Annotated in this window: 105 protein-coding genes (2 of these 105 cut by a window edge); 58 read left to right on the top strand and 47 right to left on the bottom strand. The window is 64.0% G+C overall.

All coding sequences use genetic code 11. The annotated features are described in order from the left end of the window. On the top strand, window positions 1-479 hold the 3' portion of the coding sequence (locus ACTDXD_RS05280; RefSeq protein ID WP_440126120.1) for a ScbA/BarX family gamma-butyrolactone biosynthesis protein. Its footprint begins 478 nt before the window's first position; 479 of the gene's 957 nt are visible here — the last part of the coding sequence; its start codon lies beyond the left edge, outside the window; the stop codon is at window positions 477-479. A gap of 7 nt (window positions 480-486) precedes the next feature. Here ACTDXD_RS05280 and ACTDXD_RS05275 read toward each other — a convergent pair whose 3' ends face one another. Then, complete coding sequence (locus tag ACTDXD_RS05275; RefSeq protein ID WP_440126119.1) at window positions 487-1143, bottom strand: ScbR family autoregulator-binding transcription factor; 657 nt, start codon at window positions 1141-1143, stop codon at window positions 487-489. Between the two features lie 41 nt (window positions 1144-1184). Between ACTDXD_RS05275 and ACTDXD_RS05270 the strand changes: the two genes are divergently transcribed. Next, window positions 1185-2144, top strand: a complete 960-nt coding sequence (locus tag ACTDXD_RS05270; protein ID WP_440126118.1) for an NAD-dependent epimerase/dehydratase family protein — start codon at window positions 1185-1187, stop codon at window positions 2142-2144. Between the two features lie 654 nt (window positions 2145-2798). Beyond that, window positions 2799-3314 carry a hypothetical protein gene (locus tag ACTDXD_RS05265; RefSeq protein ID WP_440126117.1) on the top strand — a complete coding sequence of 172 codons (516 nt, stop codon included), beginning with the start codon at window positions 2799-2801 and terminating at the stop codon, window positions 3312-3314. A 121-nt stretch (window positions 3315-3435) separates the two neighbouring features. Here the strand turns inward: ACTDXD_RS05265 and ACTDXD_RS05260 are convergent, their stop codons facing one another. From ACTDXD_RS05260 to ACTDXD_RS05245, 4 genes are all read right to left on the bottom strand, one after another. After that, the gene (locus ACTDXD_RS05260) at window positions 3436-4182 is read right to left on the bottom strand and encodes an excalibur calcium-binding domain-containing protein (RefSeq protein WP_440127545.1); all 747 of its coding nucleotides are present in this window, start codon (window positions 4180-4182) and stop codon (window positions 3436-3438) included. Between the two features lie 234 nt (window positions 4183-4416). Beyond that, window positions 4417-5859: an Hsp70 family protein gene (locus ACTDXD_RS05255; RefSeq protein WP_440126116.1), complete on the bottom strand. Its 1443-nt coding sequence runs from the start codon at window positions 5857-5859 to the stop codon at window positions 4417-4419. Window positions 5860-6030: 171 nt separating this feature from the next. Further along, entirely contained in the window at window positions 6031-6354 is a 324-nt protein-coding gene (locus tag ACTDXD_RS05250; RefSeq protein ID WP_440126115.1) for a DMT family transporter, read from the bottom strand. Then, window positions 6351-6698: a DMT family transporter gene (locus ACTDXD_RS05245; protein WP_440126114.1), complete on the bottom strand. Its 348-nt coding sequence runs from the start codon at window positions 6696-6698 to the stop codon at window positions 6351-6353. Before ACTDXD_RS05245 ends, ACTDXD_RS05250 begins: the two co-directional genes overlap by 4 nt. 377 nt (window positions 6699-7075) lie before the next feature. Between ACTDXD_RS05245 and ACTDXD_RS05240 the strand changes: the two genes are divergently transcribed. After that, window positions 7076-7858 carry an MHYT domain-containing protein gene (locus ACTDXD_RS05240; RefSeq protein WP_440126113.1) on the top strand — a complete coding sequence of 261 codons (783 nt, stop codon included), beginning with the start codon at window positions 7076-7078 and terminating at the stop codon, window positions 7856-7858. Window positions 7859-7961: 103 nt separating this feature from the next. Here ACTDXD_RS05240 and ACTDXD_RS05235 read toward each other — a convergent pair whose 3' ends face one another. Next, on the bottom strand, window positions 7962-8513 hold the full coding sequence (locus ACTDXD_RS05235) for a dihydrofolate reductase family protein (protein WP_440126112.1): 552 nt from the start codon (window positions 8511-8513) through the stop codon (window positions 7962-7964). 99 nt (window positions 8514-8612) lie between these two features. On the opposite strand from ACTDXD_RS05235, the gene ACTDXD_RS05230 reads away from it, so the two are divergent. Next, window positions 8613-9101: a hypothetical protein gene (locus tag ACTDXD_RS05230; protein WP_440126111.1), complete on the top strand. Its 489-nt coding sequence runs from the start codon at window positions 8613-8615 to the stop codon at window positions 9099-9101. A 158-nt stretch (window positions 9102-9259) separates the two neighbouring features. Further along, window positions 9260-9976, top strand: coding sequence for an SOS response-associated peptidase (locus ACTDXD_RS05225; protein ID WP_440126110.1), 717 nt, complete (start codon window positions 9260-9262; stop codon window positions 9974-9976). Between the two features lie 102 nt (window positions 9977-10078). On the opposite strand, the gene ACTDXD_RS05220 is transcribed toward ACTDXD_RS05225, so the two are convergent. Further along, a complete protein-coding gene (locus tag ACTDXD_RS05220) occupies window positions 10079-10402 on the bottom strand; it encodes an amphi-Trp domain-containing protein (protein ID WP_440126109.1) in 324 nt (107 codons plus the stop codon). A gap of 870 nt (window positions 10403-11272) precedes the next feature. Further along, window positions 11273-13852: a LuxR C-terminal-related transcriptional regulator gene (locus ACTDXD_RS05215; protein ID WP_440126108.1), complete on the bottom strand. Its 2580-nt coding sequence runs from the start codon at window positions 13850-13852 to the stop codon at window positions 11273-11275. A 646-nt stretch (window positions 13853-14498) separates the two neighbouring features. On the opposite strand from ACTDXD_RS05215, the gene ACTDXD_RS05210 reads away from it, so the two are divergent. Next, on the top strand, window positions 14499-14855 hold the full coding sequence (locus ACTDXD_RS05210; RefSeq protein WP_440126107.1) for a DUF2510 domain-containing protein: 357 nt from the start codon (window positions 14499-14501) through the stop codon (window positions 14853-14855). A gap of 45 nt (window positions 14856-14900) precedes the next feature. Here ACTDXD_RS05210 and ACTDXD_RS05205 read toward each other — a convergent pair whose 3' ends face one another. Further along, complete coding sequence (locus tag ACTDXD_RS05205) at window positions 14901-15650, bottom strand: class I SAM-dependent methyltransferase (protein WP_440126106.1); 750 nt, start codon at window positions 15648-15650, stop codon at window positions 14901-14903. Between the two features lie 103 nt (window positions 15651-15753). On the opposite strand from ACTDXD_RS05205, the gene ACTDXD_RS05200 reads away from it, so the two are divergent. Continuing rightward, the gene (locus tag ACTDXD_RS05200) at window positions 15754-16665 is read left to right on the top strand and encodes an NAD(P)/FAD-dependent oxidoreductase (protein WP_440126105.1); all 912 of its coding nucleotides are present in this window, start codon (window positions 15754-15756) and stop codon (window positions 16663-16665) included. Window positions 16666-16679: 14 nt separating this feature from the next. On the opposite strand, the gene ACTDXD_RS05195 is transcribed toward ACTDXD_RS05200, so the two are convergent. Further along, window positions 16680-19202, bottom strand: a complete 2523-nt coding sequence (locus tag ACTDXD_RS05195; protein WP_440126104.1) for a methyltransferase — start codon at window positions 19200-19202, stop codon at window positions 16680-16682. After that, window positions 19199-19462 carry a hypothetical protein gene (locus ACTDXD_RS05190; protein ID WP_440127544.1) on the bottom strand — a complete coding sequence of 88 codons (264 nt, stop codon included), beginning with the start codon at window positions 19460-19462 and terminating at the stop codon, window positions 19199-19201. The genes ACTDXD_RS05195 and ACTDXD_RS05190 overlap by 4 nt, the downstream gene beginning before the upstream one ends. Between ACTDXD_RS05190 and ACTDXD_RS05185 the strand changes: the two genes are divergently transcribed. From ACTDXD_RS05185 to ACTDXD_RS05155, 7 genes are all read left to right on the top strand, one after another. Beyond that, window positions 19343-19600 carry a hypothetical protein gene (locus tag ACTDXD_RS05185; protein ID WP_440127832.1) on the top strand — a complete coding sequence of 86 codons (258 nt, stop codon included), beginning with the start codon at window positions 19343-19345 and terminating at the stop codon, window positions 19598-19600. The two genes, ACTDXD_RS05190 and ACTDXD_RS05185, sit on opposite strands and share 120 nt — an antisense overlap. Then, window positions 19588-20712 (top strand): condensation domain-containing protein, encoded by a 1125-nt coding sequence (locus ACTDXD_RS05180; RefSeq protein ID WP_440126103.1) that lies wholly within the window; start codon window positions 19588-19590, stop codon window positions 20710-20712. Before ACTDXD_RS05185 ends, ACTDXD_RS05180 begins: the two co-directional genes overlap by 13 nt. Beyond that, on the top strand, window positions 20709-21809 hold the full coding sequence (locus ACTDXD_RS05175; RefSeq protein ID WP_440126102.1) for a saccharopine dehydrogenase NADP-binding domain-containing protein: 1101 nt from the start codon (window positions 20709-20711) through the stop codon (window positions 21807-21809). The genes ACTDXD_RS05180 and ACTDXD_RS05175 overlap by 4 nt, the downstream gene beginning before the upstream one ends. A gap of 113 nt (window positions 21810-21922) precedes the next feature. Beyond that, a complete protein-coding gene (locus ACTDXD_RS05170) occupies window positions 21923-22573 on the top strand; it encodes a hypothetical protein (RefSeq protein ID WP_440126101.1) in 651 nt (216 codons plus the stop codon). Between the two features lie 69 nt (window positions 22574-22642). Next, a complete protein-coding gene (locus ACTDXD_RS05165; protein WP_440126100.1) occupies window positions 22643-23257 on the top strand; it encodes a hypothetical protein in 615 nt (204 codons plus the stop codon). Between the two features lie 195 nt (window positions 23258-23452). After that, a complete protein-coding gene (locus tag ACTDXD_RS05160; protein WP_440127543.1) occupies window positions 23453-23746 on the top strand; it encodes a hypothetical protein in 294 nt (97 codons plus the stop codon). A gap of 338 nt (window positions 23747-24084) precedes the next feature. After that, window positions 24085-25035: an ERCC4 domain-containing protein gene (locus ACTDXD_RS05155; protein WP_440127542.1), complete on the top strand. Its 951-nt coding sequence runs from the start codon at window positions 24085-24087 to the stop codon at window positions 25033-25035. A gap of 335 nt (window positions 25036-25370) precedes the next feature. On the opposite strand, the gene ACTDXD_RS05150 is transcribed toward ACTDXD_RS05155, so the two are convergent. The 4 genes from ACTDXD_RS05150 to ACTDXD_RS05135 all read right to left on the bottom strand — a co-directional run bounded on the left by ACTDXD_RS05150 (window position 25371) and on the right by ACTDXD_RS05135 (window position 30485). Continuing rightward, on the bottom strand, window positions 25371-27041 hold the full coding sequence (locus tag ACTDXD_RS05150; protein ID WP_440126099.1) for a hypothetical protein: 1671 nt from the start codon (window positions 27039-27041) through the stop codon (window positions 25371-25373). A gap of 96 nt (window positions 27042-27137) precedes the next feature. After that, complete coding sequence (locus tag ACTDXD_RS05145; RefSeq protein WP_440126098.1) at window positions 27138-28703, bottom strand: ABC transporter substrate-binding protein; 1566 nt, start codon at window positions 28701-28703, stop codon at window positions 27138-27140. 41 nt (window positions 28704-28744) lie between these two features. Beyond that, window positions 28745-29524 carry a carboxymuconolactone decarboxylase family protein gene (locus tag ACTDXD_RS05140; RefSeq protein WP_440126097.1) on the bottom strand — a complete coding sequence of 260 codons (780 nt, stop codon included), beginning with the start codon at window positions 29522-29524 and terminating at the stop codon, window positions 28745-28747. 37 nt (window positions 29525-29561) lie between these two features. Then, window positions 29562-30485 (bottom strand): zinc-dependent alcohol dehydrogenase, encoded by a 924-nt coding sequence (locus ACTDXD_RS05135; RefSeq protein WP_440126096.1) that lies wholly within the window; start codon window positions 30483-30485, stop codon window positions 29562-29564. Window positions 30486-30739: 254 nt separating this feature from the next. Between ACTDXD_RS05135 and ACTDXD_RS05130 the strand changes: the two genes are divergently transcribed. Then, complete coding sequence (locus ACTDXD_RS05130; RefSeq protein WP_440126095.1) at window positions 30740-31420, top strand: TetR/AcrR family transcriptional regulator; 681 nt, start codon at window positions 30740-30742, stop codon at window positions 31418-31420. Window positions 31421-31563: 143 nt separating this feature from the next. Here ACTDXD_RS05130 and ACTDXD_RS05125 read toward each other — a convergent pair whose 3' ends face one another. The 6 genes from ACTDXD_RS05125 to ACTDXD_RS05100 all read right to left on the bottom strand — a co-directional run bounded on the left by ACTDXD_RS05125 (window position 31564) and on the right by ACTDXD_RS05100 (window position 38034). Beyond that, complete coding sequence (locus tag ACTDXD_RS05125) at window positions 31564-32562, bottom strand: ABC transporter ATP-binding protein (RefSeq protein WP_440126094.1); 999 nt, start codon at window positions 32560-32562, stop codon at window positions 31564-31566. Further along, window positions 32559-33545 (bottom strand): ABC transporter ATP-binding protein, encoded by a 987-nt coding sequence (locus ACTDXD_RS05120; protein WP_440126093.1) that lies wholly within the window; start codon window positions 33543-33545, stop codon window positions 32559-32561. The genes ACTDXD_RS05125 and ACTDXD_RS05120 overlap by 4 nt, the downstream gene beginning before the upstream one ends. Continuing rightward, on the bottom strand, window positions 33542-34447 hold the full coding sequence (locus tag ACTDXD_RS05115; protein WP_440126092.1) for an ABC transporter permease: 906 nt from the start codon (window positions 34445-34447) through the stop codon (window positions 33542-33544). Before ACTDXD_RS05115 ends, ACTDXD_RS05120 begins: the two co-directional genes overlap by 4 nt. After that, complete coding sequence (locus ACTDXD_RS05110) at window positions 34444-35391, bottom strand: ABC transporter permease (protein ID WP_440126091.1); 948 nt, start codon at window positions 35389-35391, stop codon at window positions 34444-34446. The genes ACTDXD_RS05115 and ACTDXD_RS05110 overlap by 4 nt, the downstream gene beginning before the upstream one ends. A 76-nt stretch (window positions 35392-35467) precedes the next feature. Beyond that, complete coding sequence (locus ACTDXD_RS05105) at window positions 35468-37012, bottom strand: ABC transporter substrate-binding protein (RefSeq protein WP_440126090.1); 1545 nt, start codon at window positions 37010-37012, stop codon at window positions 35468-35470. Between the two features lie 311 nt (window positions 37013-37323). Next, window positions 37324-38034 carry a FadR/GntR family transcriptional regulator gene (locus ACTDXD_RS05100; RefSeq protein ID WP_440126089.1) on the bottom strand — a complete coding sequence of 237 codons (711 nt, stop codon included), beginning with the start codon at window positions 38032-38034 and terminating at the stop codon, window positions 37324-37326. A gap of 150 nt (window positions 38035-38184) precedes the next feature. On the opposite strand from ACTDXD_RS05100, the gene ACTDXD_RS05095 reads away from it, so the two are divergent. Together ACTDXD_RS05095 and ACTDXD_RS05090 are read left to right on the top strand one after the other, a co-directional pair. Beyond that, window positions 38185-39840: a bifunctional fumarylacetoacetate hydrolase/alpha/beta hydrolase family protein gene (locus ACTDXD_RS05095; protein WP_440126088.1), complete on the top strand. Its 1656-nt coding sequence runs from the start codon at window positions 38185-38187 to the stop codon at window positions 39838-39840. 132 nt (window positions 39841-39972) lie between these two features. Further along, window positions 39973-41256, top strand: coding sequence for an amidohydrolase family protein (locus tag ACTDXD_RS05090; RefSeq protein ID WP_440126087.1), 1284 nt, complete (start codon window positions 39973-39975; stop codon window positions 41254-41256). A gap of 65 nt (window positions 41257-41321) precedes the next feature. On the opposite strand, the gene ACTDXD_RS05085 is transcribed toward ACTDXD_RS05090, so the two are convergent. The 9 genes from ACTDXD_RS05085 to ACTDXD_RS05045 all read right to left on the bottom strand — a co-directional run bounded on the left by ACTDXD_RS05085 (window position 41322) and on the right by ACTDXD_RS05045 (window position 49341). Next, window positions 41322-42179 carry an AraC family transcriptional regulator gene (locus ACTDXD_RS05085; protein WP_440127541.1) on the bottom strand — a complete coding sequence of 286 codons (858 nt, stop codon included), beginning with the start codon at window positions 42177-42179 and terminating at the stop codon, window positions 41322-41324. Between the two features lie 326 nt (window positions 42180-42505). Continuing rightward, window positions 42506-42940 (bottom strand): RidA family protein, encoded by a 435-nt coding sequence (locus tag ACTDXD_RS05080; RefSeq protein WP_440126086.1) that lies wholly within the window; start codon window positions 42938-42940, stop codon window positions 42506-42508. Further along, on the bottom strand, window positions 42930-44522 hold the full coding sequence (locus ACTDXD_RS05075) for a gamma-glutamyltransferase family protein (protein ID WP_440126085.1): 1593 nt from the start codon (window positions 44520-44522) through the stop codon (window positions 42930-42932). The genes ACTDXD_RS05080 and ACTDXD_RS05075 overlap by 11 nt, the downstream gene beginning before the upstream one ends. Next, window positions 44519-44875, bottom strand: a complete 357-nt coding sequence (locus ACTDXD_RS05070) for a Rieske (2Fe-2S) protein (RefSeq protein WP_440126084.1) — start codon at window positions 44873-44875, stop codon at window positions 44519-44521. The genes ACTDXD_RS05075 and ACTDXD_RS05070 overlap by 4 nt, the downstream gene beginning before the upstream one ends. A 39-nt stretch (window positions 44876-44914) precedes the next feature. Beyond that, window positions 44915-46351 carry an aldehyde dehydrogenase family protein gene (locus ACTDXD_RS05065; protein ID WP_440126083.1) on the bottom strand — a complete coding sequence of 479 codons (1437 nt, stop codon included), beginning with the start codon at window positions 46349-46351 and terminating at the stop codon, window positions 44915-44917. Further along, the gene (locus ACTDXD_RS05060; RefSeq protein WP_440126082.1) at window positions 46348-47574 is read right to left on the bottom strand and encodes an NAD(P)/FAD-dependent oxidoreductase; all 1227 of its coding nucleotides are present in this window, start codon (window positions 47572-47574) and stop codon (window positions 46348-46350) included. Before ACTDXD_RS05060 ends, ACTDXD_RS05065 begins: the two co-directional genes overlap by 4 nt. Further along, window positions 47571-47918, bottom strand: coding sequence for a Rieske (2Fe-2S) protein (locus ACTDXD_RS05055; protein WP_440126081.1), 348 nt, complete (start codon window positions 47916-47918; stop codon window positions 47571-47573). Before ACTDXD_RS05055 ends, ACTDXD_RS05060 begins: the two co-directional genes overlap by 4 nt. A gap of 68 nt (window positions 47919-47986) precedes the next feature. Further along, window positions 47987-48706 carry a TenA family transcriptional regulator gene (locus ACTDXD_RS05050; RefSeq protein ID WP_440126080.1) on the bottom strand — a complete coding sequence of 240 codons (720 nt, stop codon included), beginning with the start codon at window positions 48704-48706 and terminating at the stop codon, window positions 47987-47989. A gap of 185 nt (window positions 48707-48891) precedes the next feature. Further along, the gene (locus tag ACTDXD_RS05045) at window positions 48892-49341 is read right to left on the bottom strand and encodes a GlcG/HbpS family heme-binding protein (RefSeq protein ID WP_440126079.1); all 450 of its coding nucleotides are present in this window, start codon (window positions 49339-49341) and stop codon (window positions 48892-48894) included. Window positions 49342-49587: 246 nt separating this feature from the next. Between ACTDXD_RS05045 and ACTDXD_RS05040 the strand changes: the two genes are divergently transcribed. Further along, complete coding sequence (locus ACTDXD_RS05040) at window positions 49588-51243, top strand: PucR family transcriptional regulator (RefSeq protein ID WP_440126078.1); 1656 nt, start codon at window positions 49588-49590, stop codon at window positions 51241-51243. Here ACTDXD_RS05040 and ACTDXD_RS05035 read toward each other — a convergent pair. Next, the gene (locus ACTDXD_RS05035; RefSeq protein ID WP_440126077.1) at window positions 51234-52649 is read right to left on the bottom strand and encodes an MFS transporter; all 1416 of its coding nucleotides are present in this window, start codon (window positions 52647-52649) and stop codon (window positions 51234-51236) included. The genes ACTDXD_RS05040 and ACTDXD_RS05035 overlap by 10 nt on opposite strands. 359 nt (window positions 52650-53008) lie before the next feature. On the opposite strand from ACTDXD_RS05035, the gene ACTDXD_RS05030 reads away from it, so the two are divergent. Then, on the top strand, window positions 53009-54598 hold the full coding sequence (locus ACTDXD_RS05030; protein WP_440126076.1) for a hypothetical protein: 1590 nt from the start codon (window positions 53009-53011) through the stop codon (window positions 54596-54598). Window positions 54599-54629: 31 nt separating this feature from the next. On the opposite strand, the gene ACTDXD_RS05025 is transcribed toward ACTDXD_RS05030, so the two are convergent. Continuing rightward, window positions 54630-55487 carry a LysR family transcriptional regulator gene (locus ACTDXD_RS05025; RefSeq protein WP_440126075.1) on the bottom strand — a complete coding sequence of 286 codons (858 nt, stop codon included), beginning with the start codon at window positions 55485-55487 and terminating at the stop codon, window positions 54630-54632. Between the two features lie 83 nt (window positions 55488-55570). On the opposite strand from ACTDXD_RS05025, the gene ACTDXD_RS05020 reads away from it, so the two are divergent. Next, the gene (locus tag ACTDXD_RS05020; protein ID WP_440126074.1) at window positions 55571-56560 is read left to right on the top strand and encodes a bile acid:sodium symporter family protein; all 990 of its coding nucleotides are present in this window, start codon (window positions 55571-55573) and stop codon (window positions 56558-56560) included. A gap of 205 nt (window positions 56561-56765) precedes the next feature. Here the strand turns inward: ACTDXD_RS05020 and ACTDXD_RS05015 are convergent, their stop codons facing one another. After that, entirely contained in the window at window positions 56766-57038 is a 273-nt protein-coding gene (locus ACTDXD_RS05015) for a hypothetical protein (RefSeq protein ID WP_440126073.1), read from the bottom strand. A gap of 545 nt (window positions 57039-57583) precedes the next feature. Between ACTDXD_RS05015 and ACTDXD_RS05010 the strand changes: the two genes are divergently transcribed. After that, a complete protein-coding gene (locus ACTDXD_RS05010) occupies window positions 57584-59047 on the top strand; it encodes a sugar transferase (protein ID WP_440126072.1) in 1464 nt (487 codons plus the stop codon). An 892-nt stretch (window positions 59048-59939) separates the two neighbouring features. Here ACTDXD_RS05010 and ACTDXD_RS05005 read toward each other — a convergent pair. From ACTDXD_RS05005 to ACTDXD_RS04985, 5 genes are all read right to left on the bottom strand, one after another. Further along, window positions 59940-60917, bottom strand: coding sequence for a TIGR03619 family F420-dependent LLM class oxidoreductase (locus ACTDXD_RS05005; RefSeq protein WP_440126071.1), 978 nt, complete (start codon window positions 60915-60917; stop codon window positions 59940-59942). After that, window positions 60914-61957, bottom strand: a complete 1044-nt coding sequence (locus tag ACTDXD_RS05000; RefSeq protein ID WP_440126070.1) for an ABC transporter substrate-binding protein — start codon at window positions 61955-61957, stop codon at window positions 60914-60916. Before ACTDXD_RS05000 ends, ACTDXD_RS05005 begins: the two co-directional genes overlap by 4 nt. A gap of 32 nt (window positions 61958-61989) precedes the next feature. Further along, window positions 61990-63780 carry an ABC transporter permease gene (locus ACTDXD_RS04995; RefSeq protein ID WP_440126069.1) on the bottom strand — a complete coding sequence of 597 codons (1791 nt, stop codon included), beginning with the start codon at window positions 63778-63780 and terminating at the stop codon, window positions 61990-61992. Further along, the gene (locus ACTDXD_RS04990; RefSeq protein WP_440126068.1) at window positions 63777-64934 is read right to left on the bottom strand and encodes an ABC transporter ATP-binding protein; all 1158 of its coding nucleotides are present in this window, start codon (window positions 64932-64934) and stop codon (window positions 63777-63779) included. The genes ACTDXD_RS04995 and ACTDXD_RS04990 overlap by 4 nt, the downstream gene beginning before the upstream one ends. A 101-nt stretch (window positions 64935-65035) precedes the next feature. Beyond that, a complete protein-coding gene (locus ACTDXD_RS04985) occupies window positions 65036-66538 on the bottom strand; it encodes a class I adenylate-forming enzyme family protein (protein ID WP_440126067.1) in 1503 nt (500 codons plus the stop codon). A gap of 172 nt (window positions 66539-66710) precedes the next feature. On the opposite strand from ACTDXD_RS04985, the gene ACTDXD_RS04980 reads away from it, so the two are divergent. The 6 genes from ACTDXD_RS04980 (at window position 66711) to ACTDXD_RS04955 (ending at window position 71542) form a co-directional block, all read left to right on the top strand. After that, window positions 66711-68036 carry an acyl-CoA dehydrogenase family protein gene (locus ACTDXD_RS04980; RefSeq protein ID WP_440126066.1) on the top strand — a complete coding sequence of 442 codons (1326 nt, stop codon included), beginning with the start codon at window positions 66711-66713 and terminating at the stop codon, window positions 68034-68036. A gap of 45 nt (window positions 68037-68081) precedes the next feature. After that, the gene (locus ACTDXD_RS04975) at window positions 68082-68885 is read left to right on the top strand and encodes a FadR/GntR family transcriptional regulator (protein ID WP_440126065.1); all 804 of its coding nucleotides are present in this window, start codon (window positions 68082-68084) and stop codon (window positions 68883-68885) included. 72 nt (window positions 68886-68957) lie between these two features. Further along, window positions 68958-69449, top strand: coding sequence for a flavin reductase family protein (locus ACTDXD_RS04970; protein ID WP_440126064.1), 492 nt, complete (start codon window positions 68958-68960; stop codon window positions 69447-69449). 190 nt (window positions 69450-69639) lie between these two features. Further along, a complete protein-coding gene (locus tag ACTDXD_RS04965; RefSeq protein ID WP_440126063.1) occupies window positions 69640-70047 on the top strand; it encodes a MarR family winged helix-turn-helix transcriptional regulator in 408 nt (135 codons plus the stop codon). Between the two features lie 181 nt (window positions 70048-70228). Then, window positions 70229-71089: an IclR family transcriptional regulator gene (locus ACTDXD_RS04960; RefSeq protein WP_440126062.1), complete on the top strand. Its 861-nt coding sequence runs from the start codon at window positions 70229-70231 to the stop codon at window positions 71087-71089. 90 nt (window positions 71090-71179) lie between these two features. Further along, entirely contained in the window at window positions 71180-71542 is a 363-nt protein-coding gene (locus ACTDXD_RS04955) for a hypothetical protein (protein ID WP_440126061.1), read from the top strand. A gap of 66 nt (window positions 71543-71608) precedes the next feature. Here the strand turns inward: ACTDXD_RS04955 and ACTDXD_RS04950 are convergent, their stop codons facing one another. The 4 genes from ACTDXD_RS04950 to ACTDXD_RS04935 are packed head-to-tail and all read right to left on the bottom strand — an operon-like array spanning window position 71609 to window position 75723. Beyond that, window positions 71609-72598, bottom strand: a complete 990-nt coding sequence (locus tag ACTDXD_RS04950) for an ABC transporter ATP-binding protein (protein WP_440126060.1) — start codon at window positions 72596-72598, stop codon at window positions 71609-71611. Further along, window positions 72598-73683, bottom strand: a complete 1086-nt coding sequence (locus tag ACTDXD_RS04945; protein WP_440126059.1) for an ABC transporter ATP-binding protein — start codon at window positions 73681-73683, stop codon at window positions 72598-72600. The genes ACTDXD_RS04950 and ACTDXD_RS04945 overlap by 1 nt, the downstream gene beginning before the upstream one ends. Next, window positions 73680-74777, bottom strand: coding sequence for an ABC transporter permease (locus ACTDXD_RS04940; protein ID WP_440126058.1), 1098 nt, complete (start codon window positions 74775-74777; stop codon window positions 73680-73682). Before ACTDXD_RS04940 ends, ACTDXD_RS04945 begins: the two co-directional genes overlap by 4 nt. Next, a complete protein-coding gene (locus tag ACTDXD_RS04935; RefSeq protein ID WP_440126057.1) occupies window positions 74770-75723 on the bottom strand; it encodes an ABC transporter permease in 954 nt (317 codons plus the stop codon). The genes ACTDXD_RS04940 and ACTDXD_RS04935 overlap by 8 nt, the downstream gene beginning before the upstream one ends. An 825-nt stretch (window positions 75724-76548) precedes the next feature. Here ACTDXD_RS04935 and ACTDXD_RS04930 point away from each other — a divergent pair. The 21 genes from ACTDXD_RS04930 (at window position 76549) to ACTDXD_RS04830 (ending at window position 101921) form a co-directional block, all read left to right on the top strand. Then, window positions 76549-78249, top strand: coding sequence for an ABC transporter substrate-binding protein (locus ACTDXD_RS04930; protein ID WP_440126056.1), 1701 nt, complete (start codon window positions 76549-76551; stop codon window positions 78247-78249). A gap of 190 nt (window positions 78250-78439) precedes the next feature. Continuing rightward, on the top strand, window positions 78440-79708 hold the full coding sequence (locus tag ACTDXD_RS04925; RefSeq protein WP_440126055.1) for a CaiB/BaiF CoA transferase family protein: 1269 nt from the start codon (window positions 78440-78442) through the stop codon (window positions 79706-79708). Between the two features lie 35 nt (window positions 79709-79743). Continuing rightward, window positions 79744-80910: an amidohydrolase family protein gene (locus tag ACTDXD_RS04920; protein ID WP_440126054.1), complete on the top strand. Its 1167-nt coding sequence runs from the start codon at window positions 79744-79746 to the stop codon at window positions 80908-80910. Window positions 80911-80925: 15 nt separating this feature from the next. Beyond that, complete coding sequence (locus ACTDXD_RS04915; protein WP_440126053.1) at window positions 80926-83196, top strand: CaiB/BaiF CoA transferase family protein; 2271 nt, start codon at window positions 80926-80928, stop codon at window positions 83194-83196. 37 nt (window positions 83197-83233) lie between these two features. Then, a complete protein-coding gene (locus ACTDXD_RS04910) occupies window positions 83234-84025 on the top strand; it encodes a FadR/GntR family transcriptional regulator (RefSeq protein WP_440126052.1) in 792 nt (263 codons plus the stop codon). A gap of 161 nt (window positions 84026-84186) precedes the next feature. After that, window positions 84187-85398 (top strand): 3-hydroxy-9,10-secoandrosta-1,3,5(10)-triene-9,17-dione monooxygenase oxygenase subunit, encoded by a 1212-nt coding sequence (gene hsaA, locus ACTDXD_RS04905; RefSeq protein WP_440126051.1) that lies wholly within the window; start codon window positions 84187-84189, stop codon window positions 85396-85398. Between the two features lie 18 nt (window positions 85399-85416). Then, complete coding sequence (locus ACTDXD_RS04900; protein ID WP_440126050.1) at window positions 85417-86640, top strand: amidohydrolase family protein; 1224 nt, start codon at window positions 85417-85419, stop codon at window positions 86638-86640. Window positions 86641-86653: 13 nt separating this feature from the next. Continuing rightward, a complete protein-coding gene (locus ACTDXD_RS04895) occupies window positions 86654-87529 on the top strand; it encodes a VOC family protein (RefSeq protein WP_440126049.1) in 876 nt (291 codons plus the stop codon). Then, window positions 87526-89079 (top strand): FAD-dependent oxidoreductase, encoded by a 1554-nt coding sequence (locus tag ACTDXD_RS04890; RefSeq protein WP_440126048.1) that lies wholly within the window; start codon window positions 87526-87528, stop codon window positions 89077-89079. The genes ACTDXD_RS04895 and ACTDXD_RS04890 overlap by 4 nt, the downstream gene beginning before the upstream one ends. Window positions 89080-89114: 35 nt before the next feature. Next, window positions 89115-90161: a phosphotransferase family protein gene (locus ACTDXD_RS04885; protein WP_440127540.1), complete on the top strand. Its 1047-nt coding sequence runs from the start codon at window positions 89115-89117 to the stop codon at window positions 90159-90161. Window positions 90162-90259: 98 nt separating this feature from the next. Next, window positions 90260-90943 carry an SDR family NAD(P)-dependent oxidoreductase gene (locus tag ACTDXD_RS04880; protein WP_440127539.1) on the top strand — a complete coding sequence of 228 codons (684 nt, stop codon included), beginning with the start codon at window positions 90260-90262 and terminating at the stop codon, window positions 90941-90943. A gap of 107 nt (window positions 90944-91050) precedes the next feature. After that, window positions 91051-92778 carry a CocE/NonD family hydrolase gene (locus ACTDXD_RS04875; RefSeq protein ID WP_440126047.1) on the top strand — a complete coding sequence of 576 codons (1728 nt, stop codon included), beginning with the start codon at window positions 91051-91053 and terminating at the stop codon, window positions 92776-92778. Window positions 92779-92807: 29 nt separating this feature from the next. Further along, complete coding sequence (locus tag ACTDXD_RS04870; RefSeq protein WP_440126046.1) at window positions 92808-93686, top strand: alpha/beta fold hydrolase; 879 nt, start codon at window positions 92808-92810, stop codon at window positions 93684-93686. 5 nt (window positions 93687-93691) lie between these two features. Then, window positions 93692-94600, top strand: a complete 909-nt coding sequence (locus tag ACTDXD_RS04865; RefSeq protein ID WP_440126045.1) for a TIGR03619 family F420-dependent LLM class oxidoreductase — start codon at window positions 93692-93694, stop codon at window positions 94598-94600. After that, window positions 94588-95331 carry an EthD domain-containing protein gene (locus tag ACTDXD_RS04860; protein WP_440126044.1) on the top strand — a complete coding sequence of 248 codons (744 nt, stop codon included), beginning with the start codon at window positions 94588-94590 and terminating at the stop codon, window positions 95329-95331. The genes ACTDXD_RS04865 and ACTDXD_RS04860 overlap by 13 nt, the downstream gene beginning before the upstream one ends. Before the next feature lie 5 nt (window positions 95332-95336). Beyond that, a complete protein-coding gene (locus ACTDXD_RS04855) occupies window positions 95337-96170 on the top strand; it encodes an SDR family oxidoreductase (RefSeq protein WP_440126043.1) in 834 nt (277 codons plus the stop codon). 58 nt (window positions 96171-96228) lie between these two features. Beyond that, window positions 96229-96666 (top strand): nuclear transport factor 2 family protein, encoded by a 438-nt coding sequence (locus ACTDXD_RS04850; RefSeq protein ID WP_440126042.1) that lies wholly within the window; start codon window positions 96229-96231, stop codon window positions 96664-96666. 66 nt (window positions 96667-96732) lie between these two features. Then, window positions 96733-98394, top strand: a complete 1662-nt coding sequence (locus ACTDXD_RS04845; RefSeq protein WP_440126041.1) for an FAD-dependent oxidoreductase — start codon at window positions 96733-96735, stop codon at window positions 98392-98394. An 86-nt stretch (window positions 98395-98480) separates the two neighbouring features. After that, window positions 98481-98789: a hypothetical protein gene (locus ACTDXD_RS04840; protein ID WP_440126040.1), complete on the top strand. Its 309-nt coding sequence runs from the start codon at window positions 98481-98483 to the stop codon at window positions 98787-98789. Window positions 98790-98808: 19 nt separating this feature from the next. Continuing rightward, window positions 98809-100287 (top strand): FAD-dependent oxidoreductase, encoded by a 1479-nt coding sequence (locus ACTDXD_RS04835; protein WP_440126039.1) that lies wholly within the window; start codon window positions 98809-98811, stop codon window positions 100285-100287. Next, complete coding sequence (locus tag ACTDXD_RS04830; RefSeq protein ID WP_440126038.1) at window positions 100287-101921, top strand: FAD-dependent oxidoreductase; 1635 nt, start codon at window positions 100287-100289, stop codon at window positions 101919-101921. Before ACTDXD_RS04835 ends, ACTDXD_RS04830 begins: the two co-directional genes overlap by 1 nt. A gap of 168 nt (window positions 101922-102089) precedes the next feature. Here the strand turns inward: ACTDXD_RS04830 and ACTDXD_RS04825 are convergent, their stop codons facing one another. Continuing rightward, the gene (locus ACTDXD_RS04825) at window positions 102090-102857 is read right to left on the bottom strand and encodes a hypothetical protein (protein ID WP_440126037.1); all 768 of its coding nucleotides are present in this window, start codon (window positions 102855-102857) and stop codon (window positions 102090-102092) included. 1150 nt (window positions 102858-104007) lie between these two features. Here ACTDXD_RS04825 and ACTDXD_RS04820 point away from each other — a divergent pair. Then, entirely contained in the window at window positions 104008-104178 is a 171-nt protein-coding gene (locus tag ACTDXD_RS04820) for a hypothetical protein (RefSeq protein ID WP_440126036.1), read from the top strand. 51 nt (window positions 104179-104229) lie between these two features. On the opposite strand, the gene ACTDXD_RS04815 is transcribed toward ACTDXD_RS04820, so the two are convergent. Further along, entirely contained in the window at window positions 104230-104697 is a 468-nt protein-coding gene (locus tag ACTDXD_RS04815) for a VOC family protein (protein ID WP_440126035.1), read from the bottom strand. 103 nt (window positions 104698-104800) lie between these two features. Here ACTDXD_RS04815 and ACTDXD_RS04810 point away from each other — a divergent pair, with 103 nt between their 5' ends. From ACTDXD_RS04810 to ACTDXD_RS04795, 4 genes are all read left to right on the top strand, one after another. Further along, window positions 104801-105751, top strand: coding sequence for a helix-turn-helix transcriptional regulator (locus ACTDXD_RS04810; RefSeq protein ID WP_440126034.1), 951 nt, complete (start codon window positions 104801-104803; stop codon window positions 105749-105751). A gap of 49 nt (window positions 105752-105800) precedes the next feature. Further along, window positions 105801-106406 (top strand): YdeI/OmpD-associated family protein, encoded by a 606-nt coding sequence (locus ACTDXD_RS04805; RefSeq protein ID WP_440126033.1) that lies wholly within the window; start codon window positions 105801-105803, stop codon window positions 106404-106406. 446 nt (window positions 106407-106852) lie between these two features. Next, the gene (locus tag ACTDXD_RS04800) at window positions 106853-107284 is read left to right on the top strand and encodes a hypothetical protein (RefSeq protein WP_440126032.1); all 432 of its coding nucleotides are present in this window, start codon (window positions 106853-106855) and stop codon (window positions 107282-107284) included. A 199-nt stretch (window positions 107285-107483) separates the two neighbouring features. Further along, window positions 107484-107900, top strand: a complete 417-nt coding sequence (locus ACTDXD_RS04795; RefSeq protein ID WP_440126031.1) for an ATP-binding protein — start codon at window positions 107484-107486, stop codon at window positions 107898-107900. A 36-nt stretch (window positions 107901-107936) separates the two neighbouring features. On the opposite strand, the gene ACTDXD_RS04790 is transcribed toward ACTDXD_RS04795, so the two are convergent. Beyond that, window positions 107937-108755, bottom strand: a complete 819-nt coding sequence (locus ACTDXD_RS04790; RefSeq protein WP_440126030.1) for an alpha/beta fold hydrolase — start codon at window positions 108753-108755, stop codon at window positions 107937-107939. A gap of 57 nt (window positions 108756-108812) precedes the next feature. Here ACTDXD_RS04790 and ACTDXD_RS04785 point away from each other — a divergent pair, with 57 nt between their 5' ends. Next, window positions 108813-109289: a MarR family winged helix-turn-helix transcriptional regulator gene (locus ACTDXD_RS04785; protein WP_440126029.1), complete on the top strand. Its 477-nt coding sequence runs from the start codon at window positions 108813-108815 to the stop codon at window positions 109287-109289. A 348-nt stretch (window positions 109290-109637) separates the two neighbouring features. Here ACTDXD_RS04785 and ACTDXD_RS04780 read toward each other — a convergent pair whose 3' ends face one another. Beyond that, on the bottom strand, window positions 109638-110408 hold the full coding sequence (locus ACTDXD_RS04780) for a helix-turn-helix domain-containing protein (protein WP_440126028.1): 771 nt from the start codon (window positions 110406-110408) through the stop codon (window positions 109638-109640). A gap of 474 nt (window positions 110409-110882) precedes the next feature. On the opposite strand from ACTDXD_RS04780, the gene manA reads away from it, so the two are divergent. Continuing rightward, window positions 110883-112130 carry a mannose-6-phosphate isomerase, class I gene (gene manA / locus ACTDXD_RS04775; protein WP_440127538.1) on the top strand — a complete coding sequence of 416 codons (1248 nt, stop codon included), beginning with the start codon at window positions 110883-110885 and terminating at the stop codon, window positions 112128-112130. Between the two features lie 104 nt (window positions 112131-112234). On the opposite strand, the gene ACTDXD_RS04770 is transcribed toward manA, so the two are convergent. After that, window positions 112235-113155, bottom strand: a complete 921-nt coding sequence (locus tag ACTDXD_RS04770; RefSeq protein WP_440126027.1) for a UTP--glucose-1-phosphate uridylyltransferase — start codon at window positions 113153-113155, stop codon at window positions 112235-112237. Between the two features lie 487 nt (window positions 113156-113642). On the opposite strand from ACTDXD_RS04770, the gene ACTDXD_RS04765 reads away from it, so the two are divergent. Beyond that, on the top strand, window positions 113643-115211 hold the full coding sequence (locus tag ACTDXD_RS04765) for a sugar transferase (protein WP_440126026.1): 1569 nt from the start codon (window positions 113643-113645) through the stop codon (window positions 115209-115211). Between the two features lie 61 nt (window positions 115212-115272). Continuing rightward, a protein-coding gene (locus ACTDXD_RS04760; RefSeq protein ID WP_440126025.1) for a UDP-glucose dehydrogenase family protein crosses the window boundary here: on the top strand, window positions 115273-115343 show its 5' portion. 1255 nt of this gene lie beyond the right edge of the window; only the first 71 of its 1326 coding nucleotides appear in the window; the start codon lies at window positions 115273-115275; its stop codon lies off the right edge, out of view.

The following is a 115343-nucleotide window of genomic DNA, read 5'->3' as shown; positions in this document are numbered from 1 at the left end:
CCCCGGTCGAGTACGACACCGCTCGATGGGGTGAGAGCGGGCCGCGGGCAATAGGTTCCGTGCCCGACGGTGTACCCCTCGATGCGGCCGCGGTGGGCATGGTGGCCGACGGCGATGTCGTCATCGGGGCAACGGCACGACGCGGGCGATGGCAGGTGCTACCCGACCTGTCCCACCCGGTGCTGTTCGACCATCCGTCCGATCATCTTCCCGGGATGCTCATGTTCGAAGCTGCGCGCCAGGCGTCGCGAGCGGAGCTCGGGCTTCCGGATGCGGATCTGGTGTCGATGAGCGTGCAGTTCCAGCGGTTCGTGGAACTCGACCGTCGAGCCGAGGTGGTCGTCTCGTGCGTCGATGATGAGCCCGGGCGCGCGCATGTCGTATTCGAACAGCACGGAACGTCGATGGCCTCGGCGACGCTGACGTTGGCTTCTGCGGTCGATGTACGTTCGGGGCGCGGAACCCGGTCCGGTGTGTAGACGCGCGTCAGGCCATCGCTGGGTCGCGGACCCAACGAGCGCCTCGAATCTTGTCGCTGTCGAGTCGGCGCTCGGGTGCCACGATGCCCGGCAACAGGAACTGCCACATTTGGTCGATACGCTGTTCGAGATCGGTGCGCCGATCCAGCACGTTCGAGACCATCTGGACGCCCGTGAAGGCGGAGATCACAAAGCGAGCCAGCACCGGTGGTTCGATCGTGGGAAGGATATCTTCCTGGACGATCGCTTCCTCGACGAGACCTCGGCAGGCTTCGATCCAGTCCTGGTACGGCCCGGGTTTGCCGGGTACAGCGCTCGCACTGAACTCGAGGGTCAGCCGGATTCCCGCCCGCACGATCGGATCCTCGACGATCTGTCGGCCCATTTCGTGGCAAAGCATGACGATCTGTTCGAGCGCCGAGGCGTTGGTGGTGGAGATGGCTTCCACCGCGGCGATGGAGATGGTGTGCTGCCGATCCATGACCGCTTGCGCCAGGTCGTCCTTCGACTTGAAGTGGAAGTACAGGGCGCCTTTGGTGAGCCCACTGCTCGCTTCCACGATCTCCCCGAGGCTCGCACCCTCGAACCCCAGTCGATCGAATGTCGCCGCGGCTGCGACGACGATCTGCTGCCGCGTAGCTACCGCGCGGGCTTGTCTGACCACACCCCGTGTCCTTTTCTCGATGATGTCCCGAAAGGCGAGTCGTGACGAACCCCGACAATCGGCCTCCCCCGAAGCGCACGGTACCAGCCGACCCTGAGGAAACCGCAGACCGTGCATCGGCCCCGGAACCGGCACTGCATGTCGCGGTGGTGGGTGCCAGCGGTTTCCTCGGTGGGGCAGTGCTCGACGTGCTGCTGGCCCGGGGTGTCACGTGCACCGCGATTGCGCGCCGCCCACCGGCGCCCACAGGACCATCGATGACGGGGGTGGCCGCAGATCTGGGTGATCCGGCAGCACTCACCGCCGCGCTTGCCGGAGTCGACGTGATCGTGCACGCCGCGTCCTACACCGGCTCCGACGAGGCCCAGTACGAGCAGATCAACGTTCTCGGCACCCGGAACCTGCTGGCTGCAGCTGCGGCGCAAGGCATCGATCGAATCTTCTACCTCAGCACGATCGGCGTCTACGGTCCGGGGCCGCACCGGAACGTCGGTGAGGGGGAACTCGAGCCCAACCCGGTCACGGCGCTGAGTGCCAGCCGTCTTGCCGCCGAGAATCTTGTGCGCGACCACGGCGGGCTCGTGTTGCGTCCCGGGTTCGTCCACGGACCGGGGGACCGGTGGTTCCTGCCCGGGCTTGCTCGTATCGTGTCGACTCTCGGGGTCTGGATCGACAACGGTGTCGCCGGGCAGTCGGTGATCTCGCGCCGCGACGTGGGTCGGCTCACCACCGCTCTTGCGGTTCGCCCGCTTCCCGACGCGATGCGCGGGGGCATGCTCCACGTCGCCGATCGGACTCCCACGAGCGTGCATGATCTCGTCCACGTCGCTGCCGCCCAAGGGTTGCTCACTCCCCCGACCGCTTCCGTGAGCTACGAACAGGCGCTGCACGTGGGGCTGGAGCGCGGATTGTCAGCGCGTCACATCGACCTGATCGGACACGATCACCACTACGCCAGCACTCGAATCTGGGCACATACCGAGCTGGCCACCGATCCCTGATCGATGGATCATTTCAGGTGCGGTTCACCCATGTTCTCACTGGCAGAGACCGTTTCCGGGTGGTTTCGTCCGACGGGATGCATGTGTCGCCGGAAATGCGGTAGACTTCACCCACCGAGCAATACCGGTCGATTGGTATTGTTTGCCGGGGAGGGCATCGATACGAGTAATTGCGAAAGCACTTCGACGTATCGACGGGTGGTAGATCGGCGGCTGTGACGGGACGAAAGACGGTGAGGTCTGCACCGGGGGGTCCTCATCGTTCTGACCCGAGGGGTTCCGTCGGCGTATGGCGCCGACGGAACCCTGGTCGTCCGCGCACTCGGGGGGAGGTGTGCGCGAACTGTGCCCCCGTTCGGGGAGGGGCGGGGGCATAGAACAGACTATGTGAGTTTGCGGTTGCGTGCATTGCCGCGCTTACCCGGCCCCGTCATCTTGGTGAGAATCCAGGCCTTCTGGGAGGCGATCCCTGTGGTTCTCCAGCGGTGCAGATCACGGTGAGTAGTTGCGGTGTCCGGGCGCGGCTCCGCAATGGCACTCGTGCGTCGGAGCGGGACTTCGAGTGTCCGGATTGTTGTGCCGATAGTCCTACGTTGCACCCGGGTCTCCTACAAGATCATGAGGACCCATGTCCCTTGACCGTCAGGAACTTTCATGCGATCGATAGTCCGCGCCACCTTGATCACCATGGCAATTGTCCCGCTGTCCGTAGCGGCACCGGCACTGGCCGCAGCGGCCGACGCCGACGACGTCACCTATGCCTTCGGGGTCTACGGAGCCAACGTGACCAACACGATCACCAACAACACCGGTGGCGTGTTGATCTGCACGACCTCGCTAGCTTCTGCGCCGGGAGGAATTCTGCCACCCATCTGGGAAGTGACGGGACCGGGCCAGACTCTCTATGCGTCGAGCGAAGTGCAGCCGGGCACCACCACGCAGACGGTGACGGACATTCCCGACGGCTCGTACGTTGCCTTGGCGACGTGTGGCAACGCCGACAACACCGCGATGTGGGCATCGGATTATCCCGGAATCGGGGAGATTCTCGATCTGTTCCCGATGGACACCTTCGCGGTGCAGCAGGCGTCGATGGTCGTCACTGTGCCTGCCCCGACTCCAGGTCTGCCGGCTCCGGATGCCGGGCTCGCACCTTTCGGGAGTAGCTGACCGAAGCACTCCGAGCAATGATGTGGCCTGCGCCGTAAGGCGCAGGCCACATCATTGCAGGCGTGATCAGCGACGGGAAGGATGAGCCGTCTCCTGGAACGGAGGCCATTCCGACGCGCGGCTATTCATCGCAGGCAATCCCATCCTTGTCCCTGTCGAGATGGGTTCCATAGCCCGGTTCGCCTCTGAGGATGGGAGCAGCGCCGGCTGCTCTTGCCTCTTTGCAGTTCTCGTATGACACGGACGGCGACTGGGGAGCGGGTGGAGGCGTGTACTGAGTTGCCGGAGGTGGAACCGTGTTTTCCGGCGTCGAAGGCGCGGTGTCCACGGGAGGCTGCGGCCGATTCCGAGGTGTCCAAGGCGCACCACACAACTCGTCGCCTTCGGTACCCATCGATTCTCGCCACGCGGCATCACTGCACGAGTACTCGAGCGACGAAGTAGTAGTTGGGGCCGGAGCGGCTTGCGTCGTACGGGCGTATGGGGTGGTTGTTTGTGTCTGAGTGGAAGGCGAAATGCTCGGGGCGCGACTCGATGTGGTGGGCGGGGGCGTAGTCGTGGTTGTTGTAGAGTCCGCCGAACTGGTTGTGGTTGACACACCTGGGTTGGAGGCCGACGCCCCGCCATCGCCGAGAGTTGCCCCGAGCGCGACGAACCCGACGAGACCGGCTCCTAGCATCCACGGCCACTTTCGACGCTTCTTTCCTCCTGTCGGGGATGGGGTACTGGTCGGTTCAACGGGAGCGAATGCGCGGGTAGGAACATCGCTGTCCTTCGGCCGTGTCTGGTTCGTCCACTGCTGCCCGTCCCAGTAACGATCGAGGGACGGATCGTAGGGGTCGGGATGCCACGCGGCGGGAGGATTCATGCTTGATTTATTTCTGAAGAGAAACTTCCGCAAGCACGTCGTATGGGCGGAGTGGTTTGTTACAACGCTTCGAACAAGCATCAGCGACATGCTCGAGAGGAGTGAATCCTGCTCCGGAATTGCGGGGGCAGGCAGATTGAGCAGCGCAGCGGGGCACTCAACCAGTGCCGGAAACAGTCACCGCCGACGCCGGGAGTTCGGTGCAGCGGTGAGTGGCAGGCGACGGCCCGAGACTCAGAATCCGGGTATCGAGGGCAGCTCGGGCAAGGGAAGCGCCGGCGGCGGAGGGAGCGTCGGCAGCTGGATCTCGGGCAGGCCGGGAATGAGCGGCGCGGGTTCGGGTGCGTCCGGTGTGGCGGGCGGCGCGGCACTCTCTGTCTCGGCGGTGGGCGCCTGAGCCGGTACCGGGGTCTGCGGCTGGTAGGTGATGGGCTCCTCGGCCTGTGCCGGCGCTACAGGCGGTACGGCGCTTGCCGACGGGGCTGCTTCAGGGGTCGGGATCATCTCCGAGGTCGGCGCGGGTTGTGGCGGTGCTGTTTGCCGCGCGGCCGGTGGCTGTGTGCTCTGCTGAGTGACTGCGGGTTGTACGTCGTCCTCCGAGCCTTGCAGCACGACGGTGCCGAGGCCGATCGCAGCTGCGAGAGCGACGACACCGCCGGTAAGCGCTAAGGCGCGACGTTTCGGCGCAGGCGGTGGCGTCTCATGGGTGACGACAGCGGCGACGTTGCCGGGTTCGTTGCTCGGTGCGGGCAGTGCGGGCAGTGCGGGCAGTGCGGTCGGCAGCACCTCCGTCTGCGACAGTGTGTGGTCGGCGAACTCGACCGCTGCGGGGCGCGCCAGCAGCGCCGCGCCCTCTGCCGCTACCAACTCGGGTTGTTCGGGCACGATCACCGGCAGGTCCAGCCACGACTCCATCACCGAGGCGATCAGCGGGATATTCGCACCACCGCCGATCAGCACTGCAGCATCCGGGGTGCATCCCGAGCGCTGGATGACCTCGCGGGTGAGGCGGGCCGACGTCTTCACGGCGCCGTCGATGAGCGAATCGAAGCTGTCCTGAGAGAGCAGTAACAGGCCGCCCTCGCCCGTCAAGCACACTGCGCCCTTGGTGGACAGTTGCTCCTTCGCGTCACGACACCGTGCGGTGAGGGCGAGCTGGGCTGCCGTATCGGCAGGCCGCGTGAAGCGTTGCTGGTGGAGCTGGTCGTCGAGGACGAGCTGGTCGACGAGGTCGCCGCTGATCTGGTCCGAACGTGTGGTGCTCAGTACCCTTCCGGTGCTTCGGTCGACGACGGTGACGGTGAGGCCGGAGCTGCCGAGGTCGTAGAACACCAGCGTCTCGTTCTCACCGAGCTCCCCGGACATCTCCAGCATCTGGAGCGCGGCCGTCACCTCGGGGACCAGCTGGAAGTGGCCGATCTCCAGCCGGGTCATCGCGGCCTGGACGGCACCGGCCTGCGCGTCGTTCTGGTACGCGACTCCGATGGCCTCTACCTGCTCGATCTCCCTGGTTTCGGCAAGCATCCACTCGATGGAATCGCCTGCCAGTTCCCCGGGGCGTTCGAGAGTCGCGGTGATGGGGCGTGATCGGAAGATCGAACCGTCGGGCGTCTCGGCATCACAGCTTGCGAAGCGCACAGCGCTGGCCCCCATCGAGACACCGAGAACTGAAGTCATGAAGCCGACTATAACGGTCTGATTACGGGAGCGCGCACGAAGCGGAACGGGACGGCAGGGGCTCGGCGGCGGCGGCGATTCGGGAATGTCGGTGTGCCAGCATCGAACTCGGACAAAAAGGTCATTACGGACTATGCGGTCCATGTGGACGTTGCAGTGAGGCACCGTGGTTCAGTGCGCCGCACCCAACTCGACGAGTAGCACGCCGGCGATGATCAAGCCGATTCCGACACCCATGATGGGACTGAGCTTGTCCTGGAACAGAATTCGTCCCGCCAGCGTGGTCAGCGCGATGCCGATGGCGGTCCAGATACCATACGCGATACCCAGCGCGAGTCCTTCGGCGAGTGCCGCGGAGAGCAGGGTGAAGGCCGCCACGTAGCCGACGCCGACAGCGCCGTACCAGCGTGGATTTCCTAGGGCGGCAACGCGCAGGCAGAGGGTGGCGCAGACCTCGGTGAGGATCGCGCCGATCAAGAAGATCCACGCCGTCACTGGGATTCCTTCGCCGGGTCGTTCGCCGTGTGCGAACCGAGTTCGACGACCAGCACCCCTATGGCAATGAGCGCCAGCCCGCACGCCATGGCGCTGCTCATCGGTTCGTCGTAGAGGTGGGCGGACAACACTGACGTCGCAGCTACACCGGTTGCACCCCAGATTCCGTAGGCGACCCCGAGCGCCATCCCGCGGCGCAGGACGAGCGACAGGAAGCCGAATGCGCCGATGTAGCCGATTACGACGACGGCGTAGAACGGGGGCCGATCCAGGGCTGCCTTCAGTGAGAGCGTAGCGGCAACTTCACCGATGATGGCGCACAGTAACAACATCCACGTTCGCATGCTCGATCTTTCACAAAGGTTGTAGGCAGGGCCGATGCTTCCCGATTCTCGGTGAGGGGGCGGTTATGTGCGAATTGCCCGGCGACATCGCACACAACCGCCCCTTCGGCAACTACGAGAAAAACCTGAAAGCGACTGATGTCAAGATCATTTCATGAGAAGCAGGGATTCTCTTGGGGTCAGGATCTGACAGTGCGCCTGCCGATCCGTTCGTGTTGGTGATGTGATTCGGGATACGATAAGGTCCGTTATGCTGCTTGGGGGCCGGGGTTGCAGCTCGCTTCGGTACTGGTGTGGCGCGCTGCTGTCCGGATGCGATAAGTCGGGGCGCGCCGTACGCGAGGATTCGAATGTCGCACGAGTTACACCACTTCAGCATGGGAATCTGGGTTTTCTTCCAGGTCTATGCCACTTCTGCTGTGGGTTCCTATGTCGGGTTGTCCTGTGTTCGGCAGGCAGCGAAGGACCCCACCCGTTCGGGTAAGGCGCGATGGCTGGCGATGGCAGCATTGTCGATCGGCGGGATCGGAGTCTGGCTGACGCACTTCATCGGCATGATGGGTTTTGCCGTACCCGGTACGGTCATCCGCTATGACCTAGGACTGACGGCGTTTTCGGTCGTACTCGCCGTCGGGGCGACGTTCTTCGGTCTCTGGCTCATGTACTTGCCGTTCACTTCGAAGTGGCGAATGCTGCGTATCGCACCGCTGGCGGTCGGTGGACTGGTCATGGGCCTGGCAGTGAGCGCGATGCACTACAGTGGGATGGCTGCTATCCGGATCCAAGGCGTACTCGGACACAATTCGGGCTTCGTCGTTGCATCCGTGATCATCGGAATCGTCGCGTCCATCGCAGCGCTGTGGCTCTCGGCACACGCTGAACGGATAGTCGTACGTATATCGGCAGCGCTGATCATGGCCTGCGCGGTGGTGGCGTTGCACTACACCGGCATGGCCGGGGTACATGCCACCGTCGATCCGGCGGCTGCGAAACCTGAGGGCTTGAGCGTGTTGTCGCTGCTGTTCCCCGGTTTCGTGCTCGGCATGATCGCGCTGGCTCTGCCGATCACGCTGCTGCTGGTGACTTCCAGCCGCGAGGAGCGTGCGCGCGAGGATGCAATCGCGCATTGGAATCGTCCGGCCGACGCGGTGGGCCGCTGACCTTCGAGTGTGTGACGGATGGGGCACTGCAGCGACCGAGCGGCGTGCCCCGTCCGCACCCTCGGCCGTCCGTTGTGCAACAGAAATGTGCCGCCGATGCTCGTCACTCCGCGAGATAACGCAGCATCACCACGGTCTCGAAATGTCTCGTTTCTTCCAGTCGGAGCGGGAGGCGCTTGTCCAGCTCTGGAAACATCGGCGTGCCGCCACCGAGCACCATGGGTGAGACGAACAGCTGATACTCGTCGATGAGTCCGTGCGGAATCAATGAAGCTGCGAGGTTCGCGCCGCCGACTTCCATGACGCCGTCGCCTTCGGACTTGAGCCTGCGGACCTCGTCGACTGCGTTCTCGCTGACAAGAGTGCTGTTCCAGTGGACCTCGGTGAGTGTCCGCGAGAAGACCACCTTGGGTGTCCGGGTCCAGAGTTCGCCGAACTCCCGCTCGATGGGCGATGCGTCGTCGGGGACGTATGGCCAGTACTCCGCCATCAGCTCGTACATCCGACGGCCGTGCAGCGAAATCTCCAGGCTGCGAAACCTGTCGTTGTGGAACTGGTGCAGCTCCTCGTCGGGTTCGGTCCAGTCGATGTTGCCGTCGCGGTCGTTGATGTAGCCGTCCAGGGAGACGCCGAAGTCGTAGATCAGTTTCCTCATGGCGGGATAGACCTCCCATGTGTTCGAAATTCATCGGTGCCTGGCCTGCCACTCGAACATGCCAGGTGTAACACCGAAATGAAGGGGAATACCTCCTTCATGAAATCGAATCGACGAGATGCCGACCCCGCGTCGAGACTGGGCGGCCATCTGCTTGCATTGGCCGGCGACCGTGACCGCGCCGCTCTCTCCGACACGGTGTCCTCGTTGGTCCGCGGAGACAGTCTCACCGAACGAGACAGCTACGGCGCAGTCCTCGAATGGACGGTCACAGCCATAGCCGGCGTGATCGCCGACAAGATGGGCCCGATCGCCTCAGGGGCAGTTGCCGACAAGGTGTTGATGCTGCGAACCCCTGAGGGAGAGCACTTGACTATCGCGGAGCTCCCGTCCCCGGCATGTCACGTGTGGGGAGCGATCGCCGACTACCTCGGCGGAGACGCCTTACGCGGCCACCGGCGACTTCGGCCCGTTGTGTATGTATCCGATCCGGAGAAACGAGTTCACGCGCTGACCGAGGCGGTGGACTTGCTCGACTATCTCCTTGATATGCCTGCGCGGGACGAACCGGACGCGCTCACCGAATAGGTTCTGCGGCCTTGCTGAAAGAGCCCGCGCCGAGTGAAATGCGCGCGGCTGCGGAACCCTCTGAACGACACCTGGCAAATCCCTCCCGAGCCTTTTCCGCTCGCGTGTCGGTGGGTGACGCTATCGTCCCGGTACAACTGCGACGAGGGGATTCGAGCGTGTGTGGACGGTATGCAAGCACCAGCACCCGCGATGATCTGGTCTCGGTCTACGACGCGGTCGAGACGGTCGGGGAAGAATTACCGCCCTCCTACAACATCGCCCCGACGCAGCATGTGAACGTCGTGCTCGAACGCGCGCCGCGCGGCGAGCCGGATACCGAACCGAAGAGAATGGTCTCGTCGGAGGTCAAATGGGGTTTGGTGCCCTCGTGGGCAAAAGACCCGAAGATCGGATCACGGATGATCAATGCGCGTTCGGAGACGATCACGAGCAAGCCCGCCTTCAAGGCGGCCGCGGCCCGGCGTCGTTGCGTGTTGCCTGCCGACGGCTACTTCGAGTGGATGAAGGACGAGAACGGAAAGAAGATCCCGTTCTTCCTGCACGCCGACGGACCGGTTTCGATGGCCGGCCTCTACGAGCTGTGGCCGAACCCGGATCTACCCGAAGACGATCCGGAGCGCTGGTTGTGGACGTGCACGGTACTGACCAGGGCGGCCACCGATGCGGCAGGCCAGGTCCACGATCGCTCGCCGGTGCTCCTGCCGGACACATTCGTCGGTCCGTGGCTCGATCCGGCACTCACCGATCGAGACGACGTCGATGCGTTACTGAACTCGATTCCCGAACCACATCTCGATCTGTACGAGGTGAGCTCCGCTGTCAACTCTCCTCGCAACAACACACCGGAGTTGCTGCATCCCGTGCACCGTTGAGCGATGCTTGCCCCCGATGATGAGGCGCTATGCGAGATTCACGCCGTAAGGGTCGGTGACGAGAATATCCGGTCGCCGCGATAGTCCGACCGCGTGAGCTGATCAGCCGACGGTGTTCTTGCGGGGACGTCCGCGACGCGCCGGTTTGGCCGGGGGAGTCGTGGGTTCGGCTTCCGCCTCGGTTTCGGATTCTTCGGAGGGGTCGTCGCGCCAGCTGATCTCGATCTCGATCTCTGTTTCGTTGCCGTCGACCTCGATTTCGAGTTCCCACCGCACCCGGTCGGAGACGACGATCTCGATCGAGTCGTCCCCCGACTCGAGTGCGACCTCGCGGCCGCGCGCGAGCGCGTGTCCGAGTGCTATGAGCTTTTCCGACACTTCCTCTCGCGAGAGGTCGGATTTCCTCTTGAATTCCAGTTTCGGCACGACAACTCCTGACCTCGGCGCAGTGTGTATCAACGGTAGCCCTCGAAGTGCGGCTTTCCGGGCCGAACCGAAATATGGGCAGCGACGACCTTTCAGGTTCTCCAGCTCCGGCGCTCATGCCCGTGAAGCGCTCGTTGATTGAGGGCCGGACGCACTGAAGTTGTTCTGTTCCAAGGTATTCCGGATCGTGCTCGCGGTACGGATCTTCAGTGGGTCGGCGGGGCGAGCGAGGGTGGTAGCGGATGTCGCGTGCTTGTGATCCGAGGTGCGGCACCGCCTGCCGGTGAAGTTGGACGTTTGTCCGAATCGTGCATGTCCGCGACCCTTTTCGACGAAGTCGGCCGTACGTGGCACCGCGACGGCGTCGGCCTGGCTGCCCCGCGGAGCGAGCTTTGGAAGAGATTTACCTTCCATTGGTAACGATCTTGGCTTTCGATGGGATGTACCAGTTGGCGATTCCGAACCACAGGAATCGTGGTAAGAGCGACCGTGAAGCCTGGAGATGGCGCGATCACCTGTGCACATATGCGAGGGGCATGTGTGTGCAAGCCGCTGCAGTCTCCGGGCTTCACGGTGTGCCGAGAAAAACGCCCCCACCCTCGTGCTGGTGCGACAGTGGGGGCGTTCGTCGGGCGGCCCGAAGTCGGGGGATCCGGGCCGCGCTGCGGCCCGCTGTCGGGGAGGATTCGGGCCGCACGAGCGACCCGATGTCGGGGGGAAATCGGGTCGCTGTTGAAGGCTATCGCTGTCCCGGCTGCGGGGTCGGCCGATTCGGGGTGAAGGAACGGGTGAAATCGGATCCCCTGCTGTGACGATGGACTCACTATACGACACAGATTGGATCAGGTGTGTCACTGCACGCATTCATGATCACGGGGAATGGTCGGACTCGGGCGGCGGTGTGCTCGTGTCGGTCTCGAGTAGTCGTAGCTTGCGTGCGGTAGCCAATGCTTCTGCCTTCGAATGCGCGCCGAGTTTCCGGTAGAGGCTGCGCATCTGTGATTTGACAGTATTGGCCGACACGAACTGTTCGTCGGCGATCTGCTGCTGCGACAAGCCGCGCGCCATACAGGACAGCACCGAGTGCTCTCGGGCAGTCAATTGGACGTGGTGAACTGTCTCGGGGAACACCGACCTGTCGATATCGAGGGTGGGCGCGATGCCGGTGGCGTCGGCCAACGCACGCCGCAAGCGCAGCGAGACGGTGGTGAACGGGCGGTAGCAGTCCGACTGTTCCGCCAGCGCACACGCGGTGCGCCAGCAATTAGCCGCGACTTCCACGTCTCCCAGCTTGTGATGGGCTGCTGCTCGGATGAGAAGGCCTTCGATGTGTTCACGCGGCGCGCCGGCTTCCGACGACAGCGAGCGCGTCACGATCTCGAGTGTCTCGTCGGGACACCCGGTGTAGAGGGCAACGCGAGCGGAAGCAAGTACCAGAAGCGGGTGATTCAGGACCGCATCGGCGACGGTGGTGGCAGCGAGGTTGCCCTGTCCGAGTGCCAAGTGCAGATCGACCCGCGCCGCGGTGATCAGTACGGTAGCGAACGAGCTCGGTGAACACTGGACGCGTCGCTCGGCGGCGAGGCGTTGCAGCTGCATCAGTCCGGCGTACGCGCTGTCGTGCAACAACGCGCACTGGGCCTGCACGTAAGCGATGTATGCCCAGAGTTCCTCGCGGTGGCTCGGTTCGCCGAGCGTCTCGAGCGCCGTGGTGGCTGTGGCCAAGTCGAGCCGATCCAACGAGGTCAACGCGGTAGCGAGCGAACCACCCATCCGCACCATCGGAGCCAGCGCTTCCCCACCGTCGCCGAAGTCGACTTCACGGGCGAGCCATGCGTGGGCGCGGGGAGCATGCCCGGTCATCGCCCATAGCAATGCCAGGTTGCCTGCGGAATTACGAGCAGCGAAGTCGATGCCCTCCGCCACGGCGCCGCGGTAGGCGATCATGAATTCGGAGATGGCATCGAAGTCGGCGCCTGCCAGCTGGAAGGTGAGTGCCCACTGCAGACGCAGAACGGGAAGTTGCGCATGGACGAGCTCTGGTTGCCGGTCGAGTGCGGCGGTGGCCAGCGTCACGATTCTCCGTGTCAAACTCACCGCGTCGCGGTAACGCCCTGCGACACGTAGCCCGATGGACTGCACCGTGGCGACATGAATGCTCGCGGTCACTGTCGGCGAATCAGCGAGGTCGAACAATTCGGTATCGCTGTCCGGGAGCGAGGGCCCGAGTATCGGGGCATGCGCCAATAGTCCGACGAACACCGACTTGCCGGCTTTCACGCTCGGCCGATCCTGCAGGTACTGCTCGGGCACGCTATCGAGGAGTTCGCGCAACTGGTTCATATTTCCGATGACCATCGTCACCCAGTGCTGTTCGCAGATATCCAATGCCAACGGCCAATCGCCGGCATCTGCGGCGTAGCGGGCCGCGGTTGCCGGATCCTTGTTGCTCAGCGCGCGCCTGGCCAGAAGCGTCAATACAGATTCGAGATGTTCCGGATCGGCCTTTCGGGCCAGCTCGAGCAGGGCATGTCGCACCAACCCCGGAAAGCGCCAGTATTGCTGCAGTTCAGAAGATGATTCAGCCGGAACGAGCAGTCCGGCACGGTACGTGTCGGTGAGGATTTCGCTCACCGATAGCGCGGGAAGCAGCTCCTGTGCGAGAGGCACACTCAAGGTGTGCGCCGGAGCCAGCGTCCGGGCAAGTTCACGCTCGAGGTCGGCGCCGAGGGTCCCCAGCATGTCGTCGAGGTCTGTCGCGACCGTGCCGACCAGTTCGGCAGCAGGACGTCCGTGCGCATCCACTATCGGTCCGGAACACCGGCCCGCCATGTCGACGGCCTTGCCCACCCATCGGGGAATGCCGTCGCATACTGCATGGATCCTTCGTCCCATGATCTTCGGTTGTGTCAGGTGGACCGTCCGGCACAGATCCACCACCTCGGCCTCGGTGAACAGCATCTCCTCCGCCGACACCTGGGTGTCGACGATCTCGCCGAGCACTTCGGACCACGGGGACCGGGGCGCCACCGTCACCAGGACGGTCGGACGCGGCGAGACGCGAGCCAAGCGGGAGAGGCATTCGGCGAATGCCGATACCGGACCTGAAAGCGTGTCGGGGCGCTCGAGCACGAGCACGCACTCCGCGCCGAGGGCGCCGAACAGTTCGACGAAGGTGTCTGCCGCATCCGAGCTTCGGGGGCCGGAGTGGCGAGGAAAGGAGCGCGGTGCAATTCCGGCGGTATGAACCGCGTCGAGCGCCGCACTCCAGTATCGATCGTGATCATAGGGTGTTGCCGGAGGCGGGACCCAGGTCGTCGGTGGCGTTCCACTGTGGCCATGTTGCAGCCAGGTCGTCAGCAACGTGCGCACACCGAAGCCGGCGGGGGCGCACACCATCGTCAGCGCCGAAGGGCGGGACAATATTTCGAAGAGCCGAGGGCGAACCACGGTGGGCACCGCCGACCGACTTCGATTCGTACTGTCCATTCAGAGCGCCCTCCCGTTGCGCTTGTTCGTCCGGCCGCCGCGGTGCAGTTGTCAGCGAGCACCTAGGAAAACCGGGACAACTGTCATTGCACACCACCCCACCCAGGCGATTCGTCATTCACCCTTAGTTTCACCCTCGAGGTGACGCGGCGTCGTCGTGACGCTGTGTAGAAACAACTCCACCTCGTACAGCAAATGCGGCCCATGCCGAGGCTGGGCCGCACATGCGTCGCGGTCCCCTCTGGTGACGCTGTGGGAACGCAGATGAATCATAGAGTGTCACATGATCACAAGGGGCTTAATTCCCACGTGTAACAATCGAAAGACCTGGACCGATGTCTTGGACGGTTGAGGGGCATGCATTGCCATGTGCCTCGATCCCCTGCCCGCCCGGGCAGGGCCACACACCAAGAGGAGTTCTCAATGATTCTCGGATCGCTCGGCGCTACCCTTTTCACGCTGCTCGCGGGTCTCGGCATCCTGCTCTGATCGCAGGCTGAGGGTGCGCCCCGTCCGATCCGGGGCGGGCGCACCGCTGTGCCGCAGCAAGGTACTCAGGCGACGGCATACGTGCTGGCGTCCGCACGAAATGAAGGAGGACAGCGTTGTGACTGTCCGATATGGTGATCGGCACTCTGCGGTAGCAGGCCCGTCGAGCGGCAATGGTGCCGCATCCGGACCTCGGATCCCGGGGTGGTATCCCGACCCGTCCTACAGCCGGGTTGAACGATGGTGGAACGGCCACGACTGGACCCGTGCCGAACGGCTCCGTCGCTCGGATGTGCAGTCCGACGCCGACGGCGCCTCGGCCAACGCACCTCGGTCGCTTTCCGCCGACGCCAAACGCGCACTCGTCATCACCGCGATCGCAGCCCTTTCGTTCGCGGCCTGGGGGGTCGCGACAGCAGAAGCCGCGCCCTCGGTGCCGCAATCTTCGATCTCGGAGTCCGGCGCACCTCGCTAGCGAACTCCGCCGGACACGCGCCGTCCCCTTTCTCGGGTGCGGCCGTCATCGACCTCTAGCGCTCGGTTCGATACGGAACACCCCGAACGCTTCGTCGCCCACTGCGTTGGCGAGCAAATTGTGTTGCGCAAGTTCGGCTTCGAGTGCGTCGGTAGCGAGGACGTTCCACCGGTACTCGACTTCGGTCGCGTCGATTTCGCGGCCGTCTTCGCTCGTTCGGTAGGTCATGTACCAGGCCAGAGTCTGCTCATCCACGCGCTCGGCCCGTGCAGTGCCGTGGTACTCGCGATTGCCGACGCGTTCGCGTGCCATTTCGAATTCCGGAACGTCCGAGGATTTGGTGGGCGTTTGAAGATTGATCACGGCGAACCCTCCCGGTAGCAGTCCGGTTGCGATCACCCGCCACAATTCCGTTCTCTCCTCGGCGCCGAGGTGGCCCAGCGAATTGATCATGACGAGCGCGTCGAACTTCTCCGGCAGACGGGAGGACGGGAACGGCCGGTTCTCGATGGTCACCCGGGAGCGTAGGTCGTGGTCGGACGCGACTCGATGCAGCAACACCGCACGAAGGTGGCTGGACGGCTCGACCGCGACGATTCGTGCGTTCGGCACCGAGCGTGCGATGACGCAGGTTCCGAGTCCGGTGCCGGATCCGAGTTCGACGATGGTGGCCTCGGCGTCGTCGAGGCCGGTCAAGGCCGCGCTGACGCTGGGAGCCATGTGTTGCCACGGCCCCGTGCTGAGGAGGTCGAGGTGATCCGCGGAGCGGGTGTACGGGTCGGGATGCAGGGGCACGTGATTCCTTCCGGCCATTCGAGCCGAGGGGGGTCGGCTACTATCGCTAACGACAATCACATTCAACAGTAGCGGTCGTCGGACCGCTGATCGGAGATGCCTCATGTACGACGTCGTCATCGTGGGCGCAGGTGCTGCGGGTCTCAGCGCCGCACTGGTACTCGGGCGCCAGAAGAGATCCGTTCTTGTGGTCGACGGGGGACGGCCACGCAATGCACCTGCTGCCGAAATGCACATGTACCTCGGACGCGACGGCGGCGCGCCGGCCCAACTCCTCGCCGACGGACGTGCCGAAATCGAGGCATATCCGACGGTCGAGCGGATTTCCGGGCAGGTCAGCGCCGTCGACGGAACCGACGGCGCATTCACGGTGACGGTGGACGACGAGGTTTCAGTGCAGGCCCGCAAACTCTTCTTCGCAGTTGGTGTCATCGACGTCCCGTGGGAGATCGCGGGCCTGGCCGAACGCTGGGGATCGGAGGTTTTTCACTGCCCGTTCTGCCACGGATTCGAGACCGACGGTCTGGCGCTCGCCGTCCTGGCCAACGGGGCGGACGCGGGTCTCGGGGCCTATGTCGCCGACCGTTATTCCGACGACGTGACGGTGTGTACCAACGGCCCATCGACCATCCCGGAGCCGTTGCGCGCCATGCTGGACAAGACGGGCGCACGAGTGGTGGAGACGCCGATCGACCGCATCACGGGCGAACACCGTTCGCTGGAAGTGCATTTCGCCGACGGCACCCTTCTCGAGCGTCAAGCCCTCTATCACCGGGCGCCGACGACGCCCAATACGACGCTCACTCGCGCGCTGGGATGTGAGCATTTCGACGACGGGTGTGTGCGGATCGACGAGTTCGGCAAGACGACCGTTCCTGGGGTGTCCGCCGGTGGCGACGCCGCACATCTCGCAGCCGTCCCCGACCCGGTGACACTGGTGGCTCCTGCTGCCGCAGACGGTGTCCGTGCCGCAGTGTGGTTGGAGCAGGATCTCTTCAGCGACACATTCGCCTGATAGCCGTTTCGGTGTCACAGCGCTTGGCCGACGAACAGGCGCTGTGACGGTGAGGCGAGCGCAGTTCCCTCCTCGGGAAGCTCGATGGTAGGACGAATACCGTTGACGGACAGATAGTGCCGGATATCGGCATCGGAGAGAAAGACGCTCCCGTTCCGTCGGTCGACCCCGACCGGAGCCACCGCGCCGGATCGCGGCGACAGTAGAAACTGCATTGTGGCCAGCACGAGGTAGTGTTCACGGACGGCCTCGATCACGACAGCCATCCCCGACGCTGCCAGTACTTCACTCAGAGCTGCAACCGACAATCCCGCGTGGGTCGCACAATGAAGGACGTTTGCGGCAAGCACCACGTCGAATGCATGTGCCGGTAGGTTCTGATCGGTCAGCCGCACATCGATATCTGCTGTTGCGGTGCGAAATCCGGGACGGCCACCGAATCGCTCCACTGCAGACGTGGTGAAGAAACGAGAGATGTCGGTGAAAAGATAGTCGACCTCGCGGTCGCCGAGTGCGGCGAGCGCGGCTTGTGTGCCGCCGCCGGCGCCGCCACCCAGTTCCAGAATGCGGAGCGGGCCAGGCCGGGTGCGTGCGGCCTCGGCGATGACCTGGGCCGCCGCGCCGTGCAGGTACCGGTTGCTGATGTTCCTCTCGTCCTTGCTCAGCGACGTGGTCATGTCCCCGTCGGGGAACATCAATGCCTGTGCCGACATCTCGTCGCGCAGCAGTGGACCGAGCGAGGACAGCGCTGTCGCGTAGAACTCGGCCATCGCGGACGGATACCCCAGGGCACGGCACGCGCGCGCGAGTGCGCGGTCGTCGATACCGGTCGTCGACGGTTGAACGGGCTCCGCAAGCACGAAATCGTCGACTCCTTGCATGTGTGCGCGTCCCTCGGCACACAGCACCTCGATCCACCGACGCAGGATCCACCGGTGTCGTTCTGCGACTCGCAGTGTCGCCGCCACTCGACCGATCGACGATGCCGTGCCGGGGCGAGCCCCGGCTTCCGAGCACAGGAAGCCCGCCAGCGCACCGAGAGCTATGCCATCCAACTGTTCGACAGCGCCCGGCACGCGGGCAAGTGCTGAGTCGGAGATCGGTTCCGATGTTCCCGATACAGCACACCGTCCCGCACGATCGATTTCGCGTCGGCGACGTTCCGCTGCCACGATGTCGAGACCTCGGCCGGAGGGGAGTTCGACGGTCATGCGTTCCGGGCGGGTGATATCGGCTCGGCGCAGCAGTGTACGGGCGATATCGAGCATCCGGCTGCGAGCGAACGCGCCCAACGGCTCGTGAGGCGTGCCGGCCTTCGGCAGGTCGGTCGCAGTGATCGCGCCGACTGCCGCGGGCGAGGCCACCCGGAACACGGCGGTATCGGACGGATCGATCAGCACCACCGCATTCGTACCGGTCAGCGCCGAACGCAGTGCCGCTGCCGGGACGGATCGAGGGATGTCGGTGATCAGGGTGGGTTCGGACTCGACGCGAACCCGCAGATCGGTCAGCGCGTTGCCGTCGCAATCGGGATCGTGCCACGAGGCCGTGGAGGGCGGACCGCTCTCCGAGATTTCGGCGTCGACGGTGAAAACCGCATCGAACCGATACCGGGTGAGTTCGGAATCGTCGCGCAAGGTCTTCGCGTATGTGAGTACCGACACCTCTCGATCGGACGCGGCCGCGATCGACGCGAGCGTCGACGGGTCCACCGACAATTCGCTGTCCGCAGCCGCACGCCGATCCACCCGGACTTCCAGAGTGTCCGGGTCTCCGCCCGGATTCTTGGCCATCTCCGCCCAGCGCGCGAAATCGCGCAATTGTCCCGAGTGGCGGATGTCGCCGACGATCACGGTGCCGCCGGGAGCGACCGAGTCGATGGCGTCGAGTACGACTGCAGCGAGATAGTGGGTGTCAGGAAAGCACTGGGTGACGGAGTTCAGAAGAATGCAGTCCGGTGTTGCTCCGGTGGCCGCGACGGCGTCCTGCACGAGCTGTCCTCGCAGTTCGTGCGCGGCAGCCTTGACGAAGCTGGTCCCGGCGATGTGCTGCGCGGCAAGTCTGTCCACGACCTCGCCTGCGACGTCGGTACCGAGGTAGCTGTCGACGTGCGGGGCGAGTCTGCGCATCAACAATCCCGTCCCGCAACCGAGCTCGAGCACATTGCGAGGATGGTGCGCGAGAACGAGTTCGACTGTGCGCTCGACCCATTCCATCATGTGCACGGCCGGAAGCGGCTCGCCGGTGTCGGTGGCGCGCCAGCCGGCCAAATCGTCGTCCCGATTCTCCGTCTTCGCGTCGTGTGCGGAGCTGTAGGTCCAGTCGTACACCTCGGCCCAGTGCGTCAGATGCTCATGGGTGAGGCCACCGACCACCGCTGCACCCTCTGCTCTCGTCGTCGCCACAGCGCCGTCGGATACCACGATGCGTACTCCTGCGTCTCCATCGGAATCGACGCGCGCGATCCACGGGTGCGAGGACAGAGCGCCGACGGCTGCGTCGAGATCGCTGTACCAGGGCAGTTCGGTGTCGGTCATGAGTGCGCGCTCCTCGTGTGCGATGGGATTTCGGTGATGGAGGCTCTGCGTATTTCGACGACACGATCGGCTCGGCCGGCCAGATGTTCGTCGTGTGTTGTGGCCAGAATCGATAGGCCGTAGTCGGTTTCGGTGTGGGAGTGTCTGAGTTCGTCGAGCAGGTCGATGATCAGCGCCGCCGTGTTGTGATCGAGCGACGCCGTCATTTCGTCGGCGATGAGAAGGCGTGGACGGCCCGCGAGTGCCCGAGCAATCGCGATACGTTGTCTTTGACCGCCGGACAGCTGGTCAGGACGCCGGGGCAGCGGCCGGAACCGGCCGGCACGATCGACCCGGCGGCTGCTGCCCGATCGTCTGCGCGCTCTCGCGCCGGAGGTGTCGTCACGTGTCCGGGCTGAGCCGCACCGACGCATGGCTGGCAGACCGCGAGTGGTGGTGGGCTCGTCTCGATCAGCTGCCCGCGCCGCCCGCGCTCCCGCTGGTCGCCGACCCGAAGTCCGTCCGGCCGGTCACCATGGGCAACCGTGAGGCACGGTTCTCGGCCGACGAGTGGGCGGCGCTGCGAGCACAGTGCACCGCACATGACGTCACAGCGTCGACGGTCATGCTCACGGCCTTCGGCACGGTGCTCGCGCGGTGGGCCGGGCACTCGCACCTGCTCCTCAATGCGCTGCAGCTCAACCGTTTGCCGCTGCATCCCGACGTGCACCGGGTGGTCGGGGCATTCGCAGCCACCATGCTCATTCCACTCGAACTGGACCCCGATGCCAGTTTCGCCGAGCTGGCGGCGTCGGTGCAGTCGGTGTCGAGCGAATACACGTCGCACAATCTCGTCTCCGGTGTCGAAGCGGGCCGCGAGCTCGCCCGCAGGCGCGGTACCAGACGCCCACCGGCACCGATCGTCTTCCAAAGCGTTCTGGGAGTCGACGCTGCGATGGGCGGGACGGCCTCGACGGACGCAGGCCCGCTGGGAACGGTCGACATCGCGGACTACTTCCATCAGCTCCGCACTCCGCAGGTCGCTCTGGAAGTTCGCTGCTTCGAACTCGGCGACGAAGTGGTGACCGTGTTCTCACTGGTCGACGAGATCTTCGACGAAGCGGAAGTGGCGGTGGCCTTCGAGGAGTTCGTATCCACCGTTCATGAACTTGCTGCAGGCAGAGGGTGGGACGCCGCCCCGAATCTTCCGCGCGACGGCGACCCGGTCGCCGACGACCGGATGCGATTGGGTCTGCTGCCCGACCCTCCGGTTGCTGAGCACAGCGGACCGCCCATCGACGATCTCGAATACACCGTGTGCGAAGTGTTCGAAGAGTTCCTCGACGTTCCGGTCCTCGATCGCGGCGGCAACTTCTTCGCCCTCGGCGGAGACTCGATGCTGGCGGTCCGTGTGGTGTCGTTGCTGGCCAAGGAAACCGGTGCAGCCATTGCCATTCGAGACTTCCTCGACGATCCCACCGTCGCGGGCGCCGCCTCGGCGGTTCGGCTGCGATTGGGAGTCATTCAGTGAGTGACAGTATTGCCGCACCGGTCATCGGATTGATCGGCGGGTCGGGGACGGTGGGCCGCACTGCGGCGTTGCGCATGTCCGCAGCCGGACTCGGATCTCTCCGCATCGGTGGCCGCAACCTCGACACAGCAGCAGCTGTCGCAGAGGAATGCGCAGGAGAAGCCGAGGCGGTCAGGTTGGACCTGGCGGACGAGACGAATCTCGAACAGTTCTGCTGTGGCTGCAGCATTGTGGTGAACTGCGCCGGACCCTCCTATCTCGTACTGGATTCGGTTGCGCGGACCGCCTTCTCCGTCGGTGCCGATTATGTCGATATCGGTGGGGAACTTCCCGCCGCCGATGCGCTCCGGGCTGCGGACACCGCGCGTGACCGGACTGCGATCTTCTCGGCAGGTGCGATGCCGGGCCTGTCCGGTCTGCTGCCGCGCTTGATTGCCGGAGACCGGCCATTGCGCCGGCTGGACACGTACGTCGGTGGGGTGGCCCGGTTCACCGAGTTGTCGGCCGCCGATGGGCTCCTGACCCGCGGTGAGCGCTTCGGCGAGTCGATGGCGTCGATGCAAGACGGACAGATCGCATCCAACTCGGTGCCGCCGCTCCACGACGTCACGCTTCCGGGCTTCCCGCGTCCGGTGCATGCGTGGCCGTATCTGACGACCGAAGCACAGTCCCTGGGAGCGTTACCGGGAGTCGCCGAGGTGCGCTCGTACAACGTCTTCGCCTCCGACCGTCTTTCTCGCGCGATGGCGCACGCGTGGGCACAGCTGCCGGCGTCCCCGGATCACGCCGAACTCGCGCCGTTCATTCCGTCGATTGTCGAGGCCACCATCGCCGACGAGGACGAATTCGGATCGTTCTACATCATGTTGTTCACGGGCAGGCCAGCCCAGGGCCATCCTCGAGGCACCACGCGGGTGGTCCTGCGCGCCGAGGATTCGTACGGTCTCAGCGGTTCGGTGGTCGCTCTCGCTGCCGAGCACATCCTAAACGGGCGAGTCTCACCTGGCGTCCACCTGGCAGCAGAGGCACTCGACCCGTCCTACACGGTGGAGCGGCTCCGAGTCGATCCATTGGTGCACGAGTTGATGGTGGAGTAGTGGATCGTCTTTACACGGAGGCGGTTCATCGCCCCGATCTGCGGTCGCCTTGCCTAATGCTAGTTACGTTGAGTACGATTGAAAAACGTACTTAACGTACTCGGAGGTGCAGGATGGCGGAGAATCGAATCCGGCGGAAGGTGATCAAGCCGCATACCTCGCAAGGCGGTGGGCCGCGCGTGGTCGCAGGCCGTAGCCATCGATTGAGCGCGGCTCACCCCGGACGTCGTCGCGGTGAGGTGGCCAGCGGGTTTGTGGAATACGTGACCCGTAATGCTCCGCGACAGGAATGGGCGTTGATCGCGAAGCTGCTTCTCGATGAGGCGTTCACCGGCCCGGTGGAGACTGGTGCCGGAGGCGCGGCGGAGGCAGTGGCCAGGCGGCGGCGGTCGTTGCTCGGGAAAGTGGACACTCTCAAAGCCGGGGAGGCCGGCCGGGTGCTGGCGCCGCGGGCGGGGGAATCGCGGACCCTGGTGAAGAAGCTGCGTGACGAGGGTGTGTTGCTCGGTTTGCCGTTGGGACGCCGTCCCGACTACCACTATCCGGCGTTTCAATTCGACACCGTGCATCATCGGGTATGGCCGATTGTGGCGTACGCCAACAGCAGACTGGGGGCCGCCGAGGACCCATGGGGGGTCATGTCCTGGTGGCGCACTCCTTCCGACATCCTTGACGACCAGACGCCATTGCAGGAGCTCGAGGACGGTGATCTGACCGAGGTCGCCGTCGACAACATGATCAGCGCTGCCGAGCGGGGAATGTAGGAGGGTGGGCGCCTACAACGGCAATCCAGCGAACATCGACACCATCGCGGCGGGTACGCGGTGTGGCGAGTGCACTGGACGTCGTCCACGTATCCTCCGAATGCGTTCAACCGCAGCAACATCGCTCCCTGGGTTGATGCGCGTACCCTCGACGTACGCACGGCGGCAATTCCGACGCAGGGGCGTTTCGAGCCAGTTCACGACCCTGCCGTGTGCCCGGGTGGGGCAGCACTGGGCGGTTACCTGTATCTCGGAGTATCGGTGGTCGCCGAGGGTATCCTCCGTGGTCAGGACATTCCACCGGATTTGATCATCCGCAAGCGCCTGCTGGCGGGTGAGTCCTTGGCCCAACTCGTACTGGACGACGACGTCGACATTGCGGTTCTGGACGGTCAGCGAAATCTGATCCGGCTCGGCCAGGATGCCTCCCTGACGGCCTGTACTTGGCGGGACTATGGTCAGACCCGCCCGACCGCGATCGAAATTCTGACCAATACCACTGCGGTGCAAGGTCTTCGATACGAGTGTCGACACGGACGAAACGAACTTGCGCTCATGCTGATCGACGGTCGAACGGCACCCGCTCTGACGATTGTGCGCTCGGCACCACTCGACACCGGCGGATGGGCACGGGATGCAGTTACCGCTTCGCTCCTCGACGACTTCAACTTGACGTTGGGATAACCGGGAGCGCGTGCACCACCATTGGCATCGTCGTGTTCTGCGCGAGCACACCGACGCGTCATGTGCGCACCCTACGACCAACGGGAGTAAGTGCACGTTTCAAGGCTTGCGGCGGGACCTGGACGCACGATGCTCATGAAGTGGGAGACTGGAAGACACGGAACTTCGACTGCATCTCCACCGAGGAGTTCGATGATGAGCGTTCACCAGGAACATTCCGACCACGACCATGTTCACGCCGATGGCTGCGGGCACGTTGCCGTACCTCACGGCGATCACGTCGACTACGTCCACGACGGGCACCTGCACCGCGCTCACGACGGGCATTTCGACGAATGCGAGCCGACCGAGCATCGGGTTCACGACGGGCACGATCACGCCCACGGCCCGGAATGTGGGCACGTCGCCGTCCCGCACGGCGATCACGTCGACTACATCCACGACGGGCATCGGCACGCTGCCCACGACGGCCACTACGACGACCACTGAACGCGCGACTCGGAGTCGGCCGACGAGACATGATGTGCGCGAATGCTACTCGCGCACATTCCAGCTTCCCGCTGCCGCAAGTGCAGCTGTGGGAAGCTGGAACACTCGCTGGAAGAGTGCCTCACAGACCACCGATTTCACCACACCCTGATACGGAAAGGTGGCGGCCCCGAGGAATGAGTCCGAGCGAACGTGCCGCTGGGCGCCTTCAACCGATCTGATGTGCCATCGAGTCGCGAGCGTCGCGCTGCAACAGCGGAAAGGTTGTCGGTGCACACGCTGTATCGGATACTGCTCGATATGAACCGCCGAGTGGGAGGCTGCTGAGCACTGTGGACATGGTGATTGCCCGCAATCCGGACCAGGCCTCGCGGTTGCCGTTCCTGCTGCGACTCCCGCTTGCGGGCGGACTGGTGTTCCGCACTTCCGATACCTGGCCGCGCACCAAAGCGTTGTTCTGCTATCCAGTTTCGACCGACGAGTGGCCTGGCAACCCCGAGATCGTCGAGCAGGTGGCGCTGCGTTCCTGTGTGCGCCGCGGCGCCGCGATCGACGTGGTGCTGGATCGGGGACGAGAAAACCGGTCCCAGATCGTATTCACCAAAGCCCGCGGCCGTGACGCTGTGTTCTGGCAGTCGCCGCGCACCAGGAAACAGGCGCGTCCGAACGTGCGCACCCCGGTCGCTCGGGCCGCAGGTATCCCCGATCTGACGATCGTCGTCGATTCCCACGAGCGCTACGCATACAAATTCCCCGGGCAGCAGGTCGCCACGTTGACGCGGGCGCTGCCGTGTGGCGACTACGGGCTTGTCGTCGACGACAAGCTGGTGGCGTCGGTCGAACGCAAGTCGTTGGCCGATCTGGTGGGCAGTCTGACCAGCGGGAAGCTGCGTTTCGCGATGGCCGAACTGGCAGCTATTCCGCGCGCTTCGGTGGTGGTGGAAGACCGCTACTCGTCCGTGTTCAAGTTCGAACGGGTCAGGCCCGCGGTGATCGCGGACGGCCTTGCCGAACTGCAGGTCCGCTACCCGAGTGTGCCGATCGTGTTCTGTGAGACCCGGCAGCTCGCCGAGGAGTGGACCTACCGGTACCTTGCTGCCGCGCACGAGTGGGCGGGCATCGAAGACACCGCCCGCGAACGCATCACACCGCAGCAGAACGACGCTGCCGCCGCAGAACCGTCCACCGCGCAGGTGCGCGCGTGGGCTCGCGGGGAAGGCTTCGATGTGCCTGATCGTGGTCGGCTCCGCCCCGAGGTGTGGGCTGCCTGGCGTTCCGCTCACGGGTAGGTGTTGTGGTGAAGTGCCGCGACCAGGTCGTTCCGGACCGTGTCGGCCCTTGACGGGTGGACGTTCCACCGCCGGGTGTTGCTCGTCAACGGTGCATCTCCTCGATCTCGATAGCTGGAGCTGGAGCCGGGACAGATCCTCGTAGTACGGAATCTGTTGGACACGCGAGGTTCCGGCGTCTCGGCCGGGCGTGACGCCGGTGCACATCCTCCCGTGGTGCACACGATACGAAGCCGACGCGGTCTCCGGAACATTTCTCATGTCGGAGGTTGGAGGCGAGCACAAAGCGGCGATCGGCCACACTGACACTCGCCGACGGTGTTGGTAGGTCGGGGTCAGTTCGATCCAGGAGAGGGTTGAGCCTGCAGCGCGTGGACCACCGCAGTCAGCAGTGCGTCGCCGGCGCGCACTTCGTCATCGAGCGCGTTGGCCACGGCAGTCGCCTCAGCGGTGAGGATGGCCGCGTCGGCATCCCCGAGCATCGAGACGATGCGATCGTAGACGCCACCGCATTCACGGGCGACATGCGCGATGCGTTCGTGCGCGCAGCCCGGCGCGCAGACCTGGGGAGGCGAGCCTTCGATCAGGCCGAGCGCCTTCCGGAACTGACCGTCCTCCCAGTAGTAGGGCGAGGTCCTGAGCCATTCCATCAGCTGATGGTGATCGGGGATGCTCGCGTCGCAGTCGTCGAGCGGCTCGGCGGCAGGGATGTCGGTGGGGGCTTCGGTGAGTGCTCCGGCGATATCGCTGGGGCTCGCGCTCATCGGGTCGAGACCGAGAACGGTGCGGAACACGATGCCGGTGGCCGACGAAAGGGGGAGGTTTCGTTCCTCTTCGCTGAACGGTTCGGAGAGCACACTCGGATTGTCGGTAGCGCCCTGAATCCAGCGTTCGAACTGTTTCAACCCGTAGGTGTTCGCATTGGCTCCCGGCATACCGGCGTTGCGATGAAAGGCGCCGGCTGCATCGCGGGTGGCTCCCCATGCCATCCGGTCCAGATGCCCGATCGGGAACAGCCCCGCGCCGCGCGCTGTGACAGCACGCAGTTCCTCTTCTTGGGTCTCGGTGAGCTCGGGCAGATTGTGCTCGCTGAGCATGCGAATGAAGTATCGACCCGATTCCTCGGCGACGAGATGCTGCGCGAGCTCAGCCAGTTCGGTGCGGTCGGACGACGACATGCGATCTGGGTCCAGTTGTGCAAGAAGGAGATCGACGAAGCGCGCGAGTCGGCTCTCGACGGGCTCTTCGCCGGGAACGAAGAACCTGGCGCGGTTGGTGTAGAAACCTTCGCCGAGACCGGTGCCGCCGTCCCACGTGAACGAACTCGTCGGTGAGGTCGGATGGACCTGGAGCAGCCCTCCGTCCCAGGCTGCGATGAAAAGGTCCTTGCTGAGTGATGCGTTCGGGGCGATCGTCCGATCGTTGATCTCGATGGGATAGATCAACCCGTCCGTGTCGCCCACCGCGTGGATCACCGACAGCGCTCCGAGCTTCGCCGGGAGCGAAGCGTCGGCGAGCAGCTGCTCCGGGTCGACGGACTCCACCGGATACTGCTCAGCGATCACTTCGCGGCGCGCCTGTTCGACGGCTACGTGCCCTTGTGCCTCGATCGCGCGTCGGGCGCTGGCCGTGAGCGCGCGTGGATTGAGAATCCCGGCTGCCTGATCGTCGACACGGGTATTGCATCGGCGGCACTCGACGGCTTTCCCGACGAGGGCATCGGACAGCGCTTGCCTCGACGTCAAGACCAGCTCACCTTTACAAGAAGCGCACCAGTAGCCGAGGAGCGTTGCGGCGACGGCAGCGGCGGCTGCATAGTGTGCTCCACCCGACCACATCTTGTAGGGGAGTGCCCCGACGTTGTGCTCCCATACCGGCTCGCCGGTCTCCGGGTCGAGTCCGTCCAGCCGCCAATACGCGATTCCTACGTCCTGAAGTGCAGTGGGAGCGTAGGCGTTGATTTCGAGTCGGATGTTGGGATCGGCGGGCGGGACGGCGTAAGGCATGCCGGATTCTAACGGCACTCTCGGCCGATGCGGTATGTCGGAATCCCATTCGACATCGGCCGCCACGGGAGTGCTGTTCGCTATTGGGTGCCGACGCTACTTTGTGAACTGAAGCTCCTCGGGCAAGAGTGACCCCGACCCGTACATCAGAATTCCCTCGAGGTCGGTCGCGGCTATCACCGACGGCGCACCTCGGACGTACCACAGTCCGACATTCAGGTCGACGAGCCGGCGCTGCGCAACGTCGTATGCTTCGCGTCGCACCTCAACGGTGTCGGCGTTGCGGCCGGCGTCGAGGGCCTGGGTGAGGGCAGGGTCGTCGACACCCATGAAGTTGCCTGACGAATCGGGGTGGAATGCCGACCACAACGCAGCATCGGGATCCTGGACCAGGGCCGAGGTGATCATCATGTCGAAGTCGTGGCCGGTCAACCTCGTTACGCCTTCTGTATTGTCCACGATCTCGATGTCGACCTCGACGTTGTCGAACTCCGTGAGATTGGCCTGCAATGCCTCGGCTGCCACCTTGTTCTCGGCCGACGAGTAGCCGACGAACGTGAACGACACCGGCTTGCCCTCGGCTGCCAACTCGTCGAACAACTGCTGAGCGGCGTCCTTGTCGGGTCGGGTGAACGGGAGATCGCTGTAGAACGGTGACGACTCCTGGAAAACGGTGCGCGGAAATTGCTCGTCACCAGCACCCGGGTACACGGCGGCGTTGATGGTGGCCGGATCGACAGCGAGAGCGATTGCGCGCCGCGCGCGTTCGTCGTCGAAGGGAGCGCGTCGCATGTTCATTCCGAGGAACTGGCCGCCGCCCATGGGGACTGTCTCGACGTGAAGTCCGCCGTCTTCTGCGCGTGCGATGGTGGACCAGTTCGAGTCGGCGGTCAGGTCTGCGGCGCCCGACACAACGGCGTTGAGTCGTTGATTGGTGTCGGGTGACGTACGTAGCGTGATGCTGTCGAGGTAGGGCTTCGGCGCATCCCAATAGCCGTCGTACTTCGCGAGATCGATTCTGTCCTGCCGTGCCCAGTCGACAAGTGTGAACGGTCCTGCTCCAACGGGGTTCGCGTCGAAGGCGGCTTGCCCTTGCTGTAGTGCCGTGGGAGACGCAATCCAGTTCATCGAGGACTGGACGAGGCTGTCCGCGAAGTGCGGATTCGGTGGATCCAGAGTTGCTGTCAAGGTGGTCTCGTCCACCACGTCTGTTGCGGTGATCTGCATGGCCTGGCGGCGGGAGGTCGAACCCAGTGCCGGATCACGTAGGCGATCCCAGTTGAACTTCACCGCGGCGGCGTCGAGGGGAGTGCCGTCGGTGAAGGACAGTCCAGGGCGGAGGGTCAACGTGAATGTCCGGCCCTCGTCGCTCGTGGAGGCTTCGGTGGCCATGGCGTGGTTGATCTCCAGCGACTCGACGTCATTGGTGATCAGCGTGCCGTAAAGAGCGTTACCCAGCAGTGATTGGAACGCCCAGCTGTTGGACATGTTCGCGGGATCGAGTGTGCGCGGCTCCGTCATCTGTATCGCATTCAGATTCCCGCCGGCGATCGGCTCGCCGTCGGAGCCCCCGGGATCGGATGTCCCACCGCAAGCGCCGAGGATGAGCACCGCGGAGCAGACTGCTGCGAATCGGGAGAGGGCACGCCAGTGTCGGATCATCGTTGAACTTTCGGGTGTCGGTGATGCGGGAGGCTGGTCGGCTATGCCTTCGCGACGGTGGCAGGCCTTTCTGCCCATGCTGTTTCGGCGACTTCGCTGAGCGCTTCACCCTTCGCGAACCCGTAGTACGCAGAGAACTGGAGGACGATCTCGTCCATCTCGGGCTTGGTGATGTCACCCGAGTGCAGCGCGGCGGTGACATGGCTCTTCATCGGAGTGGGAGCGTCGGCGAAGGCGACGCAGGCGACGGTGATGATACGTCGCTCACGTCGGGTGAGACCGGGTCGCTGCCATACATGGCCGAAGACGAAGTTGAGGATGCCTGCGTGCCGGTAGGGCGTGGTGTGGGGAGGTGCGGGAATGAGATTGACGTCGAGGAACTCCTGCGCGCCGGCCTCGAATCGTGTGTCCCAGTCCGAAGGTCCGAGAGTGTCGTGCGACAGTTCCGGCCACGGCCCGGGTTCTTGACCGCGGTCGTGGTGAATCTGTGTCCATTGCCTGATGACGGCACCTTCGAGATGCGCGGCCTTGGGCCACCCGCTGTACACGGCGAAGTGGAGGACGAATTCGAGCATCTCTTCCAGTTCGATGTCACCGCTGTCGAGGGCGGCGCGCACATACGCCTCGATGGGTCCTGGCGCATCCGCGCCGGCGACGCAGGCCAAAGCGATCCACCGACGGTCTTTGCGGCTCAGCCCGGGGCGCGACCACACGTCGCCGAAAACGAAGTCGCGTGAAACCTGTTGGAAGGGCGTGGTGATCTCGGTGGGCTCGCGGCGCAGGACGGTGCGGAATGTCTCGTCGGCCAAGTCGTTGCTCATATTCGAGTTCCTTCGTTGGGAAGTGGCAGCGCGGTGATCAGCAGAGGGTCAAGGCGATTCGGATGGAGTCGTGTGCGGGCGTGCGCTCGGTCATGTGCGAGAACGCGTCCGCGAACCGGTCGAGTGGGTAGCTGTCGCCCAGCAGGTCGGCGGTGGGGATCTTTCCCGCGTTGATGAGTTCGACCGCTTGCTCGGTGTCGATACCCGCCCCCGGGTGCAGGGTGATGCGCCTGGTGGGGATCCAGTCCGGATGGAAGCCCTCCAGCGGCCCGTCCTTCATCCCCGCCAGAACTACGTGGCCGCCTTTGTGTACGAGGTCCATGGCCAGGTTGACCGTCACGGGGCTTCCCGATGCGGCATCGATGACGACATCGGCCATCTGTCCGTTCGTGATGTCCCGGACCCGGTCGACGGCGTCTTCGTTCTCGGCGTCGATGGTGTGGTCGGCGCCGACTCGCAGCGCATGATCGAGGCGGAATCGGTCGCGTGCGGTCCCGGTCACGATGATCGTCGAGGCACCCGCAGCGCGTGCGGCCACGATGGTGGCCATGCCCATGTGGCCCGGCCCTTCGATGACGACAGTGTCGTCCTTGCGGACCGGTTTCACCCAGGTCACCGCGCAGCTCAGGGGCTCGAAGAAGGTCAGTTCGTCGGCGGGGCGGTCATCGCGCAGCCGATAGACCTTCGAACCCGGGAGCAGCTCGAGATGCTCGCCGAACCCGCCGTACAGGCCGGAACCTTCATGGATGGAGAAGTCGTGTCCGTAGATTCGATTTCCGTCGGGGGTGATCACAAGTTCGCGCACCGCAACGCGGTCGCCCTCCTCGACGCCCCATTGTGCGGCGGTGGCAGGCCGGATCTTGTCGATGCGGCCAACAATCTCGTGACCGGGCACGGATGGAAATGCGCCTCCCCACGAGGTGTGGATGTTTCCGCGGAAATGATCGACATCGCTGTGCACAGGCCTGTCGATTCGACCCGTAGCACGGCACCCCCGGAAGGCGGGTCGGGTTCCGGGAATTCGCGCTCTTCCCACGTTTCGTCACCGGAGAACACAATGGCTCGGCTCATGCTGCACCTCTCGGGTGGTGCACTCGTACGTTCGTCGACGTGCTGGAGCGTTGTTCGGTGCTCCACGAAGTGCTCAATCTCGCTCGGTGAACTGAACAGTAAGTCCTAAGACTTAACTTGTCGAGGGGTGGTTACATTTGGTGCATGTCAGAACAGCGGAACCACGCCGTCGCGCCGTCGTCGAAGCAGCAGCTGGTGCTCACCGCTGAACGTCTCTACGCCTTGCACGGGCTCGACGGTGTCCCACTCCGCCACATCAGTGTTGCCGCAGGCATGGCCAACAAATCCGCGGTGCAATATCACTTCGGCACCAAAGAGAATCTCATCCAGGCCATCCTGATCAACCGGATCGACGGACTGACGCATCGTCGTGAGCTACTCGAAGCAAGACTGCCCGACGGCGACGTGCGACGAATTCTCGAAGCTCACCAACTCCCGCTGATCGAACTCGCGGAGGACAAGGATTGCTACTACCTGCCGTTTCTGGAGCTCCTGCTGCGGGAAAGCCACCCGATGGATGACCTGACCGCAAGTCACCGTGAGTCCAAGCGCAACTACTACGACCGGTTGGATCGTCTGCTCGACTACATCCCGCAGCCTGTCCGCGACATGCGCATTCATCAGGCATCCGCAGTATGTGTGTCCATCTCCGCCGACCGGCACCGGATGCGCATGCAGGGGATCGCCGTGGCGCCGTACGCGCTGCATGTGAGTCAACTGCTGGACTTGCTCGTCAGCATCCTGACGACGCCTCCGTCCGAGGAAACGCTCGCGGCTCTCGAGAACTCACCCCAGGGTGCTCCGGTGTTCCGGAAGCTTCCCTGAAGTGCAGTGTCTGCGCCGAAGTTTCCCCCACTTGCACGGGTTTCCTATGGTTCGAAACCTGTGGAAACCCGTGGTAGCGATGGAAAGTCGGTCGACCGTCGTGTCTGTGGCAGGGTTGCCACTCGTCCATGGCGGTCCGGCGCTCAGGTGGTCAGCAGGTGACACGCAGCCTGGCCGCCACTGGAGACACCCGTCGCCTCGGGTCGTTCGCTGCGGCACACCGGGAGCGCCACCGGGCAACGGGTACTGAAGGCGCAACCCGCCGGTGGGTTCGCCGGATCAGGTAGCTCACCGGTGAGCCGTATACGGTCGCGTGTGCGCTGACGCATGGGATCCGGAACCGGGACCGCCGACAGCAACGCCTTCGTATACGGGTGAGCAGGCTCCGTGAAGAGACGATCGGTCGGTCCCCACTCGACGATGCGACCCAGATACATCACCGCGGTGGTGTGGGCGATGTGCCGCACTACCGCGAGGTCGTGTGCGATGAACAGGAACGCGATACCCAGCTCCGTCGAGAGCCGTTCGAGCAGCGCGATCACCTGATTCTGCGTGGATACGTCCAGCGCGCTGACGGCTTCGTCGGCGATCACCACCTTCGGTTCCACGGCGATGGCCCTGGCGATCGCGATCCGTTGACGCTGACCACCCGAGAACTCGTACGGATACCGCTGCGCATGCTCGGGCCGCAACCCGACCTGCTCGAGCAGGTCGCTGATTCTGCGTCGCAGCGCGTCCGCATCGAGGTCGGTGTGGACTTCGAGGGGCTCGGCGATCGCCTCGCCGACCGTGCGCGCCGGATCCAGCGACGAGTACGGATCCTGGAACACCATCTGCATGTTGCGGCGGGCCGATCGCAGCTCGCGACCCTTCAGCGCGGTGATGTCCACACCATCGAGCAGCACCGTTCCGTCGGCGATGTCCACGAGCCGCAGGATGCCGCGCGCAGTCGTCGATTTTCCCGATCCGGATTCGCCGACCAGCGCGAAGGTTTCGCCTGGCCGGAGATCGAAGCTGACGTCGTCGACGGCGCGCACCACACGCCGTTTCCGTCCGCGTGTTCGCGGGGCGGAGAATTCGACGCGCAGGTTGCGCACGCTCAGGATCGGAGTGGGCGACACAGTTCCGACGGTCACGGTCATCGACTTCTCTCCAGAGTCAGCTCGGTGGTACGAACACACCGCGCGCTGCGTCCGTCATCGACATCGGCGAGCGCCACCTCGGTCAGGCAGCTGTCGATGCGATGCTCGCAGCGCGGCCCGAACCGGCAACCGCGAGGCATGGCGCTCGGCGCAGGTGGTGATCCGGGGATCGTGTGGAGGGTGCTGCGGCCGTCGATGCTGGGTACCGACCGCAAGAGACCCTCGGTGTACGGGTGGCGGGGTGAAGAGAAGAGGTCTTCGGCGCGCGCATGCTCGACGACCTGACCCGCATACATCACGACGACGTCGGTGCACAGGTCTGCGACCACGCCGAGATCGTGGGTCACGAACAGCACACCCATGTCGAAACGTTCGGCCATCTCGCGGATGAGGTCGAGGACCTGCGCTTGGATGGTGACGTCGAGTGCGGTGGTCGGTTCGTCGGCGATGAGCAGGGACGGCTCGCACGCGAGGGCCATCGCGATCATCGCGCGTTGACGCATGCCGCCGGAGAACTCGTGTGGATACTGCGCTACGCGCCGTGCGGCGTCGGGGATCCCGACGAGATCGAGGACTTCGACGGCGCGCGCTGTCGCGGCCTTCTTCCCGACACGGCGGTGCCTGCGCACGACTTCGGAGATCTGGTCGCCGACCGTGAACACGGGGTTCAGACTCGTCATCGGTTCCTGGAAGATCATCGCGATGTCGTTGCCGCGCACGCCGTCGAGTTCGCGCTCGGGCATCGTGAGCATGTCGCGACCGCGGAACCGGACGGTGCCCGACCCGATGCGGGACTGCCGTTCGGGGAGCAAACGGAGTACCGACGAACAGGTGACGGACTTGCCGGATCCGGATTCGCCGACGAGTCCGACGAGTTCGCCCGCGCCGATGCGGAAGGACACGTCCTGCAATACCGGGGACCAGCCTGTGGCGGTCGCGAACTCGACGGAGAGGCCTTCGACGCTCAGTAGCGGCTCGTTCAACGGTTGCTCCTGTTCTCGCGGCCAACGGAGTCGCGGATGCCGTCGCCGAGGGTGTTGCAGGCGAGCACGGCCGCGATGATCGCGAGCGCAGGTATCGCGACCGGCCACATCGTGTAGTTCCATGCTTCGCGGCCTTCGGCCAGCATCCGTCCCCAGCTGGCGTCGGGTGGTTGAACACCCAACCCGAGGAAGCTGAGGGAGGATTCGGCCAGCATCGCGAATCCGCACGCGAGACTGATCTGCACGATCAGCGGTGAGAGCGTGTGCGGCAGAATGTGTTCCCTGACGATGCGCGCGGTGGGGGTGCCGATGCTGCGAGATGCTTCGATGAAGGTGTTCTCGCGAACGCCGATGACAGATCCTCGGACCACGCGGAAGAATCTGGGTCCGAACACGATTCCGATAGCGATCATCGCGTTGGTCAGGTTCGTCCCCATGACTCCGACGATGGCCATGGCCAGCAGCAACGGGGGGAAACTCAGGAAGGCGTCAGCGATCCGCGACAGCACGGCATCCCACCAGCCGCCGAGAAATCCGGCGACGAGTGCGGGCACCACACCGATGACGAGTCCGACCGTGACGGAGATCGCTGCCGAGAAGACCGCGACGCGGGCACCGTAGAGCAGTCGCGAGAGGGTGTCGCGGCCGAGATTGTCGGTGCCGAGCAGATAGCCGTCGGACAGCGGCGGAAGCCGGCGAGCGGTGAGGTCCTGGACGAGCGGATCATGCGGGGCGATCACGGACGCGAACAGACCGAAGAGCACCAGCAGCAACAGGAATACGGCCGCGACGATCGCGGCGGGACGCCCACGGAACCGCCGCAGAAACCGGCGTCGCGGGCTTTCGGCAGCGACCACGGACTGCTCGTCGGCCAGGGCTGCGATCTGGACGGTGTCGCTCATGCGGCGCTCCTCATCCTCGGGTTGAGATAGCCGTACGAGATGTCGACGAGCAGGCTCATGACGACCGTCGCGAGGACGCCGAAGATCACGATGCCCTGGATCGCAGGGAGATCGCCGGATAGCACTGCCTGCACGGCGAAGTCTCCCAGCCCTTTGAGGCCGAAAACGGATTCGATGACAGCGGTGCCGCCGAGCAGGAACGCGACCTGCATGCCGAGGACGGTAGCGGTGGGGATGAACGCGTTCTTCAGGGCGTGTTTCCACAGCACCCGTCGTCGTCCCAGTCCTTTCGCGGTGGCCGTGCGGACGTAGTCCTGCTGCAAGACGTCGATCATGGAACTACGGAGTTGCCGCGCTATCTCGGCCGCTGCGGCGAGACCCAACGCGACAGCGGGGAGCAGCAGATGACTGAGCCACGGCCACAATCCTTTTGCCAGCGGTGTGTACCCGGTCGACGGCAATGCGCGGAGGGTGAGCGAGAAAATCATCACGAGGATCAAACCCAGCACGAAGTTGGGGGTGGCGACTCCGAGCGTGGTGCCGACACCGGTGGTGCGGTCCAGTCGGCTGCCGGGCCGACTGCCGCCTGCGATACCCGCGGGAATGCCGATGAGCAGCGCGATGAAGACGGCGACGACAGTGAGGGAGAGCGTGACGGGCAACCGGTCGACGATCATGTCGAGGACGGGTGCCTGGTAGGTGAAGCTCGTCCCCAGGTCACCGCGCAGCAGGCTGGTCACGAAGTCGAAATACTGCACGACCAGGGGCTTGTCGAGGCCGAGCTCGAGGCGGATGGCGTCGATCTGCTCCGCTGTGGCGTTCTCGCCTGCGATGCGCTGGGCCGGGTCGCCGGGGATGAGGAGGATGAGTCCGAAGGTGATGGCGGTGGCGATCAACAGCAGAGGGATCACCGCGAGCAGTCGTTGCCCGATCAGGCGGAGCATCGTTTACGTCCTGTTCTGTCGGTGGGTGTCCGACGCAGGTGCGTCGCCGTCATCGACGACGACACACCTGCGGGGATCATTCGCCGGCAATACCGACTCCGCGCCATTCGTCGACGAGGATGTTCGGTTCGTAGCCCACCACCTGGTCGGTAAGCGTGGAGCCGAGCTCGAAGAACACGAGCGGTACGGAAAGGGCGTTGTCGCTGACGAGGGTCGAGACGTCTCCCAGCAACTCGCCGCGTACCTGCAGGTCGGACTCGCGGTTGGCCGCGTCGAGTGCCTCGTTGAATCCGGGAACAGTTGCGCGAGAGGGGTTCTGAGGCGAGTTCTCGCCGTACAGGGACGACAGGAGCAGGGACGGATCGGAGCGTCCGGTGAAAGTGGTGACGTACGCGTCGGCGTCGCCGCGATTGAAGGTGGGGGAAGCGTCCGACGGTGGCAGCGGCTGGAGTTGCATGTCGATGCCGACCTGCGCGAGCTGCTGCTGCACGATCTGCGCTACCTGCACGTTCTCGGGGAGGTTCAGGAGTACCGCGGTGAAGGAGAAGCCGTTGGGTAGCCCCGCTGCAGCGAGCAGACGACGCGCCTCGTCAGGGTTGTATGCGTAGGCGTCGGCGAGATCCGGGTTGTAGGCGAAGTAGCCTTCCGGGAAGTCCTGGCTGGCGGGCGCAGCGTGGCCTTCCATCGCGCTGTCGGCAATCGACTGGCGATCGATGGCGTGTGCGATGGCCTGGCGCACTTCGATTTTGCCGAACTCGCCGCGGCTACGGTTGAAGTTGATCGCCATATGGTCGAGTCGCAGCGCTGTCTGTACCTGCAGCCCCTGCTGCTCCGCCGCGTCGATGGTCAGCGGCGTAGTGATGGCTACGTCGAGGTCGCCGGTGGAGACGGCACTGAGCCGTGCCTGCGGATCTGTCATCACCGTCCACACGAAGGTGTCGGTGCCGATGGCTTCGGGATCCCAGTAGTCGGGCCTGGCGGTGAACTCGTATTCGGCGCCGGGCTGCGACCGGGTGACGGTGTACCGGCCTGCTCCGGCCGGGCTCAGCGCGAGTGCCCCGGCCTTCTCCGGCGAGCTGAAAGCATCGGGATTCACGATCATCCCGGGCAAGTCGGAGAGGGTGAGGACGAGTTGCGCGCCGGGACCATCCAGCGCCAGTACGACGGTCTGTGCATCCGGTGCGGACACCCCGGCGACGGACTGCAGCATCGGTGCAGTGATCGAATCGGGTTCGAGCGCGCGCTCGAGGTTTGCGACGACCGCGGCGGAGTCGAGTGGGGCGCCGTCGGCGAACGTCACACCTTCGCGCAGGTGGAGGGTCAGTGCCGTGTCGGTCAGTTCCCAGGATTCGGCGAGGCCCGGTACGGGCTGGGCCTGGTGGTCGCGGTGGACGAGGCGGTCGTACACGAGCGCGAGCATCGTTGCGTCGCTGGTCATGGTCGTCTTGTGCGGATCGAACGACGACGTCCCGTACACGGTGGCGTAGTGCAGGGGGATCAAGGGATCTGCGACACCCGAGTTTGTGGTCGTCGCGGTGCCGCAGGCGCTCAGTAGTGCGGCGCAGGCCGTGAGCGCAACCACCCACCGGGCCGTCGAACTTCTTCTCGACGCAATCGACATGGTGATCCTCCTGAAGCATGTACGTCCACAGAAAAACCAGGAGGACAACCGGATACCGAAGTGCCGTTCCTCCTGGCGCTGCCGAACATATGGTGTGGTGATCCGGAACACACCGCGGGTCTCGCTGAACGGGAGTCGCATGTGGGTCCCGTGCCGAGCGAGTGCTGCGTAGGTTCTGTCGGTCGGTCGCCACTGCATCGGTCAGGGCAACCTCTACCGGCGACCCGTCCGCCGGCGTCGCCTTCCTCGGTGGAAGCGGGTGGCCGTGGAACCGAGTCCGAGCCTGACGTCTGCGGTCGTCGATCCTGAAATCAGCGATCGGTGAGAGGGCGAACTCGGCGGCCGGCGTGTGGCTGATGCCGAAGGTCGGTCAACGTGCGCTGAACGTGGACGAGGTGGGATCGCATATGTTCGGCCGCCGCGTCGGGGTCACGATCTTTGACAGCGTTCAAGATTGCGGCGTGTTCGGCACAGTACGCATCGCGGGTGTCTGTGCTGAAGGTGCGGCTTTTCAAGCTGCCCCAGATCGGCTTTTGCCTGCATCGGACGAGGTAGCGACTCACGCCGATGAGCACCTCGTTGTGGGTCGCCGCGGCCAGTCCGTGATGGAAGCGAACATCCCACTGCTCGAACTCCGAAGCAGACGCCGCGTTTTCACCTTCGCGCAGAAATTTTTCCAGTTCGGCGAGGTCTGCACCGGATGCGGCAAGTACCACCGCTGGCATGAGCGACGGTTCGATCGTCAGTCGTGCGGCCATGATGTCGGAGGGGCTGGGGGCGTTCGCCTCTACTTCGGGTGTGTGAGTGGTGGACAGGAAAGTGCCTCGGCCGACATGCCGGGTCACGATTCCGGCATCGGCGAGATGATGCAGCGCTTCCCGGACGGCGTTTCGACCGAGCCCGGTTGTTGCGGCGAGTTCTCGTTCGGTGGGGAGTCGGTCGCCGGGAAGATAGGCACCCTCACCGAGGAGCTGTTCGATGTGACGCAACGCGTGCGCTGCAGATCCGACGGGAGACATCATTGCCTTTCAACCAATTAGAACCAAAAATACTCCAATCTCTGCCGAATTCCCTGCAAGGTCGTGTGTTGTGGGTCACATTTGCTGTCACTAGCGTGGGAATTGCCACCGATTGCACTGATTGGTTGGCATTGGTTCTACAGGAGGACTTCCGTGCGTTTTTCCCGAATCCAGACTCCCGAGGGCGCGCGCATCTGCGTGGTCGATGACAATGGCGCCGCACGCCCGGTCGCATTCACCGACACCGGTGCCCCGGTGGAAACGTTGCAGCAGATCATCTCCGGCGGCAGAGCGGCACTTTCTCGCCTCAAGGCGGACGACACCGCCGCGACAGGCTCGCTGCTCGCCCCGATCACCCCGCACCGCAACATTTTCTGCGTCGGACGCAACTACTCCGAACACGCCGCAGAGTTCGCGCGCAGCGGTTTCGACGCGACCGACAACAACACCGACCCCGTCCCGGAGCATCCCGTGGTGTTCACCAAGCCGGCAGCGTCGGTGATCGCCTCCGGTGAGCTGGTGGACCCGCACGTCGACATCACTTCCACCCTCGACTACGAGGGTGAGATCGGCGTGATCATCGGCAAGCGCGCCTCGAAGGTCTCCAAGGACGAGGCGATGAACTACGTGTGGGGTTACACGCTGATCAACGATGTCACCGCCCGTGACCTGCAGCATTCTCACAAGCAGTGGTTCATCGGCAAGTCGCTCGACACGTTCTGTCCGATGGGGCCGTGGGCCGTGTCTGCCGACGAGATCGACATCGACGACCTGCAGCTGCAGACCCGCATCAACGGTGAGTTGCGTCAGGACGCCAACACTGCCCAGCTGATCTTCGATGTGCCCACCATCATCGAGACCCTCTCGGCAGGAATTACCCTGGAACCCGGAGATGTGATCGCAACCGGCACACCCGTCGGAGTCGGAATCGGATTCGACCCGCCGAAGTATCTGGCCCCCGGCGACGAGATGATCGTCTCTGCCCCCGGGCTCGGTGAACTACGCAATGTGATCGCGGGTGTCGACGCACCCGAGGCTCTCACCCGAATCGGCTCTGGCCGGCTGTTCGTGGAGAAGACAGGAAGCGGCCCGGCCGTGGTGCTGATCCACGGACTCGGCGGCGCCAGTACGGTATACGAACCGCAGGTCGAGGCTCTGGCCGAGCAACACACCGTGCTGCGCTACGACCTGTCCGGCCACGGACGTTCCCCGGCGCTCGGGCCGAACAGCATCGAGAACTGGGTCGACGAACTCGTCGCGCTGCTCGACACCGAAGGACTCGACCGAGTCGACCTCGTAGCTCACTCGATGGGCACCCTGGTCGCCACCACATTCGCGGCCACCCATCCCGACCGGGTCGGGCATCTGGCGCTGCTGGGCGCGGTGCGGGCCCAAAACGAGCAGGCACAGTCCGCCACACGAGCCCGCGCCCGCACCGTCCGAGAAGGCGGCATGCAGGCAGTGGCCGACACCATCGTCGCCGCTGCACTCTCGACCGAAACCAAGGTCGCCCGCCCGGTTGCCGTCGCCGCAGTGCGAGAGCTGCTGCTCGGGCAGGATCCGGCCGGCTACGCGAACGCCTGCGAAGCCCTCGCCGCCGCCACCGAACCGAAGTTCACCGACATCGTCGCACCGACCCTGCTGATCACCGGAGACGAGGACAAGGTCAGTCCCACTGCCGTCAACGAGCAGTTGGCCGAGTCGATCACCGACTCCCGCCTCGAGATTCTCGACCGCGTCGGCCATTGGCACACCGTCGAGGACCCCGCCCGCGTCACGGCGATGCTCGTCGACTTCCTGAGCCGCTGACCAGCACACTCCTGCAGCCAACCGACCGGCGCACGCCGGGGCGGGAGCCGACCCTGCCCCCTGTGGGACAGCCTCGCCCCGGGCGCCACCTTCTCGCTCACCCCATTGCGCTTCCCGAAAGGAGGTGGACCGATGTCCACCACTGTGTTCACCAACGTCCGTATCTTCGATGCCACCGATGCCGATCCCTACATCGGCGAGGCCCGCGTCGCCGACGGCCGCATCACCGAGGTCACCGCCCGCACCGGCGCCGTCGACCGCACCGGCGCGCGGATCATCGATGGCGGAGGGAAGTTCCTGATGCCCGCCCTGTGCGATGCCCACACCCACTTCTCCTGGACGAACTCCGCCGATCTGCCCGGCCTCGGAACGATGGGCGTCGAGGAACACACCCTGCTCTCGGCCCGCTCCGCGTTGACCTACATCGACCACGGCTACACCATGTGCGTCGGTGCCGCTGCCGCCAAGCCACGACTGGATGTGGTCATCCGAGACGCCATCAACAGCGGCCAGATTCCCGGCCCACGCTACCTGGCGAACTGCCAGGAGATCGCCGTGACCGGCGGCGCATTGGTCAATGGCATCACCGCCTTTGCCGACGGGCCGGAGGAAATGCGTAAAGCGGTGCGCCGCAACGTCGAACTCGGCGCAGACCTCGTCAAGCTGTCGATGTCCGGCGAAGACATCACCGGAAACCAGCATGCCAAGGACAATTACTTCTCCGACGAGGAAACCGCCGCGGCCGTCACCGAAGCACACCGCCGGGGACTTCGGGTGTGCAGCCACGCCCGCTCCGGCGAAAGTGTGAAAATGTCGCTGCGCAACGGCGTCGACATCATCTACCACGCCTCCTTCACTGACGAGGAAGGCCTGGACATGATGGAGGCACAGAAGGACCGCATTTTCGTTGCACCCGGAATCAACTGGCTCGTGGCAACCCTCGAGGATGCCGGAGCGTTCGGCTACCCGCCCGAAGCGGCCGAAGCCGCGGGCTACCGCTACGAACTCGAGTGCGCCATCGAAGGACTCAAGAAAATGAAGGCTCGCGGCATTCGTGTGCTCCCCGGCGGCGACTACGGATTCGCGTGGACGCCTCACGGAACCTACGCCCGCGATCTCGCCCACTTCGTGAACCTCCTCGATTTCAGCCCCAAGGACGCCCTGTTGTCGGCAACCAAGCTCGGTGGCGAAATCATGGGGATGCCTGACGAACTCGGCCAGATCAAGCCCGGATACTGCGCTGATCTGGTCCTGATCGACGGCGACCCGCTGGCAGACATCACTGTCCTGCAGGACAAGGACCGCATCGTCGGCATCATGAAGGAAGGCGCGTTCCACAAGGATCCCGTCAGCGGAAGTGAGCGGGGACTCGCCGAGGTCGACGAGATCCATCGCAGTACTCCCGTGCTTGCCTGACACTGCTCACATGTTTCCGGCGCACCGCCCGGTGTGCCGGAAACAGTGATGATCTCGTCGTGAGATCACTTGCGCCAGGCCCCCGGCGACTCGCCGTGCACCTGCCGGAATCGACGATTGAAGTACGCCGGATCTCGAAACCCGACTCGGCGAGCGATCATCTCCACCGGCAGGTCCGTGCCGGACAACAACAGTCGGGCTTCGGCCATCCGTCGTTCGGTGATCCACTCGCCGATCGTCCGGCCGGTCCGCTCGCGGACCACCGTGGTCAGATGTCCCGGTGACATCCCCACCACTTCGGCCACGTCCCGAGCCGACAGTTCCTGGGCGAAATGTTTCTCGATCACTCCGAATGTGTCGGCCAGGAGCGGCTCCTGACGATGCCGCAACTCGTCTTCCACATCGCCGCCCAGCCTGGCCACCTCGAGCAGTATCAACAGCAGGTACGCCCGCACCGCCAGATCGCTTTGGGGGCGAATGCCACGAAACTCAGCGTCGAGCTCCTGTAGGAGGCGCTCCCAACGGGGTCGGTCGGCCTCCTCTACATGGAAGAGACCGGCGTCGGTCTGGGACTCCGCTGCCAGAAACGGGCTGAGCAGTGGATTCGATCGCCACAATTGCAACGACTGGCCGAGTCCGGTCATGCCCTCCAACACCGTCGGAGAAAACTCCACTGCCCATCCGGTGGCGTCCTGCACCATCGACAAATCGTGCACCACGCCGGGAGGAAGCAGCACCACATCGCCCGGCGCGACCGGCACCATCCGGTTCATCACCATGTGTGGTCCCGAACCGGTGCGGAAGTAAAGCAATTCAAGATCATTGTGCCCGTGTGGGCCTGTCTGGACTCGCGGGTTGTCGGCCTCGACCGACTGCACATCGATCGCCGCCGACCGCGAACTACGGCCTCTGGCCTCGAACATCAACACTCGGGAGTCCATCATCCCTCACTCTCGGTGGCTGCACGACCCGCCCGAATCGTCTCCACGGTATCGCGTTCCTCCAGCACCCGACCTCGAGCCACTTCAGTTTCCTGGGCGCCGTCGCCCGGAGCGCTTTACTCACACCGTTGACGTCGACCATGCTGTGCGGTCGGAGGGCATCGTTGCGACTGTCGATGTTCCGCTGTTGCGTTCGATTCCGCCAGTGCGCTCGAGGGCGCCAGGCGAACCGACGCATGCCAGACGACGCAACCGGCCGGTGCATTCGGAGCGCGTCGTGGGCATGCTGTTCCGAGTGCTGCGTGATTTCACTGTTCGGCCACCACCACAGCAGTCAGCGCAACCTCCACCGACGCCCCGCCCGGCAGCGTGTACACGCCGATAGCGCTGCGCGCGGGCAGGTTGTCGACACCGAGTTCGTCCGCGATCACGTCGGAGGCCCCGTCGGCCACCGTGGACAGCGAGGTGAACCCGGGCGCGGCCGCGACATACACCACCATCTCCGCGGGCCGAAGACGTGAACCGGCAGGCAACACCGACCGCACCGCCACCAGTGCGTTGCGCGCGGCCAGTGCCGCTGCCGTAAATGCTTCCTCGACGCTGACCTCTGCGCCCACTCGGCCGGTGACGGTGAGTGCACCATCGAGGCGTGGCGTCATGCCAGCGGTGCGGATCGTGTCGCCTGCGAGTACCGCAGCGACATAACGGCCCTGCGGTACAGGAACTCGACGACTACTCGACACCGAGCACCACCCCTTCCTGCCGTGGATCGCTCCCACCACTCATGACCCCGCGCTCGTCGACCGACACGATCTGTGCGCTGCCCTCGGCACCGAAAGCATCGAGCGCCTGCACCTGATGGCCCATGTCCGAGAGTGCTCGCAGGACATCATCACCCACGCGTCCCTCGACGCGAAGCTCGGGAGCATCGCCGAGGGTGTTCGCGTCGGATCCGGGGTATGCCGTGAATCGTGGGGCCTCCACAGCCTCTTGGGGGTCGAGTCCGTGGTCGAGGAGGTGCGAGAGCAGTTGCATGTTCCACTGGACCTGTCCATCGCCACCCGGGGTATTGCCGACGTGCCGGAGCTTGCCGTCGTTACCGGTGACGATCCACGCGTTGAGTGTGTGTAACGGTTTGCGTCGCGGCGCTACCTCGTTTGGGTGGCCGTCGATCAGGTATGCCCCGCGACCGAGACGGTTGTTGAGGACGACGCCGGTTCCCGGCACCGTGAACTTCGCCCCGAATGTGAAGGCGAGGGAGTGGATGAACGAGACGGCTCTCCCCTCGGAGTCGACCGTGACGAGCGACGTCGTGTCGCCGCCCGATACCGCGAAGGCACCCACAGGTGCGCGAGATGCGAGGCGAGACCGGCCCGCAGCGATGTTCGTGGCGGACAGTGCGCGATCGACGCCCTCGTTGTCCGAACTGCACCAGCGCAATCGGTCCTCGAACGTGAGCGCTGCGGCGCGCGACATCCGGTCGATCGCCGAAGCACTCAGCCACGGCCCCGCGTTCAGCTCTCCATCGCACAGCGCGGCCTGTTGCAGCACCATCCATCCAGGGGTCGGCAGCGGAGTCTGGTGTATGGTCTCCTTCGCGTACACACCGGTCAGTGCAGGTTCGACGAGAACCGTCCCGCACTCCTCCCATTCGTCACCGCTGAACGGCGCACCGAATTCCTGCAGCCCCGCTACACATCGCTCGGCAAGCACTCCCGTGTAGAACGACGAAGGATCCGATGCGATGGTGCGGATCGTGTGCGCCAGATCGACTTGCGGGAGCCGGTCGCCCATATGGGGAGCGTCACCGGACGCCGTGTACACCGATGCGAGCCCGGCGTCGGCCCGGATGGCGTGGAGTGCTGTTTGTATGTCAGCGCGGGTCTTCGCGGAGCACGGCAGTCCGTGTTCTGCGATGCGCGCGGCAGGCTCCCACAGGTCGGGCAACGGCATGCTCGCCCCGCACGAGTGCAGGGCAGCGAGGGCGGCGGGGGCGCCGGGTACGGCGACGGCGAGTGCGCCGTCCAGTGGAATCGCGTCGAGTCCCCGATCCCGATAGAAGCCGGCAGTGCCTCCATCCGGTCCGTATCCACTGCCGTTGACGGTCCATACGGATCCATCCGGATCTCGCACCACCGCGAAGGCGTCGCCTCCGATGCCGCATTGTCCGGGCAGGGTCAGCCACGTCATTGCCGCCATCGCGAGTGCTGCATCGACCGCGTTGCCGCCGTCGGCGAGTACTCGCGCTCCCGCTTGGCTCGCGAGTGGGTGACTCGACGCAACCATGCCTCCGGTCGCCAGCGTGGCGGGGCGCCGTGCGCTCATGCCGACCTCATTCTGCGTCGGCGCGGGCCTTCCGGAGGTTCGCTGGGATCAATGCCGACGAAAATCTCGCCGTCGCGTTCTTCGCACGGGTAGGTCTTGATCGGCTCGGTCGCGGGCGGGCAGATCGGTTCGCCGGTCTCGAGGTCGAAAGCGCTCCCATGGCAAGAACATCCGATTCCGTCCTGCACGAGCTTGCCGGATGACAACAAGCAGTCGAGGTGAGAACAGTAGTTGGATGTCGCGTATGCCTTGCCGTCGAGTCGCGAGATCGCGAATTCGTACTCTTCAGCGTAGAAACGGCGTACGATCCCTTCGGTTACCTGCCCGGAACGGGCCACTCGCTTGAATTCCATGGTCTTCCTCCAGGTAGGTGTGCCGTATCGGCCGAACAGTCAGGCTTCGGATGACAGGTAGACGGTTTTCTCGGATTGGTAGAACTGCATGAGGGTCGGCCCTGCTTGTTCCTTGAACGTCTGGGTGCTCGACTGCTTGTAGCCGCCGAACGGCGCATTCATGGCCATTCCGGTGGTGGGTTGATTGACCTTCACCAGCCCGGTCCTCGATCCCGCGATGAATCGATGTGCATCCGGCAGGTTCTTCGTCACTATCGATGCGCTGAGGCCGAACGCGGTGTCGTTCGCCAGAGTGAGGGCATCATCGAACGAGGACGCGCGCTGGAAGGCGAGGATGGGGCCGAAAATCTCGTCGGTCAGCAGCCTCATGCCGGGAGCGGTGTCGGCGAAGATGGTGGGACGCACGAACAATCCGTCACTGTGCGGTCCACCGCAGACTAGTCGTGCCCCTGCGCCGACACCGATGTCGACGTATTCGAGGAATTTGTCGAGCTGAGCTGCGGAGGCGAGCGGTCCCATGGACACGCCCTGGTCCGAGCCGCGCCCCACCGTCAGAGCTTCGGTCAGTGCGATCACCTTTCCCAGCAGCGCATCGTGAATCTCGTCGACCGCGATCACGCGGCTGGTACCGGTGCATGCCTGTCCCGACAATCCGAACGCGCCCTTGACGATAAGTGCCGCAGCGGCGTCGAGATCGGCATCGGCGAGCACGACGACGGGGTTCTTTCCACCCATCTCCAGTTGAACGCGGCGTTCGGGACCGATTCCCCGGTGGATTGCCTTGCCGACCTCGGTGGAACCGGTGAATGTCACCGCCGCCACACGTTCGTCGCCAACCACCGCGGCACCGGCGCTGCCGTCACCCTGGACAAGGGCGATCGCGCCGGCCGGTAGTCCGCCGGCGAGTAGGGCTTCGACGAGGCGTTGGCCCATGAGCGGCGTGATCTCGGACGGTTTGAACAGCACCGTGTTTCCAGCGGCGAGAGCAGGCCCGAGTTTGCGGGACGGAATGTTGAGCGGGAAGTTCCACGGCGTGATCGCGCCCACAATCCCGATGGGTTCGCGCACGGTGTACACCGTGGTCGAGCCACCACCGGGGTAGACCGTGCCGGTTGCCCGGTGGGCCTCGCCGGCGTAGAACCGCAGGTTCATCGGCGTGCGGCTTACTTCCATTGCTGCCTCGGCACGGGTCTTTCCTTCTTCCCGGATCAACTCCTCGACGAGTGCTTCTGCATTCGCGGTGAGCTGATCGGCGGCAGCGTCGAGGATGGCGGCTCGTCGCTCCGGTGGGGTCGCGGCCCACTCGGGCGCAGCCTTGTCGAGCGCATCGACGGCGTTCTGCACATCGATGTGTTCCGACGCGGGGAAGGTGCCGATCAGATCGGAATTGTCTGCGGGGTTGCGTCGTTCGAACACTTTTCCGGAATCGGATGGTACCCACTTGCCGTCGATGAAGTTCGATCCGATGATCGTCATGCCTGCTCCAATTCTTCGTGCATTTCCCACAGGTCGGTGTCCTCGTCGGCGAGCAGGGCAGCGTCGACGCGCTCTCCGACCAGTTCGCGGGCGGCCATGATGTCTTCGCCTCGGTCCATCGCGAATGCAGCAGTGAGAACCTCGTCCGAGAGATAGAAGAGGGTGAACTCGCCGGTATCGATGTCGCCGCGGACAACCAAGCGTGTTGCACCGGAGGCGTTTCCTACGAACTGAATGTTTGTGTCGTATTGATCGGACCAGAACCAGTGAGGATCGTCGGAGAGCGAGTTGCGTCCGACGATCGTATCGGCGACCACACCCGCCTGCCGGTTGGCGTTGTCGAAATGTTCGACGCGGATGTGTCGGCCCGCGCGGGGTGAGTGTCGACTGGCAACGTCGCCCGCGGCATAGATGTTCGGCACCGATGTGCGACCGACGGCGTCGACTACGATCCCACCGTCGACGGCCAAGCCACTCGCAGCGGCGACTTCGACGTTGGCGACGATTCCGATACCGACCACCACCGCGTCGGCTTCGATGGTATCGCCGGTGGTCGTCGTAATTCGGACGCCTCGGTCGGAGGTGTCGAGAGCGGCGACGCCCGTGCCGGTGCGTAGGTCGACGCCGTTGCGGCGGTGAAGATCCGCGCAGTGGTTCCCGGCCCGCACTCCGAGGATGCTGCCGAGTAGGTTCTCTGCCTGCTCGATGACCGTGACATTCACACCGAGAGAACTGGCGGTCGCAGCGATCTCGAGTCCGATGAATCCGCCACCGACGACGGCGAGCGTTCGGCCCGGTGTGAGGCGCGGGGCGAGGGCCACTGCGTCGTCGAGGGTGCGGAGGTAGTGGACGAGATCGGGGCGGGGTCCCGTCGCCGCAATGCGACGCGGTCGGCCTCCGGTGGCGAGGAGTACGGCATCGGCGGTGAGTGTTCCGCCGTCGAATTCGATCGTGCTGGAGGCGGTGTCGACCCGTCGGACGGTAATGCCCGTGCGGATGTCGATGTCGTTGGCGTCCAGCCACTTCGGAGTCAGAAGCGACAGTGGCTCCGCCCCTTCGCGTCCCGCGAGGAATTCTTTCGACAGTGGGGGGCGCTGGTAGGGGGCGTGAGGTTCGTCGCCGAGCAGGATTATCCTGCCGTCGAAGCCGCGGCGGCGCAGGGTGCGGGCGGCGACGGCTGCAACCTGGCCGGCGCCGATGGTGACCACGGTGCGGACGGTCATGATGTGCACTCCCTTCCGGACACGGAACGCGGTGTGGGATCGATGTGGACGGTGTCGCCGTCGACGTGCACGGCGTACGTCGGCTGGCAGAGGTCCTGGTCTTCTTCGTACCCGGTGTCGAGGTCGAACCGCCATTGGTGACCGGGGCAGATGACGCGGCCGTGCAGCAACGTGCCCTTGGCGAGGGAGCGGTCCTGGTGGACGCAGAGGTCGGCGAAGGCGTAGATGCGGTCGTTCGCGTGGAAAAGCGCGATCGCCACGCCCTCTACGTCCACGCGGAGCTTGCGGCGCCGAGTCACCTCTTTGACGGTGGCGACAGCAACCCAAGTCTGTGGGGCGGACATTGTTACTCCTTCGCTCGTGTGCTGCGGGGCGGGAGCCTATTCGGGGCTCCCGCCCACGCTCGTCGGGGTCAGGCCGACGCCAGCTCCAAGTCGGGCGCGACGTAGCTGTCGTACAGGCCCTTCGTGTACGAGAAGCGCATCTCCGCACCCCACCGCACCAGCTGCAGGCAACGCTGCTGCAGCGCAGGGGTATCGGCGCAGTCGAGCACGATCTGGTAGCCGCGCTCCCCGTGGACGACATCGGAGGTGATGTGCAGATCGAAGAACTCGATCTCGTCCTCGGTGAATCCGTACACTTCTCGCAGCGGGATGATCTGCTTCTTGTAGATACTCGGTACCTGGGATTCGAGGCCGACCACGAGTGCAGCGGTGGCGACCACGAAGTGCTCGCGCTGCGAGACCGCGTAGCACCAGGCCTGAAGGCCGCGGGTGACAGCGTTCATGTTGTTCGGGTCTTCGATGCGTTCCTTGGTGGTACCGCATGCCTCGGCGAACTTGATGAGGAGGTCGGTGTGCCGGATGTCGGCGAGTTCCTCCTCGTACATGTTCTGGAGGGTGAAGTCCTTGGCGTCGGTGTAGTGGTCGGGGGTGTTGGAGTAGATGTTGGCGAGGTAGTCGGCGAACGGGCCGACGTAGTGATAGTGGTTCTCGGCCCAGCGGGCGAAGTGGTGCTTCTCGAGCTTGCCTTCGGCCCACGCCTTGCTGAACGATGCGTTCTTGGCCTCGCGGCCCTTGATGGCGCTTTCGAGTGCGGCGCGGAACTCGTCGCGTCCGAGCAGTTCGGTCATGAGATATGCCTTTCACGTTGATCGTGCGGGCGATGTCGGGCTTGCGGTATGTCCGCGACAGTGCGGTCCGAAAGTGGCTTGTATGCAGCTCGTTTCGGTGTCATCGACCTTAAGTGCGGGTGGGGTGTGCTGCCACGGTCACAATGAACGGAGGGAGCGGCTCGTCAGGGTCGATGTGCACGGGTTCAGTGGGTGGGTGCAGAGACGAGCGCTTCGAACTCGGCGAGCATCGCGGCGCCGACGGCCTTGTCCTGTTCACCGTTTCCGCCACTGATTCCCACTGCGCCGACGATCTGGCCGTCGTGGACGAGCGGGAAGCCACCGACGAAGACGGCGAATTTGCCGGGCAGCATGTGGCTGATGCCGAAGGCTTCGTTGCCGGGCAGTGCGGGGCCGTTGGGCGGTTCGTTGAACAGGTGGGTGGCCCGCTCGTGGCCGGCAGCTGTGAAAGCCTTGGCGATCGCGATGTCGACTCCGGTCAGCCGCGCCCCGGGAAGTCGTTGCAGTGCGATGACATTCGCGCTTTCGTCGCACACGCACAGGGTCTGCTTGACGCCGAGTTCCTCGGCCTTGGCGCGGCCGGCGGCGAGCAGTGGAAGTGCGTCGTCGAGGTCGATCCGATGAATTCGATGCATTGGTCTCCGCTTTCGAAGTCGGGGAATGGTTCGGCTTGTTCGGCCGGTGTCTCCGTGGTGTCGGGCCTGGCTTATTTCTAACAGCGCGACGACACAATCGGGATGGACAATGTAACCCCACTTATCGGAATATCGTGGGCAGTGTGCACATGTTCGGGGGCTTTCTAGCTCTGGTATCTGATGTAGGGAAGTGCATGACGTTCCGTTCCCGCGCAGCGTCGCCGTCCACGAGGGAAGCAGGTTGCTGTGGAACCGAGTCCGCGCCTGACCGTCCGCGGTCTGCTCGACGAATCGCTCATGGCCGGTGCGCACGTCGCACCGGGCGGAGTGCATCTCGATCGTGCTCTCACCTGGGTGTTGCCGATCGGCGAGGTCATGGGCCGGTACGACGACCTCTCCGGCGTCGCGGTGTATGCGCGGCCGGAGTCGCTCGCGGCCAATACGCATGCGGTGTCAGCGATGGCGGCGCGCGGCGCGGCAGCGCTCATCGTCGACGGTGCGCTCCCCACCCTGGACGCTCCGTTGCCATCGGGCCTCCCCGTCATCGAACTGGACATTCCCGTCGGATTCGCTGCGCTCAACAGGTTGCTCGCTGAACGGTCGCTGACACAGGAAGTGCACGTCATGCGCTACTCCGCGCTCGTGCACTCCACGCTCGCCGGGCTGCTCCACCGGGGTGCAGGCTTGGCCCTGTTGATCAAGGAAGTGTCGTCACTCGCGCAGCATCCTGCGCTGGTCCTCGACGCCCGTGGTCAGGCAGTCGCCCATCACGGTATCGATCGGGAGATGGTCGACGAGATCGCACAGAAACTCCGGGGTCCTCTTGCCGGCACGTCGGGAGCAAGCAGACAACAGCACCACGACACACGCGTAGTGGAGGAGACTGCGGGCGGCGTGCGCTGGACCTGCACCGCCGGCGCCATCCGGCTCGGTAGGCGATTCGAGGGATGGGTGGTGATCCTCGCTCCCGACCCGGCTCCGGGACCACACGACCTCGCTCAACACGCGGTGGTCACCGAGCAGGCTTCCGCCATCATCGGCTCCGAGATGTTGCGCCAAAGCAGCGTCGACGAGGCCGAGGAACGTGCGCGCGGTGATTTCGTTCAAGCGCTCGTGCACGGCAGCTTCTCCAGTCGGCACGACATGGAGGCTCGCGCCGAACATCACGACATCGATCTCACCTCGACGTTCGCGGTGTTCGTCGCCCCCGGTTACAGCGGGAACCCCGCGGCGCCGGGTGGTGAGGAAGCAAGCGGGCTGCTGCGGTTGGCCCGGTACGCGGCCAGTGTCCTGCCGCACCCTTCGGTGCGGTCGTATGTGACCGTGATCGGCGACGCTCTCGTTGTGGTGCGTTCACTCCGGTATCGCGATGCTCCCGACATCGAGGCAGAGATCGATGAGTTTGCAGATGCTGTGGCACAAGACCTTTCGCGCCGTAGGGGTAGTCCGGTCCCGGTCGCGCATGGGGTCCCTGCGCTGGGTGCCGACCAGATCCGGGAAAGCTACCGGCAGGCCCGGGTGGCGCTCGGGATCGGGCAGCGGATGGGTATGTCGGGTTCGGTGTCGTACCACGATCTGCGTGGGTACGGTGTCCTCGAACTCGTCGCCGAATCGGACCGTAGTCGACGATTCGTCGACGACGTGCTCGGCTCCCTCCGGCCCGGTAGCGATCTATACGACACGCTCGTCGCGTATCTAGGTGCCGGCGGGAACGTCAATGCTGCCGCACGCGAACTCAGCGTGCACCGCAACACCATGCTCTCGAAACTCGACCGGATCTCGCGTGCAATGTCGATGGACGTGCGGGTACCGGAGAACCAGTTCACAGCCTGGCTCGCGGTCAGGCTCGAGCTGCTCGACCGCCTGCACACCTCTGTCGATCGTGAGATCAACTACCGTTGAGAGTGCGCATCGGTATCTCCGGTGGGGCGAAGCTCGGCGGCATCTTCGGGATCGCGTCCGAGGTACGAGACGGCGAGTCCGAGGCAGGCGACGACAGCGCACACGACGAATACGACCCCGATCGACCACGCCGAGAGCGCGATCGTCACCCATGCCGCGCCGACGGCGGAGCCGCCGAAGCGGATGAGGTTGAAGACCCCGAGTCCGGTGCCGTGTGCGCCGGCGGGGGAGCGGGTCGATCCGGCCGCAGCCGGTGTCTGAACGGCGGCGATTCCCGCTCCGCTGACAGCGAGTACGACGGCAACGAGCCATAGGTACGGCTCGTCGTTCGACAAGACGGCCCCGAGCGCGCCCTGCATCACCACCAGTACGGCCAAGCCGAACCGCAGGACGCGTCGTGCGCCGATCCGATCTGTCGTACGCCCCACCAGCGGTGCGAGTACGGCCATCACCGCCGGGAGCGCGAAGAGGACCATGCCCGACGTCGCAGTGGACTCTCCCGTCGCCGTCAATCGGATCGGTACCGCCAATAAAGCCGTTCCGAGACAGAACATCTGCGTGAACGCAGCAACCGAGCTCCGGGCGAAGCGAGTTTCGACCAGCAGACGCACATCGACGAAGGGGACAGATACGCGCAGGCAATGCGCGACGAACCACCCGAGTAGCAACACGGACGCGGCGAGCACCACCGGAGGCGCAGCGGGCGCCACCCCGCCTTGGCCGAACATGCTCAGACCCAGAATGATCCCTGTAGCTCCGGCTGTGAGTGTCGCCGCGCCGACCACGTCGAGACGCATGGGTCGCCCAGGGAACGCGGGGATCCACCGCAGTGTTCCAGCGAAGCCGACCAAGGCGATCGGAATGAGGGGGACGAACACCCACCGCCAGCCCCAGCCGCCCGCGACGAACCCGCCGAGCGACGGGCCGATCGCCTGACCGATCCCGTTGACGGTTGCCCAGGCCCCCACGGCACGCGCGCGACGCTGCGGATCGAACAGCCACGCGATCAGACCCATCACCGCCGGAGCGAAGGCTGCTGCCGCGACACCGCCGAGCGCTCGCCACGCGATGAGGACTTCGAGGCTCGGTGCCGTTGCCGCTCCAGCGGAGCACACTGCGGTTCCGAGCAGGGCGGCGCAGTACACACGCCGGCGTCCGAAGCGGTCACCGATGTATCCCGCGAGTGGCATTGCCGCTGCGAAGGTGAGGAGAAAAGCGACGGCAAGCAGAGCGCCGTCCTCCAACGATGCATCGAAATCCGAAAGTATCTGGACAAGAGGAACGTTGATGATGTTGTTACTCAAAGTTCCGACGAGAGTGCCGGCGAGGAGCGCGGACAGTGCGAGGGGGGTACCGGTGTCGGATGCGTCCGGCGACGCCGCAGGCACCGTGGTGGATGTTGTCATCGAGCTCCTGAACCAGTCGAACTGCACGGCCCTGTGCGAGCCGTCGCTCCACTTTCCCACCGTCGACCGAGCGTGTGCATCAGCGTCGTGGGGGCAATGAGCACATGCTTGGGCTGCTGGTATGGACACTGTGCACAGCAGGCTGTCGAATGACCAGGACGCCTCACGCGCGACACATGTTCGTAGCAATCTTCCACATTCGTGCGACCCGATGACACGAAATCGCAAAAGTGGAACACATTGCACATGTAGCGTTCCGGGCACTGTGCATGGTTCTCGTTGACCAAGCATCACGGAACGCGGAAAGTTCCTCGAATACAGCCCTCGATCCGCTCCGCTCTCCTGTTGGAGGACATGCCTTGGACGTACAACTCACCGCCGCCCACTGGGTCTATCTGGGCGGCATTCTGGTCATTCTGGTCATCATGGCGATGCGAAAGAACATCGTCGTGCCCGCAATCGTCGCAACGTTCCTGACCGCATTGGTGTTCTCCGGCAGCATCGTCACCGGCCTGTCTTCCATCTTCAACGCGAGCCTGGTGGCAGCGAAGGAACTCTTCAACATCTTCCTCATCATCGCGATGGTCACTGCGATGCTCGGCGCGCTGCGTCAGCTCGGCGCAGACCGGATGATGGTCGCGCCGTTCCGGCGTGTGATGCGTGCCGGGACGAGCAGCTTCCTGGTTCTCGCCGCCGTCACGTATGTGATCTCGTTGTTCTTCTGGCCGACTCCCGCCGTCCCCCTGGTCGGCGCGGTGCTGATTCCCGTCGCCATTCGGGCAGGCATGTCTCCGCTCTCGGTGGGCATGGTCATCGCGATCTGCGGCCAGGGGATGGCGTTGTCGTCGGACTACATCATCAAGGTCGCACCGGGCATCTCCGCATCCGCCGCGGGTGTCGACACTGATTCGGTGGCCGACAAGGCGCTCGTGCTTTCGCTCATCGTCGGGGGTACCGCTCTCCTGATCACCTACTTCATGCAGAAGAAGACCTGGCGCACGCCGTCGCCTGACCTGCTCGTCGAGTGGGAAGCCGAAGCAGATCGGGGAATCGGCGATTCACGCTCGCGTGGTGATGCGTCCGATGATCTTTCCGGTGGCGCCGGAACGTCGAAGCCGGTGCCGACGAACCCGACCGGCAGGCCGACGGGTGGAGGTTCGCAGACGGTCACGACGACTGCCGTGCTCGTCCCCGCCACGAACCCGTTCCCCGCCGAAGTCGCCGACGCGGAGAAAGAACGCCGCGGCACCGCAAAAGCGTTCGCGATGCTCGTGCCATTGGCCTACCTGGCGTTCATTGTCTACCTGATGTTGGGTAAGTTCACCGAGGTCGTACCACCCCTGCAGGGCGGCGACGCCGCTGCGATCGTCGGCGGTATCGCGGCACTGGTCCTGTTCGCCGCCGCAGCATCTACCGATCGTGGCGGCTTCCTCGAGACGACTTCGGACCACCTCGTCGACGGCTTGGTGTTCGCGTTCAAGGCCATGGGCGTTGTGCTGCCTATCGCCGGGTTCTTCTTCATCGGCAACCCCGACTTCGCGGGCGCGATCCTCGGTACTCCCAAGGGTGAGACTGCCCCTGCGATCTTGTTCGATCTCGTCACCGCGATCCAGGCACACCTACCGCAGAACGCGTTCGTCACGTCGTTCGGGATCCTGCTCATCGGCTTGGTCGCGGGGCTTGACGGTTCAGGATTCAGTGGACTTCCGCTCACGGGTGCGTTGTCGGGTGCGCTCGGTCCTGCGGTCGACGTCGATCCGTCGACGCTCGCGGCCATCGGGCAGATGGGCAACATCTGGGCAGGTGGCGGAGTGATCATCGCGTGGTCGTCGCTCGTTGCGGTCGCCGGTTTCGCTCGCGTGCCCGTCCTCGATCTCGCCCGGAAGTGTTTCATCCCCGTCATCTCCGGGCTCGTCCTGTCGACGGTGTTCGCGGTGTTGATGTTCTAGCGTCCGCACGACCAGCAGCGGTAACACGTGCTCAGTGCCCGAGCCGGTCGACATTCGCCATGATCACAGCCCGAAGTTCCCGCTCCGGTTCGTTCAGCACACTCCTCCGGGAGGCGAGAACGAACTCCAGCTCGCCTGCATTCGGCAGATGACGGCCGGCCGTGCGAACCTGCTCGAGCCCGCTCGGCGGTAGCCGGCCGGCGTGGAGAACGATCCCGAGGCCGGCGAGGGCGGCTGCTCGCAGACCGTTCAGGCTGTCTGCGACGCAGGTGATGCGAGTGCTCAGACCGGCTTGGTGCAATGTGTCGAGTGCGATCTCCCGTGTGAGGGACGGCGGGGGATAGGTGACCAGCGGAACGGGACCGTTCGGTTCCCACGCGAACCCTGGGGCGGCGAGAAATTCCAGCTGATCGCGGAAAACCAGCTCGCCGTGGCGATCGCCCGGTCGGCGTTTGCCGAACATCAGATCGAGCTCGCCGTCGTCCAATTTCCGATGGAGTTCCTCGCTCAGGGCGACGGTGAGCTCGAAATCGATCCGCGGGTGACTACGCCGGAATTCGGCGAGGATCAGAGGCAACTCGTGCAGGACGAGGTCCTCCGAGGCCCCGAACCGGAGCCTGCCACTGACTTCCGATTCCGCGAAGTATCGTCGTGCGGTCTCGTGCCGGTCCAGGATCTCCTGGGCGAATCCGACCATCACGCTGCCGTCTGCGGTCAGCTCCACCGAGTGCGTGTCGCGTATGAAGAGCCGGCGACCGATCGCCTGCTCGAGCTTGGCGATGTGCTGGCTGACCGTCGATTGCCGCAGACCGAGTCGCCGGGCGGCGAAGCTGAAACTGCGATCGCGCTCGACCGCGAGGAAGCTGCGCAAATGGATGGGATCGAACACCCCCGTATTCAATCACGTTTCGTGATAGCAGTAACCACGGCGATCGTCTTCTTGAATGAGCATGGCTCGCTTAATGTCGAACCATGCTCACCAAGATCCCCCTGCTGAATCGACTGGACCCCTTTCTGATCGGCATTCTCGTGACTGTCGGCATTGCCGCGCTCCTGCCCGCAGACGGCGCCGTCCTGACCGGGTTCGGATGGGCGTCGAAGATCGCGATCGGACTGTTGTTCTTTCTCTACGGCGCGAAACTGTCGACAAGCGAGGCGTTGGACGGTCTCAAGCATTGGCGTCTGCACGCGACCATCCTCGTCACCACGTTCATCGTCTTCCCGTTGCTGGGTATCGCCGCGAAGGTGCTCGTGCCCTGGTTCCTCAACGACCCGCTCTACCTCGGACTTCTGTATCTCTGTGTCCTGCCGTCAACGGTGCAGTCGTCGATCGCTCTGGTGTCCGTGGCTCGCGGAAACATCCCCGGCGCAATCGTGAGCTCTTCGGCGTCGAGTCTGCTCGGAATCTTTCTCACGCCGCTCCTCGTCGCGGTATTGATGACCTCGCAGGGTGTGCATATGAGCGCGGCGGCCGTGATCGACATCGTGGTCATGCTGCTTGTTCCGTTCATTGCCGGGCAGCTGCTGCGCCGCTGGATCGGCGGGTGGGTCAAGGAGCACGGCGGGCCTCTCAAGATGGTGGACCGAGGTTCGATCATGCTCGTGGTGTACGTCGCTTTCAGTCGCGGCATGAACGAGGGGATCTGGTCGAGCATTTCGATACCGCGATTGCTCGCGCTCGTCGCAGTGTGTGTCGTGCTCCTCGCCATCGTTCTGGCTCTCACCTGGTACACGGCGCCACGCCTCGGATTCGACTTCGAGGATCGGGTGACGATTCTGTTCTGCGGTTCGACCAAGTCGCTGGCGACCGGCCTGCCGATGGCAACGGTCTTGTTCGCCGGCCAGTCGATCGGGCTGATCGTTCTTCCGCTCATGCTGTTCCATCAACTCCAGCTTCTCGTATGCGCTTCGATTGCTGCGCGGTTGGCGAAGCGCCAGAACAGAATTCCGGTCGAGGTGTAGTGACGCACATTTGGGCAGTGCGGATGGTTGCCTCGGTGTGTCCGAGGCTCGAGTCCGCAGTGAAGTTGACGAGAAGTCATAGACGCGTTGGGCGGAAAGCTGGAAGCGCGCGGGAAGGAGTGCCCCGTAACGATCGCCCCCTGTTTGGGCGCAGTCGGGATCGACGGCACCGCGCTGTGCTGAGGACCGCGCCGACTGTCGGGCGCTACTCAGTAGAAATGGTGGAAGAGCGTTTCGCGGGCACCACAGCAGGCCCGGGACTCTCGTCGAGTGGAAGCGGGTGCAGCGGGGGCAGTAGCGCTGGAATCGTCGGCTTGATCGGTTCGTATGCCGGCGCCGTGCCCGCGACAGGTGGCTCGCGACCCTCGATCGCCGAATACATCAGTGCCGCGGCGACGGCGGCCGCTACAAGGAACGACCAGAATGCGATGTTGCGTCGGCGTCGCCGCTGACTGGGAGCTCGAGAACGGAGGACCATGCCCACATGATCGAGCCTGATTTGGGCGTTGTTACCGATTCCTTGTCCTTCTATTAGATGAATCTTTTAGTAACAGGTTTATACGGGTGACGAGCTGGGCAGAGATGGGTGCCGCGCTCGCGAGAGCCGGAGGGGCCGCGAAACATGCGCGATGACTCTATGTTTCGGTCCACGTGAAGCGTGACGAGGGCGGGCGATAAATTCGGTTCGGGACCGATGGCCCCATCCTCGGAGTGACCAATGCGAGCAAATCCGCGCTGGTTACGTTCCGTCGGTAACGATGGAGGACATTTGTGAGATGTGGTGGGTGGCGATATCCGAATGGCGGGAATCGTCGCAGAACAACCGTGAGCCTTGGAGACCGCACTGCTTCACCACTGCGCACATGCGAGGGGCATGTGGGTACTGGTTTGTTGCGCTCCAAGGCTGCGGGCATGTCTGGGGAGGACTGAGCTGGTCTCCGAGGAGGCCGGCGCGAGAATGGTGAGAAAGTGGTCGTGATCCAAGAACGGGGAGCCGATGGTTGCGGAGCATCGGCGGTGCGCATGTTGCCGAATCGCCGGCACGCCGCGGCGAACCGTTGGCAGTGGCAGTCGGCGTACGCGCGGGGCTTGTTCTGGACCGACAGTGTCGTCGTCGTGCTGGCGGTATTGCTGGCACATGCGGTGCGGTTCGGCCACGAGAACGTGCTGAGGGTGGAGCCGATCAGCACGCTGAACTACTCCGTGATTTCGGTCGGGTTCGCTGTTGCATGGTTGGCCGCTCTGAAAGCGTTTCGTACTCGTTCTCGGCGGGTGATCGGTGCGGGATACGACGAGTATCAGCGCGTCGTGTCGGCGACGCTGTGGTTCTTCGGTTTCATCGCGATCGTCGCGCTGGTGTTCGGTCTCGAGCTGGCGCGGGGGTATCTCGCGATCGCATTGCCTGCCGGTCTTGCGGCGCTGCTCGTCAGTCGCTGGATGTGGCGAAAAGTAGTGGCGCGTAAGCGTAGCCGCGGGGAGTATGCCACATCTGTACTGGTGGTCGGTGGTGCACGGGCGGTGCGGCACTTGGGCCGGACATTCGAGGGCAAGCTCACGGACGGCTACCGCGTGGTCGGAGTGTGTGTGCCCGCGTACTCGGGATCGTTCGGCGAGACGATCGATGTCGATGGCCGGGAGGTGCCGATTTTCGGCGATGAGCATTCGGTGGCCGAAGCGTTGGAGTTGTCGAATGCCGACACCGTGGCAGTGACGGCGACGGAGACACTCGGCCCCGAGGGAATCAAGGATCTGGTGTGGCAGCTCGAGCCGCTCGACGCTGATCTCGTGGTGGCGACGGGCGTGGTCGACGTGGCCGGACCGAGGTTGGAAATGCGGCCGGTCGCGGGCCTTCCGCTGATCCATGTCGAGAAGCCCAGCTATCACGGTGCAAAGCGTTCCGGGAAGCGGATCTTCGATCTGACGTTCTCGCTGGCGGCGCTGTTGCTCTTAGCGCCGGTGTTCGCGGTGGTGGCGCTGTTGATCAAGTTGGACAGCAAGGGGCCGGTGTTCTATCGGGCTGAGCGGATCGGTCTCGACGGCGAGCCGTTCGGGATGATCAAGTTCCGGTCGATGGTGACCGAAGCCGACAGGATGGTCGAGGCGTTGCTGGCCGAGAACGAAGGCGCCGGACCATTGTTCAAGATGCGACAGGATCCGCGGGTCACGCGCGTGGGCCGGGTGCTTCGAGGGTTCAGCATCGATGAACTGCCGCAGTTCATCAACGTGTTGCGCGGTGAGATGAGCGTGGTGGGTCCACGTCCGCCGTTGCGGCGCGAAGTGGAGAACTACTACGGGCGGGTCAAGCGTCGTCTGCTGGTTCGTCCCGGTGTGACGGGCTTGTGGCAGGTGTCGGGTCGGTCGGATCTGTCGTGGGACGAGTCGGTGCGGCTGGATCTGTCGTACGTGGAGAACTGGTCGATGGCGACCGATGTGCTGATCATCGGGAAGACCGTGAAGGCCGTGCTCGCGCGCGAGGGCGCTTACTGACGAAGACGACGCGAGCCCCTGTCGCTACGGGCGGGTTCCATGGCCGGTGCCACGGTCAGGACGGCGTGTCTGACGTATCCTCCGCAGCATGGGCAAGCTTCAGCAGGGAATGAGAGCGCAAGCGAGGTGTCCAAATCGAACGGCACCCTCAGCGGCCTGCGTTTATGGAGCACACAGCAAGGCCCAGGCGCGCATGTACCGGGAGATCGGTCGCTGGTCGACCCTGCTTGAGCGCCGCAGTAGTGATCCCTGGTCGAGTACCTCGATGCTGGAACCATACTGAACGTAAACGCCGAGCTCGTTGGCTCGGCTGGGTTTTTGCTTGCACAACGATTCGATTGGGTGTCGATGGAAAATACCGACATGATTGCCGAGAAAGAGGTCAAGAGCTGACCACAATGAGTGGGACGGTGCGCGCCATGAATCACAGGGAACCGCCGCCACAGTTGGTTGTCGCTGACGCGGCTGCTTGGCGCGCGTGGCTGGACGACCATGAATACTCGTCCGACGGGGTGCGCCTCGTCTTGGCGAAGAAGGGTACAACGGTCCCGACGTCGCTGTCGTACGCCGAAGCGTTGGAGGAGGCACGCTGTAACGGCTGGATCGGATGGGCGACGCAATTCAATCGACGCCCTCCCTTTCCAGCAGCTCTTCACTCACGGCGCGCCCGTTCCATCTGGTCGCGAAGGAACGTCGGAATTGTCGATGCTCTGATTGCGTCAGGAAGGATGCATGTACGGGGGCGTGCCGAGGCGGGCAGGGCGAAAGCCGACGGGCTCTGGGAGCGGGCGTACCCGCGCCCAGCATCTGCCAGTCGCGCTGACCGTATCGCGAAATAACCAGCCGGGGTCGTCAGGAAGGTCGAAAATCAACGCAGACCGAGGCTGTGTACTCATTCGACCAGCGGCATGACCTCGGCGCTGAACCGCTCGAGCTGATCCAATCCGGCGCTCAGACATACCTTGGGCGAGATTTCCTTGCGGGTGCTTCCCGAAAGTGCACGCACTCGCAGTGCTATGTGAGTGATTCCCGAACCGGTGAATGCGCGGATCCGTTCGGCGACCTGTTCTGGTGTGCCGACGAGGTGGATTCCGTCATGGTCCTGCTCCGGTCGGATCGGTCGGTCTCGCAGGTCGAGCTCGCACAGGGTGGTGTAGCGGCGCGGTACCGTCGCGCGTCCACAGGTCGCAGCGTACTTCTCGATCTGTGCGATCGCTACTCCCGCGGCAGCGGGGTTCAGGTTTGTGCCGTGGAAGCCGTCCCCGTGGGTTGCGACACGGTGCAGGCCTCGCGCGCTGTTGCCTGCAAGCAGGATCGGAATTGCGGTGGCGGGGCGTGGCTCGAAGTAGAGCGGTCCGAACGAATAGAACTCGCCGGGGAAGCCGCGGGACGGATCGCTCCAGCAGGTTCGCAGGATGTCGATGAACTCGGCGGTGGCCGAACCGCGACGACGGTACCGGTTGCCGGCGCCGAGCGCGCGGAATTCGTTCTCCTGCCAGCCGGTTCCGATGCCGGCGAGTACTCGGCCGGGTGCGAGCAGGTCGAGGGAGGCCCATGCTTTGGCGACGATCACCGGATTGCGGTTGGCGAGTACCAGGACGGAGGTGCCGAGTTCGATTCGTTCGGTGGCCCCCGCTACGACCGATAGCGCAACGAGTGGGTCGACGGCCGGGGTGTCGAATGCGACGGGGAAGCGGCGGTCGGGATGGTCGTGCTCGGTGGTCGGGGTGAAAACCACGTGATCGCTTGTCCACACCGCGGTGAATCCGAGCCATTCGGCCAGCATCCCTGTGGTCAGGATCGATTTCCTCGAGGCGAGGGGGCTGAGGTTGGGGAGCTTGACCCCGAAGGTGATCGCGGTTGCGGTCACGGCGTGACCAGTCCGCTGATCTCGTCCAAGCGGACGACGGTCTCCACGTTGTCGGTGGGCACGTACTCGGTGGGGCGTGAGACACCGGAGGTCACAGAGTCGATGACGGGGACCGCGAGATCACTGACGGCGATCGCCTGTCCCGCATCGGAGAGGAGGAAGTCGACGAACAGTCGCGCCGCGTTCGGGTTGGGGGCGGTGTTGCTGATCGATGCGAGCATCGCGAAACCTGTGGTGTTGTCGGGTACGACGACTTCGACGGGAGCGCCGGCTTGTTTCACCGTGGATACGGTGCTGAGCGGGGCGGGTACGAACGCGCCGACTTCACCGGCCGCGACCTGCTGGATGGCGTTGCTGACGGAGTCTCCCACGGCGTAGTTCTGGATTGTCTGGAGATCGGTGAAGTAGTCCTCACCGAAGGTGTTGAGCCAGAAGTTGTAGACGCCGGCGGTGGCGACGCTGTTCTGTGGTGCCGCGACGAGCAGTCCGCGTTCGATGGGGTTGCCGGTGGCGAGGTCTTCCCACGTCGCCGGGGGCGTGCCGGTGATGAGGTCGGTGTTGTAGGCGATGCCCCAGGGTTGTTCGAGAATCGGCACGGAATTCTCGGTCTGGTCGGCAGTGTCGACCCGGTCGAGGTTGGGGATCTGTGCGGGGTCCAACGATGCGAGCCACTGGTTGTCCGCCGCGGATTCGACGAAGACCGGGTCGGGTTGCCAGAGGACGTCGGCTCCTGATGATCCGGCTTCGGATTCGGCGGCGAAGCGGGCGTTGAGGTCGGCGCTGGCCTGCCGGACCACCTCGACGGTGATGGAGTATTCGTCTTCGAATGCGTCGGCGAGGCTTTGGGTGAGTTCGGCGTTGTACGCGCTGTAGATGACGACGCTGCCTTCCTCTTGTGCAGCGTCGACGACCGCGTCGTACGTGTCCATCGCTTCGGTGGGGCTGTCGACGCCGCTGTCGCCGCACGCGGCGAGCAGAAGGGTGATGGTGCTGAGCGCGCCGGCGAAGCGGAGTCGGAGTCGGGTCGGTGACGACATCATGTGTACCTCTCTGGGGGTGGGCTGGTCGATGCCTATCGGCGTCGACTCACGAATCGGACTAGCGAGAGTGCGGCGAGTACGAATACGACCGAGATCAGGCTGAGGATGCCGGCGAGCGCGGCGAGTTGTGCGTGGTCGCCGCCTTCGTAGAGGTCGACGAGGGTGGATCCGACAACCGGGTTCCGTGAGCCGGCCAGGATCGCGGCAGCGTTGACATCTCCGAGGATATGGACGAAGAACAGAATTCCGGCGGAGACCAGACCGGGTGCCATCAGCGGGAGTGTCACCCAGCGCAGCGTGCGGCCTTCGCTGTGGCCGGAGGTGAACGACGCATCAGTGAGGTCGTTGCCTACGCGGGACAGCGCGTCGGACGACTGCAGTACCGCCTGGTAGAGGTAGACGGCGATGAACGCGATCAGCAGCAGCCAGCGGGTGTTGCCGAGCCGGAACGGATCACCGGCGAACGCGAGGACGAAGGCGACGGCCAGCACGATGTGCGACATGTTGCCGGGCAGCTTGAGTACGCCGTCGGCGGTCCGGGCGATCCATGATCGGCTGCTGTGCAGGTAGAGCGCGGCGAACACGGCGGCGAGGACGCCGATGATGCTGCCGACCGTGCCGAGCCACAGACTGTTGGCCAGTGCTTTGCCGGCCGGACCGCTGCTCGAGAGAAGCGCCCGGTAGTTTTGCAGCCCGAGTTCGTCCCATTTCACATCCGGGGTCCAGTATTTCTGGACCGAGACGAAGAGGATCGCGGTGAGTGGTACCAGCGACATGATCAACAGGTAGCCGAGCATGCCGAGGCGCGCGACGGTTCGCCAGCGTCCCAATGTGACGACTGCGTTCGAGTGTCCTCGAGAGGAGATGCGGGCGTAGTGTCCGCTGCGGACACTGCGCGCCTGGAGTATCCACACCACGCCGATCACCATCAGCATGACCAGCCCGAGCAGCAGGGCACTGCGGGTGTCCGGCGGGTAGGCGAATTTCATCGCCTGCACGATGCGGGTGGATACCACGTCGATCCCGGATCGGGTCCCGAGGATGCTCGGGACCGAATAGATGCCGAGGCAGACCACCGTGACGAGGAAAACTGCCGACAACGCAGCGGGTTTGATGGCGGGCAGCGTCACGGTGACGAAGGTGCGCAGCGGGGAGGAACCCGATATTCGTGCTGCTTCCTCGAGTGCGGGGTCGAGAGATCGCAGCGACGCGGCCAGGGGCAGATACGCGTACGGAACCATGTAGGCTGTGTACGCGAGAATCACTCCGTACCAACTGAAGATGTCGAACGGGCCGCTGTCCATGTGGATTCCGACGACGCCGAGTCCGTCGCGGATGAGGAAGTTGGCGAAGCCGCTGTTGGGTGAGAGCAGGAAGGTCCAGGCGATCGAACCGGCGATCGGGGGCACGAGTAATGAGGCGATGGGGAGCAATTCGCCGATGAGTCCGAATCGGGCATCGGTCCGTTCGTTCAGCCATGCGAGCATGCCTCCGATGGCGAGAGCCAGGGGTCCTGCCACGGCCAGGATGATGGTCGTGTTGGTGATCGCCGAGCGGGTACGGGGATCGGTGAAGACGCGTTCGAGGTCGCTGAGTCCGATCACGTCGCCGTCGAGCATGAACGTGCGCCAGACCATGATGGTCAGCGGATAGAGCAGGAGCGAGCAGAGGACGAGGGTGACGAGGGCGGTGAGTGCGTGCAGTGGTCGGTAACGTAGTTGCCGAGACCAGCGCACATGCCGCGGTGGTCTTCCGGGGGTAGGAGAGCTGTCGGCTGGGGGCGTCGGCGGGGTTCGGTCGGTGAGCGGCGGCGCGGTGCTCATCGGCCGTCCTGTCCGGTGACGGGGGCGAATTCGGAGCCATCCATGAGCCAGCAGTTGGCCGGATCGAAACCGACCCATACGGTGGCACCGAGGTCAGGTGTCGGGGTGTCGCTGGGACGCCACACCTCGACCGTGTCTCCGTCCAATTCGATGTGGATCCGTACTTGGGCGCCGCCGAAGACGACGCTGCTGACGGTGCCGGAATGCCGGTTCTGTCCCGCGGCGGGTTGTTCGTCGGAGATTCGGATCGATTCGGGTCGAACAACTCCGAGCACATGGCTGCCGGTCTCGAATGTGCGTGTCGACACGCCGAGCATCGGTCCGAGTGCCGATTTGAATTCGATTGTGTCGCCGTCGATGCGGGTTACGGGTCCGTCGAACTCGTTGGTGCGTCCGACAAAGTTCGCGACGTAGCGGTTGGCCGGTTGCAGGTAGATCTCCCGAGGGGAGGCGAGTTGCTCGACGACTCCGTCGCGGAGGGTGGCGATCCGGTGCCCGAGTTCCATGGCTTCGGTTTGGTCGTGGGTCACGTAGAGAGCCGCGAATCGAAGTTCTTGTTGCATCTCGAGGAGGTCGCCGCGGAGTTGGTCTCGGACCTTGGCATCGACGTTGGAGAGGGGTTCGTCGAAGAGAACCAGATCGTTGCCCGCGACGAGGGCACGTGCGAGCGCGACCCGCTGCTGTTGTCCTCCGCTGAGTTGCCCCGGATACTGCTGGGCCAGATGCCCCACCCCGACCAGGTCGAGCACGTGCGACACCTGGGCGGTGACGGTCGCGGCGTTCAGGCGACGGCGGCGCAGGGGATACGCGACGTTCTTGAACACGGTCATGTGCGGCCAGAGTGCGTAGCTCTGGAAGACGACGCTGACGGAGCGTCGTTCGGGTGGGGTCAGTACGCCACGATCGGAGGAGAAGACGGTGCTGCCGCCGATGTCGATCCGGCCGCGATCGGGTTGTTCCAGTCCGGCGACACACCGCAGGAGGGTGGTCTTGCCACAGCCGCTGGGGCCGAGCAGCACCACGAACTCGCCGGCGTGGACTTCGAGGGAGATGTTGTCGACGGGAGTGATCGTGGCGCCGTCCCGGCGTTGGAAGCTTTTGCTGAGATTGCTGATCTCGACCACCGCCGGCCCGGCGGACATTGCTGTGTCCATGGTCGGGGCACCTCGATTCGGGTCGCCTGATGTGATGAGAGGCAACATATTTGAGGGTTGACCTGGGTCGATATGGTGTTGTGCCGACCAGTGGGATCCGATCAGCCGAGCGAGGTCGCAGTCAGGTCCGCGATCAGATGCCTGCGGATGACCTTGCCGGTGGGGGTGCGGGGGAGGTCGTCGACGAACACGACGTCGTCGGGGGTGCGGGACCCGCGTACTTGGGCTCGTGTCCAGGACCGGATGTCGTCGGAGGTCGGAGCACTACCGGTTACCGGTATCACCGCTGCGACGATGCGTTCGCCCCATTCGTCGTCGGGGAGACCGACCACGGCGACATCGGCGACATGCGGATGGGTGAGGACGGCGTCCTCGACCTCTGCGGGCGCGATGTTCTCTCCGCCGCGGATGATCGTGTCGTCGGCGCGTCCTTCGATGAACAGGTAGCCGTCGCTGTCGAGGCGGGCTCGGTCGTTGGTGGGGAACCATCCGTCGCTGTCGAGCACCGATCCCTGTTCCAGGTACTGCCCGGACACTTGTGCCCCGCGGACCCAGAGCAGGCCCGTATGTCCGGGTGCGGCGGGAGTGCCGTCCTCGTTGCGGAGCGCGACTTGGATGCCGGGAACGGGACGTCCCACGGAGGTGAGCCGTGCGTGGAGGTCGGGGTCGTCCGAGGCCAGTGCTGCACGGTGATCGTCGGGGCCGAGGAGTGAGATCGTCGAACTGGTTTCCGTCAATCCGTATGCGTTGACGAAGCCGGTGTCGGGGAAGGCGACCAGGGCGCGTTCGAGGACCGGCAACGGCATGCGGGCGCCACCATATGCGAGAGAACGTAGTTCGGGGGTGCGGGCGAGTTTGCCGTCGAGGTGGTCGACGATCCTGGTGAGCATGGTGGGAACCACCATCGCGCTGCTGATCCGCTCGGTGCGGACCTGTTCGAGCCATGCCCGGGGGGAGAAATCGTCGAGGTGGACCATGCGACGTCCGGCGTAGACGTTCGTGAGAATCGTGCCCATACCGGCGATGTGGTACGGCGGGGTGCTGATCAGTGCGGCATCTGTTTCGTCGGCGCTGCTCAGGTCGACGGTCTGCAGTACGTAGGAGGCCAGGTTGGAGTGGGTAAGCAGCACGCCTTTCGGGGCCGAGGTGGTGCCGCTGGTGAACAGAATGACGGCGACCGCATCCTCCTCGACTTCCGCGGGGGTGCTCAATGGTTCGACGGTCGTGAGGCGGGAAGTGAACTCGCCGGTGGACAACGTGGTGATGTCGGTACCTGTGAACACGGGCAGGTAGCTGTCGTCGACTACGACGACCGGTCGGTCGAGGCGCTGGACGAGCGCGAGGAGTTGGTCGTCGGGTAGCCGGTAGTTCAACGGTGCGAGGGGGATTCCCGCCCACGCGGAGGAGAAGGCCAGTGTCGGCAGGGCCGGCCCGTTGGTGCCGATGAACACGACTGTATGGGCGCCGAGGTCGGTGAGGACCCGGCCGCCGCGAGCGGCGTGGTCGTTCAGTTCGAGGTAGGTGGTGCTGTAGCGCAGGGGGCCGACGGCCGCACGGTCGGGGTGGGCGGCGAGTGCCATGTCCAGGATTGTCGTCAGATTCATGTGGGCCTCCGGAGATGTCGGGGTTGGGCCATGAAAAGGAAAGTTTGTCGAACAGTTCTATCTAAACATAGACATGTTTAGAGGTTTTGTGTACGTTTGGCTCAGCCGTAGATGGGGCGGCATGACTTTTCCTCGTGGCGCGTGAGCCACCCGTATCGATGAGGACAGTGCGATGGCCTGGGATTTCTCCACCGACCCTGATTTCGAACAGAAACTCGTCTGGATGCGAGAGTTCGTCGAACGGGAGATCCTCCCGCTCGAGACGCTCGGTGAGCGCTTCCGGGGCCGCGATGGGCGGGCCGGCTATCTGCGCCTCGTGCAACCTCTCAAACAGCAGGTCAAGGATCAGGGGCTGTGGGCCGCTCATCTTCCCCCGTCTCTGGGAGGGGCCGGCTACGGTCAGGTCAAGCTCGGTCTCATGCACGAGATCCTCGGACGCTCACACCTGGCGCCCTACATCTTCGGCAACAATGCCCCGGACTCCGGCAACACGGAACTACTGGCGTTGGGCGCAACCGAACGCCAGCGTAAGGATTACCTCGAACCGCTTCTCGCGGGTGAGCTCACCTCGAGCTATTCGATGACCGAACCCGGTGCTGGTGCAGATCCGAAACTGATGTCCGCCACGGCTCGTCTCGACGGCGATGAATGGGTGGTCGACGGACACAAGTGGTTCATCACCAATGCGGCGCTGGCCGATTTCCACATCGTCATGGTCCGAACCGAATTCGGCGACGATGTCCGCCCGCACAAGGCTTTCTCGATGATCCTGGTGGACTCGGATACACCCGGTCTCGAGGTCGTCCGCAACATTCCGACGATGGCGGAGCCGGACGTCCGCGACGACGATTACGGCGGCCACGCCGAGGTAATCTACCGCAATGTTCGTGTGCCCGAATCGAATCTGATCGGCGAGCGCGGCGGCGGATTCGCGCTCGCGCAGGGTCGCCTCGGCCCCGGCCGGATTCACCACGCGATGCGGTGGGTGGGTCAGAGTCAGCGCGCGTTCGACATGCTCTGCGAGCGTGCAGTGAGCAGAACTGCGCACGGCTCACTCCTGCGCGACAAACAGATGATCCAGGACTGGGTCGCCGAGTCGTACGCGGCGATGCAGGCCGCGCGTCTGCTCACGTTGCGGGCGGCGTGGCGGATGGATCGCCTCCACGACGAGGGGCGACCGTACAGCGACGCCCGACTGGATATCGGCTTGATCAAGTTCTGGGGCGGCCGTGTCCTGTACGACGTCCTCGATCGCGCGATCCAGATCCACGGTGCGCTGGGCTATTCGTCGGATCTCCCGCTCGAGTACATGTACCGGCGTGCTCGTGCCGCGCGTCTCTACGACGGCCCGGACGAGGTACACAAGGTCACCGTCGCCCGCCTGCTCATGCGGGAGTACGAGCCGCGTGAGGTTCCTACCGAGCACGTACCCACCCGGCGGGTCGACGCCGAGGAGAAGTTTGCCGACCTCCTGGACCAGGTTGCGCTCAACGCATGAGACGTTGATGGGTGGGACGAGGAATCGATGCGAGGAGTCGCGCACATGAAACACCCCACCGGAGTCGAAGGCGAACGCGTACGGCGCGGCAACCGGACGCTACTGAATCCGCTGCCGCGGAGGATGCGTCCGCTCAAGCTTGCCGAGGTGCTCTCGCGGGAGATCGTCGAGGAGATGCTCGAGGACGGAGTCGAGCCGGGGGATGTGCTGCCCTCCGAGGTCACGATGATGGCGAAATACGGGGTGGCCCGAACGACGCTGCGTGAGGCATTGCGAATACTGGAAGCCCAGGGGCTCGTCGTGGTCAAGCAGGGGCGAGGTGGTGGCCCGGTCATGGCGGCGGTGGATGCCTCCGATCTGGGGCGCACGTCGGCGCTCTACTACCGGCTCGCCGGCGCCACCTATCGAGAGCTGGCCGAGTCGAAGGTTGCGCTCGAACCGTGGCTGGCCGATCTCGCGGCGCGGCGTTCCGATCCCGAACAGGCGCGCAGTGCCCTGACGGCCACGTTCGGTGGTGCCGAACCGGTCGACGACGCGGTGCAACCGCGCGGGATCTGGCGTGCGACTCCGCAGTTCCACGAGACGGTCTACGCACTGAGCGGGAACCTCGTGCTCAGCACGTCGGCGAGCGCGATGTCGGCGATCTTCCGTGAGCAGGTGCTTGCAGCGATCGATCTCGCGCCCAAACACGACGACTTCTTCGACGCGCATCGCCAGATCACGGACGCAATCGTCGAGGGGCGTCCCGAGGACGCCCATCGGCTGTCTCTCGAACATCAACAGGACATCAACGACTACTGCGAAGCGCGGGTCCCCGAACTCCTCGACCGGGTCATCGAATGGCGCTAGCCGCATCGGTGTCGCGGTAGGAGGGCATGCGCTTCCGCAGCACGTCGAGAAGACGAGAAGGAAGGCACAGCTATGACTGCACCACTAGAAAAGGACATCCAGCAGGACTTCCGTGAGGCGATGGCCTCGGTCGCGACACCTGTATCCGTGGTGACCACGACCTGGGAGGGTGAACACTACGGGGCGACCGTGAGTGCGTTCTCCTCGCTGTCCATGGATCCGCCGATGGTCCTGGTCTCACTCGACAAGCGCTCCGCGCTTCTCACCGCAATGCGGTCTGCGGGCCGGTTCGGGCTCAACATCCTGGCGGCTTCCCAGGCCTCCACGGCGTCGCGGTTCGCGTCCGGTCGTGGAGTGGGGAAGTTCGAGGGGGTCAAGTGGCGACCCGATGCGGGGCTTCCCCGGATCGACGGGGCCCTGAGCTGGCTCGCCTGCGACGTGGTCGAGGTGGTCGAGGGTGGAGACCACCTCATTGCGCTGGGTGCGGTGGCGTCTGTGGAGGCATGTGAGGGCTTTCCGTTGACCTATCACCGGAGAGTGTTCGGTACGCACCTCGCGCTGTAGAAGACGGAACATTCGTAACCGGTAAAAGTTTCTACCCGCAATAATTGCTATGGAGAACAAGGTGTGGTCTTCTCTATGTATGGCCTCCGTCACATTCACCCAGATTGAGAATCGCGACACTGCAGTTGCCGGTGTCCTCGATGCCTGGGTACGCGCTGCTAGGGCATTCGCTTCCGCAGGGGTGTATCCCGTGGCAACCGGAATCCCCGGTGTCCGGCTCGATCGTCCCGCCTTCTCGATGCTCCGCGAGCTCGACCAACGCGGGCCGCGTCGGCTGGGAGATCTGGCGTCGGCCACCAATCTCGGTGTGTCCCATGCCAGCCGCCAGGTGGAGAACCTCGTCCGGGAAGGGTTGGTGGAGCGCACTGTCCCGACAGGCGACCGTCGCGTGACGATCCTGGCGGTGACGCCGGAAGGTAGCAACGCCGTATGCAAGATCGAGGAGCAGTTTCGGGGCTTGATCACCGACCGTCTGTCGAGCTTCGATGAGCAGGAGATCATCGACTTCGCAACCCTGTTTCAGCGTTTCGCCGGCGAACTCGTCCTGTGGTCCTGCGACGCGCCGCCCGGAGGTGGACGGGAGGCGATCGACGGGTAGCAGAAGCCGCGCCCGCGCGGCAATGTATCCGCTCTTCCGGTGCCCTGCTTTCAGATAGCGTCCGTCCAACGATTTATCCACGTGCACAAGCCATCTCGAATATCGATGGCTTGACCCACAGTCCAATCCGCATATTCTATGCATATATCGAAGCAATGTTAATGATTACCTAGGAGTGGTCATGACTGTCTTGCAAAACACCCCTGAAGATTTCGAGCTGGACACCGTTCCGCGTCGCTCGGGCGGGCACCGATCGGTACTCGGGCGCGCCGCGGTGGTGATCGACGCATTCGACGACGGCCGTGCGCTCTCGCTCGACGACCTGACCGCACGGACCGGCCTTCCTCGCTCCACGGTGTACCGGCTCGCCGAACAGCTACGCGATGTCGGCTGGATCGAACGAGTCGCGGCCGGTTACCGAATCGGGTTGCGTCTCTTCGAGGTCGGCGGTCTTGCCGCCGATGCCGCGCGACTGCGCACCCAAGCCTGTACATGGCTGTTCCAGGCACAGCAGCAGTGTGGCCAGATCGTGCACCTGGGCATCCTGGACGGTGATGAGGTCGTCTACATCGACAAGGTCGGCCCGGCCCGTAGCGACGTACCGACCCGTGTCGGTGGCAGATTGCCCGCCCATCACACCGCGATCGGTAGGGCACTCCTGTCCGCGCAGCCGGAGAAGACATGGAAGCGCATCGTCGCCCAAGCGGCGTCCATGTACACCCGCCCGGGTGCGCACAGCCTGAAGTCGATTCTCGAGACCGCGCGGCGTACCGGGATTGCAAGCGACTTCGGCGACACCGTCAGAGGGCTGGCATGTGTTGCTGCCCCGATTATCTCCTCGTCGGGAGTGGTCGGCGCGGTCTCCATTACCGGCTCGATCAGCACCAACCGAGCGACGTTGCAGACGCATGCCCGTGTCGTCAAACAGACGGCCGAGTCCATCGCGAGCTGCTTGATTCCCGCGGTCCCGGCAAGCCGCGGTGGCGGAGTCCGAGGCGTCGGCGAGCTGGCGGAGCCGCTACGCACCGATCTGGCCGGCTGACACATCCTCGGGTGCTTTTCGCGCCCCCGACATCTCGATTCACTCACTCTCGTTCGGAGGTTCGCCATCATGGTTTGTCCTTCTGGTTCCGTGTCGGTCAGCCTGGATGCCCAGCTGGCCGAATCGTTCCGCAGGGGCGTCGAATTGCCCGAGGATTGCGGAATCGACATCGCAGACGACCGGTTGTGGTTTCTGTTCCCGGAGTCCGATTTCGTGGTGCAGAGCCGGCCTGCAGCGCAGATCAACGTCGTCCACCTGTTCTTCTCTGTGGCCGTCCGTGCCCCGGAGCCGTCCCTCGAGACGTGGTGGGACAAGTGGTCGAGGACTGTCGATCGCCGCGACCAGGTCGAGGTGGCCAGGCGTGAGGTTCTGGCCGGCCGGAATATGATCCTGCGCATGCTCGAAGAGCGCTTCGGTGACGACGCCACGATAGCGAATCTGTACTACGCATAGGCGTTATGTGTACCGGCGTCATGTGAGCCGGTCTCGGTGGCCGCATGTTCGGCCACCGAGAGCGAATCAGGCGTGGTGGCAGGCGACGTAGTGGCCGTCCTCTACTTCACGCAGTAGCGGTTCCTCCTCGGCGCACCGTTCCGTGGCAAGTGGGCAGCGGGTCCGGAATCGGCATCCCGACGGTGGGTTCAGTGGTGACGGAAGATCACCCTCGATCTGTGGAGTCGGCTCGGTATCGGCCCGGCGAACGTCGGGGTCGGGAATCGATGCCAGCAGCAGACGTGAGTACGGATGCCGTGCCCGATGTTCCATCTCGCGGCTGGGCGCGATCTCGCACACTTTGCCCAGATACATCACCATCACCCGGTCGCTGATGTTCTTCACCACGGCCATGTTGTGGGCAATGAAGATCATGGTCAGGTCGAACTCGGTCTTGGTCTGTTCGAGCAGGTTGAGGATCTGTGCCTGCACAGAGACGTCCAGACTGGACACCGGTTCGTCGCAGATCAGTACCTTGGGCTCGAGCATCATCGCCCGTGCGATGCATACGCGCTGGCACTGCCCACCCGACAACTCGCCGGGCAGACGGTCCCATACCATGTCGGGATCCAGCCCGACTGCGTGCAGCATGTCGCGCCCCCGCTTCTCGAGCGCTTCCCGGTTCTGCCGCCCCCACATCCGGGGCCCCTCGGTGACGAGGTGTTTGACCTTCCGGCGCGGGTTGAGCGATGAGATCGGGTCCTGCATGATCATCTGCATCTTTGCCCGGATCCTGCGCAGTGCAGCCGGACTCAGCGTCGTCAGCTCCGTCCCGTCGATCGCGACGCTACCCGTTTTCGGGGTGGGTAACTGCATGATGGCCCGACCGGCCGTGGATTTCCCGCAGCCGGATTCTCCGACGATTCCGAGGGTTTCGCCGGCCAGCAGATCGAAACTGATCTCGGATACCGCCTGTACCTTCTGATGACGGCCGACGGGAAACTCGACCACCAGGTTCTCGACGGACAGCACGGGACCGTCGTCCCTGCGCAGGTGTGCAACTCCGCTACCGGCCATCAGATTCTCTCCACTTCCAGCACGCGATCGTCGACATCTGCGACGTGGGGCATTCCGAGATCCGCCGTGCCGGAGCCGTCCAGAGGGAAGTGGCAGGCCACTTCGTGTGGAGCGGTCGCCGCGGCATCCGAGGATCGTGTCAAGGCGGGTACGGTCAGGGTGGGCACGACTTCCCGGCACGTCTGCTGCGCGTACTTGCAGCGGGAAGCGAACGCACATCCCTCCGGAGGTCGCGTCATGTCGGGGAGGCCGCCGTCGATGGATTCGAGTCGGGTGTGAGGTTCCTGTTCGAGGCGGGGGACCGCCGCGAGCAGCGCCTCGGTGTAGGGGTGCCGTGGGCCTGCGAACAACTGCTGGGTCGGAGCGGTCTCGACGATGCGGCCCGCGTACATCACTGCGACCCGGTCGGTCTGCCCGGCAACCACTCCCAGATCGTGGCTGATGAGAATGCCCGCCATGTCCATGTCGGAGCGCAGCGACTCGAGCAGTTCCAGGATCTGCTTCTGGACCGTCACATCGAGGGCTGTCGTCGGTTCGTCGGCGATGACCAGCATCGGGTCGCATGCCAGGGCCATCGCGATCACCACGCGCTGACGCATCCCACCGGACAGTTCGTGCGGGTACTGGTCGATGCGCCGGGTGGGTTCGGGGATCCGGACCTTGCGAAGCAATTCGATGGCCCGCTCACGAGCCTGCTTCTTGTCGAGTCCGAGATGGGCGCGCAGTGATTCGGTGAGGTGCGTTCCGATCTTCTTGAACGGATTGAGCGCCGACATCGGATCCTGGAACACCATCGCGATGTCGTTGCCCCAGAGCTTCTGTTGCTCCTTGCGGGTGAGGGTCTGCATATCACGGCCCTCGAAGAGCACCTGTCCCGTGACGGAGGTGTTGCCGCCGTGCGAGACGAGTCCCATGATGGTCTGTCCCAGAACTGATTTCCCCGATCCGGATTCGCCCACGAGTCCCAGTGTCTCGCCTGCCCCGAGTTGGAGGCTGACCTCCTCGACTGCTCTGAGCCGGCCTCGCTTGGTGCGGAACCGTGTGGATACGTCGTTTACCGTCAGTAGCGGTTCTGCGCGTGTCACAGTTTCACCTCCCGGGTGCCGCCGGTGCGCTTCTGCGCTTTCTCGCCGACGATGTTGAGTGAGAACACCGTCAGGAACAGGAACAGACCGGGAACCCACACGATGTACGGATGTTGCTCGAAGACGGTGCCCTGGCCCTCCGAGATCATGTTCCCCCAGGTCGGGGTAGGGGGTTGGATTCCCAATCCAAGGAAGCTCAGTGACGCTTCCGCGACGATCATTGCCGAGATGAGAACCATGCCCATCGAGGCGAGGGGAAGGACGACATTGGGTGCGATTTCCCGCAACATCACCCGCAGCCGGGTGGCGCCCATTGCTCGGGCCGCCAACACGAACTCGCGTTGCGCGAACACCAGCGTGTTGGCCCTCGCAATCCGCGCCATGGTGGGGATCGCGAGGACGGAGAGCGCGAACGAGATGTTGCGGAGGTTCGGTTCGAGGACCGATGCGAGCGCAATGAGGAGGATCAGCGACGGGACGGCGAGCAGCGAGTTCGTGAGCACGCCGACGACGCGGTCGACCTTGCCACCGAAATAGCCGGCGACGATACCGATCGCGCCACCGATGATCATGCCGAGAAGAACTGCGGAGAGCGCGACCACCAGCGAGTATCGGGCCCCGTAGATGGATCGGGCAAGCATGTCGAGGCCGAAGTTGTTGGTGCCGAGCGGATGCACGGAGAAGAGGGCGGGCGGGGAGTAACTCGGCTCGGTGAGTGTCTTGGCGGTGTCCTCGTGCTCGGCGAACGGCAGGAGCGGAGCGAGTGCGGCCACTGCGATCAGCACGGCCAGCCACGTGCAGGACAGGATGAAGGTCAGGTCGAAGTCGGATCCGAACCGGGCCAGTCCGAGTCTGCGGAGGCCCATGTAGAGCGCTGCCAGGGCGGCCAGGATGACGAGCACGCGGGCCATCGTGATGAGCAGGGGGCTCAGGCCGATGGCCAGAGCAATCACACCCGCGGCAGCGAGGGCCGCTCCCACGCGGTACAGATTTCGGCGTTCGTCCGCGTCCGACGACTCCACCGTGTTCTTCGGGAGCGTGTCGTCCGGGGGGAGCCGGGTGCCTACGGGTTTTTCGATGGTCGTCTCAGACATGGGCTCGTCGGCTCCTTGGGTCGAGGTATCCGTAGGAGATGTCGATGACTCCGTTCACCACGACGTAGATCGCGGCGATCACCAGTACGGCTCCCTGCACCATCGGAATGTCTCCCTGTTGTGCCGCCCGGACGATGAGTGAACCCATCCCCGGTAGCGAGAACAGCGTCTCGACGATGACGGTGCTGCCGATCATCGAACCGATGACGACGCCGACCATGGTGATGAGAGAGAAGGACGAGGGCCGGAGCGCATCGCTGAACAGCAACCGGGCGTTCGACATGCCTTTCGCCTTCGCTACGAGGATGAAATTTTCCTTCAACGTCGACACCAGGTCACTGCGCAGGATGCGTGTGAACATCGCCATTTCGAGCAGGCTGATGGTCAAGGCGGGAAGGAAGGCGTGATAGAGGTTCTGGCCCAGGTAGTCCGAGATACGTACCCACTGCGATCGTGGGAACCAGCCGAGGTAGTTGACCATCACCATGATCAGCAGTAGGCCTGCCAGGAAGCTGGGGATCGACAGGACACCGAAGGTTCCGGCGCTGATCACGCGATCGATCCAGCCGCCCTGGTGCCGGGCGGAGTACATCGCCAGCGGGATCGACACTGCGATGGCGATCAGCAGACCCATGATTGCCAGCTGCACGCTGACCGGAAGTGCCGCACCGATGCTGTCGGTGACCGCGCCTTGCGGTGGAACCATGGAAGTGCCGAGATCGCCCTGCAGAGCCCCCGACAGCCATCCCCAGTATCTGGTGAGGAACGGGTCGTCGAGGCCCATCGCTGCGCGGGCCTGTGCGTACTCCTCGGCCGAGCGGCCCTCGCCGAGAACGGCTACCGACGGATCGCCCGGGATGAGCGATACGAGGGCGAACGTGCCGAGACTGACGATGAAGAGCACGACGACCAGTTCGATCACCTTCTCGATCACTGTTCGCGCCACCGTGTCACCGCCTCCTTCCTCTGTTCATGAGTGTCCGAAGCTTGCTTTCGGCGGGATACGAGATATCCGGTTGCTCGTAATGAATCGCAGATCACCACCTGACCGGGAGTGGATCGAATGTAGCTTTCGGGATCGGGTGGATCGGGCGCTCAGGTCCCACTGAATGGCATCGATTTCCTCGGGCCCCGAATGGGATGCTCCGTGGACTCGGGTGCGGGGCGACGACCGTGTGTCGCGCGGGCGCCGAAGAGAGATCTGCGTGCTGCGGATGCGCCGGGCGGCGATGAGGTTTCCGGTAGCTGCGCCGGGCGGCAACCGGGCGGGCACTGCCCTGCCGAGCGCCGACCGTACCTGCGGTGCTCGATGAAACTCCTGGTGAGCGCCATCTTGGAGGCCGGGTGGTCCTCCCCGGTACGGGTGTTCCGGCGGGGTGTCCGTCGCATGCGCCGCGGACCGCGTCCTGCGATGGTGACGGCGGTGCGCGGTGCCTCCGTGTCCGGAACCGTACCCAATGGCCTGCGGTCGCGCCGGTGCCGGCCACGCGATGTCGGACACGGTCGCGGTGCGGACTGTGCGAGCGCACCGCTGCGGGGGGTAGCTCGGGTGTTGTACGCAGGGGTGACGATGCGGTACGCATTGGCGACACCGTTGTACGCATTGTCGGAATGAACCGTATCGCCAGGAGCCCGTGATATCGGCAGTCCCTCGCTCCCTCAGCGGCGGCCCAGCTCGGTAACGAAGATCGCGTGGCCGTGGAATCGAATATCTGTGAAATATAGAAATACTTGTGGCGCAACAACATTGATGGATAGAGTCGTCGGCGTCATGAGCTGGGCGCGCGGCGTAGTTCATCGACGCAGGATCGGCGGCAGCGCTGTCAGGGCACGGGCCGATCGTCAACCTAGGAGGTTGTTCATGAGCAGGTACTCGAAGAGAGCCGGCCGAATACTGGCGATGGTCGCGGTCGGTGCCGTTGCCCTCGCCGGTTGTGCCACGACCGGCGGCTCCGACGATTCAGGTGGAGGCTCGGAATCCGAGCCGAAGGATCTGGCATACGGCATCGTCGGAGACCAGGAGGAGCCCGGAACGCCGGTGCAGGGCGGCACCCTCACGTTTGCCGGTCTGGCGCCCGTCACCAACCTCGATCCGACGCTGACGCAGGCCACCGGCTCGACAGGCGGCACCGAAATGGCAGCTGTGTACGACATTCTGATGCGGTATGACATCGAATCGCAGACCTTCGAACCTCAGCTTGCGCAGACGATGGAGGCGAGCGACGATCACCTGACGTGGACGATGACGCTGAGAGATGGCATCACGTTCAGCGACGGCACTCCACTCGATGCCAATGCGGTCGTCGCCAGTATCGACCGGTACAACACTCAGGGGGGCGCGCACTCGCAACTCTATGAGAAGGTCGTGACGAGCACTGAGGCGGTGGACCCGTCGACCGTCGTGTTCACCTTGAACCAGCCGTGGCGAACCTTCCCCGCCATGCTGTCGTACGGGCACGGAATGATCGTGGCACCGACTGCACAACAGGGCGATACGTTCACCCCGATCGGGGCCGGCCCGTTCACGGTGGTCAGCCTGCAACCGCAGCAGGAGCTGCAGCTGGCGGCCCGCCCAGACTACTGGGGTGGCGCTCCGAACCTCGACGGTCTGAAGTTCGTCGCCATCGCCGGCGACCAGCCCAAGATTGATGCACTCCGCACAGGCGGGATCGACATGGCATACGTCAGCAACGCCGAGACGGTGGATGCTGCCCTGGAGGAATTCCCAGGCTATGCGGAGGCATTGAGTCTGAAAATGGTCGGCCAGCTGAACGCCGCAGAGGGGCGCCCGGCCGCGGATCCACGCGTCCGTCAAGCAATCGCCTACGCTGTCGATCCCGAGGTGCTCGACCAGCGCGTGCGTGAGGGTAAGGGAATGCCCGGCACGGAGATGTTCCAGTCGTGGTCGGAATGGAACAGCGTTCCTGGAATCGAACCTTCTCCGGAGGAGGCCACGCGACTGCTGGACGAGGCCAAGGCCGACGGGTATGACGGCAAGATCACGTTCCTCAGTGTCAATAATCCTGACTCCCAGGAACTGGCGCTGGCGGTACAGGCCCAGATGAACGCCGTCGGATTCGATACCTCTGTGGAGTACGCGAGCAGCACCACCGACCTGGTCAAACGCCGCTACGTGGATCGCGACTTCGACATGAGCTTCGGCGCATACAGCCTCACGGATGTCGACCCCGAAATCCGCCTGTACAGTGCGCTGTACAGCGATTCCACGAACAACATCATGAGTTACACCAATCCGGAGATGGACCAATTGTTGACGGGCGTGCTATCGGCTCCGGACGATGATGCCAAGCGTGAATCGCTCGGTGAGGTGCAGAGCCTAATCAATACCGACCAGCCCTTCCTCGTCTGGGGCGCCGGGGTGGCCTTCGTTCCGTGGGCGCCCGACGTTTACGGTGTGACCCCCTCCACCGATGGAATCATGCTGCTCGACGAGGCATTCATCGCGAACTGACACTAAGCCCCTCGACGAGACAGTCCCGGTCACTTCGGTGGCCGGGACTGCCTCGTTCTACAGCCGTTTCGGAACTCGATGTCACGGGGTGGGACAGACCTGGTGAAACCGGCCCTCCTCGACTGCTACAACTCACGTGTAACCGATCCACAGACATCTCGCCGAACCCGGAAGGAGGTCGAAATAGCCGATGAACAATCATGATTCACCGACAAGCAGCCAACACGGGTCGAGTCGTGGCTGGCCGCGGATCGTCGACTTCTCAACCCATTTCAGTGGCCCGATGGCGAGTCGTGCGCTGGTACACCTCGGTGCCGATGTGGTGAAGGTCGAGAACCCGGTCAGGGGAGACGGCAATCGGCAGGTCGGCAATCCGTTCGCAGACGCCTCCGATGTGCACCACGCACTCAATGCGGGCACCCGCAGTATTGCACTCGACCGGCGCTCTGCGGCGTGGCCGCTCGTCGTCGACGCTCTCGCCCGATGGGCCGATGTCGTGATCGTGGGCGCCCGTCCGGAGGATGCCCGCAAGCGCGGCGTGGACGCCGAGACGCTCCTGGGCAACAACCCGGGACTGGTGTACTGCTCCGTAACCGGGTACGGCGACGACGGCCCGTGGTCACAGATGCCCGCCCACGGCCTGCAGCCCGATGTCATGGCGGGTCTCGTCGAGGTCGAGTGGCACGACGGGATGCCCCGGGTGCCGTCCTCGTACCATGCCCACGGCGCGGCCCTTGCTGGAATCTGGGCGGCCCTGGGGATCCAGGCGGCACTCCTGCGGCGGCTGCGTGGAGAGCCCGGCCAGGTTGTCACTGTCTCCCTCTGGGAAGCAGCTCTGTCGTGGATGTGGCGAGAAACCCAGGCGGGACTCAACAATCTGCCTTCCCGCCCCGCGTTCCAGGCGATGGGTTCGCGCTATCGGATGTATGCCTGCAGCGATGGGCGCGTGTTATTGGTCTGCCCCATCGAACGTAAGTACTGGGAACGATTCGTGGACATCGTAGGTCTCCATGAGTCCTATCGAAAGATCGGCTCGTGGGAGCGTGGCGCCGACTACGGGGCCGACCGTGACGACGAAACCATAGTTGTTGCAGCGGCTCTCGCTACCCGCCCGGCCGACGAGTGGGAAGAACTTTTCGCTGCCTCCGGAGTTCCTGCAGCGATGGTGCGTACTGTTCGGGAGGCGGTCGATACCGACCACGCCCGGCACCTCGGCGTGAGTAATCCTGTGGTCCTCGCTGAGGGAATCTACACAGCCCCTTTGACTCCAGTAGCCGTCGTTCCCGTAGACGGCGGATATCCGGGTATCGAGACGATGGCTCGTCGCCGCCGGGAACGGGGGGCCGGCCTCACGGCAGCTCCGGAACTCGGCGCCGATACCGCAGACGTGCTCGACGAACTCGGACTACAGGACCTGGTCGCAGAGCTCGAGACCGCGCCTGCCCATCGAGCCAATTAGCTCCGTCTGAACCAACCAAGGAAGAAGGAAGGTCAATGCGCAAACTGTTCAGCGTCGACGATCACATCGTCGAACCGCGCGACACCTGGACTTCGCGGGTTCCCGCGCGGTTCAAAGACCGTGCCCCACGTGTTCTCGAGGACGAGAACGGTGCCGAGTTCTGGATGTACGAAGATACTCGGCACACCTACTTGGGCCTCAACGCCGTCGCTGGCAAGCCTCAGGAGGAGTGGGGCAGGGAGCCCATGCGATTCGAGGACATGATCCCGGGTTGCTATGACGCGGCTGCTCGTAAAAAGGACTTCGAGATGGCCGGAATCATGTCGAGCTTGAGCTTCCCGACGCTGCCGCGGTTCGGTGGTGCTCTGTTCATCGGCTTCCAGGACAAGGAACTCGCAGATTACTGCGTGAAGGCCTGGAACGACTTCATGTACGACTGGCACCTCGTCGCCCCCGAGATGTACGTGCCGATGGCGATCATCCAGCTCTGGGACATCGAAGCTGCGGTCAAGGAGATCAAGCGCAACCTTGCGCGTGGCTTCCGGGCGATCACTATACCGGAGGAAGCGAGCAACCTCGGTCTCCCGTCTTACTACACGGATTACTGGAACCCGATCTGGGAAATCTGTGAGGCCGAGGGAATTCCGGTTTGCATGCACATCGCGTCCAGTGGATGGAAGGCGTTCCGTCCGGCGGAATCGTCGCCGGCACTCGAGATCGCCCTGAGTATGACGCAGACCATCACTCACGCCGTCGGCATGATGTACGGACCGGTAGCCCGCAAGTACCCGAAGATCAAGCTCGTGTACTCCGAGGGCGGCATCGGCTGGGTTCCGGTGACGCTGGAGCGCGCCGACCGTCAATACGGCCTGCACAAGTACTGGGGAGACCTGGATCAGAGCCTGACCCCGTCGGAGATCTGCAAGCGCAATATGTGGTTCTGCATGATCGACGAGCCGTACGGTCTGGCCAATCGTCATGAGATCGGTCTGGACCGCATCTTCTGGGAGTGCGACTACCCGCACGCGAACTGCATCTGGGATGAAACTCAGCCGACGGTCGAGGAACTCTTCAAGGATGTTCCTGACGACGAAGCGGAAATGATTCTCTACAAGAACGCAGAGAAGATGTTCAACTGGACGGTCCCCGAGATTCCGGATTGGGTTCGCGACGCCCAGATCCCGACCTTGGTCTCGAAGTAAGAACGGAGTATTCACATGCCCGGGCCGCTCGACGGACTACTCGTCATAGACGCCTCGTGGGGGATGCCTTCCTCCATCACCTCGCTCCTGTTGGCCGACTATGGCGCGCATGTCGTGAAGGTCGAGCGGCCGGGCGGTGGGATCGATGCCACCGCTCCGGAGCGCAAAATGTGGGATCGAGGCAAGTGGAGCATCGTGCTCGATCCCGACAATCCCGGTGATGCCGACACGTTGCGTCAGCTCCTGCGACGGGCGGATGTCTTCATCGAGTCGTACGGTGTCGCGCGCAGTAAGGAGCTGGGTCTGGACTACGAGGACACCTCCGTCCTCAATCCACGCCTGCTGCACCTGTCCACCACCGCGTACGGTCGCTCCGGGCCGTGGCAGGACCGTCCGGGCTACGACGCGCTGGTCGCCGCCCGTATGGGATTCATGGCCGAGCAACCGGGCCATCGCAAGGCACCTATATTCCTGGGGCATCCGAGCGTCGGGTACACCACCGGTTTCCTCGGTGCCATCGGGGTTCTCGCCGGATTGCGTGCCCGTCGTATCACGGGGCGCGGGCAACGCGTCGATGTCTCGATTCTGGACGGTGTACTCGGGCAGGCGCCCATGAATTGGTGGTTCACCACCAAGGACGAGTCGTACCTCGACACCGAGGAGAAAGGCCACTTCGGTCACCGGCGCGTGCTGATCGACTTGTTCGAGTGCGGAGACGGCGAGTACCTGATGATCCACACCGGCGGCAACGGGGCATTCAAAGCCGCCATGGAGGTTCTCGGCGTAGGTGAATATTTCAGGGCTGTCACCGGCAAGGTAGAGATGGCAGTGCCATTGAGCGAGGAGGAGTTTCGGATCGCACGACACGAGGTGCCGACGATCTGGAAGACACGACCTCGCGACGAATGGCTCGATCTGCTCCGCGCCCGCGACGTCGCGGTGGTGCCGGTGCTGCGTCCCGGCGAGATTCTCGAGCACGAGCAGGTTCGGCACGCAGGTCTGGTCATGGACATGCCCGATGCCGAGTACGGAACGGTGCGGCAGGTTGCTCCGGTGATCAAGTTCTCCACCGTGAATCCGGCGCTGCCCGAGCCGGCGCCCACTGTGGGCCTGCACCAGTCGGAGCTTCCCACTTTGCTCGCGCTCGAACCGAAAATCGAGGTCGCGGGTGAGCATCTCGACCATCCGTTGTCGGGGCTGCGCGTTCTCGATCTGAGCCAGTTCATGGCCGCCGCGTACGGGGCCAAGTACCTCGCCGATCTGGGTGCGGACGTGATCAAGATCGAGCCGCCGATCGGCGACACGATGCGGTCCCTGCCCGACCCCTTCGAAGCGTGTCAGCGCGGTAAGCGGGCCATCGTGCTCGACCTGACCACGGAGGAGGGCAAGAGTCGCTTCCTGCGTCTGCTGGATACTGCGGATATCGTCGTGCACAATCTGCGGCCGGGCAAGGCGGAGAGGCTCGGCGTCGACTACGAGTCACTGCGACAGTACAAGCCCGATCTCATCTACTGCTATCAGCCGGGCTGGGGCGCGGATGGCCCGTGCGCCATGGAGAAGAGTTTTGCGCCGCTACTGTCGGCGCTGACGGGACTCATGTACGTCGCGTCGGGCACGGGTAACAAGCCGGTGCGCCGAGCACGCGCGAGCGAGGACTACTACGGCGGATTCCTCGGGGCCACCGGCATTCTGATGGCACTCGAACACCGGGCCCGCACCGGTGAAGGTCAGTCCGTTCTCGCACCGCAACTCCATGCCAGCCTGTTCGCGGTGAGCGAGCATATGACCGACGGTGAGCACAAGCCGCTGGATACCGCTCGACTCGATGCCAGACAACTCGGGCTCTCGCCGACGTACCGTCTGTTCGAGACCGCCGATGGATGGGTCTGTGTCGCGGCAGTGGGGGAGAGCGCCCAGTGCCGTCTGCGGGAGGGACTGCAGTCGGCCGGCGCCAGTGTCAACAACCTCCGTTCAGAGGAGGCGCTGGGAATTTCACTGGAGATCTATCTGTCTACTCTCGACACGCCTTCTGCAACAGAATGGCTCGACTCGCATAGGATCGCCAACGAGGTGGCTCGCGAGACGCCGTTCATGCCGGAATTCTTCTGGCAGGAATGGGCAGTGGAATCGGGCCACGTGTTCGAGCACCTAGAGCACGCGGACTGGGGGTACATCAGGGAGGTGGGCTCGACTGTCAGGTTGTCCGATACGCCGGGTCGTAAGACCGGTCCCGGACCGACTCTGGGAGAGCACACTGCAGAGGTTCTCAACTCTCTGTCGACCTGAACTTCACCCTGGTCGCTCGTGCGACCAGAGGAGAGAGATGCCTGCTGACGAGGCGAAAGACCCCGCCCCGCGAAAGTCGGTCCGCCGCGAGTCGAGCCCCGCCACCACGCTGCGACGTCCACAGAAGATGTCGGAACACACCGCGCGAAAGGTGGTGGCCGACATCATCGACGCGGGTCTCGGTGCCGGCGACCGGCTGCCCTCGGTGCCGTCGATGGCCGAGAACTACGGTGTGGGCTACGCCTCGGTCCGGGAAGCTCTGCGCATGCTCGAGTCGATCGGGTTGATCCACGTGAGGCCGGGTCCCAACGGGGGCCCGGTCGTCAACGATCGCGACGGCGCAGAGTTCAGTTCCGTGATCAGGCTGTATTGCCAGATCATGGGTGTCACATATCGGCACATCATCGCGGCTCGGCAGGCGCTCGAACCGGTCTTGGTACGAGAACTGGCAATTGGTGGTACTTCCGAGCTGCAGACAGCGCTGTTAGAGGTCACCAGTCACGAGATGGGCCCGGGCACCGCTTTCCGGGCGCAGGCCCGCAACTTTCACGATGTGATCTCCAGCTACTCGGCCTCCAACCCGGTACTCAGTCTCTTCGCCCGCGCCGTCGGCCAGATCTACCGAGAGTTCATCCGCGCCGCAGGACCCCGCACCGAGCCGGCCGACCGACCCGAGGTCCACGCTGAGCACCGCGCCATCGCCGAGGCCGTCGCAGCCGAGGACGGTGCCCGTGCCGAACAGCTTATGAGCCAGCACATGGCCGGTCTTGCGGAGTACGTCGAAGCGCACTATTCGATGACGCTGGACTCCGTCATCGAATGGGTCTGAGTACCGGATTCACCCTAGGTATGCAAGTGTTTTCGGCTCTCGGCCGGTAGTACGAACTTCCTGTGAAGCGGATCTCATCCAGTGGCACCTGACCCTCCTCCACACATGTTCTATGCGCCTAGTGTCCAACTATCGCGCAGCCCGGAACATCAGGAGGAAAGATGCCAAGCAAAGGCGGCCCACATCCGGGTCCAGGAACCGGCCACGAGGCTGCGGTCGGCGCAGTGCTCGGGGCAGTGCACGATCTGCTCCTCGGAATCGGTGAACGTGCCGCGCAAGCGGAGTCCGATCGCCGGCTCCCGGATTCCACGGTCAAGGAGCTCACGGACGCCGGGGTGATGCGCATGCTGCAGCCCAAAGCGTTCGGTGGCTACGAGACAGAACCCGCGGCGTTCTACGAAGCGGTGCTCACGATCGCCGAACACTGTGGTTCGACGGCATGGGTCACCGGGGTCGTCGGCGTCCACAACTGGCAGCTCGCGCTCTTCGATGCCAAGCTCCAGCACGAAATCTGGGATGAGAACCCCGATGCCTGGATCAGCTCGTCCTATATGCCGGGAGGCAAACTTACAGCCGTACCCGGAGGGTTCGAACTCACGGGACGGTGGAGCTTCTCCTCGGGCAGTGACCATTGCCAATGGGCCATTCTGGGCGCGCTACAGGTGAACGAGGACGGCCCTCCCACCACCTACAACGTCGTGATCCCCCGGACCGACTATGTGGTCGAGGATGTCTGGCACACCGTCGGACTGCGCGGTACCGGTAGCAACGACATCGTGATCGACGGCGCATTCGTACCCTCTCACCGTGCGCTGACGAAGACCCAGGTCTACTCGAATGACGCCCCCGGACGCGTGAGCAACACTTCGCCGCTCTACGGTATGCCGTTCGCGACGATGTTCCCCAGCGTCATTACCGCCCCCGTGATCGGAATGGCTCAGGGCTTGCTGGACATTGCCGTCGACTATCAGAGCAAGCGAGTCAGTCGCGCCCACGGCAAAATGCTCGATGCCGACCCGTACTCGGTAGCAGCTCTCGGCGCCGCAGCAAGCACGATAGACGCCTGCCGTCGCCAACTGCTCGGCAACATCTCCGAGATCCATACCACCCTCGCAGCAGGCGGAGTTCCGACGATGGAGCAGCGGTCGACCGCTCGCCGCGATCAGGTCCTGGGCACCGTGCGATGTGTGTCTGCCATCGACGATGTCTTCGACCGCGCAGGCGCAGCCGTCATCAGCGACACCCACCCCATGCAGCGCATCTGGCGCGACGCCCATGCCGCCAAGCACCACACAGTCAACACCAACGAACGAACCCTGCACAGCTGGGCCCACAACGCCATGGGGCTGGGCCCAAGCGAATCCGTAGTCTGAGCAGAAGGAACAAGCACAATGAGCGCGAAGAAAAACTACACCATCGTCTCTGCCGACACCCACGCCGGCGCTGATCTCTGGGAATACAAGAAATACCTTCCGTCGAGTTGGCACGAGGAGTTCGACGCGTGGGCCAAGGCATACGCGAGCCCGTGGGACGATCTGGTCAACGACACCGCCGCTCGGAACTGGGACAGCGAACTGCGCCGCACCCATATGGAAGAGGACGGCGTTGTCGGTGAGGTGATCTTCCCCAACACGATCCCGCCTTTCTTCCCCTCCATTGTCAATGTCGTCCCGCTTCCCACCAACAAGGAGGACTACGACAAGCGCTGGGCCGGTATCCAGGCGCACAATCGCTGGCTCGTCGACTTCTGCTCCGAGCTTCCGGTACAGCGACGCGGCATGATCCAGGTGTTCCCACACCAAATCGAGGACGCAGTCAAGGAGATCCACTGGGCCGCCGAGACCGGCGTCATCGGTGGCGTGGTCATCCCTGCCAGCCCGCCGAACCACCCGACGGCCCTGCCTCACTACACCGATTACTACGATCCTGTCTGGCGTGCCGTCGAGGAGACCGGTCTGGTCGTCGGTACGCACTCCGGTTCGGGTGAGCCCGAGTACCCGGACGATCCGGCCACCTCCGCGGTCATGCTGTACGAATTCGGTCTGTTCACCAACCGCACGCTGTCGCACATGCTCATCGGTGGCGTGTTCGAGAAGTTCCCGAATCTGAAGTTCTCGATGACTGAGCAGGGTGTCAAGTGGGTCCTCGAGACGCTGCACAGGCTCGAGGTGCAGTTCGCGGCCGTGTCCGATCGTCCGTGGCTGGAGATGTTCGTCAAGCAGGCATTCGACAAGCTGTCGCTGAGTCCGAGCGAGTACTTCGCCCGTAACTGCTTCGTCGGCGCGAGCACGATCAGGCCAGGTGAGGTGCAACCGGCCCTCGGTCTCGGGCCCGGAAACGTCATGTGGGGCAGCGACTACCCTCACCGTGAGGGAACCGCGCCATACACTCGCGAGCACCTGCGGGTCGCGTTGGCGGACGTCGAAGAGGCGGATGCCCGTCGTCTACTCGGTGAGACCTGCGCTAACCTCTACGGTTTCGATCTGGCGAAGCTCGACAAGATCGCCGAGCGTGTCGGCCCCAGCCCCGATGAGATCCAGGTGCCACTCGCGCCTGAGGATTACCCGAAGGACTGCGAGTGGTTCCAGGACGCCATGCAGACTCTCGCACGGTGACAGGAATCCCTCGATGACAATCCACTCTCTCGGATACCTCCGGCTGACTTCGGTCGACGTCGCTGCATGGACCCGGTTCGGGACCCAGGTTCTGGGGATGACCGCTGATCGGCTTCCCGAGGGCGGAGTCGCCTTCCGCATGGACGAGCACGCCACACGGCTCGAGATAATGCCCGGTGAGTCCGGGCGGGTCGCCGGAATCGGGTTCGAGATGGAGAACCGGGATGCACTGGATTCCCTGACGATATCGCTGAATGAACGGGGAATCGGCATCCGCACAGGGACTTCCGCCGAGTGTGACGCACGGCGAGTTCGGGACCTGCGGATGATGAGCGATCCGTTCGGTATGCCGCTCGAGTTGTACAGCGGACCGTCGCTGGTGCACGACCCGCTCGAGACCCTCCATGTGCGGGAATTCGTCACAGGAGACCTCGGTATGGGGCACGTCGTCGTCGGGGGACCGGAGGCGGACGAGGCGCTCGAGTTCTACCGGGATGCTCTCGGCTTCGTAGATCGCAACACCATGCGTGCGATGGGTCCCGATGGCAAGCGGGGAGATGAGCGAATCACATTTCTGGGCTGCAACCGTCGCCACCACACGGTGGCGTTGATGAAGCGGCCGGGTCCGGCCCAGCTGATCCACTTCATGGTGGAAGTCGGCTCGATCGACGATGTGGGTCGAGCCTACGACCGTGCCCTGAATTCGGGTATCCAGCAGCGTCTCACGCTCGGTCGGCACAGCAACGACGGGATGGTCTCGTTCTACTCGATGACTCCTGACGGCTTCACCGTCGAGGTGGGTTGCGAGGGACGCCTCGTCGAACCCGGGACACCCACGTACGAAACCACTGCTACCAGCTACTGGGGTCACAGAAAGGTAAGTGCATGACCTCCTTGCTCGAGTGTGATGTCCTCGTGGTGGGTGGCGGTGCGGGCGCGCTCACGGGCGCTCTCACCGCTGCCACCCTCGGTCTTGACGTGATCCTCGCGGAGAAGACCGAGTACCTCGGGGGCACCACCGCCTACGCCGGGGCCGGACTGTGGCTGCCGTTGAACTCCGTCTCGGCGGCTGCGTTCGACGATACGCGGGAGGAGGTCGATGCATATATTGCTGCGACGACGGATGGCACCGGATTCGCCGACCTGCGTGAGGCATATCTCGACGCTGCGCCGGAGATGGTCGATTTCCTGCTCCAGGACCCGTCCATCGAGTTCAATTGGCGTGCCTTCCCCGACTACTACCCCGATGCCCCAGGGTATATGCCGAACGGCCGGGCGATCTTCCCGAAACCCCTGCCGGACTGGGCCGTCGGCAACGATCTGGTTCGCCTGATCCGGCCGGAACTGCCGTTGATCCGAGGCGGCCACGACACGGGTAACCGGCTCCAAGGTGGGCGCGCGCTGCTGGGCCGCCTCATTCAGGCGTGCGTGCGTGCCGGGGTGCTGATCGAGCTCGAGGCACCGTTGCGTGAGCTTGACACTCGTTCCGGGGAGGTCATCGGTGCCCGCCTCGGTAGTCGCGACGGTGAGATCAACGTTCGTGTCCGAACCGGGGTGCTCCTGGCGGCCGGCGGCTTCGACCACGACATCGAAATGCGCAAGCATGAGGGGCATCCAGTGGAGTCGGGCTGGCAGATGGGCGCCCCTGGCAGCACCGGCGAAGTACTCGCCGAGGCACGCCGCATCGGCGCTGCTGCCGATCTGCTCCACGAGGCATGGTGGACTCCTGCATTCGATACCCCGCTCGGCCCGTCATTCCGGGTCCATCAACGCGGGCATCCGGGGTCGATCGTCGTTGATCAGGACGGTCGTCGTTTCTGCAACGAGTCGTTGCCGTACGACCGAATCGGTCGAGCGTTCCGGACCGGTATCCTGAACGGCGCCTTGACATTACCCGCCTGGTTCATCGTCGATCAGGCGTACGTCGACCGTTACGGGCTCAACGGTGAGCCGCCGGGTGCTCCGGTTCCGGAAGAGTGGCTCGCCGGAGGCTTCGCCTATCGTGGAGAAACCATCGGCAAGCTCGCTGCTGCCCTGGGCGTACCTACGAAGAACCTCGAAGCGACCGTAGAGCGGTTCAACGGGTTCGCTGCAACCGGCGTCGACGACGAATTCGGACGCGGCGACAATGCCTTCGACCTGTTCTTCGCCGATCCCGAGGTGTATCCCAACTCGGCACTCGCACCGGTACGAACGGGCCCTTTCTACGCGCTGCCCATGGTGCTCAGTGATCTGGGTACCAAGGGAGGTCTGCGCGCAGATCCGAACGCACGGGTTCTCGACGAATCGGGCGAACCGATCGTCGGTCTCTACGCAGCAGGCAACATCATGGCCTCCTGGACCGGTTCCTGTTATCCGGGGCCGGGGGCGCCGATCGGTTCGTCCATGGTCTTCGGTTACCTCGCTGCCAGGCACATGGTCGAGAAGGCGCAGACGTGAGGACGGAAGAACTGTCGCCGTCGCCCCCAGTCGGTGTGGGCACACCGGGAGAGCCTGATCAGCGACTTGCCCACTGGGATCGGATCTCGTCCTGGCTCGACTCCCAGGGGATCGGGCCCGACCCCGGCAGCCCGGTCGACGTGCTGGCCGGCGGCACCCAGAACATCCTGATCCGCTACACGCACGCGGATGACGAGCTCGTGCTGCGTCGCCCTCCGCTGCACCTGCGCAAGAGCAGCAATGTGGTGTTGCGGCGCGAGATCGAGATCCTCGGTGCGCTGGCCGGTAGCGCTGTCCCACATGCCGAGCTGGTGGCTGCCTGCACCGACGAGAGCGTCGCCGGATGTGTCTTCTATGTCATGGAGATGGTCGACGGATTCAACCCGGCCGTTGTCGTCCCACCGCGGTTCGCCGAGAACCGGGACTTACGAAGAGATCTTGCGTTCCGCGCGATGGACGTACTTGCAACCATGGGGAACGTGGACTACCGAAGCATCGGCCTCGGAGAGTTCGGTAAGCCGGAGGGGTTCCTGGAACGTCAGGTCCCCCGATGGTTGCGAGAAATCGACTCGTTCCTCGCGCTCGATGGTTACGACGGCGTCGAGCTGCCTGGGCTGGAGTCGATCGTGGCATGGCTCGGGACCAATCGGCCCGCGACTTTCCGGCCGGGCATCATGCACGGCGACTACCATCTCGCCAATCTGATCTTTTCCGAGGACGACGCTCGTGTCCTGGCCGTCGTCGACTGGGAGATGGCCACCATCGGTGACCCGCTCCTCGATCTCGGCCGGTTCCTGGCGACCTGGCCATCGGCCGACGAGCCGATCGGAATCGCCGGGCCCATCTACCGAACCGAGGGTCTTCCCCTCGCAGGCGAGCTGGTGGACAGGTATTGCACCACCAGTGAACTCGACGTGAGTGCCGTGGACTGGTACGTCGTGCTCGCCTGCTTCAAGATCGGGGTCATCCTCGAAGGCACCCATGCACGTTCGCGCGCGGGGTTGGCCGACCCGGCCGTCGGCGTCCGCCTCCATGGGATGAGCCAAGCCCTCTTCCGCCGCGCAGAAAGAATCATCTCGTGACCATCGCAGTCTCGCCGCACAGCACTACCGATCCGATCTTCGATGTTCGAGACAAGACGGTGTTGATCACCGGGGGCAGTCGCGGATTGGGGCTGCAGATGGCTCACGGTTTTGCCGCGCGGGGCGCGAACGTGATCATCGCCAGCCGAAAGTTCGCGGCATGCGAGGAGGTTGCGGCCGAACTGCGAGACACCTACGGGGTCCGTGCCAGTGCGTTTGCCTGCAATGTGAGTGAGTGGTCGCAGTGCGATGACCTGATGGCAGTGGTACACGAGCGGTTCGGTCAGCTCGACGTGCTGGTGAACAATGCGGGGCTGTCGCCGCTGTATCCGAGTCTGGACAAGCTCGAAGAGGCATTGTTCGACAAGGTCATCGGGGTCAATCTGCGTGGCCCGTTCCGGCTCTCGGTGCTGGCCGGCACGAAGATGGCCGAAGGCCGCGGCGGTTCGATCATCAACATCACCTCGACCCAATCGATCAAGCCGCGTCCACATGCCCTGCCGTATGCGGCCGCGAAGGCCGGGCTGAACGCCGTGACGGAAGGTCTCGCTCACGCATTCGGGCCCACGGTCAGGGTCAATGCGATCCTGTGTGGCCCGTTCCTGACCGAGGTCGCGGAGGCATGGGACATGGAGGAATTCGAGGAGCGGGCGCGTCGGACCATGGCTTTGCAACGCGGTGGACGTCCCGAGGAGATCGTCGGGGCTGCGCTCTACTACGCAAGCGCTGCGTCGAGCTTCGCTACCGGTGCCGTGCTGCGTCTCGACGGCGGTTATGTCTGAGCACGCGACGTCGTGCGGGGTGGGCTGTCGAGAATCGGCAGGATTCGGTTCCATCCCCCGGCACGAGGCTCTTCCGTCAGCACTCGCCGGCTTCTAGGTTTCCTCACATGACAACGCACAGTGCGGAATTGATCGTCCAGCGCAACGTCGAGGTGCCGATGCGAGATGGCACGATCCTGAGGGCCGATCTCTATCGGCCGGCGGGAGGGGGACCCTTCCCGACGCTGCTGCAGCGCACGCCGTACAGCAAGGATTTCAACCCCGGCCTGTGGGTGGTGCTCGATCCGATCAAGGCAGCCGCCGCGGGATTCGCCATGGTGATCCAGGATGTTCGAGGGCGCGGCCGCTCGGACGGCGACTTCTATCCGTTCACCGCCGAGGCCGTGGACGGTGAGGACACCGTCGCCTGGGTACGCGCGCAGAGCTGGTGTAACGGTGCAGTCGGCATGTACGGCAGCTCGTACATGGCAGCGTCCGCCTGGCAGGCAGCCAAGCGCGCGCCCGAAGGCCTGATGGCTCTCGCCCCGTTCCAAGCCAGCAGCGACTACTTCGAAGGCCGTAGCTACCGCGGAGGCGCTTTCGAACTCGGTGCGCTCCTCGGTGTTTCCCTCAACGCGCTGGGCGGGGGCATCGCGCATCGGATGATCAAGCGCGGTGAGCTCCGTCCCTCGGCTGCGCGCGAGGCACGGGAAGCGGTCAACGACCTTGCTCCGTGGGCCCGGACCGCACCGATCGAGAAACTGCGCGAGACCGTGCTCGGAGACATCGCCCCATTTTTCTTCGATTGGGCGGCCGATGACGATCCGACCTCGGACGCGTGGACTTCGCTGTCGGTGGAGTCGTGCTATCCCGACATCGAGATGCCCGTTCTCCACCTGAGTTCCTGGTACGACCAGGCTCACGTGGGCACGCTGCGCAACTTCGAGGGGATGACGGTCCGCGCACCCGAATCGGTGCGAGACCAGCAGTTCCTGCTGATGGGTCCGTGGGCCCACCGGGTGCCGCGAGGAAGCACGGTCGGCCAGCTCAAGATCGGCGACCTCTACTTCGGTACCGGCGCAATGTTCGACATGGACACTCTGCAGATTCGGTTCTTCCGCAGCGCTCTGGCCGGTGAGCCGGTCACCTGGCTCTACCCGGAGCGGGTCCGACTGTTCATGATGGGCGAAAACGTGTGGCGGGACTACCCGCAGTGGCCTCCTGCCGAGGCACAGCTGTCTCGTCTGCATCTGGTCGGCAACGGTGCCGCGACACGTGAGGACGGCACGCTTTCCTGGGACGCGCCCGAGGTAGAGGTCTCCGACGTTTGGCAGCACGATCCGGAGAACCCCGTGCCGACGGCCGGCGGTGCCCACATGACCCCCGAGGCAGTCTGCCCGGCCGGACCGGTGGAACAGACGCAGGTGCAGCAACGCGACGATGTCCTGGTTTACACCGGTCCCGAACTTGCCGAGGATCTGGACGTCATCGGCTGGGTCGAAGCAGAGTTGTGGGTGGACGGAAGCGCCGAGGCGGACTACTCGATCACCGTCAGCGACGTCCACCAGGACGGCCGAAGCTACAACGTGTGTGACGGTTACGTGCACGTGCCTGCGGGGGCCGCCACTCCGAAGGCCCCCGTGCGGGTCCAACTGGGGGCCACCGCCCAACGTTTCCTGGCCGGGCACCGGATCCGGGTGCACATCGCTGGTAGTTCGTCACCGCGCCACCCGATCGTCGGCGGGATCGACGGCGTCGTACGCACCCAAACCGTTCGTTCCGGAGGGCTCGCCGCTTCGGCGGTACTGCTTCCGGTTGTCGCTGTGGCCACTACCGCGTCGACGACCTCGTCCTGATCCACCCCGCCACTTCGATAGGAGACCAGATGCTGCAGACGGTAGACGTTACCCGTGAAGGGACGCGGCGAACCTTGAACGCCGCTACTCCGCTGAGCTACCACATTGCCGGCGAGGGTGAGACCTTGGTGATGTTGCACGGCTCGGGTCCCGGCGTCTCCGGCTGGGGCAATTTCGGCGCCAACCTGCCGTTGTTCTCCCAGCATTTCCAGACGGTGATCCCCGATCAGCCCGGGTTCGGTCTGAGCCCGCGCCCGGAAATGGATCGCCCGTACCACCGGATTTCGTCGGACGCGATTGCCACGCTCCTCGACGACCTCGGTGTGGAGAAGGCACACGTGCTGGGCAACTCGATGGGCGGCAGCGTTGCTGCACGTTTCGCGCTCGACAATCCCGACCGTCTCGACAAGCTTGTGTTGATGGGACCGGGAGGTGTCGGCGCCGGAATCCTGGCGCCGTCCCCGCCGGAGGGACTTTCCCGTCTGGTCGAGTTCGCGCACGACCCCACGCGTGAGCGGTTGGTCGCGTGGATGAAGACGATGGTCAGCGACAAGTCGTTCATCACCGAGGAGCTGATCGAGGAGCGGTGGCGTAATGCCATGGAGCCTGGGGCCGTTGAGTGGCTCCAACTCTTCTTCTCCCACGTGGGCGGCAAGAGCAAGCGCCCCACCGAGGAGATCCCGCTGTGGGCGCAGGTGCCCAAGATCGCCGCGCCGACCCTGATCACCTGGGGCCGAGACGACCGAGTGACCCCACTCGAGATGGCCTGGCTTCCGCTGCGTCAGATGCGCGAGGTGGAGCTCCACGTCTTCTCCGGTTGCGGTCACTGGGCGATGACGGAGAAGCGTGTGCAGTTCGAACGCGTGGTCATGGAGTTCCTGACCCGCCCAACCACATCCGTGGCGTGAGATCGATGACCGCCACAGAGACTGCGCCGGGCATCGGTGCAGAACAGGTCACGATCAACCTCACCGGGGTGCGGACCGAATGGTTGGTGCCCTTGGCGCAGGCCGCAGATCGGCTCGGCTTTGGTGCGCTGTCGGTCGGCGACAGCATTTTCTATCCGCAGGAATCGGATTCGCGCTATCCCTACAACTCCACGGGCGACCGCACGTTCCTCGAGACCATTGCGATGCCCGACCCGTTCGTGCTGCTCGGGCATCTTGCTGCGGTCACCGAACGGATCCGGTTGCAGACCTCGGTCACCAAAGTGACCGTGCGACACCCGGTTCTGGTCGCCAAGCAGGCAGCGTCGCTGGCGGTGCTCGCCGAAGGCCGTGTCCGACTCGGCGTCGGGATGAGTCCGTGGCCCGAGGACTACTCCGTTCTCGGCGTCCCTGAGCAGGGGCGCGGAACCCGGTTCGAGGAGGCGCTCAGCATTCTTCGCTCTCTGGTCACAGAGGGCTACCACGATCACCGTGGCTACCACTACGCGTTCGATTCGATCAAACTCAACCCGGTCCCGGTGCAGCCGATCACGCTACTCGTCGGCGGGCACGGGGCCGCAAACCTGCGCCGGGCGGCAACGCTGGGTGATGGATGGATCGCGGCAGCGACCGACCACGAAACATTGGCCGGTCTGATCAAGACCGTACGGTCGGCGCGCGCTGAAGCGGGCCTCGACTGGCAGGGGTATGAGGTGCACGCCAGTGGGCAGACGGATCGAAGTGCCGCCGGACTGGCGCAGCTTGCAGACCTCGGAGTCACCCATGTCTCGGTTCGGCCGACACCCGACGGCGTGCCTTCCGACGACGTGGGCGACGTGATCGAGCACATGGAGCGGTTGGCGGCCGACCTGGAGGGGCCCACGTGCAGAAACTGATGTACGCCGTGTGGCGAAGTCCCGGCGAAGATCCTGCGGTGTTCGCCGGCCGGCTCCGCACGTCCTTCGCCGACCGGCTCCTGGAGCTGCCGGTGCTCGGACTGCGTATCAATGTCATCGATGCCGCAGTACTCCCAGGCATGGCGCAGGTGCCCGACGGACTGCGCCGGATCGCGACCGAACCGCAGATGGAGGCTGTCGTCAGCCTCTGGGTGCACTCGGCCACGCCGTACCGTTTCGCTGCGGTGGCCGAGGCGATAGGCGAGGCCGGCGAGCGGATCGCGGGATACGCCGTCCTGGAGTCGGAGCCGCTACGCACACCGGTCGAGGCGGCGCCGTTGGACGATCGCGGCGCGGGGTTCACGCAACTTGCCTTCATCCAGCGCAGTGAAAACCAGGACGCCGACTCCTGGCGAAGTAGGTGGCTCGACCACCACACCGCCGTCGCCGTCGAGACCCAGAGCACGTTCGGCTACCGCCAGAACCTTGTGGTCCATGCCCTGCAAGATGATGGCCCCGCCTGGGCAGCAATCGTCGAAGAGGATTTCCCGCTCGAAGCCCTGACGGACCGGCACGCTTTCTATGCCACCGATGGAGATCCCCGGAAGCTGGAGGAGAACCGCGGTCGCATGTCGGCCAGCACCCGCACCTTCATCGACCACGCGGCCGGACTCGACGTGCTTCCGACCAGTTCCTACCTGCGCCGCGTCCCGCTGCGGCAACCACTGTGACACCAATGAGCAACCAAGGAGACCCGATGCTGCTGGAGAACAAGACCGTCGTCATCACTGGAGCCGGACCCGGTGTCGGTTCCGCTGTGGCCAAGGCGGCCGTCCGCGAGGGCGCGGTGGTGGTGCTCGGTGCCAGGAGCGCCGAGCGGCTCGCGGCGCTCGCCGACGAAGTCGAACAACTGGGGGGCAAGGCACGGTGGCAGTGCGTCGATGTCACCGATCTGGGATCCTGCATGGCGTTCGGTGACTTTGCCGCCGAGGTCGGAGGTGGGGTGGACGCCGTGGTGAACGCGGCTTTCTGGACCGAACCCGAAGCGCCCATGGTGGAGACACCCGAGGAAGACTGGCTCCGCTGCCTCGATGTGAACGTAATGGGCACTTGGCGGGTGATGACGGCCATGCACCCGCACTTGAACCAGCCGGGTGCAGCGATCGTCGCGATCGGCTCCCAGGCCGGCACGAAACCTTCCGCTACGCTGGCCGCCTACGCCGCCGCGAAGTCCGCCGTCACTTCGCTGACCTCATCCGCGGCTCTGCAGTGGGGACCCGGCGTCCGGGTCAACGGCATCCTCCCCGGGTCGATCCAGGGAGACGGCCTGCGGGAGTGGGCCGCCGAACGAGCTCAGACGTTGGGCACCACCACCGAGCACGAACTCGCCGTGCGGGCAGGGCGGTCGCCGCTGGGCCGGATCGTCACTCCCGCGGAGATCGCGGAGACAGCGATCTTCCTGTGTTCAGAGCGGGCCAGTGGTATTACGGGGAGCTTCCTGGATCTGGACTGTGGTCAGCATCTGGGTGCCTCGCCGCGCCAGGAGGACCGGGCGGTTCTGGTCGGGTAATGCTGTTCACCAGCAGATCGAACGCCTGTCAACCCACTCGGAAGCCTAGGGAGTGAGCATGACCGAAATGGTCTCGCGTCTAAACGACATCGAAGAAATCAAGCAATTGAAGTACACCTACATGCGGACTGTGGATCTGAACCGTTGGGACGACCTGGCGGAGTGCCTGGCCGACGACGTGGTCTGCTGGTACGACTCGGGCCGGCACAAACACGAGGGTAAGGCCGCGGTCCTGGATTTCCTGCAGAACACCAGCCTCGCCAAGCCGGACAGTTCATCGCTGCATCTGGTCTCACACCCGGTCATCACGATCGAGTCCGACGATCGCGCGGTCGCGACCTGGGCCCTCAGCGACACCGTGGTCGACCGCAGCAAGAAGACCGTCCTCCGCGGAGCCGCGTACTACCGAGACGAGTACGTGAGAACAGACGAGGGCTGGCGAATTCTCTCGACAGGCTACGACCGGCTCTACGAACTGCGTGACGCCCTCGACTAGGGCTCACGCCTCCAGACACGGACCGCGGTGCGGTCTGTGACCGTCCGAACGGAAGGAACGCGTCACATGAACAATCAGATGAGTCGGTGGAATGCGGAATGCGATGTGCTGGTGGTTGGTTCAGGTGCCGCTGCCCTGAGCGCCGCAGTGACCGCGGCCGTTGACGGAGCAAGGGTTCAGGTCCTGGAGAAGGAATCCGTCCTCGGTGGCACCACCGGTGTCTCCGGCGGAGCCATCTGGATCCCGAACAATCGTCATCTCGCGCCGGCCGGACTGCAGGACAGTCGCGAGGATGCCATCTCCTATATTCGCCACATCGCCGGCGGTCGCGTGGTGGACCCGCACCTCATCGACGTTTTTGTGGACACGGCTCCCCGGATGCTGGACTTCCTCGAATCGGTGACACCGCTGGAAACCCAGTCGGTGGCCAACCTTCACGACTACTACGAGGCGATCCGAGAGAGAGTGCCGGGCTGCAAGGACTTCTCGCGCAGCGTCGAGCCGCTTCCATTCCCTGCCGTCGATGAACTCGGGGAGTGGTCGGATCGGTTGGCGACCCGCAGCAGTCTGCTCTCTCTGGGCGCCGACACCACACTGAAGGAGGACGAGGCCGCTCGGGGGCGCGGCGGCGCGTTGGCAACGCTCGAGGCTGTCGCCGAACGGGAACGGCGCGGAATCCGGGTGAAGGGCGCTGCGCTCGTCGGTGCTCTGCTCAAGACGCTCCTCGATCACGATGTTGAAGTCCGGCTGCAGACTCCGGCCCAGCGCCTCGTCGTCGACGAGAACGATGCGGTGATCGGCATCCAGGCATCGTCGCCGGAAGGCCCTTTGAACATTCGCGTGCACCGCGGTGTCGTGCTCGCCTGCGGCGGCTTCGAGTGGGATCGCGACATGATGCGTGCGCACATCGGGTACGACGTACAGCCGCTGTCACCCGGAGGGAACGTGGGGGACGGGCACCGGATGGCGATGAGGGCCGGTGCACAGCTGGCTCAGATGAACCACTACTGGGGCCAAGGCGCCGGTTTCGACCCGGCGATCGTCGGTGCGGATGGAGAGCCGTTCCCACAGATGATGCGTGGACTCGGACCTGGCTCGATCATCGTGAATCGCGCCGGTGAACGCTTCGCCGACGGCGCGCTCACCTACAACGACTTCCCCAAGACCTTCGGCAACTTCGACCCGGCGTTGCCCGGATATCCGAACCTGCCACCTGCCTGGGTCGTGTTCGGACAGAATCTGAAGCAGGAGAAGGCGATCCTCTCCGTGGCACCGACCGACGATGCGCCCGGTTGGATCACCCGCGCCGACACGATCGAAGAGCTCGCGGAGATCATCGGGGTCGACCCGGCAGGACTTGCTGCGAGCATCGAAGCTGAGAACTCCGCAGCCGAGAACACCGCAGCCGACGAGACCGGAGACGACGGACAGGCAGGACGTATTCTCGGCCCGACCTACTACGCCGTTCAACAGTGGCCCGGGACGCTCGGCACCAGCGGTGGGTGTCGAATCAACGAGCATGCGCAGGTCCTCGGCGACGAGGGCAGGCCAATCCGTGGGCTGTATGCCGCCGGCAACACGGCCGCGTCGGCTCTCAGCGGGGCCTACCTGGGCGGGGGTACGCCGATCGCGGTGGGAATGACCTTCGGCTACCTGGCAGGGAAGCATCTGACGCACGGCGCCGCCCTGCAGGTCGAGGCCGATTCTCCGGTTGCGGCCATCGGGTGACGACGGAGAAACTCGCGCGGTTGGCGCGTGGTGATGGATCCTGACCAGCCCAGTGACATCTGTGGCGTGAATTCGGAGGTATGAAAATGCAGGTTCGTTCGGGTCAGCGCTACATCAGCGCGGTGTGTGCGACATCGATTGTCGTCGTCAAGGGACCGCCGTCGGACATCGATCTGCGGTGTGGCGGGACCGCGATGTTGCCGGCCGGCACGAATGCAGATTCCAAGCCCGGCCCGGCCGAGGGCTACGACCTGGGCACCGTGATCGGCAAACGCTACTGGGACGAGGACACCGGCTTGGAAGTCGTGTGTACTTCGGCCGGGCCGGGCTCGCTGAGCCTGGACGGACGTGTGCTTCCCGAACGTGCGGCACGGCCCTTGCCCTCTTCGGACTGATCCCTAAGGCAGGAGTCCGGTGAACAACAGTGCAGCCGTGAAGAGTTCCGAGGTCAAGTCCTGGGACCGTCAGGTCGATGTGATCGTCGTGGGGTGTGGTGCCGCAGGTGTCTCTGCCGCGATCGAGGCACGCACCGCAGGCGCCGAGGTGCTTGCGTTGGAAGCCGCCGGTGGCCCCGGCGGCACCTCCGCGATGTCGGGTGGCCTCATCTATCTCGGTGGCGGCACCGATCTGCAGACTGCGTGCGGGTTCGAGGATTCGCCCGAGGAGATGGCCCGCTTCCTGATCGCGGCCTGCGGGCCCCATGTGGACGAAGAGAAGGTCCGTCTGTACTGCGAGGGCAGTGTGGCGCATTACGACTGGCTCGTCGAATGTGGTGTGCCGTTCAAGCCGGCCTTCTGGCAGGCTCCCACCGCGGAGCCGTGGACCGACGACGGTCTGATGTTCTCCGGAGGGGAAGACGCCGCACCGTACGACGCTGTCGCGGTTCCGGTCCCTCGCGGTCATTGCCCCGCCTCGCCGACGGCGTCGCGGCACGGTAGCGCCGGGGGACTTCTGCTGATGGACGTGCTCTCGCGACGTGCAGCCGAACTCGGTGTCGAGCAGAGCAACAACACCAGAGTCCGGCACCTCGTCATCGACGATCGGGGGACTGTGGTCGGAGTCGTCGCCCGCAGGTTCGGAGAAGACCGCTACCTCGCGGCCCGTCGCGGGGTGGTGTTGGCGGCCGGTGGTTTCATCTACAACGAACATATGCTTGCCGACCACGCGCCGGCGCTGGTAGGCACAGACAAACTGGGTGTGGAGGAGAACGACGGATCCGTGCTCCGGGCGGCGATGGTAGCCGGCGCTGCAACGGTACGGATGAATGCAGGTGAGGCAGCGTTCTCGCTTCCTCCTGCACTGGTCAAGCCTGGTCTGTTGGTGAACTCCGCCGCCCAACGATTCATCAACGAAGATTCGTATCTCGGCAGAGTCGGACAGCACGGTCTCTTCCGCCAGGACGGCCGCGTGTGGTTGATCTTCGACGAGAGAATCTTCGACAGCGCAGAGGAATTCCGAGGCCCGGTACAACCCGATCACGTCGCAGAGACCGTGGAGGAACTCGCGGCAGAAACCGGGCTGCCACCGGATGCCCTCGCCGAGACGGTCGCGGCGTACAACCGTGCCGCCGAGGCCGGTCATGACGAGTTGTACGGCAAGGCCGTGCGGTGGCTCGGACCGCTACGTCCGCCATTTGCGGCTATCGATGCGCGGCGTCGATTCCGTACGTTCACGCTCGGCGGTCTCAAGACCACCGTCGACGGGGAGGTTCTGGACCACCACGATGTACCTGTGCCCGGTCTCTATGCGGCAGGCCGAATCACCTCCGGAATTCCCGCCACCGGGTACGTGAGCGGCGCGTCTCTGGGTGACTGCACCTTCTTCGGTCGCCGTGCGGGGGCTGCGGCGGCGCATGCGCGACCACAGATCCAATCGGCCGAGGAGAGCCACTGATGCGCAACCATGTGAGCGACGATGGGGCAACCCATCCGTGGCGAGAAGTGTTCGACGTCGTTGTCGTCGGGAGTGGTGCGGCCGGATTGGTTGCTGCGGTTCTTGCCGCAGACGGTGGAGCTTCGGTGTTGTTGCTGGAAAAGAGCGATCAACTGGGCGGCACGACGGCGCTCTCGGGCGGCGCCGCATGGATCCCGGCGAACAGCCACGTCGGTGAGCTGGGCGGTACCGACTCCGAAGCCGACGCACTCGCCTACATCAGGGCTCTGTGCGGTGACGACGCACCGGATCCTGCATTGATCGAACTCTTCGTCACCACGGCGCCACAGATGTTGGCCTACCTGGAAGAACACACTCCGCTGGAGGTGGCCGCGATCCCGGGCTTCCCCGACTACTACCTGCACCTCGAAGATCTACCGGGACGGACTGCAGGAGGACGCGCGGTGGAGGCGCTGCCGTTCCCCGTTCGGACCGAACTGCCGGACTACGCGGACGTACTTCCGGTGCGTTCGACGTTGAACATACTGGGAGAGCGGACTACTCACGGACAGGAGCGGACCGCGCAGGATCCTCAGCAGCTGGTAGCACTCGTCGCGCAGCGGAAAGCCGACGACGTGCGCGTCAAAGGTGTCGCACTGGTTGCGCGGTTGCTCCGTGGCCTCGTAGATCGCGGCGTCGTGATCCGGCGTTCCAGCCCAGTCGACGGCTTGGTCGTCGCGGACGACGAGGTGGTCGGCGTCCGCAGTGGTGGTGTGAGCATCGGTGCTCGACGTGCTGTGGTGCTGGCCAGCGGCGGATTCGAGTGGGACAGCGAAATGGTGCGCGGCTTCATCGGGTACGACATCGTGCCGGTGAGCGCGGCTACCAACACCGGCGACGGACTGCAGATGGCTCTGGAGGCCGGGGCCGCGGTGGCGAACATGCGTTCCTACTTCGGCACTGCTGTCGCTTACGACCCCACGTCGGACGACGGCGGCTCGCCGGCCGTTCAGGCAGGTCAGGCCGGGCTGCCGATCCGGTCTCATCCTGCGACGTTGATCATCAACGGGCGCGGAAAGAGGTTTCTCAACGAACACACTCGGTACAACGACTTCCCAAAGGCGTTCGGCAATTTCAGTACCCAAGGTCCGGGCCTGCCCAACCTCGGTGCAGCCTGGCTGATCTTCGATGCCACGGCGCGGTCGCAGGTGGCCGTGCTCTCCGTGGCTCCCGGCGATCCCACCCCTGCGTGGCTGCACCCTTCGGCCACTGTCGAGGAGCTTGCCGGAAAACTCAACGTGGATCCCGCGACGTTGGCGGCAACGATTGCGGAGTACAACGGGCTGGCCGAGCGCGGCGCAGATCCGGAGTTCGGCCGACGTTCGCTGGGGCCGGTCGGGTCGGCGCCCTACTATGCGCTCCGGTTGTACCCGGGGATGTTGAGCACTACCGGTGGCCCGCGGATCAGTGGTCGCGGAGAGGTCCTGCGTTACGACGGGATGCCGCTACCGGGGTTGTACGCGGCTGGAACCGTGGCCGCTGGTGTGTTCGGGTATCTCTATCCTTCGGGTGGCTCACCGATTGCCATGGCGATGACGTTCGGGTTCCTGGCGGGACAGCACGCCGCTGCAGCGCCGGAACGATGGCGCGACTGACGGCGGCATGACGTGTGATGAGCCCTGGCGGATCGCGCCGCCGTCACGCGATCCTCCGCTGAAACTGCAGCGCAGTCAGTTCTGCGCCAGGAAGGCGAAGCCGACCGACGACAACATGCCGCCGAACATCGACTGCGACCGGTGAAGTTGGCGCCGATGGCACGCTGGTCAAGCGGCAGTGCCATCATCACCAGGTTGGGGATGGCGGCGTAGATCATCGAGCCGAATCCGATGAGGCCGTAGCCGAACACGATCTGCCACGCCTGGTCGGGGGTGGTGGCCAGCAGAGCGGCGCCGAGGGCAATCAGGATGGACCCGCCGATGAGGTGTTGGCGGAATCCGATCCGCTTGGCGGTGGAGCCTACGAACACTCCACCCAATAGGATCAGCAGGCCGCCGCGACATCCACAGCGCCATGTCGGTGGCAGACAGGCCGAAGCCGTAGTCGGCGGTATCCTTCGGTGTCTGAAGCGGGATCGGAATCAGTGTTGCGATGAGTGTTGTTGCGCTGTAGTCGTTACCACCCGCAAGCAGCGTGATACCGACCTTGCGGCTCGCAAGGATGTCGATGCTGATGAGCGGTTCGGCGCAGCGACGCTCCCACATCACCCAGGCGAGCGCGAGTATGACAGTGACGGTCAGGGTGCCGAGTGTCTTGGCGCTCAGCCAGCCCCAACCCGCACCGAGGGACAGCGCAAGCATGATGGTGAACAGTGCAACGGTCAGCAGGAAGGCGCCGATCCAGTCGACGGAAACCTTCGCGCGCAGAGGTGCTTCCGGGACGAAGAACAGGGTGAGCAGGCCGCCGACGGCGCACGGTGCGAAGGAGAACCAGAACACCGCGGACACGTCGGTGCGGTCCAACATGAAGCCCGAGATCAACGGTGCGGCCACAGTGACGACACCGACGCCGGTGTTCGCAATGCTGATGGACATCGCTTGCAGCCGGCACCTTTGTTCCCGCTCACCCGACCCGACGCCATCAACAAGAACGGCGGATCTGCAACGAGATTGAACAGGTCGTCGAACCTGCGATGAGGATCATCGCGAGCTCACGGTGCAGCTTCGTCTGGATCTTCAGTATCCGTCGCTCGACCCCAGACAGGACGTGCTCGAGTTCGTCGGTATTCACCGGCGACCTTCCCTCCTGACCTTCCAGTTCCTCCACTGCATGTCTGGTTGGCCCCTTCGCCCTGTGGTCGCCTCTCGCGACCTCTACAAGCGGGTCGTCACGCCCGCGACTACTACGGGGCCTCCGCCCCACCTTGTATTGCTCGGACGGACACGAACCTTCCACCCACCCGGACCGGCTGCCCGGGCGAGATAGACACACATACAAGGTGGTTCCCACGTTCACCGGGTGATCGATCGGTCAGGGAAGCACACCCAAGCTGTACTCCGGCAGCATCGCCGCGCTTACGCGGCAGACCTTCGGCGCGGCCTCCTGACCGTTCGAGGCACACGGCTTCGGAGTCGAGATCCGGGTCGAATGGCCCGATTCTCGTGCGCTGCATACCGGCCCGATATCCACCAGGTTTGAGCCGGCTTCGCTGCTACGGAGCTTCCACCACTGGTTCACTCGCGCTGTACCTTCTGACTTTGCTGAGCGAGCCCGCACCGTCTGGCAGTTCCGGCGCGACTCACCTTCGTCGGGGCCGCTTGCCACCCCTGACCGGCGTTCCCCGGCAAGGGCTGCCCCAGCTTCCTCAGGCTGCTGCGACGACCCGAGGGAAGCGGTCTCTCAACACCTCTCGACCAACCCAGCGCCTCGTGGCGCACGTCTCTGCCGCGAAATACTTCGTGGCCTTGCGCAGGATGTCCCGCGCCTCGCTGAGCTTGTCGTTTGCTGCGGCCAGAGCCTGGTTGCGCGCCCGGACTGCTCGATCTCGGCTTGTATGCGCCCGAGTTGCTCCTGCGGCGTCTCGGAGGCCCCGCAGTCTGGCGTGGCCTCGGACTGCGCCGACGCGGCCTTCTTCCGCGCCTGGTGCACCCATGTCTTCAACGACCCCCGAGCGACTCCCAGATCCGCGGCCAACGTCGAGTACGACGCATCCGGACGAGTCTAGTAAAGTCGGACAGCATCGACTTGAACTCATCCGAGTACTTCTTCTTCGTCATGGTGATGTCCTGCATTCTCCGGCCCAGTATGGGCCAGTCTCAGCGTGTCCACCACGCAGGGGCTATCCCCATGGTGACCGATGTGCTGATCATCGTGAAGACCGTGAAGGCCGTCCTCGCGCGCGAGGGTGCGTACTGAGGACGTTGGGCTCGCAGACATGCCGTCTGCGAGCCCAACTCGCTGCGCGGGTCAGCTCGTGTAGGAAGCCTGCACGTCCAGCACCCAGGTAACTCCGAAGCGGTCGGTGAGCATGCCGAATCCGGGACTCCACGCCGACTCGGCCAGCGGTTCGATGATCTCGGCGCCGTCCGATAGCGCGTCCCAGTACGACCGGATCTCGTCGAGCGTCTCGCCGCGGACGGACTGGAAGAAGGTCCGGTCAGTGATGGTGGCGCCGTTCTCGCGGCGGGTATGCCCGGCGATTTCGGTGATGTCCGCATCGTCCTTGCCGGGGATGTCGTAGGCCATGATGCGGAAACCGTCCTCGTTCTCGACCTCCCCGAAAACAATCTTGCCGGCGCCGGGAAGATCCTTGGGCATGCCGACGTCGCCGTAGGTCGTGGCGACGATCTGCCCGCCGAAGACCTTCTGGTAGAAGTCGAGCGCTTCCCGTGCGGTGCCTCGGAAGTTGAGGTGAGTCGTGGTCTTGATACCCATGCTTCGTCCTTTGCTGCTGATTCTCAGCGGCGTTTGTGCCGCGGATCCACGATCGCGGCAGTAGAGGACAGGGGAGGTCCCTTATTCGGAGCACACTCTTTCCATGGTTGGAAGTTCATCGCGAATGCTCGCGCTCTTGTCCTTGCTGCAGACGCGGCGAAGCTGGCCTGGGCATGTGTTGGCAGCACGGCTCAGCGTCACCCCTCGTACGGTGCGGCGAGACGTGGGCAGGCTGCGCGACCTCGGCTACAAGATCGGGTCGACGAAGGGACCGGACGGCGGATACCGGCTGGTTGCGGGATCGGAACTCCCGCCCTTGCTGTTCGACGATGAACAGGCTGTGGCGATCGCTGTCGCATTGCAAGGAGTCGCTTCCAGTGGCATAGATAACGCCGATGCTTCAGCACGAGCGCTGGCAACCGCGCGGCAGGTAATGCCGTCACGGCTCCGCCACAGGGCCGACGGCATCCAATTCACCGCTACGGAGCAGGCCACTCGCGTGGATCCCAAGGTTCTGGAAGCGGTGAGCACGTCGATTCGCGATCAGCGCATCCTGCGATTCGACTACGGCAACAGAGACTGCCCACCGCGTCGGGCCGAACCACACGCACTCGTCGCGAGGACCGGGCGCTGGTATCTCGTCGCTTGGGATCTCGATCGAGACGACTGGCGGATCCTCCGCCTGGACCGTCTCGTTCCTCGAATACCCGGTGGCGGCCCATTCACTCCCCGTCCTCTTCCTGCACCGGACGCGCGCTCGTTCCTCGAAGCAAGGGCGAAAGGGGCAGAGACGGAGAATCAATGGCCGTGTACCGGCGAGATCGTCATAGACCTACCGGTCAGCGAAGTGGCACCCTGGATCGGCGATGGCGAGGTAGAAGAATTGACAGATCGGTCGTGTCGGATCGTTGTCGGGTCCTGGTCTTGGACCGGCCTGCTCGCCTTCGTGCTGCGCTTCGATGCCCCCTTCACCGTCGTCGGTCCTGAACAGCTGCGGGAGACCGTAGGTCCGCTTGCGCGACGACTCGATGCGGCGACGGCGGCGCCGAAGTGACTACCGAATGAGGTCAAGAACTGACCGCGATGAATGGGACGGTGTGGTCATGGATGACAGAGAATTGCCGCCACGGCTGGTCGTTGCCGATGCGGCTGCTTGGCGAGCGTGGCTGGACGCGCACGAGGATTCGGCCGACGGTGTGCGGCTCGTCTTGGCGAAGAAAGGCACGACGGTTCCGACGTCGTTGTCCTATGCCGAAGCCCTCGAGGAGGCCCTCTGCAGCGGCTGGATCGATGGGCGACGCAATGCAATCGACGACTCCACATTCCAGCAGCTCTTCACCCCACGGCGTGCCCGCTCGATCTGGTCGCAACGGAACGTGAAGATCGTCGGCGCTCTGATTGCGTCAGGAAGGATGCGGGCTCGCGGACATGCCGAGGTGGACCGTGCGAAAGCCGACGGTCGCTGGGAGCGGGCGTACCCTGGCCCGGCCGCGGCCGAGGTGCCTGCTGACCTCGCATCGGCGTTGGAGTGCTCACCCACCGCGGCGAAGCGGTTTGCTGAGCTGGATCGTGGTCGTCGCTTTGCGATCATCCACCACGTTCTCATTGCGAACAGCGCTTCCAGCCGAGCTCGACGGATCGCGAAATTCGTTGCAGACGTCGAAGAGAGAGCAGATGCAACCGGAGTCGATGATGTGGAGTCTCGCTAGTTCGCTGAGGGCGCCAATCGATGTGGTGGCCAGCAGTGGGGCCGGACTCCTGGGATAAACACCTCAGTGCCCGACTGCGGCACATCAGGAATTCGCTATGTCATTCATTCGGATGACATAGCCTGGGGCAATTCGTATTTCTGCCGATGCGACGAAGTAATCTGCAGAAGTGACGACGCGACCATTACCGAGACGGGGCCATGTGCTCGCACTGGACTCGCCTGGGCGGCAAAGGTACTCCCACTGAGCCGACTTTCCGCTGTCGTCACCACCCATCACGATTCTTGATCGGAACTGCTCGTCGCCGACTTGTGGTTCCAACCCGCGTCACCGCCGAAGGGCTTTGCTGAATCCCACTGCCACTGTCTCGTCCGCTGTCGATCCGCAGTCGGCAAGCGAGCGGATGTGACGATTCTCGAAACAGTAGATACAAGGAGTATGACCCCATGAAGAAGTTGATTGCGGCTCTCGCTGGCGCTGCCACACTCGCTGCGGGAGCGGCTGTGCTCACCGCGCCGGCAGTGCAGGCCGCGACCATCTCCAGCAGTACGGCCAAGTATGTGTTCTGCAGTGCGAACCAACACGGCAACAACATCACCTACTACGACCGGTACGGCATGGTCGACAAAGTCGTAAGCCTGAACAACAAGACCGACTCGAATCTCTATTGTGCGGCTTTCGAGGTCGGCATCGAGCCCGACTCCTTCGTCTGGTCTTCGATCGACAACGATCACTCGAGCTACGTCTACGCCGCGATCTACGAGGTCCACTATCCCTTGTTCTCGGGAAGCTCCGGCGCATCACCGCAGTACACCCTCATCGCCAGGGAAGAAAGTCGCGACAGCTACGGCGGATTCAACTACGCGATCGCGTCGTGACCAGGACCCTGCTTGCTGAGCACGGTCTTCGGCATCGCACGCGCGGCCCGGGTTCAGGTTGCCGGGATCGGTCGTCATGGTTCGCTTCTCGAGTTGATCATCGAAGGTTGCGCATGAAATTCCAGACAGCGGGTATGTGAGCGTACGTGCCCGGATCCATTGGGGATCCGGGCATGACGATCAGGAGAGCGCACACCACATGCACAGCATCGCCACCGGAGTCGAATTCGTTCGACGGCTCGACCACGCACAGAACTCCGAGATGTCGATCGTGCGCCACGAGTTCGGGCGATGGCTCGACTCTGTGATCGGGTCGGATCCGATGTGCGCCGCAGTGCTGTCTGCCACCGGCGAGGCGGTGGTCAACGCTTTCGAACACGCCTACCTCGACCAAGCAGGCCCCATCGAGCTGCACGCAACGATGCAACGTGCATATCAACGGTTGACCGTGCTCGTCCGAGATCACGGGCGGTGGCGCATCCCGCCCGCCCACCTGGACGCACACGGGCACGGCCTCGCGCTGATCGACAAACTCACCGCCGACAACGCTGTGCACAAGAGCGCCACCGGAACGACGATGTCGATGCTGTGGAATCTCGAGCCTCAGGCGTCCTGACGACGTTGGGCCAGGAGATTTACCGCTGCGTTCGGTTCAGTGAATCCGGTCGATGAAGCTCTCGACGAGCGCGTTGTAGGCGGCCGGTTGTTCCATGTTCGGGTAGTGCGCCGCATGGTCGAGTACGGCGCTGCGAGCATGAGGTATCGCGTCGAGGAACCGGTCCACGGTTGCTGTCAGGTCAGGTGAGTCGAGGGCGCCGTCTATGGCGAAGACCGGAACGTCGATAGTTCGTGCGCGAAATGCGAGATCGGAAACCGGAAGAAGGTAATCAGGTTCGGGGGCAGTGTGTTTGGAGAGCGTTCGAGTCGCCGCTTGTCGTAGTTTGTCGACGATACCTTGGTCGACCTCTTCGAGGGCGCGGGTGGGGCCTGCAGCCCACGAGGTGAACGCGTCCATCCACGCGGCCATATCGCCGCGTGTCAGTGCAGCTTCTTGGGCGTGCGCGACGCGATGCGACCACGGGTCTCGGTACTGAGGTTCACCGAGGCCACGTCCACCGACGATCAACCCTGCGACCAGTGCCGGATGCTCTACCGCGGTTTCGATCGCGATCATGGCACCCATTGACACGCCGACGAGTACGGCGGACGGCAGGCCGAGGTGATGGAGGAGTGCTGCGACGTCGTCGGTTTGCCGGAAGGGGCGGGTGGCATTGGCGGAGTTGCCGTGTCCGCGGGCATCGGGGGCGATCACCCGGTATCGGTTCAACGCCGACAGTTGTGGTTCGAACATGGTGGAGTCCAGGAAGCCGGCGTGCAGGAGTACCACGGGTGGGCCTTCGCCGTGGGTGTCGCGATACGCAAGAGCACCGTCGTCGGTGTCGGAGGTGAAGGAATCGTCCGCCGCAAACATGACAACCAAGTTGTCATAGTGGGCGTGTTTCGGCAACCCAGGTGTCATGATGGGGTCGTGGACGAGTCCTTGGCACCAGACGAATTGGCACCGCGATTGATGGAGGTATTTGCTCAAGTCGGGGTTCTGTACCGACGCGTCTATCGCAGGCTCGAGCAGGACGCGCTACCGCCGGGGATGTCGGTCGGCGTGCGCGCGGTGTGTGATCTGCTCACCGCGCACGAGCCGATGACCGTGCCGCAGATGGGGCGGGCTTTGGCAACGAGCCGGCAGTTCATTCAGCGGATGGTCAACGACGCTCTTACGCACGAGTTCGTCGAAACCCTCGACAACCCACGTCATCAGCGCTCGCCGCTGATCGGTCTGACGGAGAAGGGGCGAGCGGCGATGGCGTCGACCCTCGACCGCGAACATGCTGTGCTGGAAGGAGTGGGTGGGAACCTCACGGACACCGATATCGACACGTGCCTGCGAGTGTTGCGGCACCTGGGTGAGCCATTCGTCGATGTCGATCTGGACGGTCGCTCCGGGTAACGCAGCATCACTCCTGCATCGAATCAGTGCACCGGCGACGCAGGTGCCTGATGTGCACTTTTTATCGGGAATCCGCTCCATGGAAATAATCTCAGAGTTGCTGACCGTGTACCTCGACGGAATGGACCTGAGGACGAGGGTGCTGAAAACGCCGCTTTTGAAGGTGGGTTCGGCATCCACGACGTGCCAGGCCACCCGCTGCCGCGACGATCGAACGTTACAGCGGTGCCAGAACTCCGCTGTAACGTTCGATCAGCCACTCCACTGCGCCGATGCCGAATGCGATATCCCAGTTCATACGGCGGTCGTGGCACCGCCAGCGCGGTTGAGATTGACAGCCGCGTGAGGTCAGGCAGTTAGTAGATCGTCTGGTAGATCGTCGATCCAGTTGCGAATGTCTTCCATGACCAAGCGGGGGCGCGGCGCAGCCGGGTACACCCGAATCTCCCGGTACCGCGGGTGCTCGATCTCGAGGGCGGGCAGATCGAATTCCCTCAGACGCACCACCACATACCCTGCAGCAAGCAGATCCAGGCTTTTTCGTTGGTCGACGAGGATCTTCGCGTCCGCGCGATGCCAGTAGGCTCCGTCATACTCGATCACCACCGTCACCCCCTGATGGTCGATGCTGATGTCCGTCGTCCAGGACTTGCGCGAGGTGAACGCATCATCGGTCATGGTGATGCCGGACTGGGCCTCACCGAAAACCTCGACGGCGGCCGCATGGTGCTCGAGCTCGACACGCGATCTGCCTGGTTGCCGGTGAACCGGGCTTGCGGCGCCGTTGGACCGCCCGCCACGCCGCGACATGCGGATGTTGTAGCAGATGGGGCGACGATCCTCACGGGAGATAGTGGCCGCGACCTGCCGCTGATCGCCGAGGCCGATGATCCTGAGTTCGACGAGTGCGCCGAGGCAGCGTTGCACTTGGCGTTCGCTCATTCGGGCGTATCCGGCGAGGGTGCGCACCGACGGGTACGCGCCTTCGCCCTGTCGTGAGGCGTGGTTCGCCAATCCGAGGAGCACCAAGGTCAATGCCGGTGCAGATGGCATGCCGGGTGGAGTGGGGGAGGGGATAGCAGCGTATTTGAGTGCCCAGGCGATCGCTTCGATACTCACGATGGCACCTGCACATAGGTATGCTGACGCATGTTCGACTCCTATACAGTCGGACATCCGGCCCGTCGCGATGCCAGTCGCGGCGGGCCTTCTGTTCAATTATTCGCACACGTGTTCGTGCGCGTAGTTGATCATCTTGGCACCGGCGGCGGCGGGCGTCAACGATTTGCTCATATCCGTTCGGCTCGCGATGGTGCAACGGGGCACATAGGATCTTCTCGAACATGGGCAGCATGAGACTGTCACCGCTGATCCGAACGAGCAGCGTCTGCACGGAATCCTCCCCTAGACGTGCAGAGGCAGCTACCACGTCCGGCGCGCGAACCGCATGGTGTCGCGAAAGATTCGGAAAATCAGGTCGGTCGGCCAGCACCCACGCAAGATGGATGTATCCGACGCCGAGGGGAGACGATCGAAATCAGTAGCGTCAGAACGAACACCGTTGGAGAATCGGACGAGGTTTCCGGCGACGTGCTGCATTGTGCACAGCGCTTACACGGCATTGTCCAGCCGTATTCCTGGGGATCTCGAACTGCCATCGCAGATTTGACGGGAAGAACGTCTCCGAGTGAAGAACCCGAGGCCGAACTTTGGCTGGGCGCGCATCCGAACGGGCCTTCGGTACTGCAGTGTGGCGTCTCGCTGGCCGAAGCGATTTCGCGGTCACCGAAGGCAGCCCTGGGACCTGAATCCCTGTCGCGATTCGGTGAACAGCTGCCGTTCTTGTTCAAAGTATTGGCAGCCGAGTCTGCGCTGTCGTTGCAAGCACACCCGACGCTCGAGCAGGCACGCGCAGGTTTTGCAAGCGAAAACGCGGCCGGCATCCCGGTCGATTCGCCCGTGCGGAATTATCGCGACGACAATCATAAGCCGGAGCTCCTCGTTGCGCTCACAGAATTTCACGCCCTGGCGGGTTTTCGTGACGTACATACGACCGTTGCCTTGATCAGGGACCTCCGTGTATCGGCGCTTGTGGATTTCGCAGAGGAACTGTTGGTCGGTGGGTTACGCGACGTGTTCGAAAAGTGGCTGAAGCTGGGCGAGTCAGACGCTGCCGCCTTGCTATCGGCACTGGTAGAGGGCTGCGAGAGATACCTTGATGAGCGTCCGGCGGGCGACTTTGTGGACGAAGTCCAAACGTTGATCGACCTGGCAGAACAGTATCCGGGTGATTCGGGTGTGCTTGCGGCCCTGCTTCTGAACCGCCTGACACTGAATCCAGGCGAGGGGATCTACCTCGATGCTGGACATTTGCACGCATACGTGCGCGGCACGGGCATAGAAATTATGGCGAACTCCGACAATGTATTACGCGGGGGGATGACCGAAAAGAAAATCGACCGCGACGAGTTGATGCGCGTGCTCCGGTTCGATCCCATAGCGCCCCCGATCGTGCGAGCGGACCCGCTTGCGGATTCGTCGTGGAACGCGGAGATCTTGCATTACCCCACGCCCGCGCCGGAGTTTCGATTGCGACGTGTCGAAATCGACGGGGGCCGTGCTGTGGGATCCGACGGGGCGCGGAACTATGCACGTGGTCCTCAGATTCTCCTGTGCACGAAGGGTACGTGCAGGATCACGATCGAAAACGCAGAGGTCATCGGCTCTCAGCCCGAGTTTGTGGTGGCGCAGGGCGAATCGATCTGGGTACCGGCCGGCGCGACGGTTGGTTTTGCTTCGGTCGGCGCAGATTCGCAGGTGTTCATCGCTGCCGGCAGCTGATGAACCGTATTGTGAACGAGTCCGACACAGCCTGGAATATGAACGAGAGCGTTCCCCGGATCATATTGATCCGGGGAACGCTTGACTCCTCGGGACTGCGAGCATTAGCCCTTGTTGTTCATTTCCAGACGCTCGGAAAGCCACTTCCGTAGATCGGGCCCGTACTCATCGCTGTTGAGTGCTGTGTCGACGGCGGCACGGAGATAACCGCCGGGGTTGCCGAGGTCGTGCCTTGTCCCGCGATGCACGACGACATGGACCGGATGGCCTTCCTCGATCATCAGAGCGATGGCATCTGTCAGCTGCAATTCTCCACCGGCGCCCGGCTTGATACGACGAAGTGCATCGAAGATCTGCCGATCGAGGAGATAACGGCCGGCTGCCGCCAAAGTGGAGGGTGCGTCGGCGAGCTGTGGCTTCTCAACCATACCGAGCACTTTCATTACATCCGGATCGGCGATACCGGCGACCTCTTCGACGTGGAAGATCCCGTAAGAGCTCACCTGGCCCTTGGGTACATCGATCGCGCACAGCACGGTGCCACCGTGTTGTGCGCGGACACTCGCCATCGTTTCCAGAATTCCTGAGGGCTGGACGAGGTCGTCGGGAAGTAGGACGGCGAACGCGTCCTCGTCGTCCGTCAACGATTGCTCGGCACACCCGACCGCGTGGCCGAGGCCCAGTGGGCGGTCCTGAATGACGGATTCGACTTCAAGCAGGTTAGGGGCGCGACGAACCTTCTCGAGCAGCCGGTGCTTGCCCTTGGCCTCCAGGTGGTTCTCGAGCACGAGATCATCGACGAAATGGGCTACGACGCCATCTTTCCCTGGCGCGGTGACAATCAATAGCCGTGATGCCCCCGAGTCCGCAGCTTCACAGGCGACCAACTCGATGCCGGGGGTGTCGACCACCGGCAAGAGCTCTTTCGGGACGGTCTTGGTGGCAGGCAGGAATCGAGTCCCCATTCCAGCTGCCGGTACTACCGCCGTGCGGAATGCCTTGTGCACCCCCGCGTTTCCTTCCATTGTGGAACCTCGCCTCCCCAGTCGAGTGTGTTTTGTCCGGTACCCCGCGTTTCGGAAACAATTTCCGTCGCAGGCTAATGTGATATGAATCTCACCGACAATATGTTTACGCCGACGAACGCCATACCTACGGGCTCCGTTGGAACGAAGTCTATGCCTGACTGTCGCAGTGCGCGAGTCGATGCAGCGTCGAAAAGGTCGGATAGCCAGCCGTATTCCGCCTCCGGCCTTACGCTCGCCCTAATGCTGTGCCCTTCAGTACCGCCAAAAAGTTGCAACGTCGCGGGAAGCCTGAACCCCGGAACTGGTCGAGCGTCCAAGCTGCCGATCCGGGTAAGTAACGTTACAGTCTCATCCAGGGATGTCGAGGCGAGAAGACCGAGTCGTCCAGGTAACGACGAGCCTGAGTGCTCGAGCGGCAAGTGTGGGGTTATGTGGCTTGGGAGGGCCGCAAACTCTACTGCGCCGTACTAAGTGAACGCAGTGCATGTCTCGGGGAGGAGACAACAATGAGGGTGAACCCGTCGTGACCGCGGTCGGTGAAAAGCGGCAATCCGCTTCGGAAATCGGCGCAAGCAGCACGAAACCGACACTCGTCCCAAACCGTTCAAGCTCGAACGCGACGCGGTGGGAGTGGCAGTCCAAATACGTGCGCAGCTTGTTCTGGACGGATGCCCTTGTGGTTGTCCTGTCTGTCTTGCTGGCACATGTCGTGCGATTCGGCCAAGAGAACTTGCTGACTATGGAGCCGGTCAGCACACTCAACTACACCCTGATTTCGGTGGGGTTGGCAGTTGCGTGGCTGGTGAATCTACGGGTGTTTCGTACGCGATCGCGTCGAGTGATAGGGGCTGGCTACGACGAGTACCAGCGCATTGTGTCCAGCACTTTCCGGCTGTTCGGCTTCATCGCGATCGTGGCATTGGTCTTCCGCTTGGAGCTTGCCCGAGGGTATCTCGCAATTGCGTTGCCTGTTGGTCTAGCGGGGTTGCTGATTACTCGCTGGATGTGGCGGAAAGCTGTGGCGCGGAAGCGTCGCCGGGGTGAGTTCACGACGTCTGTCCTTGTCGTAGGCGGCGCGCGAGCAGTGCGGCACCTGAGCCGCACGTTCGATCGACAGTTCACCGACGGTTACCAGGTTGTCGGTGTGTGTGTCCCTGCATATTCAGGTGTGGTCGGGGATGAGATCGATGTGGATGGCCGGGCAGTGCCGATCCTTGGAGACGAGCACTCGGTTCTCGAGGCGCTGGCAGCATCGGGAGCCGACACTGTGGCAGTGACCGCGACAGAGACATTGGGCCACGACGGCATCAAGGATCTGGTGTGGAAGCTAGAGCCGCACGACACCGATCTTGTGGTGGCTACAGGAGTGGTGGACGTATCCAGTCCGCGACTCGAAATGCGCCCGGTCGCTGGACTTCCGTTGATTCATGTCGAGAAGCCGAGCTATCACGGAGCGAAGCGAAGCGGCAAGCGGCTTTTCGATTTGGCATTCTCTGTAGCAGCACTCTTGGTCCTAGCGCCAATTTTCGCGGTGGTGGCATTAGCGATCAAGTTGGACAGCAAGGGGCCGGTGTTCTATCGGTCTGAGCGAATCGGCCTGGACAGCAATCCGTTCGGAATGATCAAGTTTCGCTCAATGGTGACGGACGCAGACAGATTGGTCGAGACGTTGCTGACGCAAAACGAAGGCGCCGGCCTGTTGTTCAAAATGCGCGAGGATCCACGCGTTACAAGGATCGGACGGGTGCTTCGTCGCTTCAGCATCGACGAACTGCCGCAGTTCATCAACGTTGTGAGGGGCGAGATGAGCGTGGTCGGCCCCCGACCGCCTCTTCGGCGCGAAGTCGAGAACTACGACGGACGCGTAAAGCGACGGTTGCTGGTACGACCAGGGGTGACCGGGCTGTGGCAGGTGTCGGGGCGTTCGGATCTGTCATGGGATGAGTCGGTGCGACTGGACCTTTCGTATGTGGAGAACTGGTCAATGATCTCGGACGTCCTGATCATCGGAAAGACGGTAAAAGCTGTCCTTGCCAGCGATGGCGCCTATTAGGTTCTCGGGCTTTTCCGAGGGCAGCAGATTTCTTATTACGATCTAGAAAGTCGGGATTGCTATGAGTCGCCGTATCGCAGTGTTCGGAACTGGGTACCTCGGAGCAACACATGCAGCCTGTATGGCTGAACT

This window comes from Rhodococcus sp. SJ-3, assembly GCF_051918125.1.
Lineage (GTDB): Bacteria > Actinomycetota > Actinomycetes > Mycobacteriales > Mycobacteriaceae > Rhodococcus.
This window is presented reverse-complemented; position numbering and strand designations above follow the sequence as displayed.

Excerpts from the sequence above, each read along its gene's own strand:
- ACTDXD_RS05265 (WP_440126117.1), top strand. The coding sequence starts at position 2,799 with ATGCGATCGATAGTCCGCGCCACCTTGATCACCATGGCAATTGTCCCG.
- ACTDXD_RS05260 (WP_440127545.1), bottom strand. The coding sequence starts at position 4,182 with ATGAATCCTCCCGCCGCGTGGCATCCCGACCCCTACGATCCGTCCCTC.
- ACTDXD_RS05255 (WP_440126116.1), bottom strand. The coding sequence starts at position 5,859 with ATGACTTCAGTTCTCGGTGTCTCGATGGGGGCCAGCGCTGTGCGCTTC.
- ACTDXD_RS05245 (WP_440126114.1), bottom strand. The coding sequence starts at position 6,698 with ATGCGAACGTGGATGTTGTTACTGTGCGCCATCATCGGTGAAGTTGCC.
- ACTDXD_RS05240 (WP_440126113.1), top strand. The coding sequence starts at position 7,076 with ATGGGAATCTGGGTTTTCTTCCAGGTCTATGCCACTTCTGCTGTGGGT.
- ACTDXD_RS05235 (WP_440126112.1), bottom strand. The coding sequence starts at position 8,513 with ATGAGGAAACTGATCTACGACTTCGGCGTCTCCCTGGACGGCTACATC.
- ACTDXD_RS05230 (WP_440126111.1), top strand. The coding sequence starts at position 8,613 with ATGAAATCGAATCGACGAGATGCCGACCCCGCGTCGAGACTGGGCGGC.
- ACTDXD_RS05200 (WP_440126105.1), top strand. The coding sequence starts at position 15,754 with ATGTACGACGTCGTCATCGTGGGCGCAGGTGCTGCGGGTCTCAGCGCC.
- ACTDXD_RS05195 (WP_440126104.1), bottom strand. The coding sequence starts at position 19,202 with ATGACCGACACCGAACTGCCCTGGTACAGCGATCTCGACGCAGCCGTC.
- ACTDXD_RS05170 (WP_440126101.1), top strand. The coding sequence starts at position 21,923 with ATGGCGGAGAATCGAATCCGGCGGAAGGTGATCAAGCCGCATACCTCG.
- ACTDXD_RS05160 (WP_440127543.1), top strand. The coding sequence starts at position 23,453 with ATGAGCGTTCACCAGGAACATTCCGACCACGACCATGTTCACGCCGAT.
- ACTDXD_RS05155 (WP_440127542.1), top strand. The coding sequence starts at position 24,085 with ATGGTGATTGCCCGCAATCCGGACCAGGCCTCGCGGTTGCCGTTCCTG.
- ACTDXD_RS05150 (WP_440126099.1), bottom strand. The coding sequence starts at position 27,041 with ATGCCTTACGCCGTCCCGCCCGCCGATCCCAACATCCGACTCGAAATC.
- ACTDXD_RS05145 (WP_440126098.1), bottom strand. The coding sequence starts at position 28,703 with ATGATCCGACACTGGCGTGCCCTCTCCCGATTCGCAGCAGTCTGCTCC.
- ACTDXD_RS05140 (WP_440126097.1), bottom strand. The coding sequence starts at position 29,524 with ATGAGCAACGACTTGGCCGACGAGACATTCCGCACCGTCCTGCGCCGC.
- ACTDXD_RS05130 (WP_440126095.1), top strand. The coding sequence starts at position 30,740 with ATGTCAGAACAGCGGAACCACGCCGTCGCGCCGTCGTCGAAGCAGCAG.
- ACTDXD_RS05125 (WP_440126094.1), bottom strand. The coding sequence starts at position 32,562 with ATGACCGTGACCGTCGGAACTGTGTCGCCCACTCCGATCCTGAGCGTG.
- ACTDXD_RS05115 (WP_440126092.1), bottom strand. The coding sequence starts at position 34,447 with ATGAGCGACACCGTCCAGATCGCAGCCCTGGCCGACGAGCAGTCCGTG.
- ACTDXD_RS05110 (WP_440126091.1), bottom strand. The coding sequence starts at position 35,391 with ATGCTCCGCCTGATCGGGCAACGACTGCTCGCGGTGATCCCTCTGCTG.
- ACTDXD_RS05105 (WP_440126090.1), bottom strand. The coding sequence starts at position 37,012 with ATGTCGATTGCGTCGAGAAGAAGTTCGACGGCCCGGTGGGTGGTTGCG.
- ACTDXD_RS05100 (WP_440126089.1), bottom strand. The coding sequence starts at position 38,034 with ATGATGTCTCCCGTCGGATCTGCAGCGCACGCGTTGCGTCACATCGAA.
- ACTDXD_RS05090 (WP_440126087.1), top strand. The coding sequence starts at position 39,973 with ATGTCCACCACTGTGTTCACCAACGTCCGTATCTTCGATGCCACCGAT.
- ACTDXD_RS05085 (WP_440127541.1), bottom strand. The coding sequence starts at position 42,179 with ATGTTCGAGGCCAGAGGCCGTAGTTCGCGGTCGGCGGCGATCGATGTG.
- ACTDXD_RS05075 (WP_440126085.1), bottom strand. The coding sequence starts at position 44,522 with ATGAGCGCACGGCGCCCCGCCACGCTGGCGACCGGAGGCATGGTTGCG.
- ACTDXD_RS05070 (WP_440126084.1), bottom strand. The coding sequence starts at position 44,875 with ATGGAATTCAAGCGAGTGGCCCGTTCCGGGCAGGTAACCGAAGGGATC.
- ACTDXD_RS05065 (WP_440126083.1), bottom strand. The coding sequence starts at position 46,351 with ATGACGATCATCGGATCGAACTTCATCGACGGCAAGTGGGTACCATCC.
- ACTDXD_RS05060 (WP_440126082.1), bottom strand. The coding sequence starts at position 47,574 with ATGACCGTCCGCACCGTGGTCACCATCGGCGCCGGCCAGGTTGCAGCC.
- ACTDXD_RS05055 (WP_440126081.1), bottom strand. The coding sequence starts at position 47,918 with ATGTCCGCCCCACAGACTTGGGTTGCTGTCGCCACCGTCAAAGAGGTG.
- ACTDXD_RS05050 (WP_440126080.1), bottom strand. The coding sequence starts at position 48,706 with ATGACCGAACTGCTCGGACGCGACGAGTTCCGCGCCGCACTCGAAAGC.
- ACTDXD_RS05045 (WP_440126079.1), bottom strand. The coding sequence starts at position 49,341 with ATGCATCGAATTCATCGGATCGACCTCGACGACGCACTTCCACTGCTC.
- ACTDXD_RS05035 (WP_440126077.1), bottom strand. The coding sequence starts at position 52,649 with ATGACAACATCCACCACGGTGCCTGCGGCGTCGCCGGACGCATCCGAC.
- ACTDXD_RS05020 (WP_440126074.1), top strand. The coding sequence starts at position 55,571 with ATGCTCACCAAGATCCCCCTGCTGAATCGACTGGACCCCTTTCTGATC.
- ACTDXD_RS05015 (WP_440126073.1), bottom strand. The coding sequence starts at position 57,038 with ATGGTCCTCCGTTCTCGAGCTCCCAGTCAGCGGCGACGCCGACGCAAC.
- ACTDXD_RS05010 (WP_440126072.1), top strand. The coding sequence starts at position 57,584 with ATGTTGCCGAATCGCCGGCACGCCGCGGCGAACCGTTGGCAGTGGCAG.
- ACTDXD_RS05000 (WP_440126070.1), bottom strand. The coding sequence starts at position 61,957 with ATGATGTCGTCACCGACCCGACTCCGACTCCGCTTCGCCGGCGCGCTC.
- ACTDXD_RS04995 (WP_440126069.1), bottom strand. The coding sequence starts at position 63,780 with ATGAGCACCGCGCCGCCGCTCACCGACCGAACCCCGCCGACGCCCCCA.
- ACTDXD_RS04990 (WP_440126068.1), bottom strand. The coding sequence starts at position 64,934 with ATGGACACAGCAATGTCCGCCGGGCCGGCGGTGGTCGAGATCAGCAAT.
- ACTDXD_RS04985 (WP_440126067.1), bottom strand. The coding sequence starts at position 66,538 with ATGAATCTGACGACAATCCTGGACATGGCACTCGCCGCCCACCCCGAC.
- ACTDXD_RS04980 (WP_440126066.1), top strand. The coding sequence starts at position 66,711 with ATGGCCTGGGATTTCTCCACCGACCCTGATTTCGAACAGAAACTCGTC.
- ACTDXD_RS04975 (WP_440126065.1), top strand. The coding sequence starts at position 68,082 with ATGAAACACCCCACCGGAGTCGAAGGCGAACGCGTACGGCGCGGCAAC.
- ACTDXD_RS04970 (WP_440126064.1), top strand. The coding sequence starts at position 68,958 with ATGACTGCACCACTAGAAAAGGACATCCAGCAGGACTTCCGTGAGGCG.
- ACTDXD_RS04960 (WP_440126062.1), top strand. The coding sequence starts at position 70,229 with ATGACTGTCTTGCAAAACACCCCTGAAGATTTCGAGCTGGACACCGTT.
- ACTDXD_RS04950 (WP_440126060.1), bottom strand. The coding sequence starts at position 72,598 with ATGGCCGGTAGCGGAGTTGCACACCTGCGCAGGGACGACGGTCCCGTG.
- ACTDXD_RS04940 (WP_440126058.1), bottom strand. The coding sequence starts at position 74,777 with ATGTCTGAGACGACCATCGAAAAACCCGTAGGCACCCGGCTCCCCCCG.
- ACTDXD_RS04930 (WP_440126056.1), top strand. The coding sequence starts at position 76,549 with ATGAGCTGGGCGCGCGGCGTAGTTCATCGACGCAGGATCGGCGGCAGC.
- ACTDXD_RS04925 (WP_440126055.1), top strand. The coding sequence starts at position 78,440 with ATGAACAATCATGATTCACCGACAAGCAGCCAACACGGGTCGAGTCGT.
- ACTDXD_RS04920 (WP_440126054.1), top strand. The coding sequence starts at position 79,744 with ATGCGCAAACTGTTCAGCGTCGACGATCACATCGTCGAACCGCGCGAC.
- ACTDXD_RS04915 (WP_440126053.1), top strand. The coding sequence starts at position 80,926 with ATGCCCGGGCCGCTCGACGGACTACTCGTCATAGACGCCTCGTGGGGG.
- ACTDXD_RS04910 (WP_440126052.1), top strand. The coding sequence starts at position 83,234 with ATGCCTGCTGACGAGGCGAAAGACCCCGCCCCGCGAAAGTCGGTCCGC.
- hsaA (WP_440126051.1), top strand. The coding sequence starts at position 84,187 with ATGCCAAGCAAAGGCGGCCCACATCCGGGTCCAGGAACCGGCCACGAG.
- ACTDXD_RS04900 (WP_440126050.1), top strand. The coding sequence starts at position 85,417 with ATGAGCGCGAAGAAAAACTACACCATCGTCTCTGCCGACACCCACGCC.
- ACTDXD_RS04895 (WP_440126049.1), top strand. The coding sequence starts at position 86,654 with ATGACAATCCACTCTCTCGGATACCTCCGGCTGACTTCGGTCGACGTC.
- ACTDXD_RS04890 (WP_440126048.1), top strand. The coding sequence starts at position 87,526 with ATGACCTCCTTGCTCGAGTGTGATGTCCTCGTGGTGGGTGGCGGTGCG.
- ACTDXD_RS04880 (WP_440127539.1), top strand. The coding sequence starts at position 90,260 with ATGGCTCACGGTTTTGCCGCGCGGGGCGCGAACGTGATCATCGCCAGC.
- ACTDXD_RS04875 (WP_440126047.1), top strand. The coding sequence starts at position 91,051 with ATGACAACGCACAGTGCGGAATTGATCGTCCAGCGCAACGTCGAGGTG.
- ACTDXD_RS04870 (WP_440126046.1), top strand. The coding sequence starts at position 92,808 with ATGCTGCAGACGGTAGACGTTACCCGTGAAGGGACGCGGCGAACCTTG.
- ACTDXD_RS04865 (WP_440126045.1), top strand. The coding sequence starts at position 93,692 with ATGACCGCCACAGAGACTGCGCCGGGCATCGGTGCAGAACAGGTCACG.
- ACTDXD_RS04855 (WP_440126043.1), top strand. The coding sequence starts at position 95,337 with ATGAGCAACCAAGGAGACCCGATGCTGCTGGAGAACAAGACCGTCGTC.
- ACTDXD_RS04850 (WP_440126042.1), top strand. The coding sequence starts at position 96,229 with ATGACCGAAATGGTCTCGCGTCTAAACGACATCGAAGAAATCAAGCAA.
- ACTDXD_RS04845 (WP_440126041.1), top strand. The coding sequence starts at position 96,733 with ATGAACAATCAGATGAGTCGGTGGAATGCGGAATGCGATGTGCTGGTG.
- ACTDXD_RS04840 (WP_440126040.1), top strand. The coding sequence starts at position 98,481 with ATGCAGGTTCGTTCGGGTCAGCGCTACATCAGCGCGGTGTGTGCGACA.
- ACTDXD_RS04830 (WP_440126038.1), top strand. The coding sequence starts at position 100,287 with ATGCGCAACCATGTGAGCGACGATGGGGCAACCCATCCGTGGCGAGAA.
- ACTDXD_RS04825 (WP_440126037.1), bottom strand. The coding sequence starts at position 102,857 with ATGTCCATCAGCATTGCGAACACCGGCGTCGGTGTCGTCACTGTGGCC.
- ACTDXD_RS04815 (WP_440126035.1), bottom strand. The coding sequence starts at position 104,697 with ATGGGTATCAAGACCACGACTCACCTCAACTTCCGAGGCACCGCACGG.
- ACTDXD_RS04810 (WP_440126034.1), top strand. The coding sequence starts at position 104,801 with ATGGTTGGAAGTTCATCGCGAATGCTCGCGCTCTTGTCCTTGCTGCAG.
- ACTDXD_RS04805 (WP_440126033.1), top strand. The coding sequence starts at position 105,801 with ATGGATGACAGAGAATTGCCGCCACGGCTGGTCGTTGCCGATGCGGCT.
- ACTDXD_RS04800 (WP_440126032.1), top strand. The coding sequence starts at position 106,853 with ATGAAGAAGTTGATTGCGGCTCTCGCTGGCGCTGCCACACTCGCTGCG.
- ACTDXD_RS04795 (WP_440126031.1), top strand. The coding sequence starts at position 107,484 with ATGCACAGCATCGCCACCGGAGTCGAATTCGTTCGACGGCTCGACCAC.
- ACTDXD_RS04790 (WP_440126030.1), bottom strand. The coding sequence starts at position 108,755 with ATGTTTGCGGCGGACGATTCCTTCACCTCCGACACCGACGACGGTGCT.
- ACTDXD_RS04770 (WP_440126027.1), bottom strand. The coding sequence starts at position 113,155 with ATGGAAGGAAACGCGGGGGTGCACAAGGCATTCCGCACGGCGGTAGTA.
- ACTDXD_RS04765 (WP_440126026.1), top strand. The coding sequence starts at position 113,643 with ATGTCTCGGGGAGGAGACAACAATGAGGGTGAACCCGTCGTGACCGCG.